General features: G+C 73.0%; 110 protein-coding genes, 1 pseudogene and 1 riboswitch (2 of these 112 cut by a window edge). Of the genes and pseudogenes, 56 read left to right on the forward strand and 55 right to left on the reverse strand.

The features are described from left to right. A protein-coding gene (locus DQ237_RS19950; protein ID WP_205730208.1) for a hypothetical protein crosses the window boundary here: on the reverse strand, nt 1-432 show its 5' portion. 246 nt of this gene lie to the left of the window's left edge; 432 of the gene's 678 nt are visible here — the first part of the coding sequence; it begins with the start codon at nt 430-432; the stop codon falls past the left edge of the window. Nucleotides 433-1,145: 713 nt separating this feature from the next. On the opposite strand from DQ237_RS19950, the gene DQ237_RS13190 reads away from it, so the two are divergent. After that, on the forward strand, nt 1,146-1,610 hold the full coding sequence (locus DQ237_RS13190) for an NUDIX domain-containing protein (protein ID WP_113800606.1): 465 nt from the start codon (nt 1,146-1,148) through the stop codon (nt 1,608-1,610). 198 nt (nt 1,611-1,808) lie between these two features. Here the strand turns inward: DQ237_RS13190 and DQ237_RS13195 are convergent, their stop codons facing one another. Continuing rightward, on the reverse strand, nt 1,809-2,513 hold the full coding sequence (locus DQ237_RS13195; protein ID WP_113800789.1) for a TIGR02391 family protein: 705 nt from the start codon (nt 2,511-2,513) through the stop codon (nt 1,809-1,811). An 86-nt stretch (nt 2,514-2,599) separates the two neighbouring features. Between DQ237_RS13195 and DQ237_RS13200 the strand changes: the two genes are divergently transcribed. Continuing rightward, a complete protein-coding gene (locus DQ237_RS13200; RefSeq protein ID WP_113800607.1) occupies nt 2,600-4,438 on the forward strand; it encodes a hypothetical protein in 1,839 nt (612 codons plus the stop codon). Between the two features lie 16 nt (nt 4,439-4,454). Here DQ237_RS13200 and DQ237_RS13205 read toward each other — a convergent pair whose 3' ends face one another. The 4 genes from DQ237_RS13205 to DQ237_RS13220 form a co-directional block, all read right to left on the reverse strand. Next, a complete protein-coding gene (locus DQ237_RS13205; RefSeq protein ID WP_113800608.1) occupies nt 4,455-4,682 on the reverse strand; it encodes a hypothetical protein in 228 nt (75 codons plus the stop codon). 308 nt (nt 4,683-4,990) lie between these two features. Beyond that, entirely contained in the window at nt 4,991-6,862 is a 1,872-nt protein-coding gene (locus DQ237_RS13210; protein WP_113800609.1) for a DUF4209 domain-containing protein, read from the reverse strand. An 83-nt stretch (nt 6,863-6,945) separates the two neighbouring features. Next, nucleotides 6,946-8,466 (reverse strand): hypothetical protein, encoded by a 1,521-nt coding sequence (locus DQ237_RS13215; protein WP_113800610.1) that lies wholly within the window; start codon nt 8,464-8,466, stop codon nt 6,946-6,948. Next, entirely contained in the window at nt 8,435-9,094 is a 660-nt protein-coding gene (locus DQ237_RS13220; RefSeq protein WP_147251812.1) for a hypothetical protein, read from the reverse strand. Before DQ237_RS13220 ends, DQ237_RS13215 begins: the two co-directional genes overlap by 32 nt. Before the next feature lie 754 nt (nt 9,095-9,848). On the opposite strand from DQ237_RS13220, the gene DQ237_RS13225 reads away from it, so the two are divergent. The 10 genes from DQ237_RS13225 to DQ237_RS13270 all read left to right on the forward strand — a co-directional run bounded on the left by DQ237_RS13225 (nt 9,849) and on the right by DQ237_RS13270 (nt 18,152). Beyond that, nucleotides 9,849-10,235 carry a hypothetical protein gene (locus tag DQ237_RS13225; RefSeq protein WP_113800612.1) on the forward strand — a complete coding sequence of 129 codons (387 nt, stop codon included), beginning with the start codon at nt 9,849-9,851 and terminating at the stop codon, nt 10,233-10,235. A gap of 218 nt (nt 10,236-10,453) precedes the next feature. Then, nucleotides 10,454-11,110: an A24 family peptidase gene (locus DQ237_RS13230; protein WP_240619612.1), complete on the forward strand. Its 657-nt coding sequence runs from the start codon at nt 10,454-10,456 to the stop codon at nt 11,108-11,110. A gap of 192 nt (nt 11,111-11,302) precedes the next feature. Continuing rightward, nucleotides 11,303-11,518 (forward strand): Flp family type IVb pilin, encoded by a 216-nt coding sequence (locus DQ237_RS13235; protein WP_113800614.1) that lies wholly within the window; start codon nt 11,303-11,305, stop codon nt 11,516-11,518. Nucleotides 11,519-11,598: 80 nt separating this feature from the next. Then, nucleotides 11,599-12,000: a TadE/TadG family type IV pilus assembly protein gene (locus tag DQ237_RS13240; protein ID WP_240619613.1), complete on the forward strand. Its 402-nt coding sequence runs from the start codon at nt 11,599-11,601 to the stop codon at nt 11,998-12,000. Then, the gene (locus DQ237_RS13245; protein WP_166509610.1) at nt 11,997-12,962 is read left to right on the forward strand and encodes a pilus assembly protein TadG-related protein; all 966 of its coding nucleotides are present in this window, start codon (nt 11,997-11,999) and stop codon (nt 12,960-12,962) included. Before DQ237_RS13240 ends, DQ237_RS13245 begins: the two co-directional genes overlap by 4 nt. A 10-nt stretch (nt 12,963-12,972) precedes the next feature. Continuing rightward, nucleotides 12,973-13,716 (forward strand): Flp pilus assembly protein CpaB, encoded by a 744-nt coding sequence (locus DQ237_RS13250; RefSeq protein WP_113800616.1) that lies wholly within the window; start codon nt 12,973-12,975, stop codon nt 13,714-13,716. Beyond that, on the forward strand, nt 13,713-14,909 hold the full coding sequence (locus DQ237_RS13255) for an AAA family ATPase (RefSeq protein WP_113800617.1): 1,197 nt from the start codon (nt 13,713-13,715) through the stop codon (nt 14,907-14,909). The genes DQ237_RS13250 and DQ237_RS13255 overlap by 4 nt, the downstream gene beginning before the upstream one ends. Further along, complete coding sequence (locus DQ237_RS13260) at nt 14,906-16,312, forward strand: CpaF family protein (RefSeq protein WP_113800618.1); 1,407 nt, start codon at nt 14,906-14,908, stop codon at nt 16,310-16,312. Before DQ237_RS13255 ends, DQ237_RS13260 begins: the two co-directional genes overlap by 4 nt. Further along, entirely contained in the window at nt 16,312-17,253 is a 942-nt protein-coding gene (locus DQ237_RS13265) for a type II secretion system F family protein (protein WP_113800619.1), read from the forward strand. Before DQ237_RS13260 ends, DQ237_RS13265 begins: the two co-directional genes overlap by 1 nt. Further along, a complete protein-coding gene (locus tag DQ237_RS13270) occupies nt 17,253-18,152 on the forward strand; it encodes a type II secretion system F family protein (protein WP_113800620.1) in 900 nt (299 codons plus the stop codon). The genes DQ237_RS13265 and DQ237_RS13270 overlap by 1 nt, the downstream gene beginning before the upstream one ends. A 51-nt stretch (nt 18,153-18,203) precedes the next feature. On the opposite strand, the gene DQ237_RS13275 is transcribed toward DQ237_RS13270, so the two are convergent. Beyond that, nucleotides 18,204-18,539, reverse strand: coding sequence for a hypothetical protein (locus DQ237_RS13275; protein ID WP_113800621.1), 336 nt, complete (start codon nt 18,537-18,539; stop codon nt 18,204-18,206). Between the two features lie 151 nt (nt 18,540-18,690). On the opposite strand from DQ237_RS13275, the gene DQ237_RS13280 reads away from it, so the two are divergent. The 4 genes from DQ237_RS13280 to DQ237_RS13295 are packed head-to-tail and all read left to right on the forward strand — an operon-like array spanning nt 18,691 to nt 20,729. After that, entirely contained in the window at nt 18,691-19,824 is a 1,134-nt protein-coding gene (locus DQ237_RS13280) for a Vms1/Ankzf1 family peptidyl-tRNA hydrolase (RefSeq protein ID WP_113800622.1), read from the forward strand. Between the two features lie 30 nt (nt 19,825-19,854). Continuing rightward, nucleotides 19,855-20,112 carry a DUF2795 domain-containing protein gene (locus DQ237_RS13285; protein WP_113800623.1) on the forward strand — a complete coding sequence of 86 codons (258 nt, stop codon included), beginning with the start codon at nt 19,855-19,857 and terminating at the stop codon, nt 20,110-20,112. 1 nt (nt 20,113) lies between these two features. Further along, nucleotides 20,114-20,344 (forward strand): hypothetical protein, encoded by a 231-nt coding sequence (locus DQ237_RS13290; protein ID WP_113800624.1) that lies wholly within the window; start codon nt 20,114-20,116, stop codon nt 20,342-20,344. A gap of 1 nt (nt 20,345) precedes the next feature. Continuing rightward, complete coding sequence (locus DQ237_RS13295; RefSeq protein ID WP_113800625.1) at nt 20,346-20,729, forward strand: thioesterase family protein; 384 nt, start codon at nt 20,346-20,348, stop codon at nt 20,727-20,729. A gap of 13 nt (nt 20,730-20,742) precedes the next feature. Here the strand turns inward: DQ237_RS13295 and DQ237_RS13300 are convergent, their stop codons facing one another. Beyond that, the gene (locus DQ237_RS13300; protein WP_113800626.1) at nt 20,743-21,291 is read right to left on the reverse strand and encodes a DUF4240 domain-containing protein; all 549 of its coding nucleotides are present in this window, start codon (nt 21,289-21,291) and stop codon (nt 20,743-20,745) included. A gap of 117 nt (nt 21,292-21,408) precedes the next feature. Between DQ237_RS13300 and DQ237_RS13305 the strand changes: the two genes are divergently transcribed. Then, nucleotides 21,409-21,837 carry a ChaB family protein gene (locus DQ237_RS13305; protein WP_113800627.1) on the forward strand — a complete coding sequence of 143 codons (429 nt, stop codon included), beginning with the start codon at nt 21,409-21,411 and terminating at the stop codon, nt 21,835-21,837. Nucleotides 21,838-21,862: 25 nt separating this feature from the next. Here DQ237_RS13305 and DQ237_RS20230 read toward each other — a convergent pair whose 3' ends face one another. The 3 genes from DQ237_RS20230 to DQ237_RS13315 all read right to left on the reverse strand — a co-directional run bounded on the left by DQ237_RS20230 (nt 21,863) and on the right by DQ237_RS13315 (nt 24,343). Then, a complete protein-coding gene (locus tag DQ237_RS20230; protein WP_240619614.1) occupies nt 21,863-22,432 on the reverse strand; it encodes a M24 family metallopeptidase in 570 nt (189 codons plus the stop codon). Next, nucleotides 22,336-23,157, reverse strand: coding sequence for a sugar transferase (locus DQ237_RS20235; RefSeq protein ID WP_240619615.1), 822 nt, complete (start codon nt 23,155-23,157; stop codon nt 22,336-22,338). Before DQ237_RS20235 ends, DQ237_RS20230 begins: the two co-directional genes overlap by 97 nt. A 76-nt stretch (nt 23,158-23,233) precedes the next feature. Next, complete coding sequence (locus tag DQ237_RS13315) at nt 23,234-24,343, reverse strand: diguanylate cyclase (RefSeq protein WP_240619616.1); 1,110 nt, start codon at nt 24,341-24,343, stop codon at nt 23,234-23,236. Nucleotides 24,344-24,463: 120 nt separating this feature from the next. Between DQ237_RS13315 and DQ237_RS13320 the strand changes: the two genes are divergently transcribed. The 3 genes from DQ237_RS13320 (at nt 24,464) to DQ237_RS13330 (ending at nt 26,509) form a co-directional block, all read left to right on the forward strand. Beyond that, nucleotides 24,464-24,646, forward strand: a complete 183-nt coding sequence (locus DQ237_RS13320) for a hypothetical protein (protein WP_113800628.1) — start codon at nt 24,464-24,466, stop codon at nt 24,644-24,646. A gap of 73 nt (nt 24,647-24,719) precedes the next feature. After that, nucleotides 24,720-25,415: an NADPH-dependent F420 reductase gene (npdG, locus tag DQ237_RS13325; protein ID WP_113800792.1), complete on the forward strand. Its 696-nt coding sequence runs from the start codon at nt 24,720-24,722 to the stop codon at nt 25,413-25,415. Between the two features lie 167 nt (nt 25,416-25,582). Further along, entirely contained in the window at nt 25,583-26,509 is a 927-nt protein-coding gene (locus DQ237_RS13330; RefSeq protein ID WP_113800629.1) for a hypothetical protein, read from the forward strand. Between the two features lie 85 nt (nt 26,510-26,594). On the opposite strand, the gene panB is transcribed toward DQ237_RS13330, so the two are convergent. Continuing rightward, a complete protein-coding gene (panB, locus tag DQ237_RS13335) occupies nt 26,595-27,425 on the reverse strand; it encodes a 3-methyl-2-oxobutanoate hydroxymethyltransferase (RefSeq protein ID WP_113800630.1) in 831 nt (276 codons plus the stop codon). 31 nt (nt 27,426-27,456) lie between these two features. Further along, on the reverse strand, nt 27,457-29,289 hold the full coding sequence (locus DQ237_RS13340) for an NAD+ synthase (RefSeq protein ID WP_205730209.1): 1,833 nt from the start codon (nt 29,287-29,289) through the stop codon (nt 27,457-27,459). Between the two features lie 143 nt (nt 29,290-29,432). On the opposite strand from DQ237_RS13340, the gene DQ237_RS13345 reads away from it, so the two are divergent. From DQ237_RS13345 to DQ237_RS13360, 4 genes are all read left to right on the forward strand, one after another. Then, a complete protein-coding gene (locus tag DQ237_RS13345; RefSeq protein WP_113800794.1) occupies nt 29,433-30,773 on the forward strand; it encodes a glutamine synthetase family protein in 1,341 nt (446 codons plus the stop codon). Between the two features lie 79 nt (nt 30,774-30,852). Continuing rightward, on the forward strand, nt 30,853-31,584 hold the full coding sequence (locus DQ237_RS13350) for a type 1 glutamine amidotransferase (protein ID WP_113800631.1): 732 nt from the start codon (nt 30,853-30,855) through the stop codon (nt 31,582-31,584). Further along, nucleotides 31,581-34,691 (forward strand): bifunctional [glutamine synthetase] adenylyltransferase/[glutamine synthetase]-adenylyl-L-tyrosine phosphorylase, encoded by a 3,111-nt coding sequence (locus DQ237_RS13355; RefSeq protein ID WP_205730210.1) that lies wholly within the window; start codon nt 31,581-31,583, stop codon nt 34,689-34,691. The genes DQ237_RS13350 and DQ237_RS13355 overlap by 4 nt, the downstream gene beginning before the upstream one ends. 8 nt (nt 34,692-34,699) lie before the next feature. Continuing rightward, entirely contained in the window at nt 34,700-35,047 is a 348-nt protein-coding gene (locus DQ237_RS13360) for a CDGSH iron-sulfur domain-containing protein (protein ID WP_240619617.1), read from the forward strand. 21 nt (nt 35,048-35,068) lie between these two features. Here DQ237_RS13360 and DQ237_RS13365 read toward each other — a convergent pair whose 3' ends face one another. After that, on the reverse strand, nt 35,069-36,592 hold the full coding sequence (locus DQ237_RS13365; RefSeq protein WP_369832217.1) for a methyl-accepting chemotaxis protein: 1,524 nt from the start codon (nt 36,590-36,592) through the stop codon (nt 35,069-35,071). A 126-nt stretch (nt 36,593-36,718) separates the two neighbouring features. Continuing rightward, nucleotides 36,719-37,732, reverse strand: a complete 1,014-nt coding sequence (locus DQ237_RS13370) for an iron-containing redox enzyme family protein (RefSeq protein ID WP_113800633.1) — start codon at nt 37,730-37,732, stop codon at nt 36,719-36,721. Between the two features lie 75 nt (nt 37,733-37,807). On the opposite strand from DQ237_RS13370, the gene DQ237_RS13375 reads away from it, so the two are divergent. The 4 genes from DQ237_RS13375 to DQ237_RS13390 are packed head-to-tail and all read left to right on the forward strand — an operon-like array spanning nt 37,808 to nt 40,320. After that, nucleotides 37,808-38,653 carry an SDR family oxidoreductase gene (locus DQ237_RS13375; protein ID WP_113800634.1) on the forward strand — a complete coding sequence of 282 codons (846 nt, stop codon included), beginning with the start codon at nt 37,808-37,810 and terminating at the stop codon, nt 38,651-38,653. A 54-nt stretch (nt 38,654-38,707) separates the two neighbouring features. Continuing rightward, nucleotides 38,708-39,394: a Pr6Pr family membrane protein gene (locus DQ237_RS13380; protein ID WP_205730211.1), complete on the forward strand. Its 687-nt coding sequence runs from the start codon at nt 38,708-38,710 to the stop codon at nt 39,392-39,394. Nucleotides 39,395-39,399: 5 nt separating this feature from the next. Further along, nucleotides 39,400-39,939 carry a DUF1353 domain-containing protein gene (locus DQ237_RS13385; RefSeq protein ID WP_113800636.1) on the forward strand — a complete coding sequence of 180 codons (540 nt, stop codon included), beginning with the start codon at nt 39,400-39,402 and terminating at the stop codon, nt 39,937-39,939. Between the two features lie 54 nt (nt 39,940-39,993). Continuing rightward, nucleotides 39,994-40,320 carry a hypothetical protein gene (locus DQ237_RS13390; RefSeq protein WP_147251813.1) on the forward strand — a complete coding sequence of 109 codons (327 nt, stop codon included), beginning with the start codon at nt 39,994-39,996 and terminating at the stop codon, nt 40,318-40,320. A 198-nt stretch (nt 40,321-40,518) separates the two neighbouring features. Here DQ237_RS13390 and glnA read toward each other — a convergent pair whose 3' ends face one another. Then, on the reverse strand, nt 40,519-41,952 hold the full coding sequence (gene glnA / locus DQ237_RS13395; protein ID WP_113800638.1) for a type I glutamate--ammonia ligase: 1,434 nt from the start codon (nt 41,950-41,952) through the stop codon (nt 40,519-40,521). A gap of 179 nt (nt 41,953-42,131) precedes the next feature. Here glnA and DQ237_RS13400 point away from each other — a divergent pair, with 179 nt between their 5' ends. Then, nucleotides 42,132-42,551: an RDD family protein gene (locus DQ237_RS13400; protein WP_113800797.1), complete on the forward strand. Its 420-nt coding sequence runs from the start codon at nt 42,132-42,134 to the stop codon at nt 42,549-42,551. 87 nt (nt 42,552-42,638) lie between these two features. Here the strand turns inward: DQ237_RS13400 and DQ237_RS13405 are convergent, their stop codons facing one another. From DQ237_RS13405 to DQ237_RS13415, 3 genes are all read right to left on the reverse strand, one after another. Beyond that, a complete protein-coding gene (locus DQ237_RS13405) occupies nt 42,639-43,436 on the reverse strand; it encodes a DUF4191 domain-containing protein (RefSeq protein ID WP_113800639.1) in 798 nt (265 codons plus the stop codon). 83 nt (nt 43,437-43,519) lie between these two features. Further along, on the reverse strand, nt 43,520-44,494 hold the full coding sequence (gene lipA / locus DQ237_RS13410) for a lipoyl synthase (protein WP_113800640.1): 975 nt from the start codon (nt 44,492-44,494) through the stop codon (nt 43,520-43,522). Nucleotides 44,495-44,577: 83 nt separating this feature from the next. Beyond that, on the reverse strand, nt 44,578-45,732 hold the full coding sequence (locus DQ237_RS13415; RefSeq protein ID WP_166509611.1) for a hypothetical protein: 1,155 nt from the start codon (nt 45,730-45,732) through the stop codon (nt 44,578-44,580). Nucleotides 45,733-45,848: 116 nt separating this feature from the next. On the opposite strand from DQ237_RS13415, the gene DQ237_RS13420 reads away from it, so the two are divergent. Beyond that, a complete protein-coding gene (locus DQ237_RS13420; protein ID WP_113800642.1) occupies nt 45,849-46,778 on the forward strand; it encodes an LLM class F420-dependent oxidoreductase in 930 nt (309 codons plus the stop codon). A 6-nt stretch (nt 46,779-46,784) separates the two neighbouring features. Here DQ237_RS13420 and DQ237_RS13425 read toward each other — a convergent pair whose 3' ends face one another. Next, nucleotides 46,785-49,091 carry a bifunctional diguanylate cyclase/phosphodiesterase gene (locus tag DQ237_RS13425; protein WP_240619618.1) on the reverse strand — a complete coding sequence of 769 codons (2,307 nt, stop codon included), beginning with the start codon at nt 49,089-49,091 and terminating at the stop codon, nt 46,785-46,787. A gap of 240 nt (nt 49,092-49,331) precedes the next feature. Between DQ237_RS13425 and leuS the strand changes: the two genes are divergently transcribed. Both leuS and DQ237_RS13435 read left to right on the forward strand, forming a co-directional pair. Then, nucleotides 49,332-52,226 (forward strand): leucine--tRNA ligase, encoded by a 2,895-nt coding sequence (leuS, locus tag DQ237_RS13430; protein WP_113800643.1) that lies wholly within the window; start codon nt 49,332-49,334, stop codon nt 52,224-52,226. A gap of 141 nt (nt 52,227-52,367) precedes the next feature. Continuing rightward, a complete protein-coding gene (locus tag DQ237_RS13435; RefSeq protein WP_166509612.1) occupies nt 52,368-53,381 on the forward strand; it encodes a GNAT family N-acetyltransferase in 1,014 nt (337 codons plus the stop codon). A gap of 61 nt (nt 53,382-53,442) precedes the next feature. On the opposite strand, the gene lipB is transcribed toward DQ237_RS13435, so the two are convergent. Then, nucleotides 53,443-54,093: a lipoyl(octanoyl) transferase LipB gene (gene lipB, locus DQ237_RS13440; protein ID WP_113800645.1), complete on the reverse strand. Its 651-nt coding sequence runs from the start codon at nt 54,091-54,093 to the stop codon at nt 53,443-53,445. Between the two features lie 9 nt (nt 54,094-54,102). Beyond that, entirely contained in the window at nt 54,103-55,350 is a 1,248-nt protein-coding gene (locus DQ237_RS13445) for an NAD(P)/FAD-dependent oxidoreductase (RefSeq protein WP_113800646.1), read from the reverse strand. 84 nt (nt 55,351-55,434) lie between these two features. Between DQ237_RS13445 and DQ237_RS13450 the strand changes: the two genes are divergently transcribed. Then, entirely contained in the window at nt 55,435-57,012 is a 1,578-nt protein-coding gene (locus DQ237_RS13450) for a serine/threonine-protein kinase (RefSeq protein ID WP_113800647.1), read from the forward strand. Between the two features lies 1 nt (nt 57,013). On the opposite strand, the gene DQ237_RS13455 is transcribed toward DQ237_RS13450, so the two are convergent. The 3 genes from DQ237_RS13455 to lpdA form a co-directional block, all read right to left on the reverse strand. Further along, on the reverse strand, nt 57,014-57,919 hold the full coding sequence (locus tag DQ237_RS13455; RefSeq protein WP_113800648.1) for a TIGR01777 family oxidoreductase: 906 nt from the start codon (nt 57,917-57,919) through the stop codon (nt 57,014-57,016). A gap of 89 nt (nt 57,920-58,008) precedes the next feature. Then, nucleotides 58,009-59,862: a 2-oxoglutarate dehydrogenase, E2 component, dihydrolipoamide succinyltransferase gene (gene sucB, locus DQ237_RS13460; RefSeq protein ID WP_113800649.1), complete on the reverse strand. Its 1,854-nt coding sequence runs from the start codon at nt 59,860-59,862 to the stop codon at nt 58,009-58,011. 47 nt (nt 59,863-59,909) lie between these two features. Next, nucleotides 59,910-61,289, reverse strand: a complete 1,380-nt coding sequence (gene lpdA, locus DQ237_RS13465) for a dihydrolipoyl dehydrogenase (RefSeq protein WP_113800650.1) — start codon at nt 61,287-61,289, stop codon at nt 59,910-59,912. A 155-nt stretch (nt 61,290-61,444) separates the two neighbouring features. On the opposite strand from lpdA, the gene DQ237_RS13470 reads away from it, so the two are divergent. Continuing rightward, the gene (locus DQ237_RS13470; RefSeq protein WP_205730212.1) at nt 61,445-61,804 is read left to right on the forward strand and encodes an oxidoreductase; all 360 of its coding nucleotides are present in this window, start codon (nt 61,445-61,447) and stop codon (nt 61,802-61,804) included. A 50-nt stretch (nt 61,805-61,854) separates the two neighbouring features. Here the strand turns inward: DQ237_RS13470 and DQ237_RS13475 are convergent, their stop codons facing one another. Beyond that, nucleotides 61,855-63,387, reverse strand: coding sequence for a leucyl aminopeptidase (locus tag DQ237_RS13475; RefSeq protein ID WP_240619619.1), 1,533 nt, complete (start codon nt 63,385-63,387; stop codon nt 61,855-61,857). 22 nt (nt 63,388-63,409) lie between these two features. Between DQ237_RS13475 and gcvT the strand changes: the two genes are divergently transcribed. After that, nucleotides 63,410-64,528: a glycine cleavage system aminomethyltransferase GcvT gene (gene gcvT, locus DQ237_RS13480; RefSeq protein WP_113800800.1), complete on the forward strand. Its 1,119-nt coding sequence runs from the start codon at nt 63,410-63,412 to the stop codon at nt 64,526-64,528. A gap of 7 nt (nt 64,529-64,535) precedes the next feature. On the opposite strand, the gene DQ237_RS13485 is transcribed toward gcvT, so the two are convergent. The 4 genes from DQ237_RS13485 to DQ237_RS13500 are packed head-to-tail and all read right to left on the reverse strand — an operon-like array spanning nt 64,536 to nt 66,680. After that, a complete protein-coding gene (locus DQ237_RS13485) occupies nt 64,536-65,669 on the reverse strand; it encodes a YihY/virulence factor BrkB family protein (RefSeq protein WP_113800652.1) in 1,134 nt (377 codons plus the stop codon). Nucleotides 65,670-65,671: 2 nt separating this feature from the next. Next, nucleotides 65,672-65,944, reverse strand: a complete 273-nt coding sequence (locus DQ237_RS13490; protein WP_113800653.1) for a DUF4235 domain-containing protein — start codon at nt 65,942-65,944, stop codon at nt 65,672-65,674. Next, nucleotides 65,941-66,237 (reverse strand): DUF3618 domain-containing protein, encoded by a 297-nt coding sequence (locus tag DQ237_RS13495; RefSeq protein ID WP_113800654.1) that lies wholly within the window; start codon nt 66,235-66,237, stop codon nt 65,941-65,943. The genes DQ237_RS13490 and DQ237_RS13495 overlap by 4 nt, the downstream gene beginning before the upstream one ends. Beyond that, complete coding sequence (locus DQ237_RS13500) at nt 66,234-66,680, reverse strand: phage holin family protein (RefSeq protein ID WP_113800655.1); 447 nt, start codon at nt 66,678-66,680, stop codon at nt 66,234-66,236. The genes DQ237_RS13495 and DQ237_RS13500 overlap by 4 nt, the downstream gene beginning before the upstream one ends. A gap of 110 nt (nt 66,681-66,790) precedes the next feature. Between DQ237_RS13500 and DQ237_RS13505 the strand changes: the two genes are divergently transcribed. Next, nucleotides 66,791-67,003 (forward strand): hypothetical protein, encoded by a 213-nt coding sequence (locus DQ237_RS13505; protein ID WP_113800656.1) that lies wholly within the window; start codon nt 66,791-66,793, stop codon nt 67,001-67,003. Nucleotides 67,004-67,038: 35 nt separating this feature from the next. Here DQ237_RS13505 and DQ237_RS13510 read toward each other — a convergent pair whose 3' ends face one another. From DQ237_RS13510 to DQ237_RS13520, 3 genes are read right to left on the reverse strand one after another with little or no spacing between them, the layout of a single operon-like run. Beyond that, the gene (locus DQ237_RS13510) at nt 67,039-68,025 is read right to left on the reverse strand and encodes an aldo/keto reductase family protein (protein ID WP_113800657.1); all 987 of its coding nucleotides are present in this window, start codon (nt 68,023-68,025) and stop codon (nt 67,039-67,041) included. 11 nt (nt 68,026-68,036) lie between these two features. After that, nucleotides 68,037-68,825, reverse strand: a complete 789-nt coding sequence (locus DQ237_RS13515) for an MBL fold metallo-hydrolase (RefSeq protein ID WP_113800658.1) — start codon at nt 68,823-68,825, stop codon at nt 68,037-68,039. Nucleotides 68,826-68,851: 26 nt separating this feature from the next. Next, on the reverse strand, nt 68,852-69,457 hold the full coding sequence (locus tag DQ237_RS13520) for a DUF3043 domain-containing protein (RefSeq protein ID WP_113800659.1): 606 nt from the start codon (nt 69,455-69,457) through the stop codon (nt 68,852-68,854). A gap of 152 nt (nt 69,458-69,609) precedes the next feature. Here DQ237_RS13520 and DQ237_RS13525 point away from each other — a divergent pair, with 152 nt between their 5' ends. Continuing rightward, nucleotides 69,610-69,957 (forward strand): iron-sulfur cluster assembly accessory protein, encoded by a 348-nt coding sequence (locus tag DQ237_RS13525; RefSeq protein WP_113800660.1) that lies wholly within the window; start codon nt 69,610-69,612, stop codon nt 69,955-69,957. A 64-nt stretch (nt 69,958-70,021) separates the two neighbouring features. Here the strand turns inward: DQ237_RS13525 and asnB are convergent, their stop codons facing one another. Genes asnB through DQ237_RS13540 form a run of 3 tightly spaced genes read right to left on the reverse strand, consistent with a single transcriptional unit; the run spans nt 70,022 to nt 72,700 of the window. Then, nucleotides 70,022-71,953 (reverse strand): asparagine synthase (glutamine-hydrolyzing), encoded by a 1,932-nt coding sequence (asnB, locus tag DQ237_RS13530; protein ID WP_113800661.1) that lies wholly within the window; start codon nt 71,951-71,953, stop codon nt 70,022-70,024. Nucleotides 71,954-72,000: 47 nt separating this feature from the next. Continuing rightward, nucleotides 72,001-72,345, reverse strand: a complete 345-nt coding sequence (locus tag DQ237_RS13535; protein ID WP_240619620.1) for a DUF3817 domain-containing protein — start codon at nt 72,343-72,345, stop codon at nt 72,001-72,003. Further along, a complete protein-coding gene (locus DQ237_RS13540) occupies nt 72,335-72,700 on the reverse strand; it encodes a metalloprotease (RefSeq protein ID WP_113800802.1) in 366 nt (121 codons plus the stop codon). The genes DQ237_RS13535 and DQ237_RS13540 overlap by 11 nt, the downstream gene beginning before the upstream one ends. Nucleotides 72,701-72,974: 274 nt before the next feature. Here DQ237_RS13540 and coxB point away from each other — a divergent pair, with 274 nt between their 5' ends. Continuing rightward, nucleotides 72,975-73,862 carry a cytochrome c oxidase subunit II gene (coxB, locus tag DQ237_RS13545; protein WP_113800662.1) on the forward strand — a complete coding sequence of 296 codons (888 nt, stop codon included), beginning with the start codon at nt 72,975-72,977 and terminating at the stop codon, nt 73,860-73,862. 45 nt (nt 73,863-73,907) lie between these two features. Then, nucleotides 73,908-74,312, forward strand: coding sequence for a cytochrome c oxidase subunit 4 (locus DQ237_RS13550; protein WP_113800663.1), 405 nt, complete (start codon nt 73,908-73,910; stop codon nt 74,310-74,312). A gap of 91 nt (nt 74,313-74,403) precedes the next feature. Here the strand turns inward: DQ237_RS13550 and DQ237_RS13555 are convergent, their stop codons facing one another. The 5 genes from DQ237_RS13555 to DQ237_RS13575 form a co-directional block, all read right to left on the reverse strand. After that, nucleotides 74,404-75,153, reverse strand: coding sequence for a GNAT family N-acetyltransferase (locus DQ237_RS13555; protein WP_113800664.1), 750 nt, complete (start codon nt 75,151-75,153; stop codon nt 74,404-74,406). Nucleotides 75,154-75,273: 120 nt separating this feature from the next. Then, nucleotides 75,274-76,956: a cytochrome bc complex cytochrome b subunit gene (locus DQ237_RS13560; RefSeq protein WP_113800665.1), complete on the reverse strand. Its 1,683-nt coding sequence runs from the start codon at nt 76,954-76,956 to the stop codon at nt 75,274-75,276. Next, nucleotides 76,956-78,068: a ubiquinol-cytochrome c reductase iron-sulfur subunit gene (locus DQ237_RS13565; protein WP_113800666.1), complete on the reverse strand. Its 1,113-nt coding sequence runs from the start codon at nt 78,066-78,068 to the stop codon at nt 76,956-76,958. The genes DQ237_RS13560 and DQ237_RS13565 overlap by 1 nt, the downstream gene beginning before the upstream one ends. Beyond that, nucleotides 78,065-78,907, reverse strand: coding sequence for a cytochrome c (locus tag DQ237_RS13570; RefSeq protein ID WP_205730213.1), 843 nt, complete (start codon nt 78,905-78,907; stop codon nt 78,065-78,067). Before DQ237_RS13570 ends, DQ237_RS13565 begins: the two co-directional genes overlap by 4 nt. 7 nt (nt 78,908-78,914) lie before the next feature. After that, a complete protein-coding gene (locus DQ237_RS13575) occupies nt 78,915-79,538 on the reverse strand; it encodes a heme-copper oxidase subunit III (RefSeq protein WP_205730214.1) in 624 nt (207 codons plus the stop codon). A gap of 124 nt (nt 79,539-79,662) precedes the next feature. On the opposite strand from DQ237_RS13575, the gene DQ237_RS13580 reads away from it, so the two are divergent. Together DQ237_RS13580 and trpD are read left to right on the forward strand one after the other, a co-directional pair. Further along, nucleotides 79,663-80,091 carry a hypothetical protein gene (locus DQ237_RS13580; RefSeq protein ID WP_113800668.1) on the forward strand — a complete coding sequence of 143 codons (429 nt, stop codon included), beginning with the start codon at nt 79,663-79,665 and terminating at the stop codon, nt 80,089-80,091. Continuing rightward, nucleotides 80,088-81,137, forward strand: a complete 1,050-nt coding sequence (gene trpD, locus DQ237_RS13585; protein WP_113800669.1) for an anthranilate phosphoribosyltransferase — start codon at nt 80,088-80,090, stop codon at nt 81,135-81,137. The genes DQ237_RS13580 and trpD overlap by 4 nt, the downstream gene beginning before the upstream one ends. Here trpD and DQ237_RS13590 read toward each other — a convergent pair. Then, nucleotides 81,134-81,421, reverse strand: coding sequence for an Lrp/AsnC family transcriptional regulator (locus DQ237_RS13590; RefSeq protein WP_113800670.1), 288 nt, complete (start codon nt 81,419-81,421; stop codon nt 81,134-81,136). The genes trpD and DQ237_RS13590 overlap by 4 nt on opposite strands. Continuing rightward, on the reverse strand, nt 81,418-83,199 hold the full coding sequence (locus tag DQ237_RS13595) for a DEDD exonuclease domain-containing protein (protein ID WP_240619621.1): 1,782 nt from the start codon (nt 83,197-83,199) through the stop codon (nt 81,418-81,420). The genes DQ237_RS13590 and DQ237_RS13595 overlap by 4 nt, the downstream gene beginning before the upstream one ends. A 184-nt stretch (nt 83,200-83,383) precedes the next feature. Between DQ237_RS13595 and DQ237_RS13600 the strand changes: the two genes are divergently transcribed. The 5 genes from DQ237_RS13600 to DQ237_RS13620 all read left to right on the forward strand — a co-directional run bounded on the left by DQ237_RS13600 (nt 83,384) and on the right by DQ237_RS13620 (nt 89,468). After that, on the forward strand, nt 83,384-85,114 hold the full coding sequence (locus DQ237_RS13600) for a M15 family metallopeptidase (protein ID WP_113800672.1): 1,731 nt from the start codon (nt 83,384-83,386) through the stop codon (nt 85,112-85,114). Nucleotides 85,115-85,186: 72 nt separating this feature from the next. Then, complete coding sequence (locus DQ237_RS13605; RefSeq protein WP_113800673.1) at nt 85,187-85,498, forward strand: hypothetical protein; 312 nt, start codon at nt 85,187-85,189, stop codon at nt 85,496-85,498. Nucleotides 85,499-85,685: 187 nt separating this feature from the next. Next, a riboswitch (cyclic di-AMP (ydaO/yuaA leader) is annotated at nt 85,686-85,862 on the forward strand. 16 nt (nt 85,863-85,878) lie between these two features. Then, complete coding sequence (locus DQ237_RS13610; RefSeq protein ID WP_113800674.1) at nt 85,879-86,961, forward strand: C40 family peptidase; 1,083 nt, start codon at nt 85,879-85,881, stop codon at nt 86,959-86,961. A 102-nt stretch (nt 86,962-87,063) separates the two neighbouring features. Beyond that, a complete protein-coding gene (locus tag DQ237_RS13615; RefSeq protein WP_113800675.1) occupies nt 87,064-88,347 on the forward strand; it encodes a M48 family metallopeptidase in 1,284 nt (427 codons plus the stop codon). Next, nucleotides 88,344-89,468, forward strand: a complete 1,125-nt coding sequence (locus tag DQ237_RS13620; protein ID WP_113800676.1) for a glycosyltransferase family 4 protein — start codon at nt 88,344-88,346, stop codon at nt 89,466-89,468. Before DQ237_RS13615 ends, DQ237_RS13620 begins: the two co-directional genes overlap by 4 nt. A gap of 50 nt (nt 89,469-89,518) precedes the next feature. Here DQ237_RS13620 and DQ237_RS13625 read toward each other — a convergent pair whose 3' ends face one another. Next, complete coding sequence (locus DQ237_RS13625) at nt 89,519-91,312, reverse strand: long-chain fatty acid--CoA ligase (protein ID WP_113800677.1); 1,794 nt, start codon at nt 91,310-91,312, stop codon at nt 89,519-89,521. A gap of 154 nt (nt 91,313-91,466) precedes the next feature. Here DQ237_RS13625 and DQ237_RS13630 point away from each other — a divergent pair, with 154 nt between their 5' ends. Genes DQ237_RS13630 through DQ237_RS13645 form a run of 4 tightly spaced genes read left to right on the forward strand, consistent with a single transcriptional unit; the run spans nt 91,467 to nt 94,313 of the window. Next, nucleotides 91,467-91,898 (forward strand): SRPBCC family protein, encoded by a 432-nt coding sequence (locus DQ237_RS13630; RefSeq protein ID WP_113800678.1) that lies wholly within the window; start codon nt 91,467-91,469, stop codon nt 91,896-91,898. Further along, entirely contained in the window at nt 91,898-93,043 is a 1,146-nt protein-coding gene (locus DQ237_RS13635) for an ion transporter (RefSeq protein ID WP_113800679.1), read from the forward strand. Before DQ237_RS13630 ends, DQ237_RS13635 begins: the two co-directional genes overlap by 1 nt. Further along, nucleotides 93,040-93,333 carry a hypothetical protein gene (locus DQ237_RS13640; protein ID WP_113800680.1) on the forward strand — a complete coding sequence of 98 codons (294 nt, stop codon included), beginning with the start codon at nt 93,040-93,042 and terminating at the stop codon, nt 93,331-93,333. The genes DQ237_RS13635 and DQ237_RS13640 overlap by 4 nt, the downstream gene beginning before the upstream one ends. Next, nucleotides 93,330-94,313: an ROK family glucokinase gene (locus tag DQ237_RS13645; RefSeq protein ID WP_113800681.1), complete on the forward strand. Its 984-nt coding sequence runs from the start codon at nt 93,330-93,332 to the stop codon at nt 94,311-94,313. The genes DQ237_RS13640 and DQ237_RS13645 overlap by 4 nt, the downstream gene beginning before the upstream one ends. Before the next feature lie 3 nt (nt 94,314-94,316). Here the strand turns inward: DQ237_RS13645 and DQ237_RS13650 are convergent, their stop codons facing one another. Together DQ237_RS13650 and DQ237_RS13655 are read right to left on the reverse strand one after the other, a co-directional pair. Further along, nucleotides 94,317-94,997 (reverse strand): hypothetical protein, encoded by a 681-nt coding sequence (locus DQ237_RS13650; protein WP_113800682.1) that lies wholly within the window; start codon nt 94,995-94,997, stop codon nt 94,317-94,319. Further along, complete coding sequence (locus tag DQ237_RS13655; protein WP_113800683.1) at nt 94,994-95,812, reverse strand: carboxylesterase; 819 nt, start codon at nt 95,810-95,812, stop codon at nt 94,994-94,996. The genes DQ237_RS13650 and DQ237_RS13655 overlap by 4 nt, the downstream gene beginning before the upstream one ends. Before the next feature lie 111 nt (nt 95,813-95,923). Between DQ237_RS13655 and DQ237_RS13660 the strand changes: the two genes are divergently transcribed. Next, nucleotides 95,924-96,685: a 1-acyl-sn-glycerol-3-phosphate acyltransferase gene (locus DQ237_RS13660; RefSeq protein WP_240619622.1), complete on the forward strand. Its 762-nt coding sequence runs from the start codon at nt 95,924-95,926 to the stop codon at nt 96,683-96,685. 16 nt (nt 96,686-96,701) lie between these two features. Here the strand turns inward: DQ237_RS13660 and DQ237_RS13665 are convergent, their stop codons facing one another. Genes DQ237_RS13665 through DQ237_RS13675 form a run of 3 tightly spaced genes read right to left on the reverse strand, consistent with a single transcriptional unit; the run spans nt 96,702 to nt 99,765 of the window. Beyond that, nucleotides 96,702-97,286 (reverse strand): TetR/AcrR family transcriptional regulator, encoded by a 585-nt coding sequence (locus DQ237_RS13665; RefSeq protein ID WP_113800684.1) that lies wholly within the window; start codon nt 97,284-97,286, stop codon nt 96,702-96,704. Continuing rightward, nucleotides 97,283-98,224, reverse strand: coding sequence for an alpha/beta fold hydrolase (locus tag DQ237_RS13670; protein ID WP_166509613.1), 942 nt, complete (start codon nt 98,222-98,224; stop codon nt 97,283-97,285). The genes DQ237_RS13665 and DQ237_RS13670 overlap by 4 nt, the downstream gene beginning before the upstream one ends. Next, nucleotides 98,221-99,765: an NAD(P)/FAD-dependent oxidoreductase gene (locus DQ237_RS13675; RefSeq protein ID WP_113800686.1), complete on the reverse strand. Its 1,545-nt coding sequence runs from the start codon at nt 99,763-99,765 to the stop codon at nt 98,221-98,223. Before DQ237_RS13675 ends, DQ237_RS13670 begins: the two co-directional genes overlap by 4 nt. Before the next feature lie 105 nt (nt 99,766-99,870). Here DQ237_RS13675 and DQ237_RS13680 point away from each other — a divergent pair, with 105 nt between their 5' ends. Then, nucleotides 99,871-100,785, forward strand: coding sequence for an SDR family oxidoreductase (locus DQ237_RS13680; protein ID WP_113800687.1), 915 nt, complete (start codon nt 99,871-99,873; stop codon nt 100,783-100,785). Between the two features lie 3 nt (nt 100,786-100,788). Here DQ237_RS13680 and glpK read toward each other — a convergent pair whose 3' ends face one another. After that, nucleotides 100,789-102,264 carry a glycerol kinase GlpK gene (glpK, locus tag DQ237_RS13685; protein ID WP_113800688.1) on the reverse strand — a complete coding sequence of 492 codons (1,476 nt, stop codon included), beginning with the start codon at nt 102,262-102,264 and terminating at the stop codon, nt 100,789-100,791. A gap of 50 nt (nt 102,265-102,314) precedes the next feature. Here glpK and DQ237_RS13690 point away from each other — a divergent pair, with 50 nt between their 5' ends. Next, on the forward strand, nt 102,315-102,764 hold the full coding sequence (locus tag DQ237_RS13690; RefSeq protein ID WP_113800689.1) for a RidA family protein: 450 nt from the start codon (nt 102,315-102,317) through the stop codon (nt 102,762-102,764). Further along, nucleotides 102,761-103,252 carry a polyadenylate-specific 3'-exoribonuclease AS gene (locus tag DQ237_RS13695; protein ID WP_113800690.1) on the forward strand — a complete coding sequence of 164 codons (492 nt, stop codon included), beginning with the start codon at nt 102,761-102,763 and terminating at the stop codon, nt 103,250-103,252. Before DQ237_RS13690 ends, DQ237_RS13695 begins: the two co-directional genes overlap by 4 nt. Nucleotides 103,253-103,295: 43 nt before the next feature. Here the strand turns inward: DQ237_RS13695 and DQ237_RS20240 are convergent, their stop codons facing one another. Beyond that, a complete protein-coding gene (locus DQ237_RS20240; protein WP_369832219.1) occupies nt 103,296-104,324 on the reverse strand; it encodes a methyl-accepting chemotaxis protein in 1,029 nt (342 codons plus the stop codon). Between the two features lie 78 nt (nt 104,325-104,402). Then, a pseudogene (locus DQ237_RS20245) lies at nt 104,403-105,176 on the reverse strand (Cache 3/Cache 2 fusion domain-containing protein); the annotation flags it as partial. 497 nt (nt 105,177-105,673) lie between these two features. Here DQ237_RS20245 and DQ237_RS13705 point away from each other — a divergent pair. Together DQ237_RS13705 and DQ237_RS13710 are read left to right on the forward strand one after the other, a co-directional pair. Further along, nucleotides 105,674-107,011, forward strand: a complete 1,338-nt coding sequence (locus DQ237_RS13705) for a class II 3-deoxy-7-phosphoheptulonate synthase (RefSeq protein ID WP_113800691.1) — start codon at nt 105,674-105,676, stop codon at nt 107,009-107,011. Then, entirely contained in the window at nt 107,004-108,038 is a 1,035-nt protein-coding gene (locus DQ237_RS13710) for a low specificity L-threonine aldolase (RefSeq protein WP_113800692.1), read from the forward strand. Before DQ237_RS13705 ends, DQ237_RS13710 begins: the two co-directional genes overlap by 8 nt. A 38-nt stretch (nt 108,039-108,076) precedes the next feature. On the opposite strand, the gene DQ237_RS13715 is transcribed toward DQ237_RS13710, so the two are convergent. From DQ237_RS13715 to pknB, 3 genes are all read right to left on the reverse strand, one after another. Continuing rightward, nucleotides 108,077-109,243, reverse strand: a complete 1,167-nt coding sequence (locus tag DQ237_RS13715) for a S8 family peptidase (protein ID WP_205730215.1) — start codon at nt 109,241-109,243, stop codon at nt 108,077-108,079. A 144-nt stretch (nt 109,244-109,387) separates the two neighbouring features. Beyond that, a complete protein-coding gene (locus tag DQ237_RS13720; RefSeq protein WP_113800693.1) occupies nt 109,388-110,305 on the reverse strand; it encodes a deoxyribonuclease IV in 918 nt (305 codons plus the stop codon). Nucleotides 110,306-110,318: 13 nt separating this feature from the next. Then, on the reverse strand, nt 110,319-112,159 hold the 3' portion of the coding sequence (gene pknB, locus DQ237_RS13725) for a Stk1 family PASTA domain-containing Ser/Thr kinase (protein WP_113800694.1). The gene runs 148 nt beyond the window's last position; 1,841 of the gene's 1,989 nt are visible here — the last part of the coding sequence; its start codon lies off the right edge, out of view; its stop codon occupies nt 110,319-110,321.

Consider the following 112,159-nt stretch of genomic DNA (forward strand, 5'->3'; position numbering starts at 1 on the left):
CGCCTTGAGCAGGTCGTAGTGCCAGCGTGGGGGGTAGGAGAACAGCAGCCACTGCGGGTTCACCGTCTCGCCGGTGCGCCACGACCGGAACAGGTTGCGCCGCAGCAGGTACTCCTCGCCGTTCCGGCGAGCCCGGCGGACCTCGTCGGACCCACCGGTCTGACGCTCCCACCTCAGCAGGGCGTCGATCACGTCCAGCGTGCTTGCGAATGATCCCGGCGCCGGACGTGCCTCGGCCCAGCAGTTCCAGCCGCCGTCCGGCATCTGGTCGGCTACTAGCCGCTGCACCACGGGATCGACGTCGATCCCCAGGTACGTGCCGATCAAGATCGTGCCGGCGTTGATGCAGCAGTCGACTTCCCCATCGAAGAACGGCAGCCCCTCGTATTCCCAGCGGCAGTTGCGGGCGACCAACTGAGCGGTCTCCTGCATCGGGAGACTGTCCGGCGGTACGCCCACATGGCACAGGTCGAGCAGGACGGGGTACGTCGCGGTCCACGGCTGGTCCGGATGGTCACCGGACTGGTCGGCTTGCCCGTCGGCCGCTTCTGGGTCGGGTGACGGGAAAGGCGGGGGTGGCTCACCGGCAGCAAGGGCCTTCGCGGTGGCCGCGGCGAACGCCGCGGTCCCCGGGAGCAGGCCCCGTCGGCCCACTGTCCGTCAGGGGCCCGCAGCGACAGCAGCCGAGCACCCCACCCCTCGTGCTCCACCCGCGCTCGCTCGGCGGCCACCTCGTCTTGCGAGGCGTCGACGATGTCCCGGAGCACCTGCCAGCGGATTGCCGGATCGCCCTGCAACAGCCACCGCACGACCGGATCGTCTTGGGACATCGGCGGCGTCCGGGGAACGCGGGGGCCAAGGCTCTCCATCGGCGTTCCCATCCCGGCACCCTAGACGGAGGCGCTGCCGCAGCGCGGCAGTCAAGGCGCCGGCCAGCCGCCCACCTCTCAGATCCGGGCCTGGAGCCCGCCCGACCGAAGCCGCGGCCGTACCGCAGCCGGATACCAGGCGGGACGGCGGCCAGATCGTCGGCCGACCGCCTCAAGTGCGCCAGTCGGTTTGTGCTGCAGTACGCCCGCTCGCGCGGGATTCGCTCCTTGTTCCTTCTCGCGGTGTCGGCATCGCTCCAGGGTTAGAGTCCGCGCGTGACGGATCGCTTCCGCGTAGTACCCGCTGCGTATGTCGTGTTTCGCCGCCACGGGGACCGTGGTGCGCAGGTGCTGCTGCAGCTGCGACAGGGCACCGGGTACATGGACGGCTACTGGGCAACCGCTGCCGCCGGGCATGTCGAAGCCGACGAGTCCGTGCTTCAGGCGGCGTGCCGGGAAGTCCTTGAGGAGCTTGGGGTCACGGTCGAGGACACGGACCTCCGCCCGCTATGCGGGATGCACCGCACTGGGCGGAACTCTCGGCCGATCGATGAGCGCGTCGATTTCTTTTTCGAGTGCTGGCGGTGGGGTGGCGAGCCTCGACTGCTCGAAGCCGGCAAGGCGGTCGACCTGCAGTGGTTCGGGCTTGGTGAATTGCCGGCCTTGGTCGTGCCCCACGAGCGCTTCGTGCTGGAACGGTTGGACGACGGCCTACCCGCCATCGTCACTTTCGGGTTCTGATCGTCCGGGCAACGACGCCGCGCGAGGATCCCCCTGTGAGACACCGGAGGGAGGCCGCCTCGCCGTCGCCGTAGCAGGTTCTCCCTTCGGAACGGGGACCCGGCAGCCATCTCACCTGCAGGCACCGACTCGACTAGGAGGATCTGCCTACAGTCAACAAGCAGAACGAAAACGACCACTCGCGGATAGGTCCGGGCCCTACGACTGAAGGCGGGCCTCGGCCCTTTGGACGATGCGCAGCAGCAGATCGGCCAACTGGATCACTTCCACAGCTTCCACTGGGTCATCGAACTGAACGGCTCTGTGGCTGGCAGGGTTCTTGTAGGCGCCGATGGCGCCGGCGAAAAGATCAGCGGTTGCCTGCTGCTCGCCGCCTTCTGCCTCTGGGTCGCGGAGTGCACCATCTCTGGGACTGAAGGCCTTCCGCATCAGGTTGACCCCCAACAACTCGTTCGGCAGGCCGGCGACCCGCCGTACCTCGACCTCAACGGCCTTCATGGCCGCGAACGACGCCGTCTCGTAGTCCCCGAGCGCGAAGTTGGATCGAGCCGAGGACAACGCCGGCTGCAGATCACCGGCGAGTCGGTCAGCTGCCCACACCTTCGCGACGGCATTGGGATCGTTGGCGACCTCGGCGCCGGCAGTGGTGACACGATGCCAACCACCCGGCGGATTCTGCGCCGACGGACCGACGAGGGCGTGGGACTCCAACCATGCCCAAGCGTCGGAGAGACGGGCCAGCATGACGTTCATGTCAGGCGGTTGGGGGGTTCCGTATCCCTCGCTTTGTCTGAACCCTTGAACGATGTTGTTGAAGTTCGGCTCGGCACCGAGCGACTGGAGCAGCCGCAGGCTGAGGTCGGGCAACGGCAGCTTCCGAACGTCGTCGTACGCGAGAACCATGACGCCCACGCTAGGTCCACCGCTACCACTGGTCGAACGTCACGGGGAGCGTGACCAGTACGGGATCGGCAAGCGACAGTAGACCGGTGGCTAAGAAGATCGTGCGGCAGTTGCGTGGGCAGTTGATGCTCCAGATCGCCGCAGGACGGTTCTTCCGTCCCGACGTCCCGCTCAACGAGACCGAGCACCGCTACACCGTCTACAGCAACGCCTGGTTCGTTGGTGATCCGCCGATCGCGTTACCGGTAGGGCAAGTGATCGCTTCGACCGAGTTGGGGCTCACCTCGTCGGCGATGATCGCAGTCGTCGATCGTCTCGAACAACAACGTCCAGACGGCACCGACGACTTCATGATTGCCACTGGTGGAACCGACCTCGTCGACGACCTTGCTTACCTGATGACGTTTGTGTTGAACCGCACCGTCAGCCGGGACCACGACGAGACCCGGCGCCTGGTCACCGGCGCCGGCACGCCGCGCGGTCGCTCGGCCAACGACCTCTTCCCGGGCCTGTTTGAGCCGAGGCAAACGGTGCAGCCCGACCAATGGGACGACCTCCGACAGTTCATGAACGACATCCTTAGCCTGAGCCGAGACGACTTCGCGCGCGTCATGCGGGCTATCCGTAACGCGGTCGATGCGACACGACGAGCCCTCGACGACCCCACGGGGGCCTACACGGATTTGGTCGCAGCGCTCGAATCAATTTCGGAGAACGAGCTGTCCACGCCGGTGACTTGGGACCGCTACGACGGTTCTAAGCGCAGGATCATCGACGCGGCCTTGGTAGACCTGGATCAGGAAGTGGCCGACAAGATACGTACTGCTGTTCTAGAAGCTGATCGGGCGGGCCTGAAACGGCGCTTCATCTCATCCACCCTGGCCCGAGTGTCGTCGGACTACTACCGCGACAACGCAGTGGGGACGGTCCGGCCGGCCCGGGCGCCCGACATCGAGCGGATGCTCGGCATTGCCTACGACATCCGGTCGCGGCGAAGCCACGTACTGGAGGATCTTGGCGAAGGCGTGTGGCTCTTCACCGACGGCGCTGAAACCGCTTACGAGCCCAGCTTCGAGCGCGTGCTTACCCTGGCCGGTCTATGGCGCCTCACCCGACATGTCGTCCGCCGCTACGTCACCGATGCTGAGAAGGTCTCGCCCGCCCCCTGGGACTACCGCGAGGCCCTGCCCGGCATTGTTGAGGTGCAACTTGCGCCGCAGTACTGGATCTGGCAAACAGGCGGACTCACGGCGGAGACGGCAACCCGCCGGCTCGATGGTTTCGCCGAGGCACTCATCGGATGGCTCGGCGGGCACCACACCGACGGATTTCCACTCGACCCCGTGTGTCAAGAAATCGAAAATCTGGTACCCAAACTGGCCGACGGTGAGGCCAGGACGGCCTTGATCGCCATACACGTCCTGTGGCATGCGTGGGTTGACCCTGCCGCTCACCGCCCCGCGGCCACGGCCTTCATTGACCAGTACAAATCGGCGCTGGACACAGCGTCACCTAGTGCGTTCACCGTTTCGCTGCTGTCCAACCATCAGATGCCGACATGGAGTGCGGACGACTGGACCGCCGTGGCTCAGGCACGAAACGACGCCAGGTACTCCAAGAACCATGCGCCGCTTCCCGCCGCCATCGACGCACTGATTCAACTCTGGGCCGCCGACGAGCTCGAGGCCGCTGGCAGACACGACGAGGCTCTCGCCTTCGCCGCGAATGCTGTAGCCGAAATGCCCGGTAACGAAGCTCTTCTCACGTGGGAAGCCAGGCTCATCGCAGACAATCACGATCCCGACTTCGATGTTCACACGTTCCTCTTCGGCGAGCGAAAGGGCGAGGCCGGCAAGGAGCCCTCCGTGAATGAGCAGACAGACGAATCTCTATCCGGAGACGATGGCGCGACAGACGAAGGGTGAGCAACCGGTTTCGTCATCAGCGGGACGCGGCACCGTGGCTGGCGTCGGCGGTCGGACCAGCCGTGATCATCGGGATCAACCACTGAACCGAGATGCGCACCTGGCGCGGCTTAAGGCGTGAACTGGAATCGAAATGGGATAAGCGCTTGCTCATGTCCGACTTTCGGACATGGGCGTGCGCCGAGCCACTGGAGCTGTCCCAATCGAGGGTCCCCTTGTGCGCGTCCCGCGCGGCCATCGTCACGCGGAGCAAGGTGTGCGTCCTTGGCGGCGGAATGAGCCACCACGCTAGGCGCAATCCGAGGCAGTAGCCGAGAGATTTCCACCGGTCCTTGTTCCCGCCCGTCCGGGTCGGTTGGTAACGAGTGAGAGGGACTACCCGACCTAGCCCCTCGGGGATTCGAACGGCAACGTGCTTGCGACGCTGGTACCACTGATCGCATCGACGCTCCGGCGCATCGGGTGTCGGGAATCGTGAGGCGTGACTGAGCCACAGGACTTGGTGCGCTGTCGCGGTTGTAGAGACCGCGGGGTCGCAACGAATCTGGGACGCTACGACCCAGGCGGAGTGTCGGAGCCACTGCCCGACGTAGCTGGGGAGTCCGCCACGTCAGACGCCTCGTCCTCGGCTGGCTGCGTCATGTTCCAGAGGGGCACGACAACCAATTTCAGACATAGCCACCAAACGTAAACCGAAGATGCGCTCCACGCTTGGGCGTCGTTCAACAGTCCATGCGCGGCGTTGTGCCGCAAATTGGGGCCGTTCTGTTCAACCAGCATCGCTTGGAGTTCGAACTGAAGCGACTCACCGAGGATCTGCGCTGTCTCCGGCATGGAAAGCAGCGAGGGCAGGCTCTTCTCCGACTCAACGCCGTATGCGTCAACGAACAGCGTGTGCACCCCTCGGCGCTTGAGGACGCCCCGGATCAGTTGTTCGATCTGAGGGACCAGGACGACCGCGGCGGAGGCGAAGTCGCCGTTCAGGCCGTGGCGGAGGCCTCGGGCCCAGAGATCCTCGTGTCCCGACGGTACGAGGGGGGACTCGGCGCAGACTCGTTGCAGGAAACCGAGGTTGTACCGCTGCTCGAAAGTCACAACCTCGTGTGCAGGGATGATGAAGCCGGTGACCGCGATTCCGGTAGATATCTGGAGGTTCCGACTCATGTCAGACTGAATGGCAGCCTCCGCATGGTCGACGGCGCCGTCGGAGGAGGCGACCTTGCGACCGTCGGAGCTGTAGGTGACGTTGCCGAGGAGGTGTCGGAGCGAGCCTTCGGCAAGTTCTTCGGCGTGCGCGCGGGCTCGTGCGACGTCCGTGAGCGGGTAAATCGTTGCCATCGCGACCAACGCCTCGAGCTTTGCGAGACCCGATACGCGGCGCCGGGTCTCGGTGACCGCTTCGGTGAGATCGATGGGGCCGGTCGATATTCGCATCATGGACTCGAGTGCCAGTTCGCGGCTGTCCTCTAAGCGCTGTCGGAGTTCCCTGAGCCGATGGTCGTGTCCATGCTCAATCCGGTAGCTGCGGGGAAGTGTTCGTAGTGTCGCGATCGCCTTCTCTAGGAAATGATCGGCGGCGATCGCTGCCCCACTGTCGGATGCCAGTCGTTCGTCGGCCTCCGCGACGTAGAGATCGGCGACGCGCTCCAATGAAGCGTGCACTCCCTGTTGGTCATCCACGGACGCGAGCCACTGCTGGGCTGCACGCTCCAGGTGTCGTGCCAGACGAGCCTTGTCGTCGTCGGCGGCGGCTGCGGCAAGTTCCACGAACTTTGCGGCCAGGGCGGTGCGTTCAGGCGGATCCATGCTGGCACATCGCTTCAGCATGTCGGACATGTCGCACAGCACGAACCCGTCGCTGCGGTCGCCGCTCAGGATGCGGGCGTGTAGGGCTTCGCTTATTTCCTGGAGTCTCGCCAATTCTGCTCGACCGCGGCGGCGTGCGAGCTCAATTGCCCGTTGCCATTCGGCGTGTCCGTTTCGGTGCCACTCGTCCGGATCAAGGGAAGCGGCTCGGTACGTGTCAATCGCCAGTCCGAGCATGGCGTGATCCGCGCGATTGGCCATCCAAAGGACATCGGCGAGCCTTGCTCGCATGGGCCGCTGTTCGACTAGCGGGAGGGTACGGCGCAGCAAGTCCAGTTGCGCCTCGTCTAGATCGTCTGGCAGCGCTGAGCGCTTGCCATCCCACACCATCATCGGCTTGAACGGCTCATCCCAGTCTTCGGGGCGGAGCATCGATGAGGTCGCCAAGTGCAAGGCGATTAGGACGGCACGCTGGAGGCTGTCGGCAGGCGCGGCCTTCGCCAGGTCTGCGATTCGCATGCTCGCAAGCTCAACGACGCGACGGGGACCGTCATCGTCCGAGTTGGCAAACGCTTCCGCCCACCATGACGGATCGATGTCGGACTCCTCCGAACTCATAGAAGACCCCTCCGCGAGATTGAGCGCAAACGTAGGTGTGAGATGACCGGGGGCACATCCTTGTTGCCAACCCGCGGCAGCAATCACGTCAAGCCACTCCAGCCACCGGGGTAGTGCCGCGAGCGACAGGCTGATGCCAATATCAGGGACAACACCGGCTCTACTGGCGGGCTCAAGAGTGACCTCGCGCTCTGCACACCCCACGGCTCGAACTCGACCCGTGGCAGCGGCCACACGTCTGTGCCACCTCGTGTCCACCGGGCCTTGCCCTCGTCGGCGCTCGTCGCCTGCGGGACGACGCGAAGGGCATTGATGTTGTCGCGCACAGCCTCGTACAAGTCTCTGTCTCCAAGGTGGCGAGCGAGGTCCAGGACGACGGTGGCGAGGTAACTCGACGTCCGGCGCTCCATCGTCGTGCTTGCGAGCGAGCCCGCAAGCAGGCGCTCCGCGGTCTTTTCCTCATCCTCAGCCAGAGACGCCAACCCGAGGCCAGCCAGATCCTCGTCGTATCGATCGAGCAACCAGCGCGCCACCCGACCGAGGTACGCCTTGGCCGCCATGGGGTCGAAGGTTGCGAGCATCACGGTGACGGCGACGACCGAGGGCGCGAAGAGGTCACCGACCGGCCGGGCCGCGCCGGGCTGCTCGGCCAAGCCGCGCAGCGCCTCCTCGAACCGGGTAGCCGCGTCGCCGTCCCCGTCCTCTCGAGCCAGCGCCAGCCCGAGGGCGAGGGCTTCCGCCACCCGGCAGCAGATCACCGGGTACGTCAACATGGCCAACTGGCTCACCGTTGTACGAACGAAGTCGAGCGGGTCCTTCAGCAAGGGCTCGGTCTGGTCGCAGATCTGCAAGGCTAGTCCGAGAACCAACCGCTTCGCCGCCGACTTCGCGTCGCCGGAAGCAGCAGGATCGTGCTCGGTCGCGCGGACGAGCTGGAGGCTGACGCTCATCGCAAGGTCGAGCCGCTTGGTCCGCAGCAGCGCATTGACGAGGATCGCGGCCTCAACCGACGCGCGCGGGGCGGCGCCCGTCGGCGGGAGCCAGCGCCGCGTGTACATCTCGATGCGCCGGTCGGTGACTCCGCCGTCCCGCACGGACGTCAGCATCCCCATGAGGTCGGCCTGTACCTCGTCTCCGGCCACGCCAACGATCGGGTCGTCGCACAGGCACTCAACGAGGTCGGGCTTCTCCCAGATCTCCAGGTCTGCGAGGCCCCTGGCCTCCACCGACTTGCGGTACTCGGTGACGTCGGTTGGGGCTGCGCCCTTCAAGCGGCCAGTCGTGACCAGCACCGCGACGCGCGGGAGGTCAGGGTCGAAGGACGGGTGCCCGATGGTGTTGTACTCGCACTCCTCCAACTGCGGGCGGACCGCGCGCCACTCCGGCTGGCCGATGTCCCCGGCCTTGGACTGGATGACGTACTGCCGTGTCTCGCCCGTTTCCGGGTCGGTCTTCTTGGCCAGGACGTCCTTCCCGAACTCGAAGGCACCGTGGATGAAGTGGATGTCGGTGAAGCCGCGAGCGTGGAGGAGTGCCAGCAGAGGGCCGTCGAACTCGCGCTCGGTGAGGGTGTCAAGGAAGGTCCCGACGACGTCGCGAAACAAGCCACTCCTCCTTTCGTCGTTCCAGGATCGCGTCGAGGCGCGCTTCCTGCTCGGGCGTGGGTTGCTTGTCGCGCAACTTCTCGGCCTGATCCGGGTGCATGACGATCGTGAGGTTGGGGTGACCCTCGTCGTCGAAGGTCATTTCAATCGTCTCCAGGGTCTCGGCGACCACGTCGAAGAAGTCACGGCCCCCGGCGTCGATGGTGTTGCCGTGCTCCTCGGTCACGGCGGAGATGTGCTCCAGCATGCCGCGGACCATCTGCCCGCCCATCGAGTCGGCAAGCGCGTACAGGTCTGCCAGAAACTGGTCCCGGTTGAACGCCGCCACGTCCTCGATCGACACCGTCCACTCGTGCCGGATGGCCATCGGGCGGTAGAGCGACGACGCCTCTTCCGGGAGCGGAGCGCCCGCGGTCTGCGGCGGTGGCCCCTCAGCCAATTCCTCGCGGGTCACCTGCGCCAGCAGCGGGTGGAGAGCGCGGGCCAGTTCCCGCGAGGCGTCGCTGAACCAGCGCACCCCGCCGATGTCGTACTCGCGTGGCATGACCCACGGCCCCTCGGGCCGGTCGACCGAGGCATTCAGGGCCTCCACGGGGTCCGCGACCTCCGGAGCGTCCTCGCTGTCCATGTCATCCATCTTGTCGCAGGCCTCCGACAGTCTCCGGGAAAGCGGATTGTGCAGAGTTGCCCCGCCGGCAACGATCGCGAGATCAGCCGCTGCGTCTTTGGTGGACGATTCGACGCGGTTGGCGACTTGAACCGCCGTCCGCCAGGCGAACGGCCATCGGTGACTGCTGGCTCTGGCTGACCAGCTTGCGGCCGGGTTCCGCCATTGTCAGTTGGGGATCCCTTGTACGCGTCCCGCGCGGCGATCCCCTTGCGGTGGTGACCTGACTGGTGACTCCGGAGCTTTGAGTGACCCGGAGTAACCGGTCAGGTCATCACAGTCCACAGTCTCCTGGCCGTTCCCCACAACCGGCTCTCATCCGGCTGCGACGGGTCGGGGGAAGGGTGGGCCGGAGGCCCATCCCGCAGGGACGCGGAGCGCCCTTCGGGCGGCCCGTCGCAGCCGGCATCCTGAACCGGCTGGGGAGCGGCGCCGTCGTGGCGACGCGGTCCGGGTGGGCCACCGATCGTGCGCCCGGAGTCCGCACCCAGTCCGCAGATAGTCCGCAACTCAGCCGAATACGGCCGTTACCTGCAAATAGCCTCCAACGGAGAACGTGCAGGTCAACCGCCATATTCGACGAGTCCCATGATCAATCCAACACCGGCCAACTGTGCCCGGCGTACAGGCCGACTCGTCCGTCGTCCTTCCGCCGCCCGGCGATGCGGTACGGCGTCGTCTTGACACCGGCCTCCGAGGTGCCCAACCTCGGGACATGACGGTGATCCCGCTTCCTCGGCACGGGCACTGGGTCGGCGACCTGCGCGGCGAGGGGCGCAGCGTCCGCGTGACCGCGCACGTCGACCGCGGGCTGGTCAACCTCAGTCTCTGGCGCGACGACACCTGCGTCGGCTCTGCACGGCTGCTTCCGGCCGACGCCGCGGCCCTCGTCGCCGGGCTCTCCGACGGGCTGGCGGTGATCGCCGCCGAACCTACCCCGGCGACGTCCGGTGAGGAGCGCCTGCGCCACCTGGAGGAGCGGTTGGCGGGGCTGGAGTCCCGGCTCACCGTGCCCCCGCGACGCGAGGCCGGCCCGCGGGTGCGTGCGGTCGCCCGGTCGGTCCGGACGACCGCCGGACGGTGGCTGCGCGACTACCGCTGACCGCGCCGCACGGTCGTCTCACCCGCACGAGCGGGATGCCGGCCCCGACGATTGTGTTGTGCACAACCGACTCGTACGGTCGGCCCACCTTCCGCATCGGGCGGGAGCGGACCGACGGGGCCCCACATGCGCACGCCAGCCACCTCGACCAGCCTGCCGGGGACGCCTGCCGGGCTGTGCGAGGGTGGCCGCGTGTCCGTCGCCCCGCACCAGCCGTCGTGACGGCGCTGGTCGTCGCCCTGTCCGCCGTCCTGGGCGTGGGCGTGGGCGCCGCCGCGAACCGGGCGGCCGGGGCGTTCCCGTGGGACGGCGCCGGTGGGCGCTCGGGCAGGGCCGTGCGGCCGCCGGTCCTGGAGCTCGCGACGGCCGTCCTCTTCGGCCTCACCGCGCTGCGCTTCGGGGCGGCGGCAGAGCTGCCCGCCTTCCTCCTCGTGGCCGGGGCGGGCGTGCTCCTCGCCGTGATCGACCTGCGGCACAAGCTGCTGCCCAACCGCGTCGTCGTCCCGGCGATCGGGGCCACCGCGGCGTTGCTGCTCCTGGCCGCGGCGTTGGGCGGGCAGTGGGACCGGCTGCTGCGGGCGGTCCTCGCCGCCGGCGCGCTCTTCCTCGTCTACCTGGTGATGGCGCTGGTCTCGCCCCGGTCACTGGGCATGGGTGACGTGAAGCTGGTGGCCCTGCTGGGGCTCGTGCTGGGCTGGATCGGCTGGGGGGCGGTGCTGCTGGGCGCCTATGCCGGGTTCGTGGTGCAGGCGGTCGTCGCCCTGGCACTGCTGGCCACCCGGCGGGTCGGACGCAGGACCCAGCTGCCCCTCGGGCCGGCGATGCTGGTCGGCGCCGGGATCGTGATCGGCTGGAGCTCTGCCTTCCCCGGTTGACCGGCACCCCAATCGGTTACTCAGCGTGATTTTCCGCTGCATCGGGTAACCCGGCGGACGGGCCGGTGTCCGTGGATCGGGTGAAGAACGCTCAAGCCGGCCATCGTTGCGATCGACAACTCCCCGCAGCAGCCGCGAGGCCGGGTCACCCGACCCGATCCGGACGGCCGACACCTCAGGGAGTACACCGAGATGAACCCGTTCTTCGCTCTGACCACCCTCGTCTCCTTCGCCTCCGACCGCCTGCGTCGTGAGGAGAAGGGCGCGACCGCCGTCGAGTACGGCCTGATGGTCGCCCTCATCGCCGTGGTCATCATCGGCGTCGTCTCCGCCCTCGGTGGCCAGCTGTCCGAGCTGTTCTCCGGCGTGGGTGAGGAGCTGGGCGACGCGGCCCCGGCGGCCGGCTGACCCACACCTGAACCGGTCGCGGCTGTGACGGCGCAGCGGCCCCCGCACGGGGGCCGCTGCGTCGCTGCACGAGGAGGGAGGTGGGCACGGACGTGAGGTCCCGGCTGCGCGACGAGCGCGGCGCGAGTGCGGTGGAGTTCGCCTTCATCGTCCCGCTGCTGCTCCTCCTCCTGCTCGGCATCGCCGAGTTCGGCCGCGCCTTCCAGGTCCAGGCGACGCTCTCGGCCGCCGCCCGCGAGGGCGTGCGGACGATGGCGCTCCAGGACGACCGGACGGCCGCCCGCGCGGCCGTCCGCCAGGCCGCCGGTTCGCTCGACCCGGCCATCACCGACGCCCAGATCGCCATCCCGGCGGTCTGCGCAGGGCGTCCGGTCGGCAGCACCGTGCAGCTGACCATCACCTATCCCATGCCCTTCCTGACCGATCTGTTCGGGACAGGGCTCACGCTGACCGGAAGGGGGGTCATGCGGTGCAACGGATGACCTCCCGGCTGCGCCGGCGACTGGGCCGCGAGGACGGCGCGTCGGCGGCGCTGGTCGCCGTCCTGCTCGTGCCCCTGCTCGGGTTCGCCGCGATCGCCGTCGACATCGGTGCGCTCTACGCGGAGCGGGCCCGCCTGCAGGTGGCCGCCGACGCCGCGGCCATCGCCGTCGCGCAGGACTGCTCGCGCGGCAACTGCGGCGACATGCTGGCCACCGCCAGCCGCATGCTGCTGGCCAACGACCCCGAGGGCCGGGCCGGGCAGCCGGTGCTCAGCAACAAGCCGCTGAGCGTGACCGTCACCGGCAGCACCCCCAAGGAGCACTGGTTCGCCGGCGTCATCGGGCACGAGGCCACCGCCGTGTCGGCCACCGCGACCGTCGGCTGGGGCGGCCCCAGCGGCGGCACGTCCGTGGTCCCGCTGGCCTTCTCCTGGTGCTCCTTCCAGGCCCAGACCAAGGGCGGTCTGCCCTCCACCCAGGACCTGCAGACGATCTTCTTCAGCAAGTCGGACAAGGCCGGCCAGTGCCCCCGCCCGGCGGGTGGCAACACCGTTCCCGGTGGGTTCGCGTGGGTGGTCCCCGACCCGGGCGGCTGCACCGCCACCCACGTGATCGGCCAGAAGCTGTGGTCCGACACCGGCGCGTCGATCCCGCAGGGGTGCACCCAGGCGCAGTTCGACAAGCTCATCGGCACCACCGTCCTGCTGCCCGTCTTCGACGAGTTCGGCTCGGGCGGCGCGAACGGCTGGTACCACGTCTACGGCTACGCCGCCTTCGTGCTCAAGGGCTACGCCTTCAACGGCTCCACGACCAGCGGCCAGAAGGTCTGCGGCAAGGGCACGACCCCCAGCGACCGGTGCATCACCGGCTACTTCACCCGCTTCGTCGAGCTCTCCGACGCCTGGGACTACAGCCCGGACGCCCCGCAGCTCGGCGCCTCGATCCTTCGACTCATCCGATAGGGGGCCGACAGTGAGACGTCGCATCCTCGCCGCCGTCGCGGCACTCGTCCTGCTCCTCGTCGGAGCCGGCGTGCTCCTGGCCTACGTGCGAGGGGCGGACGCCCGGGCACTCGCGGGCGCGCGCACCGTCGACGTCCTCGTGGTCGCCGAGCCTGTTCCCGTCGGGACCCCGGGGGAGGAGCTGGCCGACTACCTGACGAGGGAGCCGGTGCCGGCCCGGGCGGCGGTGCCCGGCGGGGTCACCGACCTGCGCGAGCTGCGCGGCAAGGTCAGCACCGTCGCCCTGCAGCCGGGGGAGCAGCTGCTGGCCAGCCGCTTCTCCGACCCCGAGGACGCCCGCGGCCCGGGCGTCGCCGAGGTTCCCGCCGGCCTGCAGGAGGTCTCGATCCTCCTGGAGCCGCAGCGCGCGGTCGGCGGTCGGCTGTCGGCCGGGGACACCGTCGGCGTCCTCGTGTCCCTCGGCGACCCCGCGTCGACGCACATGGTGCTGCACAAGGTGCTGGTCACCCAGGTCCAGGGCGCGCCCGTGGCCGCGCCGGACGCCGAGGGCACCGAGACCGCGTCCTCGGTGAGCACGCCCGCACCGACCGGGAGCCTGCTCATCACGCTCGCGGTCCGGGCCCCCCAGGGCGAGTCCATCGTCTTCGGCATGGAGCACGGCAGCGTCTGGCTCACCCTCGAGAACGAGGACGCCGACACCTCCGGCACCGACGTCGTCACCGCGCAGAACATCTACGGGAAGGCCACCTCATGAGCCGCGTCGTGCTGGCCGCCGCCGACGAGGAGCTCGTCCTGCGGCTCAAGGAGGCCACCGACGGCGACCTGTCGGTCCTGCCGCCCGGCCGCCTGCCCAGCGAGCCCTCCCGCCTGTTCGAGCAGCTCCTCGACGGCGAGCTGCCCGAGGTGCTGGTGATCGGTCCCGGCGCCACCGCCGAGGAGGCGCTCGGCCTGGCCGCGCGACTGGACGTGCAGAGCCCCGGCATCAGCGTCGTCCTCGTGGCCCACGCGGCCCCGGAGCTGTGGCAGGCCGCCATGCGCGCCGGCATCCGCGACCTGGTGTCGCCGGACGCCGAGGTCGCCGACCTCCGCACGGCGGTCGACCGGGCCGGCTCCACTGCCAGCGGGCGGCGCCGGGTGCTGCGCCCGGTGGAGGAGACCGCGCGCTACACCGGCCGCGTCATCACCATCGCCTCGCCCAAGGGCGGGGTCGGCAAGACCACCGTGTCGACCAACCTGGCCCTCGGGCTCACCGCGGCGGCCCCGCAGTCGACCGTGCTCGTCGACCTCGACGTCCAGTTCGGCGACGTCGCCTCCGCGCTCGGGCTCACCCCCGAGTACACGCTGCCCGACGTCGTCAGCGGCCCCGCGGTCGAGGACACGATGGTGCTCAAGACCTTCCTCACCCAGCACCCGAGCGGCCTGTTCACGGTGTGCGGCGCCGAGTCGCCCGCGGCCGGCGACACGGTGCGCGGCGAGGACGTCACCCGGCTGCTGGCCGCGCTCGCCCGGGAGTTCCGCTACGTCGTCGTCGACACCGCGCCGGGGCTGTCCGAGCAGACCCTGGCCGCCCTGGACCGCGCCACCGACGTCGTGATGCTCACCAGCATGGACGTCCCTGGCGTCCGCGGCCTGCGCAAGGAGCTCGACGTCCTGCGGGAGCTGTGCATGATCCCGGCCGGCCGGCATGTGGTCATGAACTTCGCCGACCCCAAGGGCGGGCTGTCGGTGCGCGACGTCGAGACGACGATCGGCACCGGCGTCGACGTCGTCTTGCCGCGGTCGGAGAAGGTGCCGGCGTCGACCAACCAGGGCGTCCCGATCATCGCAACCGGCAGCCGCCGCGACCCGATGGTCAAGGAGCTGACCCGGCTGGTCACCCGCTTCCAGGCGACCCCGCTCAAGGCCCCGGGCCGGTACCGCGCCAAGCACCGGGCGGCGGCAGGATGAACCTCGCCGACCGTCTCGAGGCCGCCCGCGGACGCCAGGGCGTCGACGACCCGGCGCTGCCCACGGCCCGCGCCGCACGTCCGGCGGTGCCGACGCCGGCGCCGCCGACCGATGCCCTGGCCAAGCTCAAGGACCGCGTCGGCAAGGCGCTGTTCGAGCGCATGGGCAACCGGATGAACGACCCGTCGCTGGGCGAGGAGGCGCTGCGCGCCATCGTGCTCGGCGAGCTCGACGCGGTGGTGGAGGAGGAGAACGTCCCCCTCAGCACCGAGGAGCGGCAGCGGCTGACCGCCGACCTGGCCGACGACGTGCTCGGCTTCGGCCCGCTGCAGCGGCTGCTGGACGACGACTCGGTCAGCGAGATCATGGTCAACGGCCCGGAGAACATCTACGTCGAGCAGAGCGGCAAGCTCGTGCGCACCGGCACGACCTTCACCTCCGAGGAGCACCTGCGCCGGGTCATCGACCGGATCGTCTCCCGCGTGGGACGCCGGATCGACGAGTCCTCGCCGCTGGTCGACGCCCGCCTCGCCGACGGGTCCCGCGTCAACGCGATCATCCCGCCGCTGGCGTTCAGCGGCTCGACGCTGACCATCCGCAAGTTCTCCAAGGACCCGTTCACCGTCACCGACCTCATCGGCTTCGGCACGCTGTCGCCGGAGATGGCCGAGCTGCTGCACGCCTGCGTGGACGCGCGGCTGAACATCATCGTCTCCGGCGGTACCGGCACCGGGAAGACGACGCTGCTCAACGTGCTCTCCTCGTTCATCCCCGACGGCGAGCGGATCGTGACCATCGAGGACGCCGTGGAGCTGCAGCTGCAGCAGGACCACGTGGTCCGCCTGGAGTCGCGGCCGCCCAACATCGAGGGCAAGGGTGCGATCACCATCCGCGACCTGGTGCGGAACTCGCTGCGCATGCGCCCCGACCGGATCGTGGTCGGGGAGTGCCGCGGCGGCGAGTCGCTCGACATGCTGCAGGCGATGAACACCGGCCACGACGGGTCGCTGTCCACCGTGCACGCGAACTCCCCGCGGGACGCGATCGCCCGCCTGGAGACCCTGGTGCTGATGGCCGGCATGGACCTGCCGCTGCGGGCCATCCGCGAGCAGATCGCCTCCGCCGTCGACGTCGTCGTGCAGCTGACCCGGCTCCGCGACGGCACCCGCCGGGTCACCCACGTGACCGAGGTCCAGGGCATGGAGGGGGAGACCGTCACGCTGCAGGACGCGTTCCTCTTCGACTACTCCGCCGGCGTCGACCACTCCGGCCGGTTCCTCGGCAAGCCGGTGCCGACGGGGGTGCGTCCCCGCTTCACCGAGCGGTTCGAGGAGCTCGGCATCACGCTCTCGCCGCGGGTCTTCGGCGCCGCCGAGCCTGCTGCCGCCCGGGGGTGGAACTGATGTCCCCGGCGCTGCTGGTCGTCGGCGTCGCCGCCGTGGGCGCGGCGCTGCTGCTGCTCACCCTCGTCGTCCTGCCGGGCGGCCCGGGCCGGGTCCCGCTCAGCCGGCTGGACCCGACGGTCGCACCGCCCGCCTCGACCCTCGCCGGCGCAGGGGCGGCCGCGGGTGCCGCGGTGGAGAAGGTCCTCGTCAAGCGGGGGCGGCTGGCCGCCGGTGCCGCGGCGCTGGAGAACGCCGGGATGCGGACGACGCTGCCGGACTTCGTGCTCGCCACCGGCCTGTTCGCGCTGGGCGCGGGAGCCGTCGGCTTCCTCGTCGGCGGCGTGGTGCCGGGGCTCCTGGGCTGTGCGCTGGTTCCCCTCGCTGCGCGGATGCTCGTCGGGTTCCGCACCGGACGCCGTCGCGCGGCCTTCGCCGACCAGCTCGACGACTCGCTGCAGCTCATGGCCAGCAGCCTGCGCGCCGGGCACAGCCTGCTGCGCGCGGTCGACGCCGTCTCCTCCGACGCCGCCTCGCCGACGGCCGAGGAGTTCGCCCGGATCGTGAACGAGACCCGGGTCGGGCGGGACCTGGGGGAGGCCCTCGACGAGGTCGCCCAGCGGATGCGCAGCGACGACTTCGTGTGGGTCGCCCAGGCGATCAGCATCCACCGGGAGGTCGGCGGCAACCTGGCCGAGGTGCTCGACGCCGTCGGGCACACCATCCGTGAGCGGAGTGCCATCCGCCGGCAGGTCAAGGCGCTGGCGGCCGAGGGCAAGCTCTCGGCGGTCGTCCTCATGGGTCTGCCGTTCTGCGTGTTCGGCTTCATCTCGCTGACCAACCCGGGCTACCTGGCGGGCTTCACCGAGAGCCTCGTCGGCTACGCGATGCTGGCGGTCGCGGCCGTGATGCTGGCCCTCGGCGGGTTCTGGCTCAAGAAGACCGTGGCGATCAGGTTCTGATGACCACGCTGCCGATCCCCGTCCTCGCCGCCGTCCTCGGCGTCGCCGCTGCCGTCCCCCTCCTCGGGTGGGCGCTGCTGGCCCGCCCGGCGTCGGCGAGCCGCGCCCGGGACAACCTGCTGCGCGGCATCGACCTGACCGTCTCCGGGAGCCCGGCCCGTCCGGCCGGCCCCGGGCTGCTGCGCCGGCTCACCGACGGGCTGACGCCGGGCGGGACCGTCGACCGCCTCGACCGGCTCGCCGCCACCGCCGGCCGGCCCGCCGCCTGGCCGGTGCCCCGGCTGGTCGCGGCGAAGCTGGTGCTCGCCCTCATCGCCGGCGGCCTGTCCGCGCTGGTCGTGAGCGCGAACCCCGGTGGTCTCACCATCGTGGTCGCGGTGCTGGCGACCGTCGTCGCGTACTTCGTGCCCGAGCTGCTGCTCTACTCGCGCGGGCAGGAGCGCCAGGAGGCCATCGGCCTGGAGCTGGCCGACACCCTCGACCAGATGACCATCGCGGTGGAGGCCGGGCTCGGCTTCGAGTCGGCGATGGCACGGGCCGGGAAGAACGGCACCGGCCCGCTGGCCGAGGAGCTGGTCCGGACCCTGCAGGACATCGCGGTCGGCCAGCCCCGGCGCGACGCGTACCTCGCGCTGGCCGAGCGCACCGGCGTGCCCGACCTGCGGCGCTTCATCGCCGCGATCGTGCAGGCCGACGCCTACGGCGTCTCCATCGCCGACGTGCTGCGCACCCAGGCGCAGGTGATGCGCCTCAAGCGGCGGCAGCGCGCCGAGGAGAAGGCCATGCAGATCCCGGTGAAGGTGATCTTCCCCCTGATCCTCTGCATCCTGCCGACGCTGTTCATCGTGCTGCTCGGGCCGGCGGTGCTGGACATCATCGACGCCTTCAGCGGCCGGTGACGCGCGAGGGGCCGCCGTCCGGTGGACGACGGCCCCTCGTCGTGCGAGAGCTCAGCGCGGCTGCGCGGGGTTGGTCGGGTCGCCCTGCGACGGCGGGTTGACCGGTGGCCCGCTCGTCGCCTCGCTGACCTTGGAACCGGTGCTGGCGTGCGCCGGGTCGTCGGCCGCCGCGGCGGCCGGGTCGCCGCCGGAGGGCTGGGCGCCCTGGCGCAGCGACCGCAGCCGGTTCTCCATCACCATGACCACCTGCAGGCGGTTGGCGTGGGCCTTCTCGTACTCCAGCACCGTCTCGAGACCCTGGACGTCCAGCGTCCGGATGCGCGAGGTGAGCCCGTCCACGCTGAGGTGGTCGTAGTCCGGCAGCGGAAGGGTGTCGTGCTCGGCCATCCGTCGTCCCTCTCTGCTCGTGCGAGCGGCGCGCGGCCGCCTGTCCGGCACCGGCCTACCCCTGCCCATCGCATCCGACACGGCCCGTCAGAAGTCGAGCGCGACGGCTCCGGCGAGGTGTGAGGACGGGGTCGCCGGGTAGGCGGCGGTCATGAACCTCTCGTTCCTGGAGCCGGTCTTCGCCGCCGCCGGGCCCTACGCCACGGTGCTGGCCGACGTGACGCACACGACCGAGAACGCCGACACCGAGCTGGAGCTGCGTGTCCGCGGCATCGTGCAGCGGCTGACCGACCAGGGGGTTCCCGACGCGGTCCTCGAGGCGGTCCGCGGCCGGCTGCTCGAGGGCAACGACGGCGGGACCGCCGGCACGCTCCGCGGCCGGGCGCTGGTCGTCGCCGCCGACGGGTCGGTCGTGCTGGACCAGCCGCTGCTGGACGCCCCGCTGCGGGAGGTCGCCGAGTGGGGTGCGAAGCCCGACCTCCTCCCGGTGCTGCGGCAGCTGCCCGGCCGGGTCCCGCGGATCGTGGTCCTCATCGACCGGGTCGGCGCCGACATCACCTTCGTGAACCTGCCCGAACAGGCCGACGAGGAGAAGCAGGTCGAGGGGGACAGCTTCCAGATCCGGAAGTTCCAGGGCGGCGGCTGGGCGCACCACCGCTACCAGCACAACGCCGAGAACAAGTGGATCCACAATGCCGAGGACGTCGCCGCGACGATCTCCTCGACGGTGCGCCGGCACTCGCCGCGGTTCGTCCTGGTGGCCGGCGACGTCCGCGCACGGCAGATCCTCACCGACCGCGCCAGCGACCTCTGGGCGGACCTGATCGTGTCGATGGACGAGGGGGGCCGCGCCGCCGGCGCCGATCGCGAGCCGGTCGACGCCCGCGAGGCCGAGCTCGTCGCCGAGCACGAGGCCCGCGAGGTCACCGACACCGTGGAGAAGGTCGAGGGCGCCGCCGTCCACGGTCTGGCCGTCACCGGCGTCGACCGGGTCGTGGAGGCGCTGCGCAAGGGGCAGGTGGAGACGCTGGTGCTCACCGACGAGCAGGACGAGGGCGCCACCCTGCTGGTCGGCGACGGCCCGCTCGAGCTCGGCCTGGACCAGCAGGACATGGACGCGCTGGGCGTGCACGGCGAGGCCGTTCCCGCCGACCGTGCGCTCATCGCCGCCGCCGCGGCCAGCAGCGCGGCCCTCGTCGTGGTGCCCCGCCCCGCCATGCCGGGCGACATCCCCGTGGCCGCCGTCCTGCGCTACACCGACGCGTCCACCGACGCCGGTAACTGACCTGCACCGCACACGAGAGAAGGAGTTCCAGTGACCGACCCGCACCAGCCCGCCACCAGCCCCGGCACCGACCAGGGCGACATCGAGCGCCGCGCGGCGCTCGCCGAGGCCCTGGGCAAGGAGGTGTGGCCGGCCGACCGCGACCAGCTGATCGCGAAGGCCCAGGAGGGCACGCCCGCGGACCGGGTGCTCTCCGACCTGCAGCGCCTGCCCGCCGGCCGGACGTTCGAGAACGTCCAGGAGGTCGCGCAGGCCCTCGGGCTCGGCACCGAGCAGCAGCGGTTCTGAGGTGACCACGCAGAAGAAGCCGAGCCCGGAGGCGCTGGACAACGTCACCGAGGGCAACATCGAGACGCGGTCGCAGCTCCTGCCGGAGGAGGAGGGCATGCGGGGCAGCGGCATGGAGGAGGTCGCCGCCGAGGTGATCCTGGCCGAGTCCGAGGAGCGGACCGTGCACGCCGACCCCGACGACGCCCAGGGGGCGCACCGGCAGTCCGCCGAGACCGCCGACCTGCCCTGAGGTGCGGCACGAGCACCGGGTCCAGCTCCGCTGGTCCGACCCCGACATGCTCGGGCACGTCAACCATGCGCGAGCACTGGCCCTGCTCGAGGACGCCCGGCTGGCCATGGGGGACGGCCGGCCGGGCGGGGCGCTGATCCTCGCCCGGCTGGAGGCCGACTACCTGCGCCAGCTCTACTACCGGGTGAACGAACCGCTCACCGTGAGCAGCTGGGTGACCAGGCTCGGCACGAAGTCCTTCACCCTCCGCCAGGAGCTCGCGCAGGACGGTGAGGTCGCCATCCGCGCCGACATCGTGCTCGTCATCTTCGACTTCGACGCGAACACCAGCCGGGCGATGACCGACGAGGAGCGCGCGCACTGGTCCTCGTACCTGGAGGCATAGGCCACCGCTCGGGCTAGGCGGAGCCGTACCTGGCCCACAGCCGAGGGAACCGGCGGGCGAACCACTCGTCGTCGTCCTCGGGGAAGGGCTCGCCCGCCGGGTCGCCGAACTGGTCGTCCACCTCGTCGGGACCGGGGTCGAGCTCCTCCTCGTCGACGCCGCGCTCCTCGAGCACCTCCAGGGGGACGTAGGCCCACTCCTCCGCCGACCCGAAGTCGTCCTCGTCCTCGTCCCACTCGAGGTCGACGACGGTGTCGGGGTCGGCCAGCACCCGCTCGTAGGTGGCGCGGCCATGGCTGATGAGCCAGTTGCGGAAGTCCAGGAAGCTGTCGTCGCTGGCCCCGCCGAGGGCCAGGTACGCCGCCGCCCAGAGGTCCCAGTGGTTGGCCCGGGCCCGCGCGACCGTCAGTTCCCGGTAGAAGTCGCGGATCTCCTCGTCGGGGAGCTCCTCCAGCGCGGCGGTGAGGGTCGCCACGTGCTGCTCCACCACCGATCCGGGGGAGGCCTCCTGGGCCTCCGCGCGGGTGTCCTCGACGAGTGCCCAGAAGCCGTTGCTGTCCACGGCGGCAACCTAGCCCCACGGGGCCGGGGCGTCGACGGCCGTCGGTGGGCCGACGCGGGCGATGTGATCATCTTCGTCGTCCTGGGTAGGCCCGGTGCCGACAGAGAGGAGACGGCGATGCCGAAGACCACGAAGAAGGGCGACGCGAAGCAGTCCGAGCTGCCCAGCACGCTGCGCCGGTCGGAGAAGAAGGCCCAGCGCACGTTCACCAAGGCCTACGACTCCGCCATCGACGAGTACGACGACGAGGAGCGCGCCAACCGGACGGCGTGGGCCGCGGTGAAGCACTCCTTCGAGAAGGTGGGCGACCACTGGGAGAAGAAGGCGGGCGGCCGGAAGGGACCCTCCGACGAGCAGGCGAAGGGTGGCCGGGGCACCGGCAAGGCGACCGCGGGCGGCGTGGACGCCAACGCGACGAAGGACCACCTGCTGGAGCTGGCCAAGAAGCTCGACATCTCCGGCCGGTCGAGCATGAAGAAGAAGGAACTGGTCGAGGCCATCCAGAAGGCGAACGACAGGAAGACCGCCGCCGCACGGAAGAAGTAGCGCCGGCGAACCGGGGGCGGCGGCCTCAGCCGAGCAGCAGGAACTCCGTCTGCCGGCCGCCGAGGAACTCCACGCCGTCCCCGGTGAGGGCGATGCCCTCCTCGAGCCCGAGCCGCACGCACTGCCCACCCCACTCGGGCACCGGCCGGCGCACCGCGAGCTCCAGGGCGTAGACGGTGTCGGGGTGCACCGGGTAGTCCCCGGCGCCCGGCACCCCACCCTGCTCGTCCCACTGGCCGATCGCCGGTCCCGCGCCGTGCCCGTGGAAGCCGACCGGGTGCGAGTAGACGTCGCCGTCGATCCCCTCGGCGGCCGCGGCGGCCCGCGCGGCGAAGAGCACCTCGTTGCCGGTCCGACCGGGCACGAACGCCTCGACGGTGAGCTCCTGCAGGCGGTTGGCGGCGGCCAGCGCGGTGCGCAGCCCCTCCGGGGGCGCGGTCTCGCCGGGGTGCAGGACGTAGGCGTTGCGCTGGTTGTCCGTGCGCAGCCCCAGGGAGCTCAGCCCGACGTCGCAGTGCAGGAGGTCACCGGGGCGGACCACCTCGTGCACCGGGACGGCCGGCAGCAGCGCGCCCTGCTCCTGGGCCAGCGGCACCCCGGCCCGCTGGACCAGCACCGACGGCTGGAACCACGGGTCGACGCCGAGATCGTGCAGCCGCTGCCGATCCACCAGGCGATGTCCAGCGCGGTGCTCTCACCGACCCGGACCACGCCCGGGGAGAAGGCCTCCTCGACGACGTCGTGCGCCATCCGGTTGAGCTGGTGCAGCGCAGCGACCTCCTCCGGTAGTCGCGTCTCCAGCCAGCCGACCGCCAGCGGCTCGGCCGGGACCACGCGGTCGGCCCAGGGCCCGAGCGCCGCGAGCAGCTGCCGGTGCTCGGTGTGCGAGAGGCCGTCGGCCAGCGCGAAGTGCTCGGAGACGTCGATGCCGATGCGCCGCGGCTCGGCCTGCTCGACGAAGCGGCGGACCTCGGCCCACTGCGCCTCGGCTCCCGCGGATGCCCCCGGCGTCCAGGCGGGGAGGAACTGCCCCACCGCATAGCGGGACACCGCCGCCGGCGTCACGCCGTCGTCACTGCGGTGCAGGACGAGGATGGTGCGCCGCCGGGCGGAGAGCCAGGTCGCCGGCAGCAGGGTGGAGAGCACCGGGTCCTCGTTGTACTCGCGGCCGGCGACGATCCACAGGTCGATGCCGGTGCGGTCCATCAGCCCGGGGAGGACGTCGAGCAGACGCTGGGTGAGCCAGCGGTCGCGCACGTCGGCCTGCTCGCGGAGCGGGAGCGGCATCGTCCGCAGCGGCGGCGGCCCGACGAGCGACATGGCTCTAGAAAAACAGAGAACCGCCGAACCCACCCGGCGAGAGCCGAGGCCCGGTGCGCCGAGCGGGTGGCCCGTGCTAGGCCGTCGTCGGCTCCGGTCGGGGCGCGCGTGTCGCCGGTGCGGCGACGGCGACCCTGTCCCGCCCGCGACGCTTGGCGTCGTACATCGCGGCATCGGCGCGGTCGACCAGCCGCCACAGGGCCGCGATGGGGTCCTCGCCGTCCTGCGGGCGGGCGACCGCGAGACCCACCGACGCCGTGACCCCGTACCCGTCGGCCGTCCGGCCCGCCGAGACGGCGGCCCGCAAGCGCTCGCCGAGTTGGTGGCCCTCGCCGGGGTCCGCGACCAGACCGAGCACGACGAGCTCCTCCCCGCCGGTGCGGGCCAGGACGTCGGCCGGCCGGACGGTGGTCCGCAGGGCGTCTGCGACGGCGCCGAGCACCTGGTCGCCGACGGCGTGCCCGAACTGGTCGTTGAGCCGCTTGAAGTGGTCGAGGTCGAGCACCATCGCGGTCACCTGGATGCCCTCGCGCCGGGCCTGCCGCCACAGCCGGGGAGCCTGCTCCACGAGGAACCGGCGGTTGTGCAGACCGGTCAGCGGATCCAGCCGGGTGAGGGTCTCGGTGGCCGCCAGCAGCCGCTGCACCCGGCGCCGGAGGACGGCGACGCCGAGGGCCGCCGCGTTCAGCGTCCCGGCGCTGACACCGACCTGCACACCGAGGCCGACGGCGCTGTCGTAGCTGGGCCACAGCGCCGCCACGCAGACGGCCGCGGTGACCACCATGTGCACGCCCAGCTGCCGTGGATCGAGGAACCACGCGGCCACCAGCGAGGGGAACAGCAGCATGAGGGGTGTGGCGTAGCGCAGCGGGTCGTGGATGCAGAGGACGACGGCGAGGTAGGTCAGGTCGCCCAGCAGCACCAGCCAGAAGGTGTGCCGGGCACCGACGCGACCGCGCACGGCGATGGTCGCCCCCAGCGCGAGGAGGCCGAGCATGGTCGCTCCGTAGACCCAGCGACCGGCGCCGTCGCGCAGGACTCCCTGCACCACCAGGTTGATCGAGCCCATCAGGCCGCCGGTGACCAGCAGCGCGGCGAGGGTCAGCGCGGCGAGCCGGCCCTCGGGGAGCCGGGGCGGCTCGACGTGGACCCCGGGCACCGGGGCCGGGGCATCCAGGCTGGTCACGAGGGCAGGATGCCGTACCGGACCCGTTCGCGGGAGCGACTTCCGCGCGGTGCGGCCACCGGGCGCGGGCGGGGGACGGGGATGGAAGGCTGGACGGGACGACGAGCGAAGGAGGCGCGCATGCCCGAGGGACCCTGGTTCTTCTGTCTCAAGCACCACACGGTGGAGCCGCGCGAGGGGTGCGCCGAGAAGCACCGCCTGGGCCCGTACGACACCCGTGAGGAGGCCGAGCACGCGCTGCAGCACCTCGCCGAGCGCAACGAGCAGATCGACGCCGAGGACCGCGAGTGGAAGGGCGACTGATCGTCGTCATGGCCGCGCGGGGCATGATCGGGGCCGAGCGTCCGGACTCCCCGGCGCCGCGGGAGGGGTGGACGTGACGGACGGTCGCGCGGTCGAGGAACTGGTCGTCGGGGTGCTGGGCGGCACCGGGCCGCAGGGGCGCGGGCTCGCCGTCCGCCTGGCGGCGCAGGGTCAGCGCATCCTGCTGGGCTCCCGCGATGCCGACCGCGCCGCCGAGGTCGCCGCCGAGGTGGCCGAACGTGCCGCCACGGTCGCCGGCGACGTCGAGGTGTCGGTGACCGGCGGGTCGAACGTGGACGTCGCCGGTGCCGCGGACCTGGTCATCGTCGCCGTCCCCTTCGCCGGGCACGCCGACACGCTGCGCGAGCTGGTCACCCCGCTGGCCGGGAAGGTCGTCGTCGACTGCGTGGTCCCGATGGGGTTCGACGAGCTCGGCGCCTACGTGCTCGACGTCGAGGAGGGGAGTGTCGCGCAGCAGGCGGCGGCGCTCCTGCCGGACTCGCACGTGGTCGGTGCGTTCCACCACTTGTCGGCGAAGCTGCTCGAGGACCTGTCGAAGCCCACGCTCGAGGGCGACGTGATGGTGGTCGGCGACGACCGCGCGTCGATGGACACCGTGCAGGCGCTGGCCGGCCGGCTGCCCGGCATGCGCGGGATCTACGCCGGGCGGCTGCGCAACGCCCGCCAGGTCGAGGCGCTCACGATCAACCTCGTGTCGGTGAACCGGCGGTACAAGGTGCACGCCGGGGTCCGCATCACCGACGTCTGAGGCGTCCCGACCGCCACCTCGCCGGCCTTCTCCCGACATTGCCCGCGCGATCGCGCCGGTGACGTCCGGAGAACGCACGCAGGGTCACGTCGTCCACAGGCCGGCCCGTCGTCCACCGCCCGAGCCGACCGCACCCCCGCTCTCCGATCGTGCGCGACCGTGCAGGGATGCAGTCCTGGGAACCGCCCGACCTGATCCTGCGCCGCACCGCCCTCGCCGACGGGTGGTCCGACGACGAGCTCGCCCGGCAGTTGCGCCGGGGGGAGCTGACGCGGCTACGACCCGGTGCCTACCTGCCCGTGGACACGACCCGTGACCCTGTCCGGAGGCACGCGACGCTGCTCGCGGCAACCCTCGCCGCACTCCGCAGGCCGGCGGTGGTGAGCCACCAGTCGGCGGCGGTGCTCCTCGGTCTGCCCCTGTGGGGCGTCCGGCTGGACCGTGTGCACGTCACCCGTCGGCCGCCGGCGTCGAGCGAGGTCGGGCGGCACCTCCGATGCCACGTCGCCGGCCTCGACGACGACGACGTCGTGGATGTGGGCGGCGTGGCGGTGACCAGCCCCGTGCGGACGGCCCTCGACCTTGCGCGGACACTGGCCTTCGAGCCGGCAGTCGTCGCGCTGGACGCCTGGCTCGGCCGGAAGCGGCTGGACCCGGTGCAGCTCGCCGAGCGGACGACCGGGCTCGGCCGGATGCCGGGAGCACGTGCCGCCGCCCGGGCGGTCCGGTTCGCGGACGGCCGGAGCGAGAGCGTCGGGGAGAGCCGGAGCCGGGTGCTGCTGCACCGGCTCGGACTGGCGCCGTCGACCCTGCAGCTGGAGATCCGCACCCCGGACGGCGGGCGGGTCGCCCGGGCGGACCTCGCCTGGGAGTCCGAGCGGGTGGTCGGTGAGTTCGACGGGCGGGTGAAGTACGGGCGTCTGCTCCGGGCGGGCCAGCAGCCCGGGGACGTCGTGTTCGAGGAGAAGCGCCGTGAGGACGCGATCCGCGACGAGGACTGGGGCGTGGTCCGCTGGACCTGGGCCGAGCTGCTTCCCGACGTGCTCGGACCACGGGTCCAGCGGGCGCTCGAACGCGGCCGGCGCCGGGCGTGACCTCACCCTGCGGGCGGTTTCCCGACGACCGGGGCGAGATCGCGCCGGCACCGTCGGGAGCGGGCCCGCACGGTCGCGGCGCCGGCTACTCGAAGGAGTGCTCGGGCCCGGGGAAGACCCCGCCGCGGACGTCGTCGGCGAACTCGGTGGCCGCCCGGACGAGCTCCGCGCGCAGCTCGGCGTACTTCTTCACGAACCTGGGCATGCGGCCGGCGTTGAGCCCGGCCATGTCGGTCCAGACCAGCACCTGGGCGTCGCAGTCGATGCCGGCGCCGATGCCCACGGTCGGGATGGCGAGCTCCTCGGTCACCCGGCCGGCGATCTCGGCCGGCACCATCTCCAGGACGACGGCGAACGCCCCGGCCTCCTGCACGGCGTGCGCGTCGGCCAGCAGCTGCTCGGCGCCCGCGCCTCGGCCCTGCACCCGGAAGCCACCGAGGGCGTGCTCGCTCTGCGGCGTGAAGCCGATGTGCGCCATCACCGGGATGCCTGACTCGGTGAGCAGCTTGATCTGGGGGGCGACCCGGACGCCGCCCTCGAGCTTGACCGCCTGCGCGCCGCCCTCCTTCATCAGGCGGACCGCGGTGTCGAACGCCTGCTGCGGGCCCGACTCGTAGGAGCCGAAGGGCATGTCGGCGACGATCAGCGCGCGCTTCGTGGAGCGGGTGACCGCCTTGGTCATGAAGAGGATGTCCTCGACCGTGACCGGCACCGTGCTGGTGTGGCCCATGACGACGTTGCCCGCGGAGTCGCCGACGAGCATGACGGGGATGCCGGCCTCCTCGAAGATGGCCGCGGCGTAGGTGTCGTAGGCGGTCAGCATCGCCCACTTCTCGCCCCGGGACTTCGCCTGCTGCAGGTGGTGGACCCGCACCCGCGAGGTCGACGTGCCGCCGTACAGCACCGATTCGGTCACGCTCTGCTCCCTGCTGGACTCGCGAGCTCGTTCACGACGCTCCTTCGCGGACGGTGGGCAGGGTCTCCCGCCACCGGTTGGTGATGGGCAGCCGCCGGTCGCGGCCGAACGCCTTGAGGCTGATCTTGGTGCCGGGCGCGGACTGGCGGCGCTTGAACTCGGCGGCGTCCACCAACCGGAGCACCCGCGCCACCACCTCGGCGTCGTGCCCGCGCTCCAGGAGCTGGGCCATGCCGAGGTCGCGGTCGACGTAGTCGGCGATGACCGCGTCGAGCTCGTCGTAGGAGGGCAGCGAGTCGCTGTCCTGCTGGCCGGGTGCGAGCTCCGCGGACGGCGGCTTCTCGATCGAGTTCGCGGGGATGGGCTCGGTCTCCCCGCGCCGCCGCGCCTCGGCGTTCCGCCAGCGGGCCAGCTCCCAGACCAGGGTCTTGGGCACGTCCTTGATGGGGGCGAACCCGCCCGCGGCGTCGCCGTAGAGCGTGGAGTAGCCGACGGCGACCTCGCTCTTGTTCGACGTCGCCAGCAGCAGGTGCCCGTGCTGGTTGGACAGCCCCATGAGCAGCGTGCCGCGCACGCGGGCCTGCAGGTTCTCCGCCGCGACCCCGGTGAGGTCGACCGACTTCTCGTAGGCCTCGACCATCGGCGCGATCGGGACGACGGAGTAGTGCATGCCCAGGCGCTTCGCCGAGTCCTCGGCGTCGGAGAGCGAGTGCTCGCTGGACCACTTCGAGGGCAGCCCGACGCCGTGCACCCGGTCGGCACCCAGCGCGTCGACGGCGAGCGCGGCGACCAGCGCCGAGTCGATGCCCCCGGACATGCCGAGCACCACCGAGGGCATGCCGTTCTTGTCGATGAAGTCCTCGAGGCCCAGCACGAGGGCGCGCCAGACCTCCTCGCAATCGCTGAGCGGCTCCACGATCGTGGCCGGCCGCGCCTCGAAGGCCGGCACGGGGTCCTCGCTCAGCACGTGACGGGTGACGGTCATCGGGCCGACCCGGCCCTCCCGCCGCTGCGGCACCGAACCGGGGTGCAGGTCCAGGTCGACGGTGAGCAGGTGCTCGACGAACTGCGGCGCGCGGGCCAGCAGCTCACCGGTGGGTGAGACCGCCATCGAGTCGCCGTCGAAGACCAGCTCGTCCTGCCCGCCCACCTGGTTGCAGTAGAGGATCGCCGCCCGCGCCTCGGCGGCCCGGCGCTGCACCAGCGGCAGCCGCAGGTCGTCCTTCGCCCGCTCGTAGGGGGAGGCGTTCGGGGAGACGACCAGGTCGACACCGGCCCCACCCGCGACGCCGCACGGGCCGCCCTCGACCCACAGGTCCTCGCAGACGGTGAGCGCGACGTCGACCCCGTGCAGCCGCACGACCGGCAGCTCGGTTCCCGGCACGAAGTAGCGGGCCTCGTCGAAGACGCCGTAGTTGGGCAGGTGCCGCTTGTAGTAGCGGGTGACGACGTCGCCGCCGTGCAGCAGCGCCGCCGCGTTGCGGGGGGCGCCCCGGCGGGGATTGGCGTCCGTCGGCCGGTCGTCGTCGGCGCCGGGGTCGTCGACCGGGGCCGGGCCCGCGCCGTGCGTGTGGGCCAGGTAGCCGACGACGACGGCGAGGTCCCCGAGGCCCTCGGCGGCCAGCCGGGCGGCCAGGTCCACCAGGGCCTGCTCGCTGGCGTGCGCGAAGGACTCCCGCAGCACCAGGTCCTCGGCCGGGTACCCGGTCAGCGTCATCTCCGGGAAGACGACGAGATGGGTGCCCGCCTCGGCAGCCTTCGCGGCCCACCGGACGACGAGGTCGCTGTTGCCCTCGATGTCGCCGACCCGGGTGTCGACCTGGGCGAGGGACACCCGCAACTGCACCGGCTGCTGTTCGGTCACGCGCCCATCCTCGTCGTCCACCAGGCACGACGGCCAGGTGGGGCCGCGACACGGCTGCCGGAAACCGTGTGGGCGTCGCCCGGACGAGGCAGGCTTGGGGCGACGTCACACTCCCGAAACGAGCGGACTGGATCATGGCGGGCATGGACCGACAGCAGGAGTTCGTCCTGCGCACCCTGGAAGAGCGCGACATCCGCTTCGTGCGGCTGTGGTTCACCGACGTCTCCGGCTACCTGAAGGCCGTCGCCGTGGCCCCGGCCGAGATCGAGGCGGCGTTCGCCGAGGGCATCGGCTTCGACGGCTCGGCGATCGAGGGCTTCGCCCGGGTCTACGAGTCGGACATGCTGGCCAAGCCCGACCCGGGCACCTTCCAGGTGATGCCGGCGACCAAGGGCGGGACCAGCGACACCGCGCGGATGTTCTGCGACATCACGCTGCCCGACGGCTCGCCGTCGTGGGCCGACCCGCGGCACGTGCTGCGGCGTGCGCTGGCCAAGGCCGCCGACATGGGGTTCACCTTCTACACGCACCCCGAGATCGAGTTCTTCCTGCTCAAGGACCTGCCGACCGACGGCACCCCGCCGCAGCCCGCCGACACCGGCGGCTACTTCGACCTGTCCACGCACAACGTGGCGCACGACTTCCGTCGCGAGGCGGTCTTCGCGCTGGAGGCCATGGGCATCTCGGTGGAGTTCAGCCACCACGAGGTCGCGCCCGGCCAGCAGGAGATCGACCTGCGCTACGCCGACGCCCTGTCGATGGCGGACAACATCATGACGCTGCGGCACGTCGTCCGTGAGGTGGCCCTGGCGCAGGACGTGCACGCCACCTTCATGCCCAAGCCGTTCACCGAGCTGGCCGGCTCGGCGATGCACACGCACCTCTCGCTGTTCGAGGGGGACCGCAACGCCTTCCACGACCCGGCCGACCCGATGCGGCTGTCGACGACCGGCAAGCAGTTCATCGCCGGGCTGCTCACCCACGCCCGCGAGGTCACCGCGATCACCAACCAGACGGTGAACTCCTACCGGCGGCTGCTCGCCGGCACCGAGGCCCCGACGGCGGCGACGTGGGGCCGGGCCAACCGCTCCGCGCTGGTCCGCCTGCCCAGCTACAAGCCGAGCAAGGCGCAGTCGGCCCGGGTCGAGGTCCGCTCGCCGGACTCCGCGTGCAACCCGTACCTGACCTTCGCCGTCCTGCTCGCCGCCGGTCTGCGCGGGATCGAGAAGGGCTACGAGCTGCCGCCGGAGGCCGAGGACGACGTCTGGTCGCTCACCGACACCGAGCGCCGCGCCGCCGGCTACGAGGACCTGCCGGTGAGCCTGGGCGAGGCGCTGACCGCGATGCAGGGCAGCGAGCTGGTCGCCGAGACGCTGGGCGAGCACGTGTTCGAGTTCTTCCTGCGCAACAAGTGGGAGGAGTTCAACTCCTACCGGCAGAACGTCACGCCGTTCGAGCTCCAGCGGTACCTGCCGGGCCTGTAGGAGGACCCCCCTCGCCCCCCGCGACGCGCTCCGCGACGCCGCGGGGCCCTGCGAGGGGGCCGTTCCATAAGCTCACCTCGTGGCCCGCCTGCTCGTCGTCGTCCCGAGCGAGACCGACCCGCCCGCGCGGTTGGGGGAGTGGCTGCGCGCCGCCGGTCTGGAGCTCGACGAGCGGCACGTGAGGCTGGGGGAGCAGCTGCCGGGGACCCTCGACGGGTTCGACGGGCTGGTGGTCCTCGGGGGTCCGCAGTCCTCGACGGACGACGAGGTGACCAGCCCCGAGCTGGTGGGCGTGCGCGCCCTGCTCCGGCAGGCGGTCGACGCCGACCTCCCCACCCTCGCCGTCTGCCTCGGCGCCCAGCTGCTGGCCCAGGTCGGCGGCGGGCGGACGCGCGTGGGAGCGGAGGGGCCCGAGGTCGGCGCCACGCTGGTGGCCAAGCGCGATGCCGCGGACGCCGATCCGCTGTTCGGGCCGCTGCCGCTCTCGCCCGACGTGATCCAGTGGCACCACGACGAGATCAGCGAGCTCCCGCCGGGCGCGACGCTGCTGGCGAGCAACCCGCACTACGCCCACCAGGCCTACCGGGTGGGCAGCGCCGTCTACGGGGTCCAGTTCCACATCGAGACCACGCCGCAGATGGTGCGCGGCTGGGCGGAGAAGGACCCGGTCGGGGTCGCGGCGAGCCCGCTGGACCTCGAGACGATCTGCGTCCGCGCGGCCGACGTGCACGACGACCTCGCCGAGATCTGGCAGCCCTTCGCCGGCCGGTTCGCCGGCCTCGTGCACGCCCGGACCGGGGCACCGGCGTGACGACGCCGCCCGCGGAGATCCCGCGCCCGGCGATCGTCCGCCTCGTGCGGTTCGGGTTCGGCGACGGCGAACGCGCCGCGCGGCTGCTGTCGGACCCGGCGCTCGGCCTGTGGGACCTCGGGCGCAACGAGCCGGCCGACCCCGAGGCCGGCCCCGTCGTGGCCGCGCTCGCCCGCGCCGGCGACCCGGACCTCGCCGTCCGTTCGCTGCACCGCCTGGTCGAGGCGCTGGACGAGGTGGACCCCGACGGCGGGGCAGCGGCCGCTCTGCTGGCCCGGCTCCGAGGGCCGGGTCATCTGCGCGCGCGGCTGGTGTCCGTGCTCGGTGCGAGCTCCGGGCTGGCCGACCACCTGGCCGCCAACCCCCTGGACTGGCAGGTCCTCGACGACGACCGGCACGGCCCCGCCCGACCCACCCCGAACGCGCTGCAGCGGCAGATGCTGGCCGCGGTGGGCGCCGATCCGGACGACCCGCCGTGGGGCGTCCGTCTGGGCAAGGGCGCCCCCGACGCCGGTCCCGAGCGGGTCGCCGCCCTCCGGCTGGCCTACCGGCGGGCCATCCTCTCCGTCGCCGGACGGGACCTCGGCGACGGGTTGCCGGCCGAGGAGGTCTCCGTCGAGCTCGCCGACATCGCGGCCGCGGTGCTGACCGCCGGGCTGGCCGTGGCGGTCGCGGAGCAGCCGGCCGACGCCGCCGCCTGCCGGTTGAGCGTCATCGCCCTCGGCAAGACCGGTGGCCGCGAGCTGAACTACGTCAGCGACGTCGACGTCGTCTTCGTCGCGGAGGCGGTGGACCCCGCCGACGCCGAGAGCGCGGCGCTGGCCAGCGCGACGAAGGTCGCCGCGGCGCTCATGCGGATCTGCCACGAGGCGGCATGGGAGGTCGATGCGGCGCTGCGCCCGGAGGGCAAGGCCGGCGCGCTGGTCCGCACGGTCGCCGGCCATGCGGCCTACTACGACCAGTGGGCGGACACCTGGGAGTTCCAGGCCCTGCTGAAGATGCGCCCGGTGGCCGGGGACCTCGATCTGGGCCGGGCCTACGTCGAGGCGCTGTGGCCGCTGGTGTGGAAGGCCGGCGACCGCCCCGGCTTCGTCGGCGAGGTGCAGGCGATGCGCCGCCGGGTCGAGGCCAACATCCCGCCGGCGCAGGCCGACCGCGAGCTCAAGCTCGGCCGTGGGGGGCTGCGCGACGTCGAGTTCGCCGTCCAGCTGCTGCAGATGGTGCACGGGCGGGCCGACGAGCGGCTCCGGGTGGGCGGCACCCTGCCGGCGCTGGCGGCGCTCTCGGACGGTGGGTACGTCGGCCGGGACGACGGCGCCACGCTGATCGCCTCCTACCGCTTCCTGCGCACCGTCGAGCACCGGCTCCAGCTGCTCCGCCTGCGCCGGACGCACCTCCTGCCCACCGACGAGCAGCAGCTGCGCTGGCTGGCGCGCTCGCTGGGCTACAAGCCCGACCACAGGGGCGACGCCGTCGACGTGCTGCGGGCCGAGCTGGCGCTGCACACCCGCGAGGTGCGCCGGCTGCACGAGAAGCTCTTCTACCGGCCCCTGCTCTCGGCGGTGGCCCGCGTGCCCGGCGAGCACCTGCACCTGGGCTCCAAGGCCGCCGGGGACTGGCTGCGGGCCCTGGGCTTCGCCGATCCCGACGGTGCGCTGCGGCACCTGGCCGCGCTGACCGGCGGCGTCTCCCGATCGGCGTCGATGCAGAAGTACCTGCTCCCCGTCCTGTTGCAGACCTTCGCCTCGTGCCCGAACCCCGACGCGGGACTGCTGGCCTACCGGCAGGTGAGCGAGGCCCTCGGCGGCAACCAGTGGTACCTGCGGCTGCTGCGCGACGAGGGCCAGGTCGTCGAGCGGCTGGCCCAGCTGCTGGGCTCCAGCCAGTACGTCGCGTCGCTGCTCACCCGGACGCCCGAGGCGCTGCGACTGCTCGCCGATGACGCCGAGCTCGAGCCGCGCGGCGCAGAGACGCTGACCAAGGCCTGGCGGCTGGCGGCCGGACGGGCCGCCGACCCGCAGGCCGGCATCCGGGTGGTGCGGGGTCTGCGCCGCCAGGAACTGCTGCGGATCGCCGCCGCCGACCTGCTCGGCCGCCTCGACGTGCACCGCGTGGGCCGGGCGCTGACCGACGTCGCCGTCGCCACGCTGCGGGCGGGCCTGGACGTCGCGCTGCGGGCGCACGCCGCCGAGGCGCGGGTCGACGTCGCCGAGCTCCCGATGGACCTCGCGGTCATCGGGATGGGCCGCCTCGGTGGGGCCGAGATGGGGTACGGCTCGGACGCCGACGTCCTCTTCGTGCACCGCACCCGTCCGGGTGCCGACGACACGTTGGCCACCGCCGCGGCCAACGCCGTCGCCCACGCGCTGCGCCGCCTCCTGGGGGAGCCGGCCCCGGACCCCGCCTTCGAGGTCGACGCCGACCTGCGCCCCGAGGGCCGGCAGGGGGCGCTGGTGCGCAGCCTGCCGGCGTTCCGCGAGTACTACCAGCGGTGGGTGTCGGTCTGGGAGGTGCAGGCGCTGCTGCGGGCGCTGCCGGTGGCGGGCGACGAGGAGCTGGGCGCGGAGTTCGTGGCCCTCGTCGACCCGATCCGCTACCCGGCCGAGGGGCTGAGCGCCGACCAGGTCGCCGAGATCCGCCGCATCAAGGCCCGGGTGGAGCGGGAGCGGCTGCCGCGCGGCGCGGACCCGGCGACGCACACGAAGCTCGGCCGGGGCGGTCTGGCCGACGTCGAGTGGACCGTGCAGCTGCTGCAGCTCCAGCACGCCGCCGGCACCGAGGGGCTGCGGGTCACCTCGACCGCCGGGGCGCTGGACGCGCTGGCCGCGAGCGGGCACCTCGACGCCGACCAGGCGGCGTCCCTGCGCGAGGCCTGGGAGCTGGCCACCCGCGCGCGGAACGCGGTCTTCCTGGTGCGCGGACGGCCGAGCGACCAGTTGCCACGGCCGGGGCTCGAGCTCGCCGGCGTCGCCCGGGCCTGCGGGTACGGCCCCGACCAGGACCCGGGTCAGTTCGTCGACGACTACCGCCGGACCACCCGGCACGCCCGGACGGTCGTGGAGCACGTGTTCTACGGCACCCCGGTGGCGGGCGGACCGAACGGGTGACCGGGCGTGTGAGCGAGCCGGACGCCGGGCAGGGGGACGACGTGTCCGCGCAGCCCGCCGAGGAGTCCCCGGCCGAGTCCCGCCGTTTCGACGAGGACCTGCCCACGGGGGAGCGGGGGAGCGGCACGACCATCACGCCGTACCGGGACGGGCCGCTCATCGTCCGCGGCGACTTCCGGCTGCTCGACCAGGACGGCGCCGAGATCGACCCCGGCCGGGAGACGATCGCCCTGTGCCGGTGCGGCAAGTCCGGCATCAAGCCGTTCTGCGACGGCTCGCACAAGCGGGCCGGCTTCTCCGCGCCCAGCGCGCCCAGCCGGCCCCGGCCCGCCGCGCAGCTCCGCCAGGAGGGCTGAGCGCGCAGCGGGCCGGGAGGCTCAGTGCGTCGTCTCGAAGGCGCGCGCCATCCGCACCTGCTCCTCGAGGATCTCGCCGATGCGGGCCTGGACGGTGTCCAGCTCGCCGATGACCTCGCTGGTGGCGTGGATGCCGTCGGAGACCGACTGGGTGCTCGCCTGGATCCCGGCGATCTGCTCGGAGACCTTGCTCGTCGCGTCCGCGGTCTCCCGGGCCAGTTCCTTGACCTCGTTGGCGACGACCGCGAAGCCCTTGCCCGACTCGCCGGCGCGCGCGGCCTCGATGGTGGCGTTGAGTGCGAGCAGGTTGGTCTGGTCGGCGATGGTGGAGATGATCCGGATGACGTCGCCGACGGCGGCCGAGGCGCTGGCCAGCGCCTGCACCTCCGTCGTCATCGACGAGGCCTTCCCGACTGCGCTGTCGGCCACCCGGCCGGCGTCGTCGGCGGCCTCGCGCAGCCGCGAGACGGTCTCGAGCAGCGCACGGGAGTTCTCGGCGTCGGCCTGGGCGCGACGCAGGATGTCCAGCCGCTGGGAGACCAGCTGCTGCACGTTGCGCAGCGCCGAGGCGCGGGAGTCGGACAGGTCGATGGTCTCGGTGACGAAGAAGTCCATCGTCCCCACGACCTTGCCGTCGCTCATGATCGGGAAGCACACGCCGGAGCGGACGCCGGCGCGGCCGGCGGCGGGCGCCCGCACGCAGTCGGTCACCTGGGCGAGGTCGCGCACGAAGACCAGGTCACGGGCGCGCCAGGCGCGGCCGGAGAGGCCGACACCCTCGGCGAAGCTGGCCGCGAGGGTGACCTTGCGGAACTCCTCGCCGGCCGAGCCGGACTCGCGCTGGAACTTGAGCACGTTCTCCTCGGGGTCCAACGCCCAGAAGGAGCCGTAGGCCCAGCCGAAGGCCTCGCGCACCGACTCCAGCGCCACCTGGAGGGCGGAGGACTCGTCGACCGCCTCGCCGACCTTGGCCACGACGTCGGTGACGGCGTTGCGGTCGTCCAGGTTCTCGCGCAGCGCCGCGGTGGTGAGCACGCTGCGCCGGGAGTGGGCGATCAGCCGCCCGAGTGCCTCCCACTTCTGCGCCCGGCCGCCGAAGAACGGCAGCGGGTTGCGGCTGTAGTACTCGAGGACGGCGGTGACCTTGGTGCCCTCGACCACGGGCAGGAAGCAGCCCTGCTGCGCGCCGGCGGCCCGGGCTGCGGCCCAGCGCAGGCAGTTCCCGGTGGACGTGCTGTCGTCCATGAGGACCGGGACGCGGCGGCGCAGCGCCTCGCCGCCGTAGCCGGCGCCCTCCACCATGGCCTCGCCGGGGGTCCACCGGTCGGCCATCGCCTGGGCGACCTCGCCCTCGGTCACCGCCAGCACGAACCCGCCCTGCCCGTTCGGCAGCCACGCGGCCCCGTAGGTGAGCCCCAGTGCGTCGACGAGCACGGCCATGATGCGGCGGTGCGCCTCGAGCTCGGTGGTGACGGTGTCGTCGAGCGCGTCGATCACCCGCTCCAGGGCCTCGACGTCCCTGGGCTGCTCGATGGGTGCCGCCACCGTCCGCCCCGTGTCGCGCCTGCGCATGGCGTTCCCCCCGTCGTCGCGACCGGCGCCCGTGCCGGTCTGCTCGCCAGGTGGTTTCGGCCGACAACGAGCCGATGTTGAGCCGTATCGAGAGGTCGGTCAGGCGGCCAGCGCGGGGTCGAGGCGGAGGGCCGACCGACCGGTCTCCCACGCTCCCAGGAGGTGACGGGCAGCGAGGCCGTCCATCGCCAGCGAGGCCGCGGCGCCGAAGAGGACGTCGGCGGCCAGCTCCGGTTCGGCCGAGACCAGCGAGCCGCACATGTCCACCGAGGCGATCTGCTCGTGGACGGCGTCGGCCTCCACGTGCTCGTCGTAGAAGACGGTCGTCCGCTCGTCGTAGCCCAGTCGCCGCAGCCCGGACGAGTAGCGCCGGCTGGGCTCGGAGGAGGTCATCTCGACCGCGGCCAGGTGGCCGAGGGCTGCTCCTCGCCACCGACGGTGCAGGCCGAAGAAGGACATGGTGTTGACCGACGCGAACGCGGCCGCGGGGGCCTCGTTCCACAGCGCGCCGTACCCGGCGTCGAGGTCGAGGTCGCGGAGCAGGCCCGCGAACAGCTCGCTGTGCATGCGGGCGGCGGACCCGCCGCCGTACTCGTCGGCCTGGATCTCGACCATCGCGGCCTTGGTCCGCCCGGAGAGCCGGGGGATCGCGAAGGTGTGCGGGTCGGCCTCCTTCAGGTGGTACACCGACCGGAGCGTGAGGTACTCCCGCCACTGCTCGAGGGTGCCCTGCTTGGCCATGTAGGAGGACAGCGACGGGCTGTCGTCCGCCTCGATCAGCGCGGTGATCTGCCGGTCGATCGGCTCGCCGGTGACCGTGACCGGACCGATCAGGCGGCGCAGCGACTCCAGGTGCCGGCGCTCCAGCGCCGCCCGGAGCCGGAGCAGCGTGGGGTCCCACTCCCAGTCCTCCGAGACGCTCTCGAAGCCGCGGTAGTGCAGCTCGTAGGCGATCGCCAGCGAGAGCTGCAGGTCGTCGTCGGTGAGGGCCCCGGACGGGACGGCGGCGACGCGCTCGGCGCACTCGAGGGTCGACGCGGAGAGGGCGGAGCGGGTGGCGAGGTCGCGAGCGAGGGCGTCGCTCAGCGGCCCCCGCGGATCGGGCAGGCGCATGATCGTCGTGGTGCCCCGCGGGACCGCCTTCGATGCACCGGTGGGTGTGATGTCCCCCGGGGGTAGGACGCCGTCATGACCTCGCTGCACGACCGAGTCGTCCTCGTCACCGGAGGCAGTGCCGGCATCGGCCGGGCCACCGTCGCCCGGCTGGCCGCCGAGGGGGCGCGCGTGGTGACCTGCGCCCGGCACGGCGACCGGCTGCGGGAGGCGGTCGGCCGCCTGCCCCGGGTGACGACGGTCGAGGCCGACGTCGCCGCCGCCGGGGACCGCGGGGCCCTGGTCGCGCGGGTGCTCGCCGAGCACGGACGCCTCGACGCGGTGGTGCACAACGCCGGGCTGGCCTGGGCGTCGCTGGTCGAGGACATGCCGGACGACGTGGTCGAGGGCGTCGTGGCCACCAATCTGACCGGGGTCGTCGAGCTGACCCGGCTGGCGCTGCCGCACCTGCTGGCCTCGGCGCGCGAGCGCGGGCGGGCCGACGTGCTGGCCGTCTCGTCGGTGGCCGCCTGGTCGCAGGTGCCGCCGCTGACCGTCTACTCGGCCACGAAGGCCGGCGTCGACGGCTTCCTGAAGGGCCTGCGCCGGGAGGTGACCGCCCGCGGCGTCCGCGTCCACTCGGTGAACCCGTTCTTCGTCTCGACCGAGTGGCTGGCCCGAGGGCACGGGCACCCGCCGGTGTCCGACGCCGACGCGCGCGGCCGGCTGTCCCGCGGCATCTCCCCGGACCGGGTGGCCGACGCCGTGGCCACCTGCCTGGGCGCGCCGCGGTCCCGGACGGTGGGCGTGCCGCGCTGGTCGGGGGTCGTCCGTCTCGGCGAGGTGACGCCGGTGAACCGGGCGCTCGACGCCGTGCTCTCCCGGAGCACCGGCGTGATCCGCCGGCTCGCCGCGCGTTCGGTCGACGAGCGGATCGGCTGACCCGACCGGGCGAACGTGCGCGGAACCGACGCCCCGGCTTGGCATGATCCCGGCGTGACCGGGACGACACCTGCCGTGGACCTGCACCGGACGACCGCGCGCACCTGGTGGACGGTGCTCGCCGCCGTGGTGGCGCTCTCGGTCGCCGGCGAGTTCGTGCTGACGCTCCTGGACCCGGCGGACGCGTCGGTCGGTGTCGGCGCGCGGATCGTGCGGTTCTTCAGCTACTTCACGGTGCAGAGCAACTTGCTGGTGCTCGCTGCGGTGCTGCCCCTGGTCCGCGACCCCTCGCACGACGGCCGGCTGTGGCGGGTGGTCCGGCTCGCCTCGCTGCTCGGCATCACGATCACCGGGATCGTCTACGCCGTCGTGCTAGCCCCGCTCTACGACCCGCAGGGCCTGCACGCCTGGACCAACGCCGGGGAGCACTACGTCTCGCCGGTGATGACGGTGCTCGGGTGGCTGCTGTTCGGGCCGCGCCCCCGCATCGCGTCCGGGGTGGTCGGCCGGGCGCTGCTCTGGCCGGTCGCCTGGATCGCCTGGATCCTCGCCCAGGGCACGGTCACGGACTGGTACCCCTACGACTTCATGGACGTCGCCGCGCACGGCTACGTGGTGGCCCTGCGCAACCTCGCCGTCGTCGTCCTGCTGGCGCTGGGCTTCCTGCTGCTCTTCGCGTTCGTCGACCGCCGCCTTCCCGCCACGGAGGAGCGCTCCGAGCTCCCGGTCACCACGGGCTGACCGGCGTGCCGCTGGAGTCCGGGGACGTCGTCGTCCGCCGCGTCGACGACGACGACTGGGCCGTGGTCGAGCCGCTGACCTACCGGGGCAGGCGCGACCGGTTCGTCGTGCCCGCCGGCTTCCTGACCGACTTCGCGACGGTGCCGCGGGTGGTCGTGTGGCTGGTTCCGCGGTTCGGCCGCTACACGGCCGCGGCGATCCTGCACGACTGGCTGTGCACCGAGGGCATCCGGAGCGGTGTGGTGACCTCGCGGGAGGCGGACGGCATCTTCCGGCGGGTCATGCGGGAGAACGGCGTGCCGGTGCTGCGCCGCTGGCTGATGTGGACCGGCGTGCGGTGGGGCGCCCTGGTCGACGCCGAGCGCCGGCCGGGGTGGGCGCACAGCGCGCCGGGCGTGCTCGGGATCTCGCTGCTGGCCGCCCCGGTGGTCGTCCCGCCGGCGCTGCTCATCGCCCTGGCTCTGCTCGTCTACGGGGCCGTCGAGGGGTTGGTCGGCATGCTCACCGGCGCGCCGTCGGACGAGGCGGCCTCGTTCCACAACTGACCCGTCCGGAAAACGGCGTGATCGCCGCGGCCCGGGTGCGTAGGTTGCCTCTCCGTGCCCGAGACCGACGCCACCTGGACCTGCGACCTCTGCGGAGGGATCGTTCCTCCCGGGGACGGGCCCCAGGGCGTGGGGTTGGAGGTCTCCGGCGCGGGGCCGGAGGGGGAGTGGGCGTACTGGGACGTCTGGTTCTGCTCGCAGCAGCACGCGGCGGAGTGGCTCGGCCGACCGCTGCCCCCGCCGCCGAGCCCCGACGGCGCGTCCCCGTCGACCACCTGGGGGGACCGCGCCGCGGCGACCGGCTGCGTGCTCCTGGTGCTCTGGGTGCTCGCGCTCACCCTGGTCGGTGCCTGGACCGTGGTGCGCTTCCTGCTGCACTGACCGTCGCTGGTCCCGGCCGCCGCAGACGTCGCCACCGCCCGCACACAGGGGAAGCCCGCGTCGGAGGGGGCGGCGCAACGGTCGTGCTGTCGACGTCGCCCGGCCCGCGTCGCACCCGGGGGCCGGGCCCGGACGCACCGCGGCCCCCGACCTGGCGAGCAGGTCGGGGGCCGCAGTGTCCGTCACACCATGCGAGGTCTAGATGTCGTAGTACATCGAGAACTCGTGCGGGTGCGGGCGGAGGCGGATCGGGTCGATCTCGTTGGCCCGCTTGTAGTCGATCCACGTCTCGATGAGGTCGGGGGTGAACACCCCGCCGTCGATGAGGTACTCGTGGTCGGTCTCGAGGTTGTCCAGAGCAGCGTCCAGCGAGGCCGGCACCTTCTCGATGCCGAGAGCCTCCTCGGGCGGCAGCTCGTAGAGGTCCTTGTCGACCGGGGCCGGCGGCTCGATCTTGTTCTTGATGCCGTCGAGGCCGGCCATCAGCATCGCCGAGAAGGCGAGGTAGGGGTTGGCCGACGGGTCGGGCACGCGGAACTCGATGCGCTTGGCCTTCGGGCTGTCGCCGGAGATCGGGATCCGGAGGCAGGCCGACCGGTTGCGCGCCGAGTAGACGAGGTTGATCGGGGCCTCGTAGCCGGGCACCAGGCGGTGGTAGCTGTTGACCGTCGGGTTGGTGAAGGCCAGCAGCGACGGGGCGTGGGCCAGCAGGCCGCCGATGTAGTGGCGGGCCGTGTCCGACAGGCCCGCGTAGCCGGTCTCGGCGTGGAAGAGCGGCTGCCCGTCCTTCCAGAGGCTCTGGTGGCAGTGCATGCCGGAGCCGTTGTCACCGAACAGCGGCTTGGGCATGAAGGTGGCGGTCTTGCCGGCGGCCCAGGCGGTGTTCTTGATGACGTACTTGAACAGCATCAGGCTGTCGGCCGACCGCAGCAGCGTGTCGAACTTGTAGTTGATCTCGGCCTGGCCACCGGTGCCCACCTCGTGGTGGCCGCGCTCCAGCTCGAGGCCGGCGCGGGTCAGGTTGAGCATCATGTCCGCGCGCAGGTCGCTCTGCTGGTCGTAGGGCTCGACCGGGAAGTAGCCACCCTTCGGGCGGGCCTTGTAGCCGCGGTTCGGGCTGCCGTCGAGCTCGGTCGCGGCCCCCGATCGCCAGGAGCCCTCTGCCGAGTCGATGTGGTAGTAGCCCTCGTTGATGCCGGTGTCGTACCGGACCGAGTCGAAGACGTAGAACTCGGCCTCGGGGCCGAAGTACGCGGTGTCGGCGATGCCGGAGCTGGCCAGGTAGGCCTCGGCCTTCTTCGCCACGTTGCGCGGGTCGCGGCTGTAGGCCTCACGCGTGATCGGGTCGTGGATGAAGAAGTTGACGTTCAGCGTCTTGTGCTTGCGGAACGGGTCCACGAAGGCGCTGTTGGCGTCGGGCAGCAGCAGCATGTCCGACTCGTTGATCGCCTGGAACCCGCGGATCGAGGAGCCGTCGAAGCCCAGGCCCTCGCTGAAGGTGTCCTCGCCGAACGTCGACGCAGGGATGGTGAAGTGCTGCATGACGCCGGGCAGGTCGCAGAAGCGGACGTCGACGAACTCGACGTCGTTGTCGCGGATGTAGGCGGCGACCTCGTCGGGACTGTTGAACATCGATCCTCCGGGAGTGGGCGGACGGCCGAACGGCACGCTACGAGCGGGGAGTTGCCCTGCGGTGTCCCGATTGTTTCGGGGCGGTAACAACACGCCGGGCGAACGGCCCCCTGGTGCGCCCCCGTCGCGCTGTCGAACGCGCGGCGGGCTCGGGCTCCGGTCTCAGTACGCTGGTGGTCATGGTCAGGGATGTCGATCAAGCCTCTCAGGCCCCGGCCCGCGGCGCCTCTCTGGGGCTGCCGGCGGACGGGACGGGGTCGCTGGCCTCGTTCAGCTCGCGGGCCGGCGGCTACGTGATCGACGCCCTGCTGTCGGCCGGGATCGCCTGGGCGTTCACCGCTCCGGCGCCACCCGGCAACACGAGCCTGCTGGTCTTCTTCGCGCTGACCACGCTCTCCCTCGCACTGGTCGGGCAGACCCCGGGTCACCGGCTCATGGGCCTGCGCCTGGCCCACCCGACGCCCGGAACCCGCCTGGCGCCGTGGCGGGCGGTCGTCCGGACGGCGCTGCTCACCCTGCTCGTGCCCGCGCTGATCACCGACGCCGACGGGCGCGGCCTGCACGACCGCCTGACGAAGACCGCCGTCGTCCGCGCCTGAACATGCGGGACCGGCGCCGCCGGACCGCCCCGGGAACGACGAAGGGCCCCGTCCGGTCGGACGGGGCCCTTCCTCGCGAGACGGTGCTCAGCCGCGGCGGCGGACCTGGCGCTGGCTGATCGACATCTGACGGCCACCCGGCAGCGGGCCACCCGGGACCGGCATCCGGGCGCCACCGAGGGCGGCGACCCGGCGGCCGAGGCTGTTGAGCTCGGCGGCCGACAGGTTGCGGGGCAGCTTCATCACGTGGGTGTTGAGCTTCTTGAACGGCACCTGGCCCTCGCCGTCACCGACGACGACGTCGTAGATCGGGGCGTCGCCGACGACGCGGGCGATCTTCTTCTTCTCCTGCGCGATCAGCCCGCGGACCCGCTGGGGTGAGCCCTCGCCGACCAGGATCACGCCCGGGCGACCGAGCACCCGGTGCACGGCGTCGAGCTGCGGCGTGCCGGCGACCCCGGCGGTGACCCGCCAGTCACCGCGCATGTTCTCCAGCACCCACGCGGCGGCGCCCGGCTGCCCCTCGACCTGCCGGTACGCCGAGCCCTGGGCCCGCCGACCGAACACGATGAGCGCCGCCAGGGCACCCAGGATGATCGCCAGCGGGAGGAAGATGAAGGGCGAGTCGAGGAGGATGCCGATCAGCTCGACCACGGCGAACACCACGACGAACGCGATGAGCATGACCCAGGGGAGCTTCGGGTCGTTCTGACGCGTGAGCGTGTAGGCCTGCTTCATCAGCCGGCCGTTGTTGCCGAGCTTCTTCAGCCGCCCGACCTTGGGCTCGCCGTTCTTGCCGGCCTTCGCCCCCGACGCGGTCGCGCCCGCGGGCGCCTTGCCGCCCTTGCCGGGTGCCGTCTGGTCCGAGGACTTGCTGCGTGCCATGCCCCCAGCTTAGTTAAAGGACCCGCTGCCCCCCACCACTCGCAGGCTCGTGGCGGGCCCCTGCAGCGGGCCGAGGGACGAAATCAGACCGTTGGAGTGAGGCCTCGGGCCTCGATCGCCTGCTGGTAGAGGCGGCCGGCGCGGTAGGAGCTGCGGACCAGGGGGCCGGCCAGGACGCCGGGGAACCCGATCGCCTCGGCGTCGGCCTGGAACTGCACGAACTCCTCGGGCTTCACCCAGCGGACGACGGGGTGGTGCCGCGGCGAGGGGCGCAGGTACTGGGTGATCGTCAGCAGGTCGCAGCCGGCCTCGTGCAGGGCGCGCATCGTCTCGACGACCTCCTCCGGCTCCTCGCCCATGCCCAGGATCAGGTTGGACTTGGTCACCAGCCCTGCCTCGCGGGCCGCGGTGAGAACGGCAAGCGACCGCTCGAACCGGAAGCCGGGCCGGATCCGCTTGAAGATGCGGGGCACCGTCTCCACGTTGTGCGCCAGCACCTCGGGCCGGGACGAGAACACCTCGGCGAGCTGGTCGGGGTCGGCGTTGAAGTCGGGGATGAGCAGCTCCACGCCGCAGCCGGGGAGGGCGGCGTGGATCTGCCGCACCGTCTCCGCGTACAGCCAGGCGCCGCCGTCGGGCAGGTCGTCCCGGGCGACGCCGGTGACCGTGGCGTACTTCAGCCCCATGGTGGCCACGCTCTCGGCCACCCGGCGCGGCTCGTCACGGTCGAAGTCGGCCGGCTTGCCGGTGTCGATCTGGCAGAAGTCGCACCGGCGGGTGCACTGGTCACCACCGATGAGGAACGTCGCCTCCCGGTCCTCCCAGCACTCGTAGATGTTGGGGCAGCCCGCCTCCTCGCACACCGTGTGCAGACCCTCGCGGCGCACCAGCGACTTCAGCTCGGTGTACTCCGGACCGGTCTTGAGCCGGGTCTTGATCCACTCGGGCTTGCGCTCGATCGGCACCTGGCTGTTGCGCACCTCGAGGCGGAGCAGCTTGCGGCCGGCCGGCTCGAGCGGGGAGCCCGACGAGGATGCGGGAGCGGCCGTCTCACTCATGCCGCCCACGGTACCCGCGCAGACGACGCCGCCCCTGTCGCGAGAGGCGACAGGGGCGGCGTGGTGGGGGTGGGTGTGACGCGTCAGACCTGCTTGTCGGCCGGTCCGGCGGTCGGGCCCTGGTCGGAGCCACCGCCGGAGCTGAACGGCTCCGGCGTCTGCTGGATGTCCTCATCGGCATCGGCCGGTCCGTCGCCCTCGACGAGCTCGGCGTCCCGGACGCCCATGTCGGACTCGGCGGGGGCGGAGTCGCCGGCCACGAACTGTGCGTCGGAGACGGTCTTGCCGGAGTCGCTCGGGGAGCTGGGCACGGGGTCCTCTCGGTAGCTGGGCACCGGGCCGTCACCGGCCGGGGCGGGGGTCCACTCGTCGGTCTTCGACCGGCGGAGCAGGACGAAGGCGGCCGTACCCACCGCGGCGAGCACGAACACCCACGGCCAGCGGCGCGGCTCGGGCTCGACGCCGACCCGGCGCTTGACCGTCTTCGCCGTGGCCTTGGCCGCCTTCTCGAACTCGCGGTGCTTCTTGCCCGCCTTCTTGCGCGCCTTCTTGGCAGCCTTGCGGGCCTTGCGGCCGGACTCGGCGGCGGCCGCGGCCAGCTCGGCGCGCCGGGCGTCGAGCTCGCTGCGGGCGCTGTCCACGCCGGCGATCAGGGTCTCGCGGGCGCTGTCCAGCGCCGGCGCCACCGCCTCGCGGGCCGCGACCACACGCGGGGCGGCGTAGGCCAGGGCCGCGGCCTGGGCGGCGGTCACCCGCGGCGCCACGTCGTCCTCCAGGGCCTTGCGGGCCGCCTTCTGCGCGGCCGCCACCCGGGGGGCGACGTCGTCGCGGAGGGCCTTCTGCGCGGCCTCGACCCGGGGGCCGAGATCGGCGGCCGCACGGCTGGCGGCTGCCTGGGCTGCGACGGCAGCGGCGGCGACCTTCGGCGCCGCGGCGTCACGGGCCGCCTCGAGCCGGGGGGCCACCGCGTCGCGCGCGGCCTCGAACCGCGGGGCGAGCGTGTCGCGGGCGCCGGCCACCGCCGGGGCGGCGACCGCGGCAGCGGCGGCCACCTTCGGCGCGACCGCGCGCTGGGCCGCCTCGAGCGCCGGGCCCGCCGCCTCCCGCGCCGCCACGACCCGCGGGCCGAGCTGCTCGGCGGCGAGGCGCCCGGCCTCGCTGGCGGCGACCCCGATGTGGGCGAGACCCTCCTGGAGCTCGGCGCCGATGACCTGACCACGCGTCTTCTTGCGGAACACGAGCTGCACCTCCGAGTTGATCGTCTCGCGAGCATCCTGCCCGGTCGCGGCGGTGCCCACACCCCGAGGCCGCAGGTCGGTGCGCGATCGGACGTGGTCCTGGTTACGGTCGCGACGTGCAGTTGCGCATCTTCACCGAGCCGCAGATGGGTGCGACCTACGACGACCTGCTCGCCGTCGCACGTCGTACGGAGGAGACCGGCTTCGACGCCTTCTTCCGTTCCGACCACTACCTGACGATGGGCGGCGACGGCCTGCCCGGCCCCACCGACGCGTGGATCACCCTCGCCGGGCTGGCCCGCGAGACCCGCCGGATCCGGCTGGGCACGCTGATGACCGCCGGCACGTTCCGACTGCCCGGGCCGCTGGCGATCAGCGTGGCCCAGGTCGACCAGATGAGCGGCGGGCGGGTCGAGCTGGGCATCGGATCCGGCTGGTTCGAGGCCGAGCACACCGCCTACGGCATCCCGTTCCCGTCGCTGGGGGAGCGGTTCGACCGGTACGAGGAGCAGCTCGCCGTCCTCACCGGGCTGTGGCGGACCCCGGTGGGGGAGACCTTCGACTTCGACGGACGCCACTACCGGCTCACCGACTCCCCGGCGCTCCCCAAGCCGGTCCAGGAGGGCGGCGTCCCGATCCTGGTCGGCGGCGCCGGGAAGAAGCGGACGCCGCGGCTGGCGGCCCGCTACGCCGCGGAGTTCAACGTCCCGTTCATGTCGGCCGAGGAGAACGACCGCTTGTTCGCCGGGGTCCGCGAGGCCTGCGACGAGGCCGGTCGGGACCCGTCGTCGCTGGTGTACAGCTCCGCCCTGGTCCTCTGCGTCGGCCGGGACGAGGCGGAGATCGCCCGCCGGGCAGCGGCCATCGGGCGCGACGTCGACGAGCTGCGGGCGCACGGCGTCGCCGGCACCCCCGACGAGGCCGTCGACGTCCTGGGCCGGTACGCCGAGGCCGGTGCCCAGCGGGTGTACCTGCAGGTGCTGGACCTCTCCGACCTCGATCACCTGGACCTGGTGGCGAGCGAGGTGGCGCCTCAGCTGGGCTGAGGGGGCTCAGCCCCGCAGCGAGTGGCCGGGGTCGAGCAGCGGGTGCTGCGGGTGGTCGAGCCAGCGCAGGAAGTCGCCCACCGGCATGGGGCGCGAGATCGCGTAGCCCTGGGCGATGTCGCAGCCGAGGCGGGCGAGGGCCGCGCAGGAGGCGGCGTCCTCCACGCCTTCCACGACCAGCCGCAGGCCCAGGTCGTGGGCGAGCGAGACCGTGTGCCGGACGATGGCCGCGGCGCGCGGGTCGCTGGTGACATCGGCGGTGAGGCTGCGGTCGAGCTTGAGCTCGTCGGCCGGCAGGTGCCGCAGGTAGGCCAGCGAGCTGTAGCCGGTCCCGTAGTCGTCGATCGAGGTGCGCACGCCCCGGCGGCGGAGCTCGGCCAGCACCTGGCGGCCGCGCTCGGGATCGGCCATGAGCGTGTCCTCGACCAGCTCCAGGACCAGCGCCTCGGCGGGGAGCCCGTGCCGGGCGAGAGCGGCGAGGACCTTGTCGGGCAGGTCGACGTCGTTGACGTTGGCCGCGGAGAGGTTGACCGAGACGGGCACCTGGTCGGTCGACCACCACAGCGCTGTGGCGCTCAGTGCCAGGTCGAGCACGGTGTCGGTGAGCTGGCGCAGCAGCCCGGCCTGCTCGGCCGCGGGCAGCAGCTCGGCGGGGGAGAGGAGGCCGCGGACCGGGTGCTGCCACCGGACCAGCGCCTCGACGCCGACGACCCGGCCGTCGGCGAAGCCGACCTGCGGCTGCAGGTGCACCAGCAGCTCGTCGCCGGCCAGCGCGGTCCGCAGTTCCTCCATGGTCCGCAGCCGGTCGCCGCTGCCGCCGTGCGGGTCGGGGACGTACACGTGCACGCCCTCGCCCGCTCCCTTGGCCGCGTACATGGCGACGTCGGCGCAGCGCAGCAGCTCCTGGACCGACGCGGCCGGCACCGGGGCGGTGGCGACGCCGATGCTGACGCCGACGTGCAGCCGGATGTCCTCCACCGGGAAGGGCAGCAGCAGCAGGGAGCGCAGCCGCTCGGCGCGCTCCTGCGCCTGGTCGAGCGTGGCCGAGGGCAGCAGGACGGCGAACTCGTCCCCGCCGAGCCGGGCGAGCAGCTCGCCGGGCGCCAGCGCGGGCAGCAGGCGCGGCCCGATCTGGTGCAGCAGGTGGTCGCCGGCGGTGTGCCCGAGGCTGTCGTTGACCTCCTTGAACCCGTCGAGGTCCAGGAGCAGCAGGGCGGCCGGTTCGCGGGCGGTGGCGGTGCGCAGCACCCGGTCGGCCGCCTTGAGCAGCGCGCGGCGGTTGGGCAGCCCGGTCAGCTCGTCGGTGAGGGCCTGCGCCTTCACCTCGCTGAAGGCGCGCACCTCGCGGAACGTGACACCGGTCCTCGTGACGGCGGTGAGGACGCAGGCGATCGCCAGCCAGGCCGAGGCGTGCGGCAGGTGCCCGTCCCAGCCGATGGTGAGGACGGCGATGCTGGCCATCACGCAGACCAGGGGCAGGGCGAGCAGCCGCCCGCCCAGACGGGTTCCGGTCACCGAGGGGTCCGGGGCCGGTCGCGGCCGTGCGGAGTGAGCGGCGAACGCGACGAACACGATGCCGGCCAGCCAGACCAGCTCGAGCCAGGTGCCGTCGACGTAGGTGCCCTGCACGGTGCGGGCGGTCAGCACCACGTCGCCCACGAGGATGGCGGCGAGGGCGCCCATGACCAGGAGGAGCGTGCGGTCCAGCCGGACGCCGAGGATCGAGCCGACCGCGCCCAGCAGCGCGAACAGCAGCACGTCGGTGCCCGGCAGCACGAGCTGGACCAGGGGCACCGCCTCGCGGCCGGGTGCCGGATCGAGGTAGGGCCCGATGAGGAAGGCGAGTCCGACGGCCATGGTGCCCAGGGCTCCGATGAGCCCGTCCAGCCACATGCTCGGGTGGAACCGCGGGACCCGCGCCCGGATCAGGCCCACCATCACCACGTAGAGCATCACGTACGCCAGCAGCGACAGGACGTCGACCACCAGCAGCGGCGAGGTGCCGCCGCCGTCCGGGCCGGCGGTCCACGAGCGCAGCCCGTTCGCGACGGCGTTGAGGACCAGGGACGCGGCCAGCACCCGCCAGGCGAGCTTCTCGCGCGGCAGCCGCGCCGCCGCGTGGCAGCACGCGACGGCTGCGGGGAAGTAGGCGAGGTTGTACAGGAGGACGTCGTAGACCCGGTCCCAGGTGAGCCCGGCCGGGCGGGGCCCGACCCCGGTGGCGAACAACGCCACCCCGAGCAGGGTGAGGGCGACGAGCACCCCGGAGGACGGCGCGCGCCCGCGCACCGTCGTCCCCTCCTCGCGGCTCACCCGGGTGTCATCGGCGGGTCGGGGCAGGAACTGCAGCTCATCCGGACGGTTCCGGCCCGGAGGGGTGAGGGGCGGCGGGAGAGCGGGCGACGCCGGGCGCGGTAGCATCGGCACCGTGACCGGCCGGCTCCTCCTTCTCCGGCCGTGCTGACCTGATCCGATCGGACAGCACGGCGACCCCTCCTGCGTGAGGGGTTTTTTTCTGCCCGCCGCCGGTACGACCCCCACGGGAGCCACACGATGAGCCAGACCGACCGCCAGCCCGCCGCCGCGTCCTCGGGCGACGGCGTCCCCGCACACCGGTACACGCCGGCGCTGGCCCAGCAGATCGAGCTCGACTGGCAGAACCGGTGGCAGACCGAGGGGACCTTCCACACGCCGAACCCGACCGGGCGGCTCAGCGCGGGCTTCGAGAAGGTCGCCGACCGGCCGAAGTTCTTCGCGATGGACATGTTCCCGTACCCCTCGGGCGTGGGGCTGCACGTGGGGCACCCGCTGGGCTACCTGGGCACCGACGTGACCAGCCGCTTCCGCCGCATGGACGGCGACAACGTGCTCCACTCCATGGGCTACGACGCCTTCGGCCTGCCCGCCGAGCAGTACGCCGTCCAGACCGGGCAGCACCCGCGGGTCACCACCGAGGCCAACATCGCCGCGATCAAGGCGCAGCTGCGCCGGCTGGGCGTCGACCACGACGACCGCCGCAGCTTCGCCACGATCGACCCGGGCTACTACAAGTGGACCCAGTGGATCTTCCTGCAGATCTTCGGCTCCTGGTTCGACGAGGACGCCGGCAAGGCGCGCCCGATCGCGGAGCTGGTGGCGGAGCTCGACGCCGGCACCCGCGAGCCGGCCGCCGGCACCAACCCGTCCGGCCGGCCGTGGGCGGAGCTGGACGAGGTGGGGAAGCGGCAGGTCGTCGACGCGCACCGGCTGGCCTACCTGCACGAGGCGCCGGTGAACTGGTGCCCCGGCCTGGGCACGGTGCTCTCCAACGAGGAGGTGACCCCCGACGGGCGCTCCGAGCGGGGCAACTTCCCGGTGTTCCGGCGGCCGCTGAAGCAGTGGATGATGCGGATCACCGCGTACGCCGACCGGCTGCTGGCCGACCTGGACCGGCTGGACTGGTCGGACTCGGTCAAGCTGATGCAGCGCAACTGGATCGGCCGGTCCACCGGCGCGAAGATCCGGTTCGCCTCCGGCGACCAGACCGTCGAGGTCTTCACCACCCGCCCCGACACGCTGTTCGGCGCGACCTACATGGTGCTGGCGCCGGAGCACCCGCTGGTCGAGGAGCTGACCGCAGCCGCGTGGCCGGACGGCACCGACCCGCGCTGGACCGGCGGCGCGGCCACCCCGGTCGAGGCGGTGCGCGAGTACCAGCGGCAGGCCTCGCGCCGCTCCGAGCTGGACCGCCAGGACGCCGGGCGCGAGAAGACCGGCGTCTGGCTGGGCATCACCGCCGTCAACCCGGTGAACGGCCGCGAGCTGCCGGTCTTCATCGCCGACTACGTGCTGACCGGCTACGGCACCGGCGCGATCATGGCCGTGCCGGGGGAGGACCAGCGCGACTGGGAGTTCGCGCAGGCCTTCGGGCTGGAGATCGTGCCCACCGTCGAGCGGCCCGAGGGCTTCGACGACGCCTCCGGTGCCTGGACCGGCCCCGGCGCGATGATCAACTCGGCCAACGACGAGATCTCGCTGGACGGCCTGGACAAGGCCACCGCGATCGCGCGGGTCACCGAGTGGCTGGTCGCCAACGGCGCCGGCGAGGCGACCACCACCTACAAGCTGCGCGACTGGCTGTTCAGCCGCCAGCGCTACTGGGGCGAGCCGTTCCCGATCGTCTACGACGAGGACGGCCTGCCGGTCGCCGTTCCGCAGTCGATGCTGCCGGTGCTGCTGCCCGAGGTGGACGACTACTCGCCGAAGACCTTCTCCGACGACGACGCCGACTCCGCGCCGGAGCCGCCGCTGTCGCGCGCCACGGACTGGACGACCGTCGAGCTGGACCTGGGCGACGGCCCGAAGAAGTACCGCCGCGAGACCAACACGATGCCCAACTGGGCGGGCTCCTGCTGGTACTACCTGCGCTACCTGGACCCGGCCGACGACGAGCGGATGGTCGACCCGGAGCTGGAGCGCTACTGGATGGGTCCCCGCGAGGCGGGCGACCCCGGCGGCGTGGACCTGTACGTCGGCGGCATGGAGCACGCCGTCCTGCACCTGCTGTACGCGCGCTTCTGGCACAAGGTGCTGTTCGACCTGGGCCACGTGTCCAGCGAGGAGCCGTTCCGCCGGCTGGTCAACCAGGGCTACATCTCCGCCTACGCCTACACCGACGAGCGCGGGTTCTACGTGCAGGCCTCGGAGGTCGTGGAGAAGGACGGGAAGTTCTTCCACGAGGGCAAGCCGGTCAACCGCGAGTACGGCAAGATCGGCAAGAGCCTGAAGAACATGGTCACGCCCGACGAGATGATCGGCGCGTACGGCGCGGACACCTTCCGGGTCTACGAGATGTCCACGGGCCCGCTGGAGCAGTCGCGACCGTGGGAGACCAAGGCCGTCGTCGGCTCGCAGCGCCTGCTGCAGCGCATCTGGCGGGTCGTCGTCGACGAGGAGACCGGCGCGGTGCGGGCCACCGACGCCGAGCCGGCCGAGGAGACGCTGCGGGCGCTGCACGAGGCGATCGACGGCGTCCGCGACGGGTACGCCACGCTGCGGTTCAACATCGCCATCGCCCGGATCACCGAGCTGACCAACCACCTGACGCAGGCCTACGGGGCGACCTCCCCGGTGCCGCGGTCGGTCGCCGAGCCGCTGGTGCTGCTGGTGGCGCCGCTGGCCCCGCACCTGGCCGAGGAGCTGTGGTCGCGCCTGGGCCACGACACCTCGGTGGCCTGGGCGCCGTTCCCGGTGGCCGAGGAGCGCTGGCTGGTCCAGGACACCGTGCAGGTCGCCGTCCAGGTGAACGGCAAGGTGCGCTCGCAGGTCAGCGTCCCGGCCGACGCCGACGCGGCGGCTCTGGAGGCGGCAGCGCGGGCGGACGAGAAGATCGCCGGCTACCTGGAGGGCGCGACCATCCGTCGCGTCGTCGCCGTCCCGGGTCGGCTGGTCAACTTCGTGCTCGGCTGAGCACATCGTCGTCCTCCGGACGACACCGCAGCCACATGCCGTCCCCCAGCGGCACTGAGCTCCACCGTCACGCCTGCGCGGACCCCTCCAGGGCCCGCTCGGCGCGACAAATCGTTTGCTGGTGACGGTAGAACCGAGGCTGTGACTTCTTCGACCACCACCCTCGTGGAGCTCGGCCCGGACGACGCCCTCTTCCCCGCCTGGTGCGAGGTGTGGGCGGCGTCCGAGCGCGCCGACCGGCCCGACGAGGCGCCCCGGCCGGCGGCCGAGCACGTCGCCCTCGGCCGGCAGCTGGTCGAGCCCGGGGGTTCGCGCGACGGGACGCACCGGGCCGCCCTCGTGGGGGACGACGTGGTGGGTGCCCTGCGGCTGCTGTTCCCGCTCAAGGACAACACCGCCACGGCGATCGTCGACCTGGCCGTGCATCCCCACCACCGGCGGCGTGGCGTCGGCGCGCTGCTGCACGAGGAGGCACTCCGGCTGGCCGCGGCCTCCGGCAGGACGGCGCTGATCACCGAGATCGACGAGGTGAACTCCGACGCGCCGGGTGTCTCGTTCGCTTCCGCTCGTGGCTGGACGTGCGACCTGACGGAGACCCGGCGGGACCTGCTGCTGCCGGTCGACGAGCAGCGGCTCGCCGCCCTCGAGGCCGACGCGCGTGCCCGCAGTGCCGGCTACGAGCTGGTCACCTGGCGGGACCGGACGCCCGAGGAGTTCCTGGCCGACCGCGCCCTGCTGGAGCAGCGGATGAGCACCGATGCGCCGCACGGGGACCTGCCCACGGAGGAGGAGCGCTGGGACGGCGAGCGCGTGCGGGAGTACGAGGCCGCGAGCGCCGCCCGCGGGCGCACCCTGCTCTCCGCCGGCGCCGTGCGTGACGGCCGGATGGTCGCCTACACCGATCTGCAGCTGCCGCGCTCCCGCCCGGGGATCGCCCAGCAGGCCGGCACCCTGGTGCTCCGGGAACACCGTGGCCACCGCCTCGGTGCGCTGGTGAAGGCCGCCGTGCTCCGCCGGCTGGCGGTCGAGTTCCCCCAGGTCCGGCGGATCAGCACCTACAACGCCGACAGCAACACTCCGATGGTCGCGGTGAACGAGGCGCTCGGCTTCGTCCCGGCGGGGCGGCTGACCATGTGGTCGCTGCGCCTGGCCTGAGCGGATCAGGCCGGGCGGACGCGGATCAGCTCGTGCCTGCCGTCGACCGTGGAGGCGCCGTTCAGCCGGTGGTCGCAGGGGCGGTGGTGAGGACGGCGTGCACGGCGGCCTCGACCGGGGCGAGGGCGTCCTCGACGGTCACGGGCCGGCCGAGCTCGGCCGAGAGCGAGGTCACCCCGGCGTCGGGGATGCCGCACGGGATCATGTTGGCGAAGAAGGACAGGTCGGGCTCGCAGTTGAGCGCGAACCCGTGCATGGTGACGCCGCGCGCGACGCGGATGCCGATGGCGGCCACCTTGCGCTCGGGGCGGCCGGTGGCCGGATCGCCCGGCAGCCAGACCCCGCTTCGGCCCTGCACCCGGCCGGCGACCACGCCGAACCCGGCGCACACCTCGATCAGCGCGCCCTCGAGCCGGCGGACGTAGGCGACGACGTCGACCGGGTCCGGCAGCGCGACGATCGGATAGCCGACCAGCTGCCCTGGCCCGTGCCAGGTGATCTTGCCGCCGCGGTCGACGTCGACGACCGGCGTCCCGTCGAAGGGCCGCTCGTGCGGCTCGGTGCGGCGGCCCGCGGTGTAGACCGACGGGTGCTCCAGCAGCAGCAGCGTGTCGGGGACCTCGCCGGCGACCCGCTTGGCGTGCAGATCGCGCTGCAGCGCCCAGGCCTCCTCGTAGTCGACCAGACCGGGCCGGAGAACCTCGAGCGTCACGGTCCCAGCCTAGGCCGGGAGCGACACCTCCGACGGGCGGAGAGCGCGCAGCACCGCGCGGGCCGCCCGCGCGCCGCTGGCCATCGCGCCCTGGATCGAAGGCGTGTCCCGGTGGTCCCCGCACACGTAGAGCCCGTCGCCGAGGTCGACCGGACGGCGCAGGTGCAGCGGGGGGAGGGCCGCGGGCTGGGCGCCCGGGACGGTGACCGAGGTGAGGTGCTCGAGGTCGCCGGGCGAGATGCCGTGTGCGGCGGCGATCTCCTCGCGCACGTCGGCCTCCCGCGTCCGCTCCAGCGTGGAGCTGGACACCAGGGCGCGGCCGTCGGGGCTGTAGCGGGGCTGGGCGTCGGAGACGACGGCGGTGTTCACCACCCGGCCCCCGGGCTGCCCGAGCACGAGCAACGGGGAGGGCCAGGGCGACCGGGGCAGCACGTGCAGGTGCGTGGTGACCTCGCGGGGCGCGGCGGCGTCGACTCCCGGGAGCAGCGCGGTCGCTGTCGCCGGATCGGTCGCGACGACGACCGCGCCGGCGGTCCACCTCCCGTCGTCCGTCGTCACCGATCCCGGGCCCACCGCCCGGACGGCGGTCCGCAGGTGCAGCCGCTCCGGAGGGAGACGGCCGGCCAGCTGCTCGCCGATCGCCCGCATGCCCGCGGCGGGCAGACCGGTCGATCCCCGGACGAAGCTGCGCCACAGCAGGTCGACGTACCGGCTGGAGGTGGCCAGCTCGTCCTCGAGGACGACGCCGGCGAGGAACGGCCGGACGAAGCGCTCCAGCGTCGCGTCCCCGACGCCGGCCGAGCGGAGGGCCGCCTCGGCGGTCGTCTCCGGTGCCCGCAGCAGCCGGGCGACGGGCGCGTACCCGGCCCGGAGCGCGTACGCGGCGAGCGCCGCCTTCTCCCGCGGCGACCCGAGGGGGGCGCGCACCGTGCCGACCAGCCCGGTGGGTCGCCGGCGGGGGTCGACGAACTGGTGCACCCGCCCGTCGACCCGCAGCGCGGCGCCGCGCTCGAAGAAGCCGAGGTCCAGGGCCGCGAGGTCGAGGTCGGCGGCGCGGGGATAGCCGGTGTTGAACACCTGGAACCCTCGGTCGACGACGAAGCCGTCGACGTGCTCGGTCGCGACGCGGCCACCGGGGGTGCCGGAGGCCTCCAGCACGTGCACGTCCACGCCCGCGCCGGCGAGTCGCGTGGCGGCGGAGAGCCCGGCCAGGCCCGCCCCGATCACGACGACCTCGGCACGCGGCGTCCTCGACACCGCCCGACGGTAGCGCCGCGGGGGGCCTCCTGGCCTGTGGACAACCAGGGCGCCGGTGCCCGCATCAGGCCTACGGTGCCTGCCATGTCCGTTCCCGCTCCGGTGCCACCCGTGGTCCCCGGCTACACGCTGCAGGCGCTGCTCGGTCGTGGTGGGTCGGGGGAGGTGTGGCGCGCTCTGCCGTGCGGCGGCGGCGCGCCGGTCGCGGTCAAGGTCCTGGTCGCCGGCGACCCGGCCCGCCAGGTGCGGGAGGCGGCGCTGCTCGGCGGGCTCGACCACCCGCACCTCGTCCGGCTGCACGAGGTGGTGCAGCAGCCCCGGGGTGACGGGGGCCCGCGGGTGGCTCTCGTCCTCGACCTGCTCGCCGGGGGCAGCCTGGCCGCGCTGCTCGCCCGGCGGGGGAGGCTCTCCCCGGGAGAGGTGGTGACCGCGATCGCCCCGATCGCGTCGGCGCTGGCGTCCGCCCACGAGCGCGGCGTCGTCCACGGTGACCTGTCGCCCGGGAACATCCTCTTCACCGCCGAAGGTCGGCCCGTGCTGACCGATCTCGGCGTCGGCCGGGTGCTCGGGGAGTCGGCCGCGGTGGAGGTGACACCTGCCTACGTGGACCCGGTCGTCGCCCGGGGTGGCCGGCCCGGCCCGGCGTCGGACGTGTTCGGAGTGGCCGCTGCTGCCTTCCACGCGCTCACCGGCATCGCCCCGTGGAACGCGGCGACCCCCGAGGACCTGCTCGAGCTGGCCGCCGACGGGCACCTGCCGGACCTGGCCGAGCTCGCTCCGGAGGCACCGCGGGAACTGGTGGCGGTGGTCCGGCGGGGTCTCGCGCCGGACCCGCACCTGCGCGGCCCGGCGGCGCAGTTCGCCCTCGATCTGCGGCACGCCGCCCCGGCCGGGCCCGTGGCGCTGAGCGCCGCAGCGGCAGGCGGCCACGGCCGCCCGGACGCGCGCACGGCGCTGACCCACGTGGTGCCCGGCCGTCGGCCGCGTCCGGCGCCGGTGGTCGAGGAGGCCCGGTCCGCGCGCTCGCGGTGGTGGGGGGCCGTTCCGATACGCGGCGTGCTGGTCGCCTCCGCCGTCGTCGTGGCGCTCGCCCTCACCGCCTGGGCCGGAACCCGCTGGGGGAGCGGGAGCGCACCCGCCGGCGGCCGCCCTTCCGAGGCGGCGGCCACCGTCGCGACGACGGCGCGACCCACGACCACACCGACCGGCGACCCGGCCGCCGCCGCAGCGGTCGCCGAGGGGCTCCCGGAGACCGCCACCCCGACGACACCGGCGGAGTGGGAGGCCGTGGTCGCCGCGCTCTACCAGCGTCGCGCGGAGGCCTTCGGTGCCGCCCGTCCCGACGTCCTCGACGCGGTCTACACACCGGCCAGTGCGCTGCTGGCCGCCGACCGCGAGCACGTGGCCGCGCTCGCGGCGGCGGGCGAGCGGCTCAGCGGCTTCACCCCGACCGTGCGCGACGTGCAGCTCCTCACCGCGGCGGACGAGCGGGCCGAGCTCCGGCTCACCGACCGCTGGCTGGACTATCTCGTGGTGCCCGCCGACCGGCCCGAGGGACCGGTCCTCCGCACGGTGGCCGGCCGGCCGGACGCGTCCGTGCACCTGGTGCTGGTGCGGACAGCGGAGGGCTGGCGGATCGACTCCGCCGTCCGTACCGGCTGAGTCAGTCGCGGACGGTGGCTGCGCGCAGAGCCGACTCGACGTCGCCGTGCGTGAAGCGGAACCCGGCCGCGGTCAGGGCCGCCGGCACCGCGCGCTGCCCGGCCAGGACGCCGACGGGGGCGAACTCGCCGAGTGCGATGCGCAACGCGAACGGCGGTACCGCCAGGACGGTCGGCCGGTGCAGCACCCGGCCCAGCGCGCCCGTGAACTCGGCATTGGTCACCGGCGCCGGCCCGGTGAGGTTGACCGGCCCCTCGACCGGGTGGGTCAGCAGGAACCGGATCGCGTCCACCTCGTCACGCAGGCTGATCCAGGGCATGTACTGCTGCCCCGACCCCAGCCGGCCACCGAGCCCCGCGCGGAAGAGCGGCAGCAGCCGGCCGAGCAGGCCACCGTGACCGAGGACCAGACCGGTCCGCAGCCGGACCACGCGCACGCCCGCCCGAGCGGCGGGGACGGTGGCGCCCTCCCACTCGGCGCAGACCCGGGCGAGGAAGTCCTCGCCGCCGGGGGCGGACTCGTCGATCACCCGGTCACCGGTGCCGCCGTAGTAGCCGACCCCCGAGGCGTTGACCAGCACGCGGGGGCGGCCCGGGTCGGCGGTGGCCGCCTCGGCGAGGGCCTGGCTGATCGTGGTGGTGGCGTCCACGCGGCTGGAGAGCACGGCCTGCTTGTGCTTCTCGGTCCACCGGCGGTCGCCGACGCCGACCCCCGCGAGGTTGACGACCGCGTCCACGTCGCTCAGCAGAGCGGAGTCGATCCGCCGGTGCTGCGGGTCCCAACGGTGCTCCTCGGTCGTCCGCGGCGTCCGTCGGACCAGCTGGAGCACCTCGTGCCCGTCCTCCCGCAACGCGGGGAGCAGTGCACTGCCCACGAAGCCGGACGCGCCGGCGACGGCGATCTTCATGCGGCTCTCCTCCCGGGGTGGGCCGGGGCACGGGTGCGGAACGGGCTCGGGGCCCCGGTGGTCACCGGGGCCCCGAGCGGGCGCGTGCCTCAGGCGAGTCCGAGTTCGCCCTCGAACTGACCGGCCTCGAGGCGCTCCTTCACCGTGGTGAGGAAGCGGGCAGCATCCGCGCCGTCGACGATCCGGTGGTCGTAGGTGAGGGCCAGGTAGACCATCGAGCGGATCGCGATGACCTCGCCGAGGTCGGCGTCCTGGACCACGACCGGTCGCTTCACCACCGAGCCGACACCGAGGATGGCGACCTGCGGCTGGTTGATGATCGGGGTGTCGAACAGCGCGCCCCGGCTGCCGGTGTTGGTCAGCGTGAAGGTGCCGCCACCGAGCTCGTCCGGGGTCACCTTGTTGGTGCGGGTGCGCTCGGCCAGGTCGGCGATCTTGCGGGCGATGCCGCCGAGGCTCAGGTCACCGGCGTCGTGGATCACCGGCACGAGCAGGCCCCGCTCCGTGTCGACCGCGATGCCGAGGTTCTCGACGTCGTGGTAGGTGACGGTGCCGGCCTCCTGGTCGATGGAGGAGTTGACCGACGGGTGGGCCTTGAGCGCCTCGATGGAGGCCTTCGCGAAGAAGGGCAGGAAGGAGAGCTTGACGCCCTCGCGCGACTCGAAGTCCGCCTTGGCCTTCTGCCGCAGCCGGGCGATCTTCGTGACGTCGGCCTCGACCACGGTGGTCAGCTGGGCGCTGACCTGCAGCGACTCCACCATCCGCCGGGCGATCACCGCGCGGAGGCGGGACAGCTTCTCCGTGCGGCCCCGCACCGAGGTGTCCGGCATGGCGGCCGGCGACGGGGTGCGGACGCCTCCGGAGGCAGCGGGAGCGGAGGCAGCCGGAGCGGAGGCAGCCGGAGCGGAGGCGGCCGGAGCGGACTTCTGCTCGGCGGCCGCGAGCACGTCCTGCTTGCGGATCCGGCCGCCGACGCCGGTGCCGGACACGGACGCGAGGTCCACGCCGTGCTCGGCGGCGAGGCGGCGCACGAGCGGGGTCACGTACTGGCCGCCACCGCCATCGCCATCTCCCGACGGTGCCGGTGCCTGCGGCGCGACCTGCGGCGCCGGGGCGGACGTGGGAGAGGTCGACGGCTGGGCGCCGCTGGCGCCGTAGTCGCCGCCGGGCTGCGCCGTCGCGGTCGCCGGCGCCGCCGGCTTGGCCTCGGGGGCAGCCTGCGGCTCCTCCTGCTTCGGTGCCTCCTGCTTCGGGGCCTCCTGCTGCGGGGCCGGAGCCGGCGCGGGAGCCGAGCCGCCCCCTGCCGCACCGCTGCCGATGACGGCGAGCTGCGCGCCGACGTCGACGGTCTCGTCCTCGTTGACCGTGATCTCGAGCAGCGTGCCGCTGACCGGCGCCGGGATCTCGGTGTCGACCTTGTCGGTGGAGACCTCGAGCAGCGGCTCGTCGGCGGTGACCTCGTCGCCCACGGCCTTGAGCCAGCGGGTGACGGTGCCCTCGGTGACGCTCTCGCCCAGGGCCGGCATGGTGACCGGGGTTCCGTCGCCGCCTCCCGAGCCACCGCCGGCCTGGGCGGGCGCGGGCGCCGGCTGCTCGGGCGCCGGCTGCTCGGGCGCCGCGTCCTCGACCTGCTGGGCCGGGGTCTCGGGCATGTCGGCGTCGTCCGCGGAGGCGGCGTCGCCACCAGCGGAGCCGCCGCCGTCACCCTCGCCGCCGATGACCGCGAGCTCGGCGCCGACCTCGACGGTCTCGTCCTCGGCGACCAGGATCTTGGTCAGGACACCGGCGGCCGGCGACGGGATCTCGGTGTCGACCTTGTCGGTCGAGACCTCCAGGAGGGGCTCGTCGACGGCGACCTGCTCACCCTCCTGCTTGAGCCATCGGGTGACCGTGCCCTCGGTGACGCTCTCGCCCAGGGCGGGCATGGTGACGGACGTCGGCATCGGGGCAGTGCTCCTTCTGGCGCGGGGTGATGGGGGGAGAAGCAGGTTCAGCCGTGCACGTGCAGCGGCTTGCCGGCGAGAGCCAGGTGGGCCTCGCCCAGAGCCTCGCTCTGCGTCGGGTGCGGGTGGATGAGGCTGGCGACGTCGTCGGCCTCGGCCTCCCAGTTGTAGATGAGCTGTGCCTCGGCGATGAGCTCGCCGACGCGGCTGCCGACCATGTGGATGCCGACGACCGGGCCATCAGGGGCCTGGACGAGCTTGACCGCACCGGTGGTCTTGAGGATCTGGCTGCGGCCGTTGCCGGCGAGGTCGTAGGTGAGGGTCTTCACCTCGCCGTAGCGCTCCTTGGCCTGGGCCTCGGTGAGCCCGACGGAGGCGACCTCCGGGTCGGAGTAGGTGATCCGCGGGACGCCGGCGTAGTCGATGGGGGCCGGCTCCAGGCCCGCGACGCGTTCGGCGACGAGGATGCCCTCGCCGAAGCCGACGTGCGCCAGCTGGAGGGTGGGCACCAGGTCACCCACGGCGGAGATCGTGGGGATGTTGGTCTGCATGTACTCGTCGACGAGGACGTAGCCGCGCTCCATCGCGACCCCGACCTCCTCGTACCCGATGCCGGAGCTGACCGGGCCGCGGCCGACGGCGACGAGCAGCAGCTCGGCCTCGATCTCCTTGCCGTTCTCCAGCGACACCTTCACGCCGTTGTCGGTCGACTGGACGCCGGAGAAGCGGCTGCCGAGCTCGAAGGCGATCTTGCGGCGCCGGAACGCGCGCTCCAGGAGCTTCGAGGAGCTCTCGTCCTCGAGGGGGACGAGGTGGGGGAGGGCCTCGACGATCGTGACGTCGACCCCGAAGGACTTCCAGGCGCTGGCGAACTCGCAGCCGATGACCCCGCCGCCCAGGATGATCGCCGAGCTGGGCACCCGGTCGAGGTTGAGCGCGTGGTCGCTGGTGATGACCTTGACGCCGTCGATCTCCAGGCCGGGCAGCGAGCGCGGGTAGGAGCCGGTGGCGAGCAGGACGTGCCGGCCCTCGTAGCTGCGGCCGTCGACCTCGACGGTGGTCGGGGAGGTCAGCCGGCCCTCGCCCTCGACGTAGGTGATCTTCCGGGCCTTCACCAGGCCCTGCAGCCCCTTGTAGAGCTTGGAGATGACGCCGTCCTTGTAGGAGTTGACGCCGTCCATGTCGATACCGGCCAGTGAGGTCTTGACGCCGAACTGCTCTCCCTCGCGGGCGAGGTCGGCGACCTCGCCCGCGTGCAGGAGCGCCTTGGTCGGGATGCAGCCGCGGTGCAGGCAGGTGCCGCCGACCTTGTCCTTCTCGATGAGGACCACGTTCAACCCCAGCTCCGACGCGCGGAACGCCGCGGCATACCCACCGGAGCCACCCCCGAGGATGACCAGGTCGGCGGGGGAGGCGGGTGCGCTCACGGGTGCTCCTCAGGTGCGTCGGGCGGCGACCCCGCTCGAGCGGGCGGGGGCTGGGGCCCATCCTGCCACTCCGGGAACGACCTGGCCGGGACCACCGTTGCTCTCGCGAGCGTCGGGGTGATCGCCCCTGATGTCCGGTACCGAGGGAGGCGGCCATGGGTCTGTTCGACCGGTTGCGCGGACGCGGCACGCGGGGGCGCGGGGCGGGCGGGAGCGGCCGGCCGGCGACCCTGGACCGGGGGTCGGAGCGCGCCGACCTCGCCCACCTGGAGCAGTTCGTGGGCACCCGCCGCGGCGTCGAGGGCTACGTGGAGCCGCGGACGGCGGTCACCGAGACGACGATCGTGCTGGTGGCTGCCGACGGCGAGTGGACGCGTCGTCGGATCGCCGGTCCCGAGGTGGCCCGGAGGCTCTCCCGGGAGCTGTCGATCCCGGTCTACGACGCGCAGGTCACCGGCTACCCCCGGCGCATGCGCGACTGGACGTCGCGCCGGAACCACGACCACCCCCGCTGACGGGCGGTTCGTGCACTTCTCGCCCGGCGAGAAGTGCACGAACCGCCCCGTCAGTCGGCGATGAGGGCCTCGATGGTGGCCAGCAGGGTGCGCACGGGCACGCCGGTGCCGCCCTTGGGCGTGTAGCCCCAGGGACCACCGGTGTTGTAGCTCGGCCCCGCGATGTCGATGTGCGCCCACGGCAGGCCGGACGGGACGAACTCGGCCAGGAAGTGCCCACCGACGAGCATGCCGCCCATCCGGTCGGCGTTGGCGTTGACGAAGTCGGCCACGGTGGAGTCCAGCCCGCGGCGCAGCTCGGGCGGCAGCGGCATCGGCCACATGCTCTCGCCGCTGCGCTCCGAGGCGGCGACGACGGCGGCGCGCATGTCGTCGGACCCCATGACGCCGGCCGTCCGCCCGCCGAGGGCCACGAGCTGGGCGCCGGTGAGGGTGGAGGTCTCCAGCAGCACGTCGGGCCGGTCCTCGGCGGCGCGGGCGATGGCGTCGGCGAGCACGACCCGGCCCTCGGCGTCGGTGTTGGTGATCTCGGCCTTCTTCCCGTTGCGGAAGGTGACGACGTCGGCCGGCCGGTAGGAGGTGCCGCTGGGCAGGTTCTCCGCGATCGGGACGGTGGCGGTGACCTCGACCGGCAGGCCGAGCTGGGCGACGAGGCAGACGGTGGCGATCACGGCCGCCGCCCCGGCCATGTCGCTCTTCATGTCCTCCATCTTCGCGGCGGGCTTGATCGAGATGCCGCCGCTGTCGAAGGTGATCCCCTTGCCGACCAGCGCCACCTTCTTGCGCGCCCCCGAACCGGCGTAGGTCAGCCGGAGCAGTCGCGGCTTGCGCGAGGAGCCGCCGCCCACGGCGAGGATGCCGCCGTAGCCACCGGCGGCCAGCGCCTCCTCGTCGAGGATCTCGGCGGACAGGCCGAGCTTCTCGCCGGCGGCGGCACCGCGGGCGGCGAGCTCGGCGGGGAAGAGGTCGTTGGGCGGGGTGTTGACCAGGTCGCGCACCAGGGCGACGGCGTCGGCGACGGCGCGCACCCGGCGCAGCGCCGTCTCCGCGGCGGCAGCCCCCGGCACCACGACGACGAACTCCTGCGGCGGGGTGAGCCGGTTCGCGGGCAGGTCGGACTTGTACGCGGTGAACTCGTAGGCCCCCAGCAGCGACCCCTCGCCCACGGCGTGCAGCCGGTCGGCGTCGGGAGTACCGCCCACGGCGGCGAGCAGCGTCACGACCGTACGGCGCCCGCGCAGGGAGCGGCTGGCGGCACCGGCGGCGCGGCGGACGGCCTCCGGCGCATAACCACCGGAGGCGTCGGGGGCGCCGAGGCCTGCGACGGCGACGACCGGGAACGGGCCCTGACCGAACGAGGGGAGGCGGGTCACCTCGTCCTCGCCGCCCTTCGCGCCGAGGTCGGCCAGCGCCGCGAACAGCCGGCCACCGAGCAGGCGGTCGACGGCCTCGGCGCCGGGCGTCGGGAGCAGCCCGTCGGGCCCCTTGCCGACGGCGACGACGACGGCGTCGGCGGTCAGCTTCTCGAGCGGTTGATCGGTCGCGGTGATCGTCGGGAGCACCGGCCGATCGTACTCAGGCACGGTCCTCACTACGGTGACGGCCGTGACCCCGCTGACCTCTCCTCTGCACGACCGGCACCTCGCCGCGGGCGCCAAGCTCGCGGACTTCAGCGGGTGGTCGATGCCCATCGAGTACGCCGGCGGCGGGGTCCTGGCCGAGCACACCGCCGTCCGCGAGGGTGTCGGGTTGTTCGACGTCTCGCACCTGGGCACCGGCACGGTCCGCGGCCCGGGCGCCGCGGCGTTCGTGGACGCGTGCCTGACCAACGACCTGTCCCGCATCGGCCCGGGCCGGGCCCAGTACACGCTGTGCTGCGTGCCGGACGGTGAGGCGCAGGCCGGCGGAGTGATCGACGACCTGATCGCCTACCTGCACGGACCCGACGACGTGCTGCTCGTGCCGAACGCGGCCAACGCCGGCGAGGTGCTGGGCCGCCTGGCCGATGCCGCGCCGGCAGGCGTCGCGGTCGAGGACCGGCACACCGAGGTCGCGGTCCTCGCCGTCCAGGGCCCGCGGTCGCTGCAGGTGCTGGAGCTGCTGGGCCTGCCGGGCGAGATCGGCTACATGTCCTTCGTGACCGGCACGGGCGGCGGGACGGCGGAGGTGACCGTCTGCCGCACCGGCTACACCGGGGAGCACGGCTACGAGCTGCTGGTCGCGGCCGACCGGGCCGGCGAGCTCTGGGACGCGCTGCTGGAGGCCGGCGCGGACCTCGGGATCCGGCCGTGCGGGCTGGGTGCCCGCGACACGCTGCGCACCGAGATGGGGTACCCGCTGCACGGCCACGAGCTGTCGCGCGACATCTCACCGGTGCAGGCCCGAGCCGGCTGGGCGGTGGGCTGGGCGAAGCAGGCGTTCTGGGGTCGGACGGCCCTGACCACGGAGAAGGCGGCCGGTCCGGCGCGGTCGCTCCGCGGGCTGCGGGCGACCGGCCGGGGCATCCCGCGCCCGGGCATGGCGGTGCTGGACACCGACGGCAACCGGGTGGGGGAGACCACCAGCGGCACCTTCTCCCCGACGCTGCGGACCGGGATCGCGCTGGCGCTGCTGGACACCTCCGCCCGGATCGTCGACGGCGCCGAGCTCGCCGTCGACGTCCGGGGCCGGCCGCAGCCGGTCGAGGTGGTCGCGCCGCCGTTCGTGGCCTCGCACGTCCGCTGAGGCCGGGCTACTTCCTCGTCGGGTCGCTCGCGTGCTCGCCCGGCTCCGGCGACTCGGGGAGCGTGTCGGCGACGACCGCACCGCGGGTCCCCATCGGCTCGGGATCCCCGTCGGTGGTGTCCCGGGCGGTCTGGTGCTCGGCCTCGGCGTTGATCTCCGCGCCCAGCAGGACCAGGTAGCAGGTCAGGTACAGCCACAGCATCAGGACGATGACCCCGGCGATGGCGCCGTAGGTCTTGCCGTAGGACCCGAAGTTGTCGACGTAGATCGCGAAACCGACGCTCACCAGGGCCCAGATCACGGTGACGACGACGGCGCCCAGGCTCACCCAGCTGAACCGCGGCGCGTCCCGGTCCGGGGCCACCCGGTAGAGGACGGCGAGCGCGCCCGCGAACACCGCCAGCAGCAGCACCCAGCGCGCGACCTGCGCCAGGACGGTGCCCACGACGCCGAGCGGCAGCGCCTCGATCACCGACGGGACGACGGCCACCAGGCTGAAGGTGATCAGCACGAAGACGATCGCCCCGATCGTCAGCGCCAGCGAGAGCAGCTTGAGCTTGACGAAGTTCCGGGCCTCGACCTCGTCGTAGGCGATGTTCACCGCCGTGATCACGTTGCCCACGCCGCCGGAGGCGCTCCACAGCGCGGCGAGGATGGAGACCACCAGGCTGATGCTCAGCGCGCTGCCGCTGTTCTCGATGATGGAACGCAGCTGTTCCTCGATCAGGTTCGCCGCGTCCTGGGGCAGCTGGGCGGAGAGGTCCTCGACCTGCTGGGCCACGGTCTCCTCGGAGGCCACGAGGCCGTAGATGGAGATCAGGGCGATCAGCGCCGGGAAGATCGACAGGAAACCGAAGAACGCCACTCCGCCGGCGATGATCGGCATGTTGTCGGCCTTGTTCTCGGCCCACGCCCGCTTGACGATCTGCTTCCACCCGCTCCACGGGATCTGGGTGGGCTTCTCCGCGTGGATGCCGGGGAGCTGCTCGGGCGAGGGTGCCTCGGGCGGCAACCGGTCGGGGTCGGGCCGCGAGCCGGTGCGGCGGGCCGCCTCGGCCGCGGCGGCCCGCCGCGCCGCCTTCTCCTCGACGCGCTGGCGGATGCGCTCGACGGCGCTCTCGTGCTGCCGGGTGCCGGTCACCTCTAGTCGCCGGGCCAGGCGCCGGTCAGCTTGGTGAAGCCGCGGGCGCCGGCGCGGTCGATCGCGGCCTTCGTGGCGGCGAAGATCGCACCCTGGATCGCGGCGGCCAGCACGACCTCGCGCATCGGGTACTCGCTCTGCAGCGCCGACGGCGCGTCGTCCTCGTTGGAGACCGCCTTCCAGATCTGCTTGAAGACGATCCCGCTCAGGGACCCGGCCAGGATGCCGCCGATCAGGCCGATGGGCCGGTAGGCGAACTTGGCTCCCTTGCTCAACGCTTCCTCCTCCTCGTGGCGCGCGCGGCGCGCCGCTTCCGAAGCACGACGATGCCCGTGACCAGCCCGGCGACGGCCAGCAGGCCGGCGATGGTCAGCGGGGGGCTCTCGCGGTAGGTCTCCACCGCGGTGTCCCGGGCTCGCAGCGCACTCTCCTTGGTGCGGGCGGGGACGTCCAGCCGGTGGGTCAGCTCGTCGACGGTGCGGCCCAGCTGCTCCCGCGTGGCATCGATGTCGGCCTTGATCGCGTCGACGTCGGTGGGTCCGTCGGCGCCGTTCGCCGGGGTGCTCACCGGGCCACCCCCCGCTTCACCGCGGCGATGTCCTCCTGGACGCTCGCCAGGGTCTCCGTCGGCAGCGGCGGCGCCGCCTGCTGCACGTCCTTCTTGCCGACCAGCGCGAGGACGCCGGCGACCGCGAACAGCACCAGGGCGACGGCGATGGCCGCCAGCCAACCGGGCATCACGTTCGCCAGGCCGAGGATCGCCGCGGTGACGAGGGCGCCCAGGCCGAGCGCGGCGAGCAGTCCGGCGCCGCCGAAGAGACCGGCGCCGATGCCGAGCCGCTTGGCCTTCTGGGTCACCTCGGCCTGCGCCAGGCGGACCTCGTCGCGCACCAGTCGGGTGACGAGGTCGGGCAGCGCGCCGATCAGCTCGCCGGTCGAGGCGGTGGCGGGGTCGGGTGGCGGCGTCTGCGCGCGGGTGGCGCCCGTCGTGGGCTGGGGCGTGGCGGTCATCGGTCCTCCGGTGGGCGGGTCGGTGGACTGCCATGCCCCTCCGCACGCGCCGGAAACCGGCGGATGGATCACAGGCGGGCAACGGTGCCCGGCCCGCTAGCCTCGCCGTCATGAGCTGGCACTGGCGCTTGGAGGACCCGGCCGGATCGACCCTGGAGCCGGCGACGGTGGGGGTGGACGTGCCGGAGGAGGACAACCAGGGCGACGCGGAGTCCTGGCTGGGGGAGAACTGGCGGGAGCTGCTCGACCGCGGCGTCGCGACGGTGACCCTGTTCGACGGCGACCGGAAGGTGTACGGCCCGATGGGGCTGTCCGCGACGTGACCCTCAGGTAGAGCCTGAGGGTCACGTCGCGCAGGTCAGAAGCCGCGGGCGGTCTTGCCCGGGTCGCGTTCGACCGTGTCGCCCAGGACCTCGTCGATCCGTGCCAGCACGTCGCCGTCCAGGGTCACCCCGGCCGCCTCGACGTTGTCGTGCACCTGCTCGGGCCGGGTGGCGCCGATGATCGCGGCCGCCACGTTGCGGTTCTGCAGCACCCAGGCGAGGGCCAGCTGCGCCATCGACAGCCCCAGGTCCTCGGCGATCGGGCGGAGGTCCTGCACGCGGGCGAGCAGGTCGTCGCGCATGAACCGCTGCATCGACTGGCCGGCCTCGGCGTGCCCGGCGCGGCTGTCGGCCGGGGGCTGCTCGCCCGGCCGGTACTTGCCGGTCAGGATGCCCTGCGCGAGCGGTGACCAGACGATCTGGGAGACCCCCTCCTTCTCCGACGTCGGCACGACCTCGGGCTCGATCACCCGCCAGAGCATGGAGTACTGCGGCTGGTTGCTGATCAGCTGGATGCCGAGCTCCCGCGCCAGGCTCGCGCCGGCGGCGATCTGCTCGGCGTTCCACTCCGAGACCCCGATGTAGAGCGCCTTGCCCTGGCGGACCAGGTCGGCGAAGGCCGTCATCGTCTCCTCGAGCGGCACCGTCGTGTCGTACCGGTGGGCCTGGTACAGGTCGACGTAGTCGGTCTTCAGCCGGCGCAGCGAGGCGTGCGCGCTCTCGATGATGTGCTTGCGACCGAGCCCGCGGTCGTTCTGCCCGGGGCCGGTCGGCCAGTAGACCTTGGTGAAGAGCTCGATGGACTCCCGGCGCACCCCGCTGAGGGCCTCGCCCAGGACGGTCTCGGCGCGGGTGCCGGCGTAGACGTCGGCGGTGTCGAAGGTGGTGATGCCGGCATCGAGGGCGGCACGCACGCAGGCGTTGGCCGCGTCCTCCTCCACCTGCCCGCCGTGGGTGAGCCAGTTGCCGTACGCGATCTCGGAGATGGTCAGGCCGGAGCGGCCGAGGCGTCTGAATTCCACGGTGGACGACGTTAGAGGAGGGCCCCGGCGCCCACGGTGGTCCCGTCGGGGACGAGGCGTGCACCGAGCGCCGCCAGGCGGTCGGCGAGCAGGTGGGCCGGCGGGTTGTGGTGGCTCAGGTGGACGGCGACGACGTCGGTGGCTGCGGTGACCGCACCGACCGCGCGCAGCCGGTCCAGCTGGTCGGGGAACGTGCTGAGGTCCAGGTGGCCGGTGCCGTGGTCGAGGTGGTCGCCGAACGTCTCCTCGAGCAGGACGACGTCGTAGGCGGCACCGCGGGTCGCTGCGATGGTCCCCTCGGGCAGGGGGCCGGTGTCGGTGGCGTAGAGCAGCCGCCCGCCGTCCGGACCGGTGACGTCGAACAGCACGGTCGCCACCTCGTGGGCCGCGGCCAGCACGCGGACGGAGTAGCCGTGCCGGTCGATCCGGTCGCCCGCTGCCAACGGCACGAGTTCCACCGGGTCGTCGGGTGCCAGCCACGGGCGCACGGCGTCGAGCACCGGTGGCGGCCCGGCAACGGTCAGCGGCTCGTGACGGCGCACCCACTGGCGGGCCAGCAGCACCAGCGGGGCGCAGTGGTCGGCGTGGTCGTGCGTCACCAGGACCGCGCCGACCCCGCCCAGGAACACCTCGGGCGGTGGCGGCGCGGGGGAGAGGTCCAGCAGCAGCACGTCGTCGACCAGCGCCGAGGTCGGACGTCGGGTGGTGCCCCGGCGGCGGGAGTCGGCGCACGAGGGGCACCCGCACCAGGGGTTGGGCCAGCCGTCGGCCGACCCGGTGCCGAGCAGGGTGACGCGCATGGGTGCGGGCGCCGCCGGAGGGCGGCTCAGACCTGGGCGCCCAGCTCGACCTCGGGCTTCGGGAACCGCCAGCGGCGGATCATGGTCGAGCGGCTGATGCCGTACCAGACCAACCCCCGCATCGTGTGCTTCCCGTCGGGGAAGCGGCTCGTGACCGCGGCGCGGATCTTGCGGCCGAGGACCACCGAGTCGATGACCAGCAGGACGAAGAAGCCCAGCAGCACGAAGGTGGAGTAGCTCTTGACCGCCAGGCTCGGGACGAAGGTGCCGACCAGGGCGACGGCGGCCACGGCGAGGAACAGGCTGCCGATGTTCCGGCGGCTGTCGACCACGTCCCGGACCAGCTTGCGGACCGGACCCCGGTCGCGGGCGGGCAGGTAGGCCTCGTCACCGCGGGCGGCGCCCTGGCGGCGGGCGGCGTTCTGCTCCCGGAGGCGCTGGTAGGCCTCCTTGCGCGTGGTGGGCGGCGGCGGGGGCGGACCCTGCCGGCGGCCCTGGGCCTCGGCGCGCTTGGGCGTCGGGCGGCCCTTCCCGCTGGCCTGGAGCCGCTGCTCGGTCAGCTCACCGGCGTCGCTCGAGGGAGCGGCGGGCGTCTGGTCGGGGTCGCGGCGGCCGGTCAGGCGGAACTTCACGGCTGGGAAGTCTACGGGTGTGAGCCATCAGGCCCCGTGGATCGGCGTCGGCGCCGTACAGTGGGGGTGCACGGGAAGAGGTGCCGTCCCGGCGGCGTTCGTCCGCGAGGGAGTGCGCGTGCGCGGACACCTCGGAGGGAGAGGACAGGAATATGACGGTGCAGGACACCGCGGCCACCGGCGTCGTGCTCAGCGACCCCGCGGCCGCCAAGGTCAAGGCGTTGCTGGACCAGGAGGGTCGTGACGACCTGCGGCTGCGCATCGCGGTCCAGCCCGGCGGTTGCTCGGGTCTGCGGTACCAGCTCTTCTTCGACGAGCGGTTCCTCGACGGCGACCAGACCTACGACTTCGGTGGCGTCGAGGTGATCATCGACCGGATGAGCGGCCCGTACCTGGGCGGCGCGACCATCGACTTCGTCGACAGCATCGAGAAGCAGGGCTTCACGATCGACAACCCCAACGCGCAGGGTTCCTGCGCCTGCGGCGACTCGTTCAACTGAGCCCGGACGCACACAGCGCCCGGTTCCCCGCACGGGGGACCGGGCGCTGTCGTGTCCGGAGGAGCTACAGCCGGACGGGGTAGACCGTCGCCGGGATCTCGGGGCGGATCCGCCCCTCGACGAAGATGCCGTGCCAGATCATGAAGACCAGCAGGGTCCACAGCTTGCGCGAGTAGTCGACCGGGGAGCCCGACCGCTGGTTGGCCCGGTGTGCGTCCAGCATCGCCAGCACCTGGGACCTGTCGAGCCACTCCTCGGTGCCGCTGTCCTCGATCACCTGGCGGGCCCAGTCGTGCAGGTCCTCGGCCAGCCAGTGCCGGGTGGGTACCGGGAAGCCCAGCTTGCGGCGGTTCAGCACGTGCGCCGGCACGATCTGCTCCAGCGCCTTGCGCAGCGCGAACTTCGTCGTCTCCTTGGTCACGCGCTGGTCCACCGGGATCGTGGACGCGACCCGGAAGACCTCGGGGTCCAGGAAGGGCACCCGGAGCTCGAGCGAGTTGGCCATGGTCATCTTGTCGGCCTTGACCAGGATGTCCCCGCGCAGCCAGGTGAACAGGTCGACGTACTGCATGGCGGTGACGTCGTCGTAGCCGGCGGCCCGGGTGCGCTCGTAGAGCTCGCGGGTGACCGTGACGTGCGAGAGGTCGGCGTCGCGGGTCCGCAGGAAGCCGAGCTCGTCGTCGCGGAAGAGCCGGGCGTTGCCGTAGTACCGCTGCTCGAGCGGGATGGACCCGCGGCGCAGCAGGTCCTTGCCGCGCATGCCGTCGGGAAGGCGGGTCGACAGCGCGCCGAGCGCGCGGCGGATGCCGCGCGGCAGCTTCTCGAAGGCCGCCAGCGACAGCGGCTCGCGGTAGATGTTGTAGCCGCCGAAGAGCTCGTCGGCCCCTTCGCCGGAGAGCACGACCTTCACGTGCTTCCGGGCCTCGCGGGCGATGAAGTACAGCGGCACGAGCGCGGGGTCGGCGACCGGGTCGTCGAGGTACCAGACCACCAGCGGGATCGACTCGGCGAACTCCTGCGGTGTCACCACCTTGGTGATGTGCTCCACGCCGATCGCGGCCGCGGACTCCGCCGCGACGTCGATCTCGGAGAAGCCCTGGCGCTCGAAGCCGGTGGTGAAGGTCAGCAGCTTCGGGTTGTAGCGCTTGGCCAGGGCGGCGATGGCCGTGGAGTCGATCCCCCCGGAGAGGAAGGACCCGACGGTGACGTCGGCCCGCATGTGCACGCGTACCGAGTCGTCGAGCACGTCGGCGATCCGGTCGTAGAGGGCCTGCTGCTCGTCCTTCGCGACCGGGCGGACCGGGAAGGTCGGGTGGAAGTAGCGCTTCGTCGTCAGCTCGCCGTCGGCGACGGTGAAGCTCGTGCCGCTCTCGATCCGGCGGATGCCGCGGTGCAGCGTCGCCGGCTCGGGAACGTACTGCAGGGTCAGGTAGTGCTGCAGGGAGGCGGGGTCGACGCCGCCGGCCGCCGCGCTGCCACCCAGGAGCTCCAGGACGGCCTTCTTCTCGGAGCTGAAGACGAGCCCGCCGTCGGCCAGCCGCGCGGTGAACAGCGGCTTGATGCCGAACGGGTCGCGGGCACCGAAGACCGTCTTCTCCTGGGTGTCCCAGATGAGGAAGGCGAACATGCCGCGGAGGCGCTCGACGACGCCCTCGCCCCAGACGGTGTAGCCCGCGACGATCGCCTCGGTGTCGCCCTCGGTGGCGAAGGTGGCCCCGGCCGCCTTCAGCTCCTCGCGCAGCTCCAGGTAGTTGTAGATCTCGCCGTTGAAGACGATCCGGTAGCGGCCGTCGGCGTAGGACATCGGCTGGTGGCTGTGCTCGATGTCGATGAACGACAGCCGGTTGAACCCGAAGACGGCGCGGTCGTCCCACCACGCCTCGTTCTCGTCCGGGCCGCGGTGGCGGACGCAGTTCTGCGCCGCCCGCACCGCCTCGACCGTGCCGTCGTCGACGCGGTCGGCGTCGGTGGAGAAGTAGGCGATCAGGCCACACATGAGGCGCGCGACTCCGGGGTCGTTGAGGGGGACGGGGACCGCGACGGTCAGACGCGCTCGCCGAGGCGGGTCTTGCGGGTGGCGGTGCGTTCGGCCCAGAAGGACAGGAACGGCACGGTCCCGGCCAGCACGGTGACCAGGAAGCCCTTGATGCTCCACTTCGCCCGCAGCGCCAGGTCCACCGTGGCCAGGAAGAACAGGCCGTACAGCCAGCCGTGCGCCGTCCCCAGCACCGCCACGGGGGCGTCGATGCCACCCAGGTGCTTGAGGGGGACCGCGACGACGACGAGCGCGATGAGGAGCACGCCGACGACGTTCGCCATCACGCGGTAGCGGGTCAGCGCCGTCGGCACGTCGCGCCCGGCGGCCCGCGTGGGCTGCTCAACGGCCACTGCTGCTCCTCTGTCCCAGCGCCTTCTCGTTGAGCTCGGCGAGGTAGGCGTTGTAGGCGGCGAGCTCGGGGTCGCCCGTGGTGTCGATGCGCGGGCGCTGGTAGAGCACGACGGCGTTGCCGGGCCGGTCGGCGTCCGGGTCGCGGCGCAGCTCGTCGCGCACCATCCGCAGGTAGAACCACAGGCCCATGAAGCCGTACAGCGGCCACTGGAGCGCGTAGCTCCAGTTGACCGCCCCGCCGCCGTTCTCGGCCTTGCTGAGCTGCCAGTAGCCGAGGAAGAAGGTGGCGACGAACAGTGCGGCCACGAGCAGGTGCAGGAGCACCCACTTCGGGGTCAGCAGCCGGGTGTACACGCCCACGACTCTAACCGTCGTCCCGGCGCGGCCCGGCGCCCGAGCGGTCCCGACCCGGGGCGATCCGGTCACATCCCCCGTGCCGACGGCGCACCCGGCCGACGCGACGCCGTCGCGACCCGCCGCAACCGTCTCCGGTGGTCGGCCCCGCAGGCGGGTCGGCTAGTCTCGGCCCACACTGTGAACGGCGCGGTCTGACCGTGCCGGACACCGGTGGAGGACCCGCTGGAAGGACCGCCCGGGAGCCGGGCGGAGGACGAGGAGGCAGCGAGCAGTGGCTCGAGGCAGCAGGCTCGCGCGGCTGGCCGCGCTCGGTCTCCTGGGGGTACTCACCCTCACCGGATGCGAGATGCCGAACAACGAGTTCTGGCGGTTCGGCTGGCCGGAGGGCATCACCGAACAGGCCACGGAGATGCGTCAGCTGTGGACCGGGTCGGTCATCGCCGCCCTGATCGTCGGCATCATCGTGTGGTCGCTGATCGGCTACTCGGTGGTGCGGCACCGCAAGCGGGGTGACGAGCTGCCGCGGCAGACGGCCTACAACCTGCCGCTGGAGATCGGTCTCACGGTCCTTCCGTTCATCATCATCGCCGGCCTGTTCTTCTTCACCGTGGTGACGCAGAACAAGGTCATGGAGCGCAGCGCGGACCCCGACGAGACCATCGAGGTCAACGCCTTCAAGTGGAACTGGGAGTTCGTCTACCCGGAGACCGAGGGGCAGGACGGCCAGCCGGTCAGCACCGTCGGCACGAGCACGGACATCCCGATCCTCGTGGTCCCCACGGAGCGGACCATCCGCTTCCAGGTCGTCTCCGCGGACGTCATCCACTCGTTCTGGGTGCCGGAGTTCCTCTTCAAGCTCGACGTGATCCCGGGCAACGAGAACGGCCGGGACAACGTCTTCGAGGTGACCGTCCAGAAGGAAGGTGCCTACGTCGGCCGCTGCGCCGAGCTGTGCGGGACCTACCACGCGTACATGAACTTCGAGGTCCGCGCCGTCTCCGGCGAGGACTACGACGCCTACCTCGCTGCGCGCGAGGAGGGCCTGAACACCTACGACGCGCTCGAGTCGATCGGGCAGCCCGGCGAGGCCGGCACCACGACCCCGCTGGACCTGGCGCAGAACAAGAACGCCGACCAGCAGCGGTCCGCTGGTGACTGACGCTCCCGTTCCCAGCACCGGCACCACGTACGAGGAGGCACGGCCGTGAAGGTCGAGGCGCTGATCTTCAACTTGATCACGGTGTTCTGCATCGTGGCCGCGATCGTCTACGGCGTGTGGGCCGGTGAGCCGATCGGCACGACGGCGCTCGCGCTCTCCGGCGGGCTCACCGGGCTCATCGGTGGGTTCTTCTGGTTCGTCTCGCGGCGCATCGACGCCCGCCCGGAGGACCGGAAGGACGCCGACATCGCCGAGGGCGCCGGGGAGCTGGGCTTCTTCCCGCCGGCCAGCTACTGGCCGATCACGCTGGCGCTGTCTGCCGCCCTGATGGGCCTGGCGCTGGCCTTCTGGTACGCCTGGCTCATCCTGATCGCCGGCTTCGCGCTGATCATCAGCGTCGGCGGTCTGCTCTTCGAGTACTACGTGGGGCAGAACGCCCAGCAGAGCTGACCTGTTCGACCGCTCGACGAGGGCCCCTCCCGCCACCCCGCAGGAGGGGTCCTCGTCGTTCCCGGTGCCGCTGGTCCGCGCGAGCGGCGGCTCAGGGCCGGCGGCGGTAGTGGTAGCGGTGGTGCTCGATGAAGCCGGCGCGGCGGTAGAGCGCGCGGGCGGCGGTGTTGCCGGCCGTCACCTGCAGGTAGACCTCGTGCGCGCCCCGGGCGGCCGCCCAGTGCACGAGGGCGCCCATGACGGCGGTGGCGAGCCCCTGGCGCCGGTACCGCTCGTCGACGTCGAGAGCGGTCACGCCGAGCCGGCCGTCGACGAGCGCTCCCCGCGCGATGGCGACCGGTTCCGCTGACGTGGGACCCGGGCGCGCCGAGGCGAAGACGAGCTCCTCGCCGCGCGTGAGCACCTCGAGTGCTCCCGGGGGGAGCGGGGCGCCGCCGGGGCGGTACCGGGCGAGCCAGGAGGCGTCAGGGGCCGGTCGCAGATCGATCGGGACCGGCGGGGGAGGGAACCCTGTCACGGGCGCGGTCAGGACGAGCACCGGCTCGTCCCGCTGCCACCCCGCGGTGGCGAAGGCGGCGTCGGCGGGACGGGACTGGACGCCCGGCAGCAGAGCGCAGGGCCGCAGCCCGCGCTCGTCGTACCACCGCTCGACGGCTGCCACCGCTTCCGGGAGCGGACGGCCGGGATCACCGGCCACCAGGGCGGAGTTGGCGCGGCTCGTGAAGCCCTGGGCGGCGCGGAGCAGCCACTCGCCGAGATGGTCCTCCTCGGGAGCTCGCCATCCGCGTGCGGCCAGGCGTTCGAGCCCCACCACGTCCAGCGACGACCGCATCTGTCCCATGCGGTGATCCTCGGGGGTCTCCCCAGCGTGCCTGCCGCGGGGGTGGCCGGTGTGCGGGCCCGCACATGCAGAAGGGCCCCGGTGGAAACCACCGGGGCCCTTCTCCGTCGTGCTCCGCGATCAGTCGCGCGCGTCCTGCGGGCGCCCACCGTCGGAAGGACGTCCGCCGTCCGACGGGCGGCCGGAGGTCGTCAGCTCGCGCGACGCCTCACCGGCCGCCAGGCCGCGCCCCTCGCCCCGCTGCTCGAGCTCGACCGCGGACGGCTGCTCGATGGGGGAGAAGAAGCCCCGGATCGCCCGGCGGGCTCCGCCGACGTGGTTCATCCGCTTCGGGACCGGAGCGCCACCGTAGGCGAGCTGGCCGTGGCCGTGCTCGTCCACCGGGCCGAGGGGCTGGTGCACCTCGATGAACTCACCATGGGGCAGGCGCCGGATGACACCGGTCTCGATGCCGTGCTCGAGCACCTCGCGGTCGTGCTGCTGGAGGCCCAGGCAGATCCGGTACGTGATCGTGTACACGATCGGCGGGAGGACGATGACGCCGATCCGCCCGATCCAGGTCATGGCGTTGAGGCTGATGTCGAACTTGTCGGCGATGACGTCGTTGCCGCCGGCCACCATCAGCCAGAAGTAGAACGTCAGGCCCATCATGCCCAGCGAGGTGCGCACCGGGACGTCGCGCGGACGCTGCAGCAGGTGGTGCGACGCCGTGTCCTTGGTGACCTTGCGCTCGATCATCGGGTAGAGCGCGAGGACCGTGAACATCGTGCCGGCCACGACGACCGTCGGCCAGAACAGCGCGGGGATCGTGTAGTCACCGGGGAGGTTGATGTCCCAGGCGGGGAAGATCCGGGTCGAGCCGTCGAGGAAGCCGATGTACCAGTCCGGCTGCGACGCCGCGGAGACCTGCGCCGGGTTGTACGGGCCCCAGAGCCAGACCGGGTTGATCTGCACGAGACCGGCCAGGGCGGTGCAGACGCCGAACACGACCAGCATGAGCCCGGTGGCCTTGCCCGCGAACGTCGGGAAGAGCCGGTTGCCGACCACGTTGTGCTCGGTGCGGCCGGGGCCGGGGAACTGGGTGTGCTTCTGCTTCACCAGGATCAGCAGGTGCACCGCGATCAGCGCGAGCAGGATCGCCGGGAAGATCAGCACGTGGGCGATGTAGAAGCGCCCGATGATCTGCTCGCCGACGTAGTCCCCGTTGAAGATCGCGAAGTGCGCCCACGTGCCGATGACCGGGATGGACAGCAGGATCGCGCTGATGATGCGGAGACCGGTGCCCGACAGCAGGTCGTCGGGCAGCGAGTAGCCCGTGACGCCCATGAGCAGCGACAGCACCAGCATGACCACGCCGATGAGCCAGTTGCTCTCACGCGGCCGGCGGAACGCACCGGTGAAGAAGATGCGGAGCAGGTGCACCACGATCGAGGCGACGAACAGCAGCGCCGCCCAGTGGTGCAGCTGGCGCATGAACAGGCCGCCGCGGACGTCGAAGGACAGGTCGAGCGCGGAGGCGTAGGCGCCCGACATCTCGGTCCCGCGCAACGGGTCGTACTGACCGTCGTACTGGACCTCGATCATCGTGGCGTCGAAGAAGAAGGTCAGGTACGTGCCGGACAGCAGCAGGATGATGAAGCAGTAGAGCGCGATCTCGCCGAGCAGGAACGACCAGTGGTCGGGGAACACCTTGTTCAGCGTGCGGCGCACCGGGCCCGCGACGATGAGGCGGTCGTCCAGTTCGGTCGCGGCCTTACCGAGCCGCGAGGTCGGCGCCCCCGGCGCAGTGGCGGTAGCAGCCATCAGATGCGCTCCCGGTTCCAGTAGGTGGGGCCCACGGCCTCAATGTAGTCGCTGCGGGCGACGAAGTAGCCCTCGTCGTCGACATCGAGCGGGAGCTGCGGCAGCGAGCGGGTGGCCGGGCCGAAGACCGGCTTGGCGCCCTGCGTGACGTCGAACTGCGACTGGTGGCAGGGGCAGAGGATCCGGCTGGTCTCCTGCTCGTACAGCGACACCGGGCAACCGGCGTGCGTGCAGATCTTGGAGTAGGCGACGTAGTCGTTGTAGCCGAAGTCGGCCTGGCCCTCGCGCGGCCGGTCCGCGTTGACCTGCTCCGGCCGGAGCCGGATGAGCATCGTCGCCGCGTCGGACTGCCGGTTGCCGCCGGGCACGGCCGGGAAGACCGTCTCGAGCGAACCGGGCTGCTGGTCACCCGGGCGGATCGGGGTGCCGTCGTCGCGGACGAGCCGGACACCCTCGGCCCAGCTGGTGCGGCCCAGGGGGTTGCCCTTGTTCGGGTTCTTGATCAGCCCGCCGAGCGGGGCCAGCAGCATCAGGCCGACTCCGGCGCCCATGAAGCCGAGCGAGCGGGTGAGCAGCTTCCGCCGGGCCAGACCGCTGTTGTGCAGGCCGCCCACCAGCGTGGCGCCGGTGGTGACGCGGTCGAAGTGCGAGCCGTCGTGCTTGTCCTGCACCGCCGTCTCGTGCGGCAGCAGCTTCTTGGTGTACAGCACCAGGCCGATGCCGGCGAGGGCGAAGGCCAGACCCATGAAGAGGCCGAGAAGCGGCGTGAACAGGGCGCTCCAGGTGGTGCCCTCGCGCGCCCACGCCCACTCGGGGAGGAACCAGCCCGACCCGACGTAGACGACGAGGAAGAGGAACGCCGAGATGCCGGCCGCGGCGAAGGTCCAGCCGACCTGGCGGACGGCGCGCTTCTCCATCCGGGACCCGGGCTCCGGGCCGGGGTCGACGTGGAGGATCTCCACGCCGTCGTACCGGGCACCGAGGATGTCGAGCTCCTCGCGGCTCATCGCCGCGAGCTGCTCGGGGGTGTAGTCCTCGTCCGGGCCGCCGTGCAGGGGACCCGGGGTGTCCGCGCCGCCGGCCGAACCGGGGCGGGTGTCGTGCGTGGTCACGCCTTGCTCCCCATCCAGAAGATTCCGAACATCAGCACGCTGATGCCGACCACCCAGACGACCAGGCCCTCGGCGACCGGGCCGATGCGGCCCACGCCGGCGCCGCCGGGGTCGGCCTGGAACTTGACGGTCTGGACGTAGTTGATGATCGAGCGCTTCTCGTCGGGGGTCAGCTGGTTGTCACCGAAGACCGGCATGTTCTCCGGTCCGGTCAGCATCGCCGCGTAGAGCTCGGTGTCGCTGGTGTCCTTGAGGCTCGGCGCGGCCTTGCCGGAGGAGAGCGCGCCGCCCTCGCCGACGAAGTTGTGGCAGGAGGCGCAGTTGAGCCGGAACAGCTCGCCACCCTCGGCCAGGTCGCCGTCGCGCAGGTCGCCGGAGGGCAGCGTCGGGCCGCCGCCGTTGGCCTGCACGTAGGCCATCAGCTGGTCGATCTCCTCGTCGGAGAAGATCGTCGGCTTGTCGGGGGCGTCGGCCTCCTGGCGCACCAGCGGCATGCGGCCGGTGTGCACCTGGAAGTAGACGGCGGCCTCGCCGACACCGATCAGGGACGGGCCGCGGTTGGGCTCGCCCTCGAGGTTCTCGCCGTGGCAGGTGATGCAGCTGCGCTCGTACAGCTCCCGGCCCGCCGCCTCCGCGGCGGACTCGGAGGTGGTGTCGTCGGCGGCCTGCGCCGGCGCGAACACCGAGTAGAGCGAGCCGGTCAGCACCAGCGAGGCCATCAGGCCGGCGACGTTGGCGACGCGGCGGCGCTGCTTGGACCGGCGGCGGACGCGGGCCCGGTCGACCGGGCTGCTCACGGCCTCGGTCGGGGCGTCGGAGTGCGGGTTCGTGGTGGACACCGGTTCCCTAGCGGATCAGGTAGATCGTGGCGAAGAGCCCGACCCACACGACGTCGACGAAGTGCCAGTAGTAGGAGACCACGATCGCGGCGGTCGCCTGTGCCGGCGTGAAGCGGCCCATGGTGGACCTGATGAGCACGAAGACGAAGGCCACGAGCCCACCGATGACGTGCAGGGCGTGGAAGCCCGTCGTCAGGTAGAAGACCGAGCCGTACGTCGACGAGGAGATCGTCGTGTCGTGCTCGGTCACCAGCACGCGGTACTCGTTCGCCTGCGCGAGCACGAAGACCAGGCCCATCACGAAGGTGATCGTGAACCAGCGCCGGAGGCCGTAGACGTTGCCGTTCTCCGCCGCGAAGACACCGAACTGGCAGGTCACCGAGGAGAGCACCAGGATGACCGTGAAGACGGTGGCGTACGGGAGGTTCAGCTCCGTCGGCTCCGGCGGCCACCCCTCGGTGGACCGGGCTCGCGCGGTGAAGTACATGGCGAACAGTCCGGCGAAGAACATCAGCTCGCTCGCGAGCCAGATGATCGTGCCGACGCTGACCATGTTCGGTCGGGTCAGGGAGTGCACCCGCGAGGTGTCGAAGGTGCTGCTCGCGACGGGGGCCGTTGTCACGAGGCTCATCATGGCATCGGCAGGCCCCGGTCACGACTGCGGGTGGCGACGGCGTGGCGCCGATGTGACCAGCTCGATACGGACTTGCAGGTGTTGGCCTGCGGGAACGCCTTCGGGCACTAGGCTCGGCCGCGTGAGTGCCGCCGAGACGTCCGCCGCACCGGCCACCGTGCTGCTCTACAGCCACCGTCCGGAGGTGCGCGACGCCGTCCGCACCGCGGTCGGCCGCCGCCCCGCGGCCGACGTCGGGCCGCTCACCTGGGTGGAGTGCGCCACGGCGGCGGGGGTGGTCGCCGCGGTGGACGCCGGAGGCATCGACCTGTGCGTCCTGGACGGCGAGGCGCAGCCGACCGGCGGACTCGCCCTGACCCGCCAGCTCGAGGTCGAGGTGGCCGACCGGCCGGCCGTCTGCATCCTCATCGCCCGCCAGCCCGACCGGTGGCTGGCGCACTGGTCGCGCGCCGAGGCCACGCTGGCCCTGCCGGTGGACCCGCTGGTGGCCCCGGGGGTCGTCGCGGACCTGCTGCGCAGCGGGACGCGGCGCGCGGTCGTGCGCCCGTGACGGGCGCACCCACCTGGGCGGGGCTGCTCAACCGGTTGCTGGCCGGTGAGGACCTGACCGCGGAGGACACGCGCTGGGCCATGCGCGAGGTGATGACCGGCGAGGCCACGCCCGCCCAGGTCGCCGGCTTCGCCGTGGCCCTGCGGGCCAAGGGGGAGTCGGCCCAGGAGGTGGCGGGCCTGGCGACCGAGATGATCGCCCGGGCCACACCGGTGGACCTGCCCCTGGACTGCGTGGACATCGTCGGCACCGGTGGCGACGGCGCGCACACCGTGAACATCTCCACGATGGCCGCGGTGGTCACCGCCGCGGCCGGCGTGCCGGTGGCCAAGCACGGCAACCGTGCCGCGTCGTCGTCCTCCGGGGCCGCCGACGTGCTCGAAGCGCTCGGCGTGGTCATCGACCTGCCGGCGGACGCCGTCGTCCGCTGCGTCCGGGAGGCGGGGATCGGGTTCTTCTTCGCCCCCGTCTTCCACCCGGGCTACCGGCACACCGCCGCGGCGCGCCGGGAGATGGGCATCGGCACCGTCTTCAACTTCCTCGGTCCGCTGACCAACCCCGCGCGCCCCGTCGCGGCGGCGATCGGCTGCGCGAACGCGCGCATGGCGCCGGTCCTCGCCGAGGTGCTCGCCGAGCGCGGTAGCCGGGCGCTGGTCTTCCGTGGCGACGACGGCCTCGACGAGCTGACCACCGCGACGACGTCGGCGGTCTGGGTGGTCCGCGGCGGCGCGGTGCAGCCCGAGCGGGTCGACCCGTCCGCGCTGGGCATCGACACGCCGGGGCCGGACGCCCTGCGCGGGGGCGACGCACGCGCGAACGCGGAGGTGTTCCGCCGGTTCGTCGACGGCGAGAAGGGGCCGGTGCGCGACGCGGTCCTGCTCAACGCGGCCGCTGCGCTCGTCGCCTTCGACGAGCGGGAGGGTCGGTTGCACGACTCGCTGGCCGCCGGCCTGGAGCGAGCGGCGGCCGCCGTCGACGACGGGCGCGCGGCGGCGTTGCTCGACCGCTGGGTCGAGGTGAGCCGGGCGGCGTCGACGCCGCGCTAGTCGGCGGACTCGAAGCCGATGGAGAAGGCCGACTCCAGGTCGTGCCGGGAGTAGGCGCGGAAGGCGATGTGCGTCTCGGTCTCCAGCACGCCGGGCACCTTGTTGATGTGCCCGGCGATGACCTCGGCGATCTGCTCGAACTCCCGGACCCGGACGACGGCGATCAGGTCGACCTCGCCGGCCGTGGAGTAGACCTCGCTGACGCCGTCGAGGTCGGCGATCGCGCCCGCCACCTCGGGGATCGAGTCCGTGGCGGCGTCGATCATGACGATGGCGGTGATCACGCCGGGGATGCTATCCGCTCGGGGCGCGCCCGGGTCCCCAGCGACCGGCCGTCGGCGAAGGGGTCCCGTTGGGTGTGGCCGGCCTCGACCCGGTCGAGGAAGCCGCTGTAGGCACCCGTCCCCGGCGCCGGGCTGGCGAGCGTGCCGGTGAGCTGGACGAGCCGGGTGCCGGGCTTCTCCAGCCAGCGCAGCACGAGCTCGGTCTCGTCGACCGACGTCGTCGGCGCGCCGTCTGTCCCGGGCAGGGTCTCCGCCGTCATCAGCAGGCCGGGCAGGACGCTGCGGACCGTCGTCCCGCGGGGGGCCGTTCCGGCCGAGACGAGCCTGCCGTGGCGGACGACGGAGAGCTCCCAGCCCCCGGAACCGTCGGGGCGCGCGAGCACCAGCTCCGGGACGGCCGCCAGCGACTCCAGGCGCTGCCGGCGGCGGACGGCGCGGACGAGGACGGCGATCCGGTCGCGCAGGACCGCGGCGTCCTCGTAGCGCTCCTCCGCCGCCAGCCGGTCGACCCGGTCGAGGAGCGGGGCCATCAGCGGGCGGGGGTCGTGGCTGACGGCCGCGGCGAAGACGGCGGCGATGTCGGCGTACTCGATCACCGACTGCGCGCCGGTGCACGGGGCACCGCACCGGCCCATGCCGGCGAGCACGCAGTCGCCCACGGGCGTGCGGGGGGAGAGGCGGGTCGTGCACTGGCGCAGCGGGAGCGCCTCGTGCACGGCGGCCACGGCGGCGTCCGCCGCTCTCCGGTCGGGGAAGGGGCCGAGGAAGACGCCGGCGTCGGGGCGGACGCGGCGCACCACGGAGAGTCGGGGGAAGGGCTCCTCGGTGAGCCGTACCCACAGGGCCCGCTCCGGGAAGCGGGACCGGCGGTTGTACCTCGGCTTGTGCTCGGCGATCAGCCGGAGCTCCCGCACCGCGGCCTCCAGCGTGTGGGCGCAGGAGATGGTGTCGACCCGCTGGGCCAGACCGACCATCTCGGTGATCCGGCTGCGCTGCTCGCTGGAGGAGAAGTAGCTGCGCACCCGGCTGCGCAGGTCGCCGGAGGTGCCGACGTACAGCGGCTCGTCCCGCGGTCCCCGGAAGAGGTACACGCCCGGCCCGGACGGGACCCCGTCGGCCAGGTGCCGCTTCTTCCGCCGTTCCGGGTCGATCTGCCGGGTGATCCCGGTGAGCTCCTCGAGGGTGGTGACGCCCAGCGGGCCCAACCGCTCGAAGAGGCCGTGCAGCACGTCGACCGTGGCGCGCGCGTCGTCCAGCGCCCGGTGCGTGGGGGAGGTGGAGGCGGAGAAGAAGGGTGCCAGCGTGCCCAGCTTGCAGTTGGGCACCTCGTCGCGGCTCAGCAGGCGCCGGGCGAGGACGGCGGTGTCGACCGAGGCCGGTCCCGGCCACGGGATCCCGCTGCCGGCGCACGCGGCCTTGAGGAAGCCGAGGTCGAACGGGGCGTTGTGCGCGACGAGCACCGCCCCGTGGGCGAACTCGAGGAATGCCGGCAGGACGGCGTCGATGCGCGGCGCGGTGGCGACCATCATCGAGGTGATGCCGGTGAGCACGCTGATGTAGGGCGGGATCTCGTGGCCGGGGTCGACCAGGGTCTGGAACTCGCCGAGGACCTGCCCGCCGCGGACCTTGACGGCCCCGATCTCGGTGATCGCGCTGTCCTTCGGCGACCCGCCGCTGGTCTCCAGGTCGACGACCACGAACGTGACCTGGGACAGCGGAGTGCCCAGCTCCTCGATCGAGACCTGCTGGTAGCCGAGCGCGGCGGAGGAGGGTGGCACGCGGCGGACGCTAGGTCGGGGTGCTGACACTCCGGGGGACGCGCGCCGGGCCCGGCGTCCCCCGTCTGGGGTGTCCGTCGCCGGACCACGCGTCCCCGTCTGGCACGCGCCGCGCGGGCAGGACACCATTCGTGCTGGTGACGGCCCTGCACCGGGGGAGCCGTCCGACAGCGAAGGTGGTCCCATGCCCGCGCTCCCCTCCGTCCGACTGCGCCACCGCGTCCTGGTGCCCGCGGTGGCGGCGCTGGCGCTCGCGGTAGGGCCGGCGACGGCGGTGGCCGCGCCGAGCGACCAGCCCGGTGGGACCACCGGGGTGCTGGACAGCCGCGACCTCGACCGGCTGCAGCAGCGGGCCGCCGAGGTGCAGGACGACCTGCGGGCCCAGCAGGACGAGGTGGTCGCTGCCCGCGAGGAGCTGGCCGGGGCTCAGCGCGCGGTGGAGGCGGCACGAGCGGTCCTCGCGGACAAGCAGGGCGAGCTCGCCGTGCACCAGCGGGCGGTCGCCGACTACGCGGCCGCGGTCTACCGCGACGGGGGAGGGCTGACCCGGCTGACGTTGCTGCTGGACAGCGGGGACCCCGCCGACGTGCTCTCCGCGATGGGCTTCCTCGAGGCGGTGGACTCCCACGCCGCCGAGGTGATCGGCGTCGCCGAGAGGTTCCGGCAGGCCGCCCTGGACGAGCAGCGGCGGGCGCAGGCGGCCCTGGACGACGCGGCGGCCCGGGCCGACGAGGTGGCCGCACGGGTGGCGGAGCTGGAGTCCGCGGCCGACGCGGTGACCGCGGAGCTGGACGACGCCCTGGGCGCGGTCGACGGGCAGCTGGCACGGCTGCAGGCGGAGCAGGTCGACGTCAACCGGCGGACGGCGGAGAACTGGCGCGCCTACGTCGACCAGCTGACGGCGACCGGCCTGGCGTCGACCCCCGCGGACCGGTTGCGCGACCCTGCGCGGGCCCTGCCGGCCGGGTTGGTGCCCGTGGGGGCCTCGGGCGGCGGTGCCCAGCCCGGCGCGGCCCAGAAGCCGGGGCAGCCGAGCTCGACGCTGGTGCTCCCCGCGGAGACGCTGACGGCGGTCAGCGCGGCCATGGAGGCGCTCGGCAAGCCGTACGCGCCGGGTACGGCCGGCCCCGACTCCTGGGACTGCGGCTCCCTGGTGCAGTCGGTGTACGCACGGGCGGGGATCGCGCTCCCGGCCACGCAGGGCGAGCTGTTCGCCACGACGGCACCGGTGGCCGCCGCCGACGTGCTGCCCGGCGACCTGGTGTTCCTGGGCACCGCGGAGGCGGGGCTCGGCCACGTGGGGATCGCGCTGGATCCCCGGACGATGCTCGCCGCCGACGGCCGGGCCGGTGCGGTCGTGGTACGCACCCTGCCCGGGGACCAGGTGGTGGCCGTCGGCCGGCCGAGCCTGCCCGGTCGGGAGGCCGTCGAGGTCCCGGCGCCGACGGCCGGCGCGCTGCGCATGGAGTGCGGCAACACCGTCTACCCGCCGAGCTACGACGGCGCTCGGGCGTGGGGCGGCTACCCCAACGGGCTCATCCCACCCAGCGCGATGTGCCCCCTCGGGGTGGCCGGGCACAGCCTGCGCTGCGACGCCGCGGCCGCCTACCGGGCGATGTCGTCCGCGTACGCCGGCGCGTTCGGTGGGCCGATCTGCATCACCGACTCCTACCGCACGTACAGCAGCCAGGTCCGGCTCTACGGCGAGAAGCCGGCGCTGGCCGCCGTTCCGGGGACGAGCAACCACGGCTGGGGGCTGGCCGTCGACCTGTGCGGAGGGATCGACGGGTTCGGGACGCCGCAGTACGCCTGGATGGTGGCGAACGCCGGTCGGTTCGGGTTCCTGCACCCGACCTGGGCCGACCCCGGCAACGGCCGGGAGGAGCCCTGGCACTGGGAGTACGCGGGCACCTGACGGCGGGGACGCAGCGGAATTGTCGGTGGCTCCTCCTAGCGTGCGGAAACGACTCACGGAGGAGAAGAAGCGATGCTCATCGACTGCGACACCTGCACCGCCCGCGGTACCGGCTGCGCCGACTGCGTGGTGACCGTCCTGCTCGGTGCGCCACCGGGATGGCAGGGCGTCGATCCGGTGGTGGTGCCGATGACCGGGCGACCGCGCAGCGGCCCGGTGGAGATCGCCGCGGAGGACGTCGTCGTGCCTCCGGCCGGCGTCGTCGTGGAGTTCGACGAGGTGGAACGCCGGGCCGTGCGGGCGCTGGCCGACGGCGGTCTGGTACCGCCCCTGCGGCACCGCGACGGCAGCGGAGAAGGCCCGGAGAGCAGGCGTTTCGGCTGATCCGGGTGGGCCGCCGGGAACCGGTGCGCGTGTACACCCGAGCGCCCATAGCACGGCGCAGGCGCGCCCGAGCGGGCGGGAGGTTTGTCACACAGGTATCTGCCGCCTCCGTTTGTCACGGCCACATCACGGTCGTAGGGTCGTCGCCGTCCGGTCGAGCGGTCGTCATCCGCAGAGGGGTGACCTCGTCCGGGCACCGCCTAATCGCCAGACGGCGCGCAGCACGGCGCCCGAGGTGAACCGGGGACCCACCGCAGTCCTGGGGTGAGTTCTCCCGCGGCCGGCTCGCCGGCCCGGGGGATAGGGCCAGTCTTCCCAGCCCGAACCCGTCAGCTAACTCGGTAGGCGGTCGCAGAGGAAGAAACGGAGAGCCGCCGCTCGTGGCGACCCCTCACGCACTGACGCACGCCCGTGGACAGCTCCATACCGATCGCCTGGCCGGATCCGCTCGTGGACGCCGGTTCGGGCCGCTGCGCACGAGCCTGCTGGTCGGCGCCACCGCCGCCCTGTCCTTCACCGCCCTTCCCGGTACCGCGTCGGCCGCTCCCGGCGACGCGACCACCGCCGACCAGGCCGCCGCCGCGGTGGCCGACGCCAGCCACCAGCTGGAGATCGTCTCCGAGCAGCTCAACGAGGCGCGTGTCGCGCTGCAGAGCCGCCAGGACGCGGTCCGGGCCGCCGACGAAGCGGCCGACGAGGCCGAGCGGCGCCTGGACGCCCTCGACGGGCAGATCCGCCAGCTCGCCCGCAGCGCCTACACCGGCTCGAGCGCCTCCCGCTTCGACGTGCTGCTCACCAGCGACTCCGCCGACGACGTGGTCTCCTCGCTGGGCACGCTCGACGCCATCGCCGGCCACACCAACGAGGTGCTGGCCGAGGTGTCGGTCGCGGCCGAGGACGCCGAGCAGTCGCGGGAGTCCGCCGACCGTGCGGCGGACGAGGCGCAGAAGACCGTCGACGACATCGCGGCGCAGCAGAAGGACCTCGAGTCGAAGATCGCCGACTACCAGCGCCAGTACGACGCGCTCTCCGCGCCGCAGCGGGCCCAGGTCGCCCGGGCGCGCGGTGGCGTCGACGTCGCGAAGCCCAGCGGGGTGATCGCGCCGAGCGCCGCGGCGCAGAAGGCCGTGGACACCGCGCTGGCGCAAGTGGGCGACCCCTACGTCTGGGGCGCCGGTGGGCCGGACGCGTTCGACTGCTCGGGCCTGACCTCCTACGCCTACGCGGCGGCCGGCGTGAGCCTGCCGCACTCGAGCAAGTCGCAGTCGCAGATGGGCATGCCCGTCTCGCGTGGCGAGCTGCAGCCCGGCGACCTGGTCTTCTTCTACAGCCCGGTGAGCCACGTGGGCATGTACATCGGCAACGGCCAGATGGTCCACGCCTCCACCTCCGGCCAGCCGGTGAAGGTGGCGAGCCTGGACTCGATGGGCAACTACAACAGCGCCCGCCGCATCGCCGGCTGAGCCGAGGCCGTCGACAGGGCCGGTGACCTCCGCGGAGGTCGCCGGCCCTTCGTCGTCCGCGCACCTCCGGGGCCCGTGGCCGCCGCCTTCTAGGATCGCCGGGTGAGTGCAGGAGGTCGGCCCGGGGCTCGCGCCGCGCTCCTCGTCGCGGTCGCGCTCGGGGTGGCCGCGGTCCTCGTGGTGGTGCTCCGGACGCCGTGGGAGCTGCTCCCCGAACCGCCGGGTGGCCACTCGGCACCCGATCCGACCGCCGGGCTCCCCGCCGCGCAGCTGGCCCGCGCCGAGGCCTTCGCCGATGCGCTGCGCCCCGCGTCGCTGCTCTCCCTCGGGCTGGGCCTGGTCGTCTCGGCGGTGCTCGGTCTGACCCCGGCCGGGAGCCGGCTGGTGCGTGCCGTGGGCGTGCCCTTCGGCGGCCGGTGGTGGGTGCAGGTGCTGCTCGGCGTCCCGGCCCTGCTCGTCGTGGGCCGGCTGGTGACGCTGCCCGTGTCGGCCTACGCCGAGACCGTCCGGCACCGGTACGGGCTCTCGACGCGCGGCTGGGGTCTGTGGCTGCGCGACGTCGTCGTCTCGGTGGCCATCAGCGCCGCGCTGACCACCGTTGCGTTGCTCGGCCTGCTGTGGCTGGTCCGGCGGGCTCCGCGCACCTGGTGGGCCTGGGCGGGGCTGGCCGCCGTGGGGACGGTGGTCGTCGGCTCGTTCCTCTACCCGGTGGTCATCGAGCCGGCGTTCAACCGCTTCGAGCCGCTGCCCGCCGGCGAGCTGCGCACCGACCTGCTCGCCCTCGCGGAGGAGAACGGCACCCCGGTGCAGGACGTCCTGGTCTCCGATGCGTCGCGACGGACCACGGCGCTGAACGCCTACGTGTCCGGATTCGGGTCGACGCGGCGGATCGTCCTCTACGACACGGTGCTGGACCGGCTGCCGGACCGGGAGATCGAGTCGATCGTCGCCCACGAGCTGGGGCACGTGGCCACCGACGACGTGCTGACCGGAACGCTCATGGGAGCGCTCGGCGCCGGTGCGGCCACGGCGCTGGGCGGATGGCTCCTGTCCTGGGCGCCGCTGCTCCGCCGCACGGGAGCGGACTCACCCGGCGACCCCCGCGTCCTCCCGCTCGTGCTGTTCCTCGTCACGATCGGCGGACTCCTGGGGACGCCCGTGCAGAACCTGGTCTCCCGCCAGATCGAGGCGCGGGCCGACCTGCACGCCCTCGACCTCACCGCCGATCCGGAGGCCTTCGTCGACATGCAGCGGCGGCTCTCGACCACGAACCTGGGCGACCCCGACCCGCCCGCCGCCTGGCAGTGGTTCTTCGGCAGCCACCCGACGGCCGCCGAGCGGATCGCCATGGCCGAGGACTGGCAGCGCCTGGAGGGACGCCGGTGAGCCGCACCCTGGTGGTCACGAACGACTTCCCACCCCGGCAGGGGGGCATCCAGACCTTCGTCGCCGCGCTGCTGGAACGCCGGCCCCCCGACTCCCTGGTGGTGCTCGCTTCCGACCACCCCGGTGCCGCCGAGCACGACGCCGCCCTGCCGTACCCGGTCGTCCGGCGGCCCACCGGCATGCTGCTGCCGACCCGGGCCACCGCTCGCGCCGCCGTCGGCCTGGTGGAGCGGTTCGGCTGCGACACCGCGTTCTTCGGTGCCGCAGCCCCGCTCGGACTGCTCGCGCCGACCCTGCGGACCGCGGGTGTCCGGCACCTGGTCGGGGCCACGCACGGGCACGAGACCGGCTGGGTGGCACTTCCCGGCAGCAGGCAGCTGATGCAGCGGATCGCCACGGGGCTCGACGTCGTCACCTACATCAGCGAGTACACCCGGCAACGGCTGGCACCCGCCCTGGCGGGGCGGACCCGGCTGGCCCAGCTCTCACCCGGCGTGGACGTCGACCGCTTCTCGCCGGCCGCCGACGGCACGCCGGTACGCGAGCGCTGGGGGCTGGGGGACGCGCCGGTCGTCGTGTGCGTGTCCCGGCTCGTCGCCCGCAAGGGCCAGGACGTCCTGGTCCAGGCGTGGCCGAGGGTCCTCGCCTGCCATCCCGACGCGCGCCTCCTGCTGGTCGGCGGTGGTCCGGACGAGGGCAGGCTCCGCCGCTCGGTGGCCGACGGCGGGCTGGGGGAGAGCGTCGTCCTGACCGGTGCGGTCGATGCCGGCGACCTGGCCGCCCACTATGCCGCCGGCGACGTCTTCGCGATGCCGTGCCGCACCCGCCGCGGCGGTCTCGACGTCGAGGGGCTCGGCATGGTGTTCCTCGAGGCAGCGGCCTGCGGGCGCCCGGTCGTGGCCGGCACCTCCGGCGGGGCGCCGGAGGCGGTGCAGGAGGGCGTCACGGGCCACGTCGTGGACCCGCGGTCACCGGCGGCGGTGGCCGGGGCGCTGATCGGCCTCCTCGACGACCCGGAGCGCGCCCGCACCATGGGTGCCGCCGGCCGCGCGTGGGTCGAGCAGCGGTGGTCGTGGACGTCGATCGCGGGCACGTTCGCCGACCTGCTCGAGAAGCACTGAGCCCCGCCCCGCGGGTCGCGGGACGGGGCTCGGTGCGGGTTACACCCCCGTCAGCGGGTGTAGAGCTTCTCCACCTCGGAGTCGAACTCCTTGAGGACGACGTTCCGCTTGAGCTTCAGGCTCGGCGTGAGCATTCCGTTGTCCTCGGTGAAGTCGGTGGCCAGCACCGTGAACTTCTTGATCGCCTCGGCCTGCGAGACGGCCTTGTTGGCCTCCTTGACCGCGGCGTCGATCTCGGCCAGCACGTCGTCGTCCTCGCGCAGCTGATCGGCCGTGAGCGACGAGTCCTTGCCCTTGGACTCCAGCCACTGCGGCAGCGCCTCCTCGTCGAGGGTGATCAGGGCCGCGATGAACGGGCGCTGGTCGCCGACGACGATGCACTGGCTGACCAGCCGGGAAGCGCGGATCCGGTCCTCGAGGACGGCCGGGGCGACGTTCTTGCCACCGGCGGTCACCAGGATCTCCTTCTTCCGGCCGGTGATCTTGATGAAGCCCTCGGAGTCGATCTCGCCCAGGTCGCCGGTGTGGAACCAGCCGTCGGAGTCGATCGCCTCCTTGGTGGCGTCCTCGTTCTTCCAGTAGCCCCGCATGACGACCCCGCCGCGGATGAGCAGCTCGCCGTCCTCGCCGACGGCGAAGGAGACGCCCGGCAGCGGCTGCCCGACGGTGCCGATCTTCAGGGCGGCGTCGTGGTTCACGGCCGCCGCGGCGGTCGTCTCGGTGAGCCCGTAGCCCTCGAAGACGGTCACGCCGATGCCGCGGAAGAAGTGGCCGAGACGCTCGCCCAGCGGCGCGCCGCCGGAGATGGCGCCGAGGCAGCGGCCGCCCAGCGCGGCACGCAGCTTGCCGTAGACCAGCTTGTCGAACAGGGCGTGCTGCACCTTCAGGCCCAGTCCGGCGCCGCCGGAGTCCTGGGCGCGCGACCAGTCGATGGCCACCTGTGCGGCGCGGTCGAAGATCTTGCCCTTGCCGTCGCCCTCGGCCTTGGCCTTGGCCTGGTTGAAGACCTTCTCGAAGACGCGCGGCACGGCGAGGACGAACGTGGGCTTGAACTCGCCCAGGTCCTCGACCAGGTTCTTCACGTCGGGGGTGTGCCCGATGACCGTGCGGTTCTTGATGGCGCCGACCTGCAGGACGCGGGCGAGGACGTGCGCGAGCGGGATGAACAGCAGGAGCGAGCCCTGCACGCCCATGAAGCGCTCGAGCAGCGTGATGCCGTTGTCGACCTCGAAGAGGAAGTTGCCGTGGGTGAGCTCGCAGCCCTTGGGGCGGCCGGTCGTGCCGCTGGTGTAGATCAGCGTGGCGAGGCTGTCGGCGTCCAGCGTCGCGCGGCGCGCCTCCAGCTCGCTGTCGAGCACGTCCCGCCCGGCCTGGGTCAGCGTGCCGACGGCGTCGTCCTCGATGACGAAGACGGACTTGAGCTCGGGCGCCTGGTCGCGGACGGAGTCGACCGCGGTGGCGTGCTCCTCGCGCTCCACGACGACGGTGGTGGCCCCGGAGTCCGACAGGATCCAGGCCACCTGGTCGGCGCTGGAGGTCTCGTAGATCGGGACGACGACCGCGCCGGCGGTCCAGATGGCGTAGTCGAAGACGGTCCACTCGTACCGCGTCTTGGCCTGCAGGCCCACCCGGTCACCGGCGGCCACGCCCGAGGCGATGAGGCCCTTGGCGACGCCGTTGACCTCCTCGGCGAACTCCTTCCAGGTCACGTCGCGCCACTGGCCGTCGCGCCGGCGACGCAGGCCCACCTCGGAGCCGTGCTCGGCGGCGTTGGCGGACACCATGTCGGTCAGGGCCGCGTCGGGGGCCACCTCGGTCCGGACGGGAACGCTGAACTCGCGCACGCTGGGTCCTCTCCTCCCCGGCCGCCGCGCAGCACCGTCGCCCGCGGCCCCGGCACGGGGTCGTCGGCGTCAATCTAGCGGCTTCTCCTACTGGGCAGTAGCCGAGTGCGCCGTCGGGACTCCCTGGTGGGGCGCGAGCCGCTAGCCTGCTGGCATGGCCGACCAGTCCACCCAGTCGATCGTCGTCGAGGCGCCTGCGGCCGAGGTCATGGCGGTGATCGCCGACTTCCCCTCGTACCCGCAGTGGGTCGCCGCCGCCAAGAAGGTGGAGGTGCTCGAGTCCGGGGACGACGGTCGCGCCCGCCAGGTGCACTTCGTGCTCGACGCCGGCGCCGTCAAGGACGACTACGTCCTCCAGTACTCGTGGGACGGCGACCGCCGGGTCACCTGGACCCTGGTCAAGGGTCAGATGCAGCGGCGGCAGGAGGGGTCCTACACCCTGGTGGAGACCGACGGGCGGACCGAGGTCACGTACTCGATCACCATCGACCTCTCCATCCCGATGCTCGGCATGATCAAGCGCAAGGCGGAGAAGGTCATCCTCGACACCGCGCTCAAGGAGCTCAAGAAGCGCGTCGAGGGCTGATGCGCACGCTGCTGGTCACCGGCCCCGGTGGGGCCGGTACCTCCACCGTCGCCGCGGCGGCCGCGCTCCGGTCGGCCCGGTCGGGCCGCGAGACCCTCCTGCTCGGCCGGCAGGACCCGCCGGTCGCCGGGCTGGGGGGCGAGCCGCACCTGACGGTGCGCCGCGTCGCGGGCGCCCGGACCGTGCAGGATCTCTGGGGCACGCACGCCGAGGGCCTGGCCGCACTGCTCCCGCACCTGACGCTGCCGCCGGCGAGCTCGGTGGTGCCCCTGCCCGGCGCCGACGCCCTGGCGCTGACCGCGGAGCTGGCCGGCGCCGAGGCGGACGTCGTGGTCGTGGACGCCGGACCGCTCGAGGAGGGGCTGGCCCTCGTCGCGCTCCCGGCGGCGCTGCGCTGGTGGCTGGACCAGGCGCTGCCGCCGACCGTGCGGGCGCTCGCCGCCGTCCGTACGGCGGGGGTCGCGGCCGGGGCGGTGCGCCGGGGACCGCTGGACGCCGTCATCGCGGCCCTGCCGGAGCTGGAGGCGCTGCTGGCCCGGGACCGTCTCGCCGACAGGACGGGGACGGCCGTCTGGCTGACCGCGGAGGCCCGTGCGCAGGCGGCTGCCGCGCTGCGGCGGTCGCTGCCGGTGCTCGGGCTGCACGGTCTGCGCCCCGCCGCCGTCGTCACCCGGATGCTCCCGGCGGGCACAGGGGAGTGGTGGACCACGCGCAGCGGGGCCGAGCGGGTGGCTCTGGCCGCCCTGGCGGAGCTGGCCCCCGTGCACCGCGTCGAGGAAGGCCCCGAGGGGCCGGCCGACGCCGACGGCGTCGCAGCGGTCCTGGGCGACCTGGGGCTGCCGGACTCCGGCGGCCCAGCGGCGCCCGCTGCCCGCCGCGTCCCGGGCGGCTGGTCCCTCGACGTGCCGGTGCCGTTCGCGGAGCGCGCCGCGGTGACCCTGACCCGGTGGGGCGATGACCTGGTGGTCGGCGTGGGGGAGGATCGGCGCTCGCTGCGGCTGGACTCGCTGCTGCGCCGGTGCGAGGTGACCGGGGGTCGGCTGGCCGACCCCGGCACCGCCGCCGCGCGGCTGGAGGTCAGTTTCCGCCCGGATCCGCAGCAGTGGCCGGCCGATCTCCTGGCCGCCGAGGGGAGGACCTCATGACCAGCGGTGCCGAGTGGCTCGACCAGGCCCGTCGCCTGCTCGACGCCGTCCGCGAGCCCGCGCCCGGCGGGGAGGAGTCCGACTGCCGCTGGTGCCCGGTCTGCCAGGCCGCCGCCGTGCTGCGCGGCGAGCGACCGGAGGTCAGCGCGGCCCTGGCCGACCTGCTCGGTACCGCCGCGTCGGCGCTGCGCGAGTTCGCCGCCGACGTCGCCGCTGCCCAGCCGCAGGCCGGTGAGGCGCCCCCACCTCCGGCGGAGGCCCCGCCGGTGCAGCGGATCGACATCGCGTGACCGACGCGGCGGCGCTGCCTGCGCTCGGCATCGACATCGGGGGCACCAAGGTGGCGGGTGGCCTGGTGGCGCCCGACGGCACCATCCTGGCGACCGCGCGCCGCGCGACGCCCGGCGCCTCGGTGAGCGACACCGAGGACGCCATCGCCGCGGTCGTCGACGAGCTCGCCGACGGGCACGACGGGGAGCTGGTGGGTGTCGGGGTCGGCGCCGCGGGCTGGTTCGACCGCACCGGCGACACGGTGCTGTTCAGCCCGCACCTCGCCTGGCGGAACTCCACGCTCCGCAAGGACCTCGGCGCCCGGCTGCAGCGGCCGCTGTGGGTGGGCAACGACGCCGACGCGGCCGCCTGGGCCGAGTACCGCTACGGGGCGGCGCAAGGGTCGGACCTGGCCCTGATGGTGACCCTGGGGACCGGGATCGGCGGCGGGATCGTCCTCGACGGCCGGCTCCGGCGCGGCTCGCACGGGGTGGCGGGGGAGTGGGGACACATGCGCGTCGTCCCCGACGGCCGCCTGTGCGCCTGCGGCAACCGCGGCTGCTGGGAGCAGTACGCCAGCGGAACCGCCCTCGGGCAGACCGCGCGCGAGGTGGCCCGGACCTCGCCTGCCGCCGCGGCGCTGCTGCTGGAGCGGGTGGAGTGCGAGCCCGACCGGCTCACCGGTGAGCACGTGGCCCGGGCCGCCTACGACGGTGACCCCTTGGCGCTGGAGCTGGTCACCGAGGTCGGTTACTGGCTCGGGCAGGGCATCGCCGACCTCGCCGCCGTGCTCGACCCCGAGGTCGTGGTGATCGGCGGAGGCGTCAGCGTGCTGGGCGAGATGGTGCTGCGGCCGGCCCGGGAGCGGCTGGACCGCGCGCTGCCCGGCCGGGGCTTCCGCCCCGGCCCGCGGGTGGTGGCGGCCGAGCTGGGCGCGCAGGCCGGCATCGTCGGCGCGGCCGACCTGGTGCGCAGCGCCGTGGCCGAGGGCGAGGCCTGAGGGTCAGACGACGGCGCCGTCGTCCCCGTCGTCGGACCGGTCGCGCATCCGCGCCACCAGCATCGCCACGCCGCCGGCGACCACGGCCACGCCGAGCACCAGACCGACGTCGCCGGACAGCCCGAGGACCGACGGTGCGCCGATGAGCAGGACGCCCGCGACGACCAGCAGGACGGCGTACAGCACGGCGGGCGCCGGAACCGGCAGCGGAGGCGGGACGGGCGGCTCGTAGTGCTCGTCCGGCCGGTCGAGGATCGGCAGCTCGTGCGGCACGGGGGGCGGCGCGTCGGAGGGTTCCTCCTCGACCACGGTGCGACCGTGCTCGGCCTCGAAGGCGGCGACGATCCGCGTCCACTCGGCGTCCTCGTCGATCTCCGGGCGCGCCGGCCGGACCACCGGCGGTGGCGGCGCGGGGTGCTCGTCACCGTGCTGCTCGACCAGGCCACGGGCCTCCTCCCGGCGGGACCGGTCCACGAAGAGCCGGTCCGACGGCGGGCTGGGCAGGACCACGGAGCGGGTGTAGGGCCCGACGTCGGCCGCCGGCTCCAGGTAGGCGGCGATGCCGGCGGCCTCGAGCAGGTCGAGCAGGTGCTCGCCCACCCGGGGGTCGACGTCGCGCAGCGGGCTCCACAGCGTCGCGTCGAGGCCGTTGTCGCGGCGGCCCCGGCCTCGCCGGTCGGTCACCGGTGGGCGGCGGGCGGGGTGTCCGCCTCGCCGGTGCGCACGCGGGCGCGGATCCACTCGGCGGACCGGGAGAAGATCAGTGGCGCATCGTTGTCGAGCGTCGCCACGTGGTAGCTGTCCTGCAGCACGACCTCCTCGGTGTCGGTGCTCGAGATGCCGGCGAGCAGCACCTCGCTGTTGACCGGCTCGACGACGTGGTCCTCGGCGCTGTGGAAGACGATGACCGGGGCGGTGACCCGGCCCAGGTCGGCGCGCGTGAGGCCCCAGAGGCCGCGCAGCTGCATCATCGCGCGGGTGGGGAGCTTGGGGTAGGCGAGCTCGGTGACGCCGGGCTTCTTGATGTCGCTGGCGATGGGCGCCCAGCTCGGGGTGATCCGCGCGAGCAGCGGCAGGAGCTTGGCGTCCAGGCGCTGGGTGAGCAGGGCGGGGTTCACCAGCAGCAGCCCGGCCACGTCGGCCGGGCGCACCTCGGCCAGCCGGGTCGCCAGCGTGCCGCCCATGGAGAGCCCGGCGACGAAGACCCGGTCGCAGCGGGCGGCGAGCTCGTCGAAGGCGCGCTCCACCGTGGCCGTCCACTGCTCGGCCGTGCTGGCGTTGCAGTCCTGCCACGTGGTGCCGTGCCCCGGCAGCAGCGGGCAGCTGACGGTGAAGCCCTCCGCGGCGAGGTGCTCGCCCCACGGCCGCATGCTCATCGGGTTGCCGGTGAAGCCGTGCACGAGCAGGACGCCGGTGCGGCCGTCGGGCCCGTCCCCGCCGGGGAAGTCGAACGCCTCGGCGCCGGGCATGACCGCGGGGGTGGGGGACGTTCCGGGCACGGTGCTCCTCCTCGGCGTCCGGCGCGACGCCGGGTGTCAGGTACCTCACGGTGGGGACCCGATTGTGATTCCGGCCCCAGGCTCCCTAGTCTGGCAGTCCCCGAGGGAGGCGTGTTGTTCTACTGGTTCCTGAAGTTCGTCGCGATCGGCCCGGTGGTCCAGCTGGGCTTCCGGCCCAAGGCCGAGGGCACCGAGAACGTGCCGTCGACCGGCGCGGCGATCCTGGCGAGCAACCACCTCTCCGCCGCGGACTGGATCTTCATGCCGCTGCAGCTCAAGCGCCGGGTGACGTTCCTGGCCAAGGCCGAGTACTTCACCGGCAAGGGCGTGAAGGGTTTCCTGCAGCGCGCGTTCTTCTCCGGGGCCGGTCAGGTGCCGATCGACCGCTCGAGCGCCTCGGCGGCCGAGAACGCGATCCAGACCGGCATCCGCACCCTGCGCGAGGGGAAGCTGCTGGGGATCTACCCGGAGGGCACCCGCTCGCCCGACGGCCGGCTCTACCGCGGCAAGATCGGGGTCGCGCGGATGGCGCTGGAGACCGGCGTCCCGGTGATCCCGGTCGCGATGATCTACGGCTCCCGCCCGCTGCCGTTCGGCCGGAAGATGCCCCGGGTCAGCGTCCGCTTCGGCCAGCCGCTGGACTTCTCCCGCTACGAGGGCCTCGCCGGCGACCGCTTCGTCGAGCGGTCGGTCACCGACGAGATCATGTACGAGATCATGACGCTGTCGGGCCAGGAGTACGTCGACGTCTACGGCGCCACGGTGAAGAAGTCGATGGACGCCACCGGCGCCAGCGCGAACGAGGTCATCGCGACCCTGCAGCCGCCGGCCGCCGAGGCCGCCGACCGCGCCCCCACGACGCTCGCCGGCTGACCGACCGGTCGGCCCGTCAGCGGTCGGTGAGCCGGCCCAGCACGTCGCGCAGCAGGCCCAGCAGCTCCGGCCTGCTCATCGTCGGGTCGTCGGCCCAGGAACCCACGAGGTCCTCGGTGAAGGCGAACCAGGCGAGCACCAGCTGACGCTGCAGAGGCTCGTCGGGCAGCTCCAGGGCGGCGAGCGCGACGCCGACGAGCCGCCGCCGCGTCTCCTCATACACCTCCGAGACCCAGGGGTCCCCGCCGGCGGCGCCACGCACGAACGCCAGGTGGCTCTCGCGGAACGTCTCGACCCAGCCCACGTACCGGTCCAGCATCCCGGTCACCTGCTCCTCCGGAGGCGTGCCGGGCGCGGGGAGCAGGTGCTCCCACATCAGGTCGGCCGCGGCGCGGGTCACCGCCGTGTAGTAGTCGCGCTTGCTCGGGAAGTAGTGGAACAGCAGGCTGCGGCTGATCCCGGCACGGCGGGCCACCTCGTCGATGGTCAGCTCCTGCACCGGGGTGGTGGGCAGCAGCTCCAGGCCGATCCGCACCAGCTGGGCGCGGCGGTCCTCGGCGGACCGCCGCCCCCGTGCGGGCTCCGAGGGAGCCGCCGTCACGCCACCGCCCGGCCGGTGCCGGCCTGGCCCACGAGCCGCAGCAGGCCGTCGACGACCAGCTGCGGCCGTTCCTGGGTGAGCATGTGGCCGGTGCGCTCGGCCAGGTGCAGACGCGCCTCCGGCAGCACCTCGGTGAGCTGGCGGCTGTGCCGCTTCGGGGTCAGCTTGTCGCTGTCGCCCACGAAGATCTCCACCGGCACCCGGGTCAGGGCCGCGAGGTTCTCGCGCTTGTCGTGGTCACCCAGGGCGGGCATGAACTCGAGGAAGGACCGCAGGGTGGAGGCGTGCATGATCTTCGCGCCCTCGAGCACCATCTCCTCGGTGGCGTCGCTGCCGTAGAGGAGCTCGCGGACCATCTTCTGGTGCCGCGGATGGGTCGGTGGCACCAGGTTGCGCAGGCGCTCCAGCACGCGCGCGCCGGCGAGGAGCGCGCTGAGCATCCCCGGCTTGAGCTTGGCCATGCGCCCGCCGGCCGACTTCGGGTCCGAGGTCAGGTCGCCGGCCGACGTCGACACCAGCGCGACGCCGCGGACGCGGTCGCCGAACAGTTCCGGGCGGGCGGCGGCCAGGCACATGATCGTCATGCCGCCCATGGAGTGCCCGCCCAGGACGACCGGCCCGGTGGGCGCCAGCTGGTCGAGCACCTCGGCCAGGTCGGCGCCCAGCTGGTCGACGGTGATCTCGGTGTCGCCCCACGTGGACCGGCCGTGCCCGCGCTGGTCGTAGCGGACCAGCCGGAGCTCGCCGTCGGCGATGCGGTCGGCCAGCAGCCCGGCGACGTCGTCCCACGCGGCCTGCGACAGCGTCCAGCCGTGCGCCAGGACGACGGTGACGGGCGCGTTCTCCGCACCCTCGACGGTGGCGTGCAGCTGCGCGCCGTCGGGGGTGGTGACCGCCGCGGTGCGCTTGCAGACGGTGCGGGTGAGGGTGCCGGTCACGCTGCCTCCTCCCTGCGGGCCGGCGCCTCGGCCGGGATCCCGATGTAGTTCTCCCGGTCCAGCTCCTTGGTGAGCCTGCGGAACCGGAAGGTGAAGTCGGGCCACAGCGTGGTGTTGTGCCCGTGCTTGTCGAGGTACCAGCTGGCGCAGCCGCCGCCGAGCCAGACGGTGCCCTTCGACTTCTCCGCGATCAGCGCCCGCCACGCCTCCTGGGCCTCGGGCGTGGTCTCCAGGGCGGCGAGGCCCTCGGTCTCCATCGTGCGCAGGGCGTCGTCGACGTAGGCGACCTGCGACTCGATCATGTAGACCATCGACGTGTGGCCGACGCCCACGTTCGGGCCGACCAGCAGGAACAGGTTGGGGAAGCCCGCCACGGTGGAGCTGCGGTTGCTGACCATGCCGTCCTCCCACACCTGGGCCAGCGACCGACCGTCGCGGCCGCAGATCCGCTCCGCGATCGGCAGGTCGGTGACGTGGAAGCCGGTGGCCAGGATCAGCGTGTCGGTCGGTCGCTCGATGCCGTCGGTGCTGACGATCGAGTGCGGCCGGATCTCTGCGATCCCGGCGGTGACCAGCTCGGCGTTGGGTGCGGCCACCGCGGGGAAGTAGTCGTTGCTGATCAGGATGCGCTTGCAGCCGATGGTGTAGTCCGGTGTCAACGCCTCGCGCAGCTTCGGGTCCCGCACCTGGCGCTCGAGGTGCGCCTTGGCCAGGCCGCCCACCGGCTTGAGGAAGGCCCGCCGCTTCGCCATGCCGAGCACGAGGAACTCGCGGAACACGTAGAGGGCACCGCGGATGGCCCGCTGCAGGCCGGGCAGCAGCTTGTAGAGCCGCCGGGCCCAGGGCTTGACCGGGTGGTCGGTGCGCGGGACCACCCAGGCCGGCGTGCGCTGGTAGACCGTGATGCTCTCCACCTGCGGCTGGATCGCCGGCACGATCTGGATCGCCGAGGCGCCGGTGCCGATGACGGCGACCTTCTCGCCGCTGATGTCGTGCGAGGAGTCCCAGCGGGCCGAGTGCATCTTCGTGCCCTCGAAGGTCTCCAGGCCCGGGATGTCCGGGTAGGTCGGGTCGGCCAGCGCTCCCGCGGCGGAGACCAGGACCTGTGCCCGGAACTCACCGGCGGTCGTGGCGACCAGCCAGCGGCGCGCGGCGTCGTCCCAGCGGGCCGCGGTCACCTCGGCGTCGAACACGCAGTGCGCGCGCACGCCGTAGCGGTCGGCCGTGCCCTGCAGGTAGGCCTGGATCTCCGGCTGCTCGGAGTAGGAGCGCGGCCAGTCCGGGTTCGGGGCGAACGAGTAGGAGTAGAGGTGCGACTGCACGTCGCACGCCGCGCCCGGGTAGGTGTTGTCGCGCCACGTGCCGCCGACGTCGCCGGCGCGCTCGAGCAGGACGAAGTCGGTCTCGCCGCGCTCGCGGAGCCTGATGGCCATCGCCAGGCCGGCGAAGCCGGACCCGATGATCGCCACCCGCACCTCGCGGGTCGCCGGCGCGCCCGCGCCGGGGGAGGCGGCGGGCTGTGCGTCGATCGTGCTGGTCACCTCGGTCTGCTCCCTTCCTCCGGCTTGCTGAGCACCGGCCCAGAAGCTACAACGGCGGTTGAGCAGTGCTCAATTCGAGCGCGACGAGCCCCGAGGAGCAGATCGATGGCATCGGTATTCGGCAAGCGCACGCGGACGCCCCTGACGGGGAAGTCGGTCCTCATCACGGGTGCGGCGCGCGGGATCGGCGCCGCGCTGGCCCGCAAGGCGGCGGCCCGGGGCGCCCGTGTGGCGCTGGTCGGGCTGGAGCCGCAGGAGCTGGCCCGGGTGGCCGACGAGCTGGGGCCCGAGCACCTGTGGGTAGAGGCCGACGTCACCGATCCCGAGGCGCTGAAGGCCGCCGTCCAGCGCACCGTCGACACCTTCGGCGGGCTCGACATCGTGGTGGCCAACGCCGGTATCGCGCCGCTCACCACGGTGATGACCAGCTCGGCGCACGCCCTGGCGCGCACGATCGAGGTCAACCTGATCGGCACCATGCTCACCGCGCACGCCGCGCTGCCGGAGGTCGCGAAGCGCAAGGGGCACGTGCTGCTGATCAGCTCGGCGGCGGCGTTCACGGTGCTCCCCGGGATGAGCGCCTACTGCGCGTCGAAGGCCGGCGTGGAGCGCTTCGGCGACGCGCTGCGCCTCGAGGTGGCCCACCGCGGCGTCACCGTGGCCAGCGCGCACCCGACCTGGATCGACACCGACATGGTGCGCGACACCGAGGCCGCGCTGCCCACCTTCAAGGAGACCCGCAAGCAGCTGCCCGGCCCGCTGGGTGCCTTCACCTCCGTGGAGGCGTGCGCCGAGGCGCTGGTGCAGAACCTGGAGACCCGGGGTCGCCGGGTGTTCGTGCCGCGGTCGGTCGGCACGGTCGCGGCGCTGCGCCAGCTCGTCACCGGCGCCATCTCGGAGAAGGTGATGATGGCCGCGGCGGCCAAGCGGGTGCCGCAGCTGGAGCGTGACATCGAGGCGCTGCAGGGCCGGGAGTTCGGTCCGAACTCCGTCGGCGACCGGTCCCGGGGCGCCGCCTGACCCTCAGCTCGTCCAGCGGCCGGCGCGACCGACGGCGTCCTGCCAGCGGTCGTGCCGGCCGTCGTCGCGCCGGCCCGGCTCGGGGTCGAACCGCCGGTCCAGGGCCCAGGTCCGCGCCAGCTCGTCCGTGCTCGCCCAGACCCCGGTGCCCAGTCCCGCGAGGAACGCCGCACCTAGCGCCGTCGTCTCGGTGACCACGGGGCGGCGCACGGGGACGCCGAGCTGGTCGGCCTGCAGCTGCATCAGCAGGTCGTTGGCGCTGGCGCCGCCGTCGGCGGAGAGCTCGGCGAGCTCCAGCCCGGCCTCGGAGGCCATGACGTCGACGACGTCGCGCACCTCGAAGGCGATGGCCTCCAGCGTGGCACGGGCGAGGTGGGCGCGGGTCGTGCCGCGGGTGAGGCCGACGATCGCGCCGCGGGCGTGCGGGTCCCAGTGCGGCGCGCCCATGCCGGTGAGCGCCGGGACGAAGACGACGTCGCCGGAGTCGGGCACCGTGCGGGCCAGGCCCTCGATCTCCGCGGCCGAGTCGATGAGGCCCAGGCCGTCGCGCAACCACTGGACGGCGGCCCCGGTCACGAAGATCGCGCCCTCCAGCGCGTACACCAGCCCGTCGCCGAGGTCCCAGGCGACCGTGGTGAGCAGGCCGGCTGCCGACCGCACCGGCGTCGAGCCGGTGTTGGTGAGCACGAAGGAACCGGTGCCGTAGGTGCACTTGCTGGTGCCGGGGGAGTAGCAGGCCTGCCCGAAGAGTGCTGCCTGCTGGTCACCGGCGATGCCGGCGATCGGCAGGGACAGTCCGAGGAAGGCGTCCGGGTCGGTGCTGCCGACGACGCCGGAGCTCGGCACGATCTCCGGCAGCGCCGCGCGGGGGACGTCGAAGAGCGCGCACAGCTCGTCGGACCAGCCGCCCTCCTCCAGGTCGAACAGCAGGGTGCGGCTGGCGTTCGTCGGGTCGGTGACGTGCGCCCGGCCGCCGGTGAGGCGGGCGATGACGTAGGAGTCGACCGTCCCGAGGACCAGCGAGCCGTCGTGCACCCCGGCCCACAGCCGGGGCTCGTGCTCGGCCAGCCAGGCGAACTTCGTGCCGGTGAAGTACGGGTCCAGGCGCAGCCCGGTGAGCTGGGCCACCCGCTCCTCGTGCCCGGCCTCCCGCAGCCGGTCGCAGACGCCGGTGGTCCTCCGGTCCTGCCACACGATCGCCGGCCGGGGCGAGCGGAGGGTGCGGGGGTCCCAGACGACGGCGGTCTCCCGCTGGTCGGTGATGCCCACGCAGGTCGGCTCCGTGTCGGTGCCGGCGAGCGCCTCCCGGCAGGCCGCCGTCAGCGCCGTCCAGATGTCGTCGGGCTCGTGCTCCACCCACCCCGGCCGCGGGAAGAGCTGCGCGAACTCGCGGTAGCCGCGGGAGAGCACGTCGCCCTGCTCGCCCACGACGAGCGCGGTCACCCCGGTCGTCCCTGCGTCGATCGCCAGCACCGGCATGGCGACGAACCTAGCGGGCGCCGCCGGCCGACGTGCTCCATGATCGGCCGGTGACCCCCGGCATCGAGCTCGTCCGCCTCCCCGGCCTGACCGGCTCCGGGCCCGAGGCCCACGCGGCCGTCACCGACCCGGGCCGCATGGTCTTCACCGCTGCTGCCTGCCCGGTGGACCCCGAGGGGAGCACCGTCGCGGTCGGTGACGTCGTCGGCCAGGCGCGGCGGGTCGTCGACAACCTGGCGCAGGTGCTCGAGGCGGCCGGTGCCGGGCTGGGCGACGTCCTCCGGACGACGGTGCACGTGGTGACCACCGACCGGGCCGACCTGGACGCCGTCCGGGAGGTGCTGCGCGAGGCGTTCGGCAGCCACGCGGCGCCCTGCACGCTGGTCGGGGTCACCGTGCTCGGGCGGGCGGACCAGCTCGTGGAGGCCGAGGCCGTGGCGGTCCGGGACTCCTGGCAGGAGCCGGGGCCCCCCGACGACGCGGCTACGTTGGACGAGTGACGGTCCGGCGCTTCTTCTACGACACCGAGTTCATCGAGGACGGGACGACGATCGACCTCGTCTCGATCGGCGTCGTCGACGAGACCGGCCGGGAGTTCTACGCCGTCAGCACCGAGTTCGACGAGCGCAGGGCGATCCCGTGGGTGCGCCGCAACGTGCTCGACCAGCTGCCCCCGCCCGCGGACAGGGCGTGGCGCAGCCGGCAGCGCATCCGCGAGGACCTGCTCTCCTTCCTCACCGCGCCGGGGGAGGAGATCGAGCTGTGGGCGTGGATCGCTGCCTACGACCACGTGGCGCTGTGCCAGCTGTGGGGGGCCATGCCGGCGCTGCCGCGGCCGATCCCGAGGTTCACCCGCGAGCTGCGCCAGCGCTGGGACGACCGGGGGCAGCCGCCGCTGCCGCCGAAGCCGTCCGGTACGCACGATGCCCTGGTCGACGCCCGCTACAACCTGGTCCGCTGGAACGCGATCGAGGCCGCCCGCGGGTGAACCCCGCGAACGGCCTCGACTGGCTACTCCCTGCAGGGGGTCCTCACACCGTGAAGACCGCCAGCAGCCGGTTGAGCTCCTTGGACAGGCCGTCCAGCTCCTGGGCCGCGCTGCGGGCCCGCTCGACGTCCGTGGCGCTGTCGTCGGCGTCCTGGCTGACGGCGGTGAGCGTGGTGGTCACCGTGCCGGCGCCCTCGGCGGCCGTGGCCACGCTGCGGGTGAGCTCCCGCGTGGTGGCCGTCTGCTCCTCGACGGCGCTGGCGATCGTCGTCTGGTGGTCGTTGATCGAGCGGACCACCTCGGCGATGCGGGAGATCGAGCCGACCGCGGCGGTGGTCTCGGACTGGATGCCCTGGACCCGCTGTGCGATCTCCTCGCTGGCCTTGGCCGCCTCCTGCGCCAGCTCCTTGACCTCGTTGGCGACGACGGCGAAGCCCTTGCCCGCGTCGCCGGCACGCGCGGCCTCGATCGTGGCGTTGAGCGCCAGCAGGTTGGTCTGCTCGGCCACGCCGGAGATGACCTTGACGACGTCGCCGATCTCGGCCGAGCTGGCGCCCAGCGCGGCGATGGTCGTCTCGGTCTGCTCGGCCAGGGTGGCGGCCTGCCGGCCCACCTCGGCGGCCTCGGCGGCGCTGCGGGCGATCTCGGTGATCGAGGCGCCCATCTCCTCGGCGCCGGCCGCGGCGGAGGAGACGCTGGCGCTGATGTCCGCGGCGACGCCGTGGGCACCCTGTGCCTGGTCCCGGCTGCGGGAGGCCCGGGTGGCCAGCCCCTCGGCCACCCCGGAGACGCCTGCCGCGGAGACGGCCACCTCCTGGGCCCACCGGTGGATGTCGCGGACGGTGGAGGCCACCTTCTCGACGAACCGGTTGAACGCCCCGGACAGCTGGCCCACCTCGTCGGCGCGGGAGTCGTCCATGCGCTGGGTGAGGTCGCCCTCGCCGTCGGCGATCTCGGCCATGCGGTCCTTGAGGTCGGCCAGCGGCTTGGTCAGCCGGCGACCGATCAGCTGGGCGATGCCGCCGCCGAGCAGCGCGATGAGGACGGCGGCGACGACGAGTGCCCAGACCATCGAGGAGCGGCCGTCGGCCAGGGCGTCCTTGGGGCCGGTGAAGTCGGCGTCGCGGGCCTCGGTGACGATCACCCAGTCCCACGGCTTGTAGTACGAGACGCGCGCGGTGGTCGGCCCGGCCTCGGGGTCGTCGTAGCGCACGGTCGCCTGCGCGCCGGGCTCCAGCGCCAGGGCCGCCTCGACGATCTCCTTGACGTAGGGCTTCCCGGCGGCGTCGGTGGCCTCCAGCATCGCCTGCCCGTCGCGGACGCCCTTCGGGCTGATCAGGACGGTGCCGGCGATGGTGCCGCTGCCGCCGTAGACCTCGACGTGGCCGGTCTCGCCGACCTCCGTGGCCTCGAGGCTCTCGCGCAGCGCGGGGAGGTTCTGCTGCTTCTGGCCGACGTAGAGCATGCCGACGACGTCGCCGGCCGGCCCGAAGATCGGCGTGTAGGCCGAGACGTACCAGGAGTCGACGACGAGGGCGTTGCCGCGGTAGGTCTGGCCGCTGAGCACGGTGGAGACCACGGCGTTCGGCTTGCCCTCCGGCGTCGTCGCCGGGATGTAGGTCCCGATCGCCCGGTTCCCGCTGGCGGCGACCACGTTGGTGGCGACGCGGAGCATGTCGCCACCGGGTGTCTTCTGGAAGATCGTGGCGGTACCGCCGACCATCGCCTTGATCTGGTCGACGACGGGCGTGGGCGTGTTGACGTCGCCGTTCTTGCCGAGCCAGACGTTGCCGGCCAGCATCCGCGGCATGGTGACGGGGGTGACCTCGCTGGTCAGCTGGTTCTTGGCGTCCCAGGTGACCATGTTCTTCGGGTCGATGCGGAGGCCACCGGACTGGCCCACCACGTACTGCGCGACGTTGAGGTCGGAGTCGACCTTCGCCGAGGTGGAGGCGCCCTGCGTGGCGACGACGTCGTAGACCGCCGTCGGCGGTGCGGGTGATGTCCTCCTCGACGAGGGCGTCCATGTCCGTGCCCGCGTCGTCGGCGAAGCCGCTGCTCTGCCAGGCGCTCACGCCGCCCATCGCCACACCGGTCACCGCGACGCTGGCCACCGCCAGTGCCACGACCTTGGTGCGGATGCCCCAGTTGGTTGGAGCCGCCCACGGGGGCAGGAACGTCGAGCGCATGTCGGCCTTCCGATCGGCGCAGCGGTCCGGTACCGCCGCTCTCCCCTCGGTCTCGGCAGGCCAGGTGCCATGCGGAACCGAATCGGTCCTTCGTGACCCGACCGTCACCGGCGTGTGACGGGTGGTGCGCGAGTGTGGAGTCGCCCCAGCCGAGCGGGCCTGCTGCGGCTCCGTTCCGGGATGTGGGACGCGTCTCGTGGAGCGGGAGGAGGGGCGCCGTACCCTCGGGGGCGTGAGCCTCCCCGAACCTGCGCAGTCGGTGCCCGGCCTGGACCGGTGGCGGGACCTGCCCGCCGCCCAGCAGCCGCAGTGGCCCGACCGCGCGGCGCTGGACGCGGTGCTCGAGACGCTCTCGACGGTCCCGCCCATCGTGGCGCCGTCGGAGGTCGACACGCTGCGCGCGCAGCTGGCCGACGTCGCCCAGGGCAAGGCGTTCCTCCTCCAGGGCGGCGACTGCGCGGAGACCTTCGACCTCAACACCGAGCCGCACCTGCAGGCGACCACGCGGACGCTCCTGCAGATGGCCGTCGTCCTCACCTACGGCGCGAGCGTTCCGGTGGTGAAGGTCGGCCGCGTCGCCGGGCAGTACGCCAAGCCGCGCTCGTCGGACACCGACGCCCTCGGCCTGCCCTCCTACCGCGGCGACATGGTCAACGACCTGGAGCCGGTCCTGGCTGGTCGGATCCCCGACCCGAACCGCCTGGTGCGGGCCTACGCCAACTCCGCCGCGGCGATGAACATGATCCGGGCCTACGCCCGGGGCGGCCTGGCCGACCTGCACGCGGTGCACAACTGGAACCAGGACTTCGTGGCCAGCTCGCCGGCCGGCGTGCGCTACGAGGTCATCGCCCGCGAGATCGACCGCGCGCTGGCGTTCATGAAGGCCTGCGGCATCGACTCCGACGCGCTGCGCGGGGTGGAGCTCTTCAACTCCCACGAGGCGCTGATCCTCGACTACGAGCGCGCGCTGCTGCGCATGCACGAGGGCCGGCCCTACGCCCTCTCCGCGCACTTCGTGTGGGTGGGGGAGCGCACCCGGCAGATGGACGGCGCGCACATCGAGTTCGTCTCGAAGCTGGCCAACCCGGTCGGGGTCAAGATCGGCCCGACGACGACGCCCGAGCAGGCCACCGAGCTCGTCGAGCGCCTCGACCCCGACGGCATCCCGGGCAAGCTCACCCTGATCAGCCGGATGGGGAACGGCAGGATCCGCGACGTCCTGCCGGGGATCGTGGAGAAGGTGACCGCCAGCGGTCACCAGGTCGTGTGGCAGTGCGACCCGATGCACGGCAACACCCACGAGTCCTCCACCGGCTACAAGACCCGCCACTTCGACCGCGTCGTCGACGAGGTGCTCGGCTTCTTCGACGTGCACCGGGCGCTGGGCACCTGGCCGGGCGGCATCCACGTCGAGCTCACCGGCGAGGACGTCACCGAGTGCCTCGGCGGTGCGATGGAGATCAGCGACGAGGACCTCAACAGCCGGTACGAGACCGCCTGCGACCCGCGGCTGAACACGGGGCAGTCCCTCGAGCTGGCCTTCCTCGTCGCGGAGATGCTGCGTGGCTGACGCAGATTCCTTCACCCACCCCACCGTCGTCGACCTCCGGTCCGACACGGTCACCCGGCCGACCGACGGCATGCGCAAGGCCATGGCCGAGGCCGAGGTGGGCGACGACGTCTACGGGGAGGACCCGACCGTCAGCGCGCTCGAGGAGCGCGTGGCGGCGATGTTCGGCCACGAGGCGGCGCTGTTCGTGCCGAGTGGGACGATGGGCAACCAGATCGGCATGCGGCTGGTCTGCGAGCCGGGTCAGGAGGTGCTGTGCGACGCCGACGCGCACGTGGTCACCTACGAGATGGGCGCCGCTGCCGCGATCTTCGGCATCTCCACCCGCACCGTCGTGTCCGATCGCGGGCTGCTGGACGCCGAGGCCTTGATCGCCCAGGTGCGCCCGAAGGGTGACTGGCACCTGACGTCGACCGCGGCGATCGCGGTGGAGAACACGCACAACCGCGGCTTCGGCCGGGTGCAGCCGCTGGGGGAGCTCCGCCGGCTGTGGGAGTGGTCCCGGGGGACCGGGGTCGCCGTGCACCTGGACGGCGCCCGGATCTGGAACGCGCACGTGGCCTCCGGCGTGCCGCTGTCGACCTACGGCTCGCTCGCCGACACCGCGTCGGTCTGCTTCTCCAAGGGCCTGGGGACGCCGGTCGGCTCGGTGCTGGTTGCCTCGGCCGAGCGGATCGCCACGGCCCGGCTCTGGCGCAAGCGGCTCGGCGGCGGCATGCGACAGGTCGGGGTGCTGGCGGCGGCCTGCCAGTACGCGCTGGACGCCCACCTGCCGCGGCTGGGTGAGGACCACGAGCACGCCCGTCTGCTGGCGGAGCTGCTCGGCGTCGACCCGGCCACCGTGGAGACCAACATGGTGGTGCTGGACGACGTCGCCGCCCCGCTGCTCGCCGAGGCGGCCAGGGCCGAGGGCGTGCTGGTGAGCCAGGTGAGCCCGCGCCGCGTCCGGCTGGTCACCCACCTCGACGTGGAGCGGGCCGGCATCCAGCGCGCCGCCGAGGTCCTGAACCGGCTGCTCGACCGCTAGGGCGGCCCGGGAGCCCGGGCTCCCGGACCGCCCCCGCGTCAGTAGCTGCTGAACAGCAGGTCGTTGTTCGCGGTGCGGTTGGTCGGCACCGCGTCCTTGGTCGTCGCCCCCAGCACGGCGGTGGCGACGGCCGCCGGGGTGGACGTCGGGGCGCCCTGCAGGTACAGCGCGGCGACGCCGGCGACGTGCGGGGTGGCCATCGAGGTGCCGCTGATCGTGTTGGTGGCCGTCGTGCCGGTGTACCAGTCGCTGGTGATCCCGACGCCGGGGGCGAAGAGGTCGACGCAGCTGCCGTAGTTGCTGAAGGACGCCGGCTTGTCGGTGCGGTCGGTGGCGCCGACGGTCAGGGCGGCGGTCACGCGGGCCGGGGAGGACTTGCAGGCGTCCTGCGGCGTGCCGGCGGAGTTGCCGTTGCCCGCCGCCACGGCGTAGGTGACCCCGTCGGCGATCGAGCGCTGCACCGCCGAGTCCAGGGCGGTGCTGGCGCCGCCGCCGAGGCTCATGTTGGCGACTGCCGGCTGCCCGGCCTGGTGCTGGGCGGTCACCCAGTCGATCCCGGCGATCACGCCGGAGTTCGAGCCGGACCCGGCGCAGTCGAGGACGCGCACGGCCACGAGGGAGACGCCCTTGGCGACGCCGTGGGTGGCGCCCCCGACCGTCCCGGCGACGTGGGTGCCGTGGCCGTTGCAGTCGTCGGCGCTGCCGCCGTCGACGGCGTCGTAGCCGGAGACGGCCCGGCCCCCGAAGTCGGCGTGGTCCAGCCGGATGCCGGTGTCGATGACGTAGGCGGTCACGCCGGCGCCGGTCGCGGTGTAGCTGTAGCTGCCGTTGAGCGGGAGGGCGCGCTGGTCGAGCCGGTCCAGGCCCCAGGTGGCCGAGCCCTGGGTGGCGGCCAGCTGGACGGGGGCGTCGGGCTCGACGGAGACGACGCCGGGGAGCGAGGCGAGCCGCTCGGCGGCCTGGGGAGGCAGCGCGACCGCGTACCCGGTCAGGGCCGCGGAGTAGACGTGCCGGACGTGGCCCCCCAGTCGGGTGGCGCGTTCCGCGGCCGGGCCGGGGGCGGTGCCCTGCTGCAGGGTGACGATGTAGGTGGCGACGGCCGAGTGGGGGGCCGGTGCCGCGGCAGCGGTGCCGGCGGTGGCGCCCACACCGGTGGCGGCGACGGTGGCCACGGCGACGGCCACCACGGTCTTGCGGATCTGCACGGATTCTCCTCGATCACCGACGGCCGCTCGGAGCAGCGGCTCAGGTGCGGAGAGTGAAACCCATCGTGCGGAGAAGCGGAATGCCGGCGTATCGCAATGCAGGTCGGTGCGGCGGTTCGCGCGATCCCGGGCGTGTCGTCGCGCTCACGCCGCGGCGGAGGCCTCGTCGGCGTGCAGCGCGCAGAGCAGGGCGATGTCGGCGGCGTGCCCGGCGGAGGGGTGGCCGTCGCGCTCGCTCGGCGTCTCGACGACCATGGCGACCCCGGCGGTGGTGCGGTGCCGCAGCAGCTCCGCGAAAGGTCCCGTGCCGTAGGGGCCGGAGCCGATCGTGCCTTCGCCGATGGTGGTGTGCCGGTCGCGCTTGGAGCCGCAGGCGTCCAGCGAGTCGTTCACGTGCACCAGGCCGAGCCGGCCGGGCCCGACCGTGGCCTCCAGCGCATCCAGGGTCGCGCTCATGCCCCCGGGGACGGCGAGGTCGTGGCCGGCCGCCCAGGCGTGGCAGGTGTCGAAGCAGACGCCGAGCAGGGGGTGCTGCTCCAGCGCGGCGAAGTAGGGGCCGAGGTCCTCGACCGTGGCGGCCAGCGCCTTGCCGCCGCCCGCGGTCGGCTCGATCAGTAGCCGGGGTCCCTGCGGATCGGCGGCCTCGAGCACCGGGAGGAGCCGCTCGTGCAGCTGGCGGAGCGCCTCCTCGTAGCGGTCCTCGCCGACGGCGGAGCCGGCGTGGACGACCACCCCCTGGCAGCCGAGCTGGGCGCCGCGGCGCAGGTTGTGCGCGATGGAGGCGATCGACTGCTCGACGGTGGCCTCGGTGGGAGAGCCGACGTTGACCAGGAACGGCGTGTGGATGAACGACGGCACGCCGCGCTCGAGGCAGCCGGCGGTGAACAGCGCGTCCTGCGCCGGGTCGCCGTCGGTCAGCTTCCAGCCACGCGGGTTGCCGACGAAGACCTGGACGGCTCGGGCGGCGACGGCGTCGGTGTAGGCGAGGCCACCCTTGGCCAGGCCGCCCTTGATCTGGATGTGCGCGCCGACGGGAGGTACGGGGAGTGCGGTGTTCGACAAGGGGGGAGAGCGCCTATCCGAAGGTGAGCAGGATGGTGACGGAGGTGCCGCGCTCGACCTGCTCGCCGGCGGCCGGGGTCTGGCGCAGCACGCTGTTGCCGAAGAAGCGGGTGGCCTCGACCTTGAGCCCGGCGGCCTGGAGGATCTGGGTCGCCTCGTCGCCGCTCTTGCCGACCACGTCGGGCACCGCCACGAGCGGGACCCCCGCGGACACCTGGATCCTGATCGCGCTGCCGAAGGGAACCGGCCCGTCCGCGGGGCCGGGGGCGACGGCCATGACCTCGCCCTTGTCGACGGCGTCGCTGCGCCCGTCCTCCACCCGCTCGACGGTGAAGCCCAGTTTCTCCAGGTTGCTCTGCGCCTGCTCGGGCGTCTGGCCGGTGACGTCGGGGACGGCGACCGGGGCGCGCCCCTGGCTGACCACGACCGTGACGACCTGGTCGCGCTTGAGCCCGGTGCCGGCGGCCGGGTCGAACCCGATCACGCTCCCGGGCGGGATCTCGTCGTCGTAGCCCTCACCGCGGGTGACCTGGATCGGCAGGTCCTCCAGCTCCTTCTCCACCTGCTCGACCGGCAGCCCGACGAGGTCGGGGGAGATCGTGTACCGCTCGGGGCCCTTGGAGACGAGGACCGTCACGTCGGTGCCGCGGATGACCTCGCCGCTGGCTGGGTCGGTGGAGATGACCACTCCGGCGGGCACCGTCTCGCTCCACTCGCCGACGGGCTGCTGGGGGTCGAGCCCCGCATCCTGCAGCAGGTCGACCGCCGCCGCCTCCTGCTTGCCGGCGACGGAGGGGACGTCGGTCCAGCGGCCCGAGCCCATCCACCAGCCGACCGCGCCGATGGTGACGGCGAGGAGCAGCACGACGGCGATCAGCAGCCGGGAGCGGCGACGGCGGATGTGCTCCGGGACGCCGGGCCGAGGGCGTGCCGGTGCGGGACGGCGGCCCTGCACGTCGGTCGTCGGGCCGGCGCCCATGCCGGGCAGCATGCTGGTGCGCCCGCCACGGGCACCGGAGCGCCCGCCGAGCACCTCGGTGCCGGGATTGCTCGGGTGCCGGTCGCCGGGACGTGGGCGGGTCGGCCGGTTGGTCGGGCGCAGCGTGCCCGGGCCGGCGCTCTGGCCGGTGGGCACGGGAACCGGGTCGATGCCGAGGTCCCGGCGGACGGAGGCCAGCTCGGCGAGGAACGCCCCGGCGTCCACCGGCCGGCCCCCCGGGTCGCGCCGGGTGGTGCGGGCGACGAGCTCGTCGACCGACCACGGCAGCCCGGGGACCTCCGCGGACGGGGCCGGGACGTCGTGGTGCACGTGCTGGTAGGCCACCGCGAGCGGGGTGTCGCCGCCGAACGGCGGATGCCCGGTCAGCATCTCGTAGAGCACGATGCCGGCGGCGTAGATGTCGGAGCGGGCGTCGGCGCGGCCGCGCTCGAGCTGCTCGGGGGACAGGTAGGCGACGGTGCCGATGAGCACCCCGCCGGTCTGGCTCGTCTGCCCGGTGCCGACGACCGCGCGGGCCAGGCCGAAGTCGGCCACCTTCACCACGCCGTCGATCCCGATCAGCACGTTCTCGGGCTTGATGTCCCGGTGCACGATGCCGGCCCGGTGCGCGGCGGTCAGGCCGCTCAGCACGGGCTCGAGCACCGCGAAGGCCTCGGCGACGGTGAGCCGGCCCCGGGCGCTCAGCAGGTCGCGCAGGGTGCGCCCGCGGACCAGCTCCATGACGAGGAACACCAGGCCCTGGTCGCTGCCCTGGTCGCTGACCCCGACGACGTTGGGGTGGCTGAGCATGGCGGCCGCCCGCGCCTCGCGGGTGAACCGGTCGACGAAGGCCGGGTCGTGGGCCAGGTGCTCGG

Origin of the sequence: Blastococcus sp. TF02-8 (assembly GCF_003319175.1) — a bacterium.
Taxonomy (GTDB): domain Bacteria; phylum Actinomycetota; class Actinomycetes; order Mycobacteriales; family Geodermatophilaceae; genus Blastococcus.

What these genes read in the sequence shown, in the direction of transcription:
- DQ237_RS13265 (WP_113800619.1), top strand. Translation starts at nt 16,312, where the DNA reads ATGTCCCCGGCGCTGCTGGTCGTCGGCGTCGCCGCCGTGGGCGCGGCG.
- DQ237_RS13680 (WP_113800687.1), top strand. Translation starts at nt 99,871, where the DNA reads ATGGCATCGGTATTCGGCAAGCGCACGCGGACGCCCCTGACGGGGAAG.
- DQ237_RS13525 (WP_113800660.1), top strand. Translation starts at nt 69,610, where the DNA reads ATGACGGTGCAGGACACCGCGGCCACCGGCGTCGTGCTCAGCGACCCC.
- DQ237_RS13500 (WP_113800655.1), bottom strand. Translation starts at nt 66,680, where the DNA reads ATGACCGCCACGCCCCAGCCCACGACGGGCGCCACCCGCGCGCAGACG.
- DQ237_RS13235 (WP_113800614.1), top strand. Translation starts at nt 11,303, where the DNA reads ATGAACCCGTTCTTCGCTCTGACCACCCTCGTCTCCTTCGCCTCCGAC.
- DQ237_RS13345 (WP_113800794.1), top strand. Translation starts at nt 29,433, where the DNA reads ATGGACCGACAGCAGGAGTTCGTCCTGCGCACCCTGGAAGAGCGCGAC.
- DQ237_RS13260 (WP_113800618.1), top strand. Translation starts at nt 14,906, where the DNA reads ATGAACCTCGCCGACCGTCTCGAGGCCGCCCGCGGACGCCAGGGCGTC.
- DQ237_RS13515 (WP_113800658.1), bottom strand. Translation starts at nt 68,825, where the DNA reads ATGCGCGTCACCCTGCTCGGCACCGGGTCGGCCGACGGCTGGCCCAAC.
- DQ237_RS13270 (WP_113800620.1), top strand. Translation starts at nt 17,253, where the DNA reads ATGACCACGCTGCCGATCCCCGTCCTCGCCGCCGTCCTCGGCGTCGCC.
- DQ237_RS13225 (WP_113800612.1), top strand. Translation starts at nt 9,849, where the DNA reads ATGACGGTGATCCCGCTTCCTCGGCACGGGCACTGGGTCGGCGACCTG.
- glpK (WP_113800688.1), bottom strand. Translation starts at nt 102,264, where the DNA reads ATGCCGGTGCTGGCGATCGACGCAGGGACGACCGGGGTGACCGCGCTC.
- DQ237_RS13305 (WP_113800627.1), top strand. Translation starts at nt 21,409, where the DNA reads ATGCCGAAGACCACGAAGAAGGGCGACGCGAAGCAGTCCGAGCTGCCC.
- lipA (WP_113800640.1), bottom strand. Translation starts at nt 44,494, where the DNA reads ATGAGTGAGACGGCCGCTCCCGCATCCTCGTCGGGCTCCCCGCTCGAG.
- DQ237_RS13470 (WP_205730212.1), top strand. Translation starts at nt 61,445, where the DNA reads ATGGGTCTGTTCGACCGGTTGCGCGGACGCGGCACGCGGGGGCGCGGG.
- DQ237_RS13375 (WP_113800634.1), top strand. Translation starts at nt 37,808, where the DNA reads ATGACCTCGCTGCACGACCGAGTCGTCCTCGTCACCGGAGGCAGTGCC.
- DQ237_RS13600 (WP_113800672.1), top strand. Translation starts at nt 83,384, where the DNA reads ATGCCCGCGCTCCCCTCCGTCCGACTGCGCCACCGCGTCCTGGTGCCC.
- DQ237_RS13630 (WP_113800678.1), top strand. Translation starts at nt 91,467, where the DNA reads ATGGCCGACCAGTCCACCCAGTCGATCGTCGTCGAGGCGCCTGCGGCC.
- DQ237_RS13575 (WP_205730214.1), bottom strand. Translation starts at nt 79,538, where the DNA reads ATGAGCCTCGTGACAACGGCCCCCGTCGCGAGCAGCACCTTCGACACC.
- DQ237_RS13455 (WP_113800648.1), bottom strand. Translation starts at nt 57,919, where the DNA reads ATGAAGATCGCCGTCGCCGGCGCGTCCGGCTTCGTGGGCAGTGCACTG.
- DQ237_RS13330 (WP_113800629.1), top strand. Translation starts at nt 25,583, where the DNA reads ATGCAGTCCTGGGAACCGCCCGACCTGATCCTGCGCCGCACCGCCCTC.
- leuS (WP_113800643.1), top strand. Translation starts at nt 49,332, where the DNA reads ATGAGCCAGACCGACCGCCAGCCCGCCGCCGCGTCCTCGGGCGACGGC.
- DQ237_RS13605 (WP_113800673.1), top strand. Translation starts at nt 85,187, where the DNA reads ATGCTCATCGACTGCGACACCTGCACCGCCCGCGGTACCGGCTGCGCC.
- DQ237_RS13255 (WP_113800617.1), top strand. Translation starts at nt 13,713, where the DNA reads ATGAGCCGCGTCGTGCTGGCCGCCGCCGACGAGGAGCTCGTCCTGCGG.
- DQ237_RS13505 (WP_113800656.1), top strand. Translation starts at nt 66,791, where the DNA reads ATGAGCTGGCACTGGCGCTTGGAGGACCCGGCCGGATCGACCCTGGAG.
- DQ237_RS13245 (WP_166509610.1), top strand. Translation starts at nt 11,997, where the DNA reads ATGACCTCCCGGCTGCGCCGGCGACTGGGCCGCGAGGACGGCGCGTCG.
- DQ237_RS13320 (WP_113800628.1), top strand. Translation starts at nt 24,464, where the DNA reads ATGCCCGAGGGACCCTGGTTCTTCTGTCTCAAGCACCACACGGTGGAG.
- DQ237_RS13400 (WP_113800797.1), top strand. Translation starts at nt 42,132, where the DNA reads ATGGTCAGGGATGTCGATCAAGCCTCTCAGGCCCCGGCCCGCGGCGCC.
- DQ237_RS20235 (WP_240619615.1), bottom strand. Translation starts at nt 23,157, where the DNA reads ATGTCGCTCGTCGGGCCGCCGCCGCTGCGGACGATGCCGCTCCCGCTC.
- DQ237_RS20240 (WP_369832219.1), bottom strand. Translation starts at nt 104,324, where the DNA reads ATGGTCTGGGCACTCGTCGTCGCCGCCGTCCTCATCGCGCTGCTCGGC.
- asnB (WP_113800661.1), bottom strand. Translation starts at nt 71,953, where the DNA reads ATGTGTGGCCTGATCGCCTACTTCTCCACCGACGCCGACCGCGTCGAC.
- DQ237_RS13560 (WP_113800665.1), bottom strand. Translation starts at nt 76,956, where the DNA reads ATGGCTGCTACCGCCACTGCGCCGGGGGCGCCGACCTCGCGGCTCGGT.
- DQ237_RS13640 (WP_113800680.1), top strand. Translation starts at nt 93,040, where the DNA reads ATGACCAGCGGTGCCGAGTGGCTCGACCAGGCCCGTCGCCTGCTCGAC.
- DQ237_RS13195 (WP_113800789.1), bottom strand. Translation starts at nt 2,513, where the DNA reads ATGGTTCTCGCGTACGACGACGTTCGGAAGCTGCCGTTGCCCGACCTC.
- glnA (WP_113800638.1), bottom strand. Translation starts at nt 41,952, where the DNA reads ATGTTCAACAGTCCCGACGAGGTCGCCGCCTACATCCGCGACAACGAC.
- DQ237_RS13210 (WP_113800609.1), bottom strand. Translation starts at nt 6,862, where the DNA reads ATGAGTTCGGAGGAGTCCGACATCGATCCGTCATGGTGGGCGGAAGCG.
- DQ237_RS13220 (WP_147251812.1), bottom strand. Translation starts at nt 9,094, where the DNA reads ATGGACAGCGAGGACGCTCCGGAGGTCGCGGACCCCGTGGAGGCCCTG.
- DQ237_RS13370 (WP_113800633.1), bottom strand. Translation starts at nt 37,732, where the DNA reads ATGCGCCTGCCCGATCCGCGGGGGCCGCTGAGCGACGCCCTCGCTCGC.
- sucB (WP_113800649.1), bottom strand. Translation starts at nt 59,862, where the DNA reads ATGCCGACGTCCGTCACCATGCCCGCCCTGGGCGAGAGCGTCACCGAG.
- DQ237_RS13635 (WP_113800679.1), top strand. Translation starts at nt 91,898, where the DNA reads ATGCGCACGCTGCTGGTCACCGGCCCCGGTGGGGCCGGTACCTCCACC.
- DQ237_RS13280 (WP_113800622.1), top strand. Translation starts at nt 18,691, where the DNA reads ATGAACCTCTCGTTCCTGGAGCCGGTCTTCGCCGCCGCCGGGCCCTAC.
- DQ237_RS13450 (WP_113800647.1), top strand. Translation starts at nt 55,435, where the DNA reads ATGTCCGTTCCCGCTCCGGTGCCACCCGTGGTCCCCGGCTACACGCTG.
- DQ237_RS13275 (WP_113800621.1), bottom strand. Translation starts at nt 18,539, where the DNA reads ATGGCCGAGCACGACACCCTTCCGCTGCCGGACTACGACCACCTCAGC.
- DQ237_RS13405 (WP_113800639.1), bottom strand. Translation starts at nt 43,436, where the DNA reads ATGGCACGCAGCAAGTCCTCGGACCAGACGGCACCCGGCAAGGGCGGC.
- DQ237_RS13555 (WP_113800664.1), bottom strand. Translation starts at nt 75,153, where the DNA reads ATGGGACAGATGCGGTCGTCGCTGGACGTGGTGGGGCTCGAACGCCTG.